The 115343-nt window shown below is 29.0% G+C and carries 104 protein-coding genes, 1 rRNA gene, 1 other RNA gene and 1 riboswitch (2 of these 107 running past the window's edge); of the genes, 58 read left to right on the top strand and 48 right to left on the bottom strand.

Features of this window, described 5'->3' with window-relative positions; all coding sequences use genetic code 11:
- A protein-coding gene (gene ruvX, locus AB0T67_RS02945; protein ID WP_369220485.1) for a Holliday junction resolvase RuvX crosses the window boundary here: on the bottom strand, positions 1–264 show its 5' portion. The gene continues 147 nt to the left of window position 1, outside the view; 264 of the gene's 411 nt are visible here — the first part of the coding sequence; it begins with the start codon at positions 262–264; its stop codon lies off the left edge, out of view.
- Positions 265–589: 325 nt separating this feature from the next.
- Between ruvX and AB0T67_RS02940 the strand changes: the two genes are divergently transcribed.
- Positions 590–1405 (top strand): 2,3,4,5-tetrahydropyridine-2,6-dicarboxylate N-succinyltransferase, encoded by an 816-nt coding sequence (locus AB0T67_RS02940; protein WP_369219078.1) that lies wholly within the window; start codon positions 590–592, stop codon positions 1403–1405.
- A gap of 60 nt (positions 1406–1465) precedes the next feature.
- On the opposite strand, the gene AB0T67_RS02935 is transcribed toward AB0T67_RS02940, so the two are convergent.
- Positions 1466–2218 (bottom strand): glycosyltransferase family 2 protein, encoded by a 753-nt coding sequence (locus AB0T67_RS02935; protein ID WP_369219077.1) that lies wholly within the window; start codon positions 2216–2218, stop codon positions 1466–1468.
- Between the two features lie 47 nt (positions 2219–2265).
- On the opposite strand from AB0T67_RS02935, the gene AB0T67_RS02930 reads away from it, so the two are divergent.
- The 10 genes from AB0T67_RS02930 (at position 2266) to AB0T67_RS02885 (ending at position 12209) form a co-directional block, all read left to right on the top strand.
- A complete protein-coding gene (locus AB0T67_RS02930) occupies positions 2266–3024 on the top strand; it encodes a glycosyltransferase family 32 protein (protein ID WP_369219076.1) in 759 nt (252 codons plus the stop codon).
- A gap of 82 nt (positions 3025–3106) precedes the next feature.
- Positions 3107–3928, top strand: a complete 822-nt coding sequence (locus tag AB0T67_RS02925; RefSeq protein ID WP_369219075.1) for a glycosyltransferase — start codon at positions 3107–3109, stop codon at positions 3926–3928.
- A 203-nt stretch (positions 3929–4131) separates the two neighbouring features.
- On the top strand, positions 4132–4923 hold the full coding sequence (locus tag AB0T67_RS02920; protein WP_369219074.1) for a glycosyltransferase family 2 protein: 792 nt from the start codon (positions 4132–4134) through the stop codon (positions 4921–4923).
- Positions 4916–5899 (top strand): glycosyltransferase family 2 protein, encoded by a 984-nt coding sequence (locus tag AB0T67_RS02915; RefSeq protein ID WP_369219073.1) that lies wholly within the window; start codon positions 4916–4918, stop codon positions 5897–5899. The genes AB0T67_RS02920 and AB0T67_RS02915 overlap by 8 nt, the downstream gene beginning before the upstream one ends.
- A gap of 6 nt (positions 5900–5905) precedes the next feature.
- Complete coding sequence (locus tag AB0T67_RS02910; protein WP_369219072.1) at positions 5906–7093, top strand: glycosyltransferase family 4 protein; 1188 nt, start codon at positions 5906–5908, stop codon at positions 7091–7093.
- Positions 7094–7096: 3 nt separating this feature from the next.
- Positions 7097–8302: a glycosyltransferase family 4 protein gene (locus AB0T67_RS02905; RefSeq protein WP_369219071.1), complete on the top strand. Its 1206-nt coding sequence runs from the start codon at positions 7097–7099 to the stop codon at positions 8300–8302.
- 11 nt (positions 8303–8313) lie between these two features.
- On the top strand, positions 8314–9156 hold the full coding sequence (locus AB0T67_RS02900) for a glycosyltransferase (protein WP_369219070.1): 843 nt from the start codon (positions 8314–8316) through the stop codon (positions 9154–9156).
- 43 nt (positions 9157–9199) lie between these two features.
- Positions 9200–10228 (top strand): hypothetical protein, encoded by a 1029-nt coding sequence (locus AB0T67_RS02895; RefSeq protein WP_369219069.1) that lies wholly within the window; start codon positions 9200–9202, stop codon positions 10226–10228.
- A gap of 7 nt (positions 10229–10235) precedes the next feature.
- Complete coding sequence (locus tag AB0T67_RS02890) at positions 10236–10784, top strand: L-threonylcarbamoyladenylate synthase (protein WP_369219068.1); 549 nt, start codon at positions 10236–10238, stop codon at positions 10782–10784.
- 3 nt (positions 10785–10787) lie between these two features.
- Positions 10788–12209: a CCA tRNA nucleotidyltransferase gene (locus AB0T67_RS02885; protein WP_369219067.1), complete on the top strand. Its 1422-nt coding sequence runs from the start codon at positions 10788–10790 to the stop codon at positions 12207–12209.
- A gap of 74 nt (positions 12210–12283) precedes the next feature.
- Here the strand turns inward: AB0T67_RS02885 and AB0T67_RS02880 are convergent, their stop codons facing one another.
- From AB0T67_RS02880 to AB0T67_RS02865, 4 genes are all read right to left on the bottom strand, one after another.
- The gene (locus AB0T67_RS02880; RefSeq protein ID WP_369219066.1) at positions 12284–14116 is read right to left on the bottom strand and encodes an ABC transporter ATP-binding protein; all 1833 of its coding nucleotides are present in this window, start codon (positions 14114–14116) and stop codon (positions 12284–12286) included.
- On the bottom strand, positions 14117–15826 hold the full coding sequence (locus AB0T67_RS02875) for a phospho-sugar mutase (RefSeq protein ID WP_369219065.1): 1710 nt from the start codon (positions 15824–15826) through the stop codon (positions 14117–14119).
- 38 nt (positions 15827–15864) lie between these two features.
- Entirely contained in the window at positions 15865–16821 is a 957-nt protein-coding gene (locus AB0T67_RS02870) for a glycosyltransferase family 2 protein (protein WP_369219064.1), read from the bottom strand.
- Positions 16822–16900: 79 nt separating this feature from the next.
- Entirely contained in the window at positions 16901–17422 is a 522-nt protein-coding gene (locus AB0T67_RS02865; RefSeq protein ID WP_369219063.1) for a DUF4199 domain-containing protein, read from the bottom strand.
- Positions 17423–17587: 165 nt separating this feature from the next.
- Between AB0T67_RS02865 and ffs the strand changes: the two genes are divergently transcribed.
- An RNA gene (gene ffs, locus AB0T67_RS02860) (signal recognition particle sRNA small type) lies at positions 17588–17686 on the top strand.
- A 200-nt stretch (positions 17687–17886) separates the two neighbouring features.
- Here the strand turns inward: ffs and AB0T67_RS02855 are convergent.
- On the bottom strand, positions 17887–18804 hold the full coding sequence (locus AB0T67_RS02855) for a tyrosine recombinase (RefSeq protein WP_369219062.1): 918 nt from the start codon (positions 18802–18804) through the stop codon (positions 17887–17889).
- 136 nt (positions 18805–18940) lie between these two features.
- On the opposite strand from AB0T67_RS02855, the gene AB0T67_RS02850 reads away from it, so the two are divergent.
- The 3 genes from AB0T67_RS02850 to aroQ all read left to right on the top strand — a co-directional run bounded on the left by AB0T67_RS02850 (position 18941) and on the right by aroQ (position 20808).
- Positions 18941–19531, top strand: coding sequence for an outer membrane beta-barrel protein (locus tag AB0T67_RS02850; RefSeq protein ID WP_369219061.1), 591 nt, complete (start codon positions 18941–18943; stop codon positions 19529–19531).
- Between the two features lie 109 nt (positions 19532–19640).
- Entirely contained in the window at positions 19641–20294 is a 654-nt protein-coding gene (locus AB0T67_RS02845; RefSeq protein ID WP_369219060.1) for a porin family protein, read from the top strand.
- A 97-nt stretch (positions 20295–20391) separates the two neighbouring features.
- The gene (gene aroQ, locus AB0T67_RS02840; protein WP_271231892.1) at positions 20392–20808 is read left to right on the top strand and encodes a type II 3-dehydroquinate dehydratase; all 417 of its coding nucleotides are present in this window, start codon (positions 20392–20394) and stop codon (positions 20806–20808) included.
- On the opposite strand, the gene AB0T67_RS02835 is transcribed toward aroQ, so the two are convergent.
- A complete protein-coding gene (locus tag AB0T67_RS02835; protein WP_369219059.1) occupies positions 20785–21969 on the bottom strand; it encodes a lipoprotein N-acyltransferase Lnb domain-containing protein in 1185 nt (394 codons plus the stop codon). The genes aroQ and AB0T67_RS02835 overlap by 24 nt on opposite strands.
- An 83-nt stretch (positions 21970–22052) precedes the next feature.
- A complete protein-coding gene (locus AB0T67_RS02830; RefSeq protein WP_369219058.1) occupies positions 22053–23036 on the bottom strand; it encodes a YheT family hydrolase in 984 nt (327 codons plus the stop codon).
- 110 nt (positions 23037–23146) lie between these two features.
- Here AB0T67_RS02830 and AB0T67_RS02825 point away from each other — a divergent pair, with 110 nt between their 5' ends.
- Positions 23147–23887, top strand: a complete 741-nt coding sequence (locus tag AB0T67_RS02825; RefSeq protein WP_369219057.1) for a CDP-alcohol phosphatidyltransferase family protein — start codon at positions 23147–23149, stop codon at positions 23885–23887.
- A gap of 72 nt (positions 23888–23959) precedes the next feature.
- Here the strand turns inward: AB0T67_RS02825 and lptB are convergent, their stop codons facing one another.
- The 4 genes from lptB to AB0T67_RS02805 all read right to left on the bottom strand — a co-directional run bounded on the left by lptB (position 23960) and on the right by AB0T67_RS02805 (position 26876).
- Positions 23960–24694: an LPS export ABC transporter ATP-binding protein gene (gene lptB / locus AB0T67_RS02820; RefSeq protein ID WP_271231896.1), complete on the bottom strand. Its 735-nt coding sequence runs from the start codon at positions 24692–24694 to the stop codon at positions 23960–23962.
- 65 nt (positions 24695–24759) lie between these two features.
- The gene (locus AB0T67_RS02815) at positions 24760–25107 is read right to left on the bottom strand and encodes a carboxymuconolactone decarboxylase family protein (RefSeq protein ID WP_271231897.1); all 348 of its coding nucleotides are present in this window, start codon (positions 25105–25107) and stop codon (positions 24760–24762) included.
- The gene (gene tatC / locus AB0T67_RS02810) at positions 25082–25903 is read right to left on the bottom strand and encodes a twin-arginine translocase subunit TatC (protein WP_369219056.1); all 822 of its coding nucleotides are present in this window, start codon (positions 25901–25903) and stop codon (positions 25082–25084) included. The genes AB0T67_RS02815 and tatC overlap by 26 nt, the downstream gene beginning before the upstream one ends.
- Before the next feature lies 1 nt (position 25904).
- Positions 25905–26876: a KpsF/GutQ family sugar-phosphate isomerase gene (locus AB0T67_RS02805; RefSeq protein WP_369219055.1), complete on the bottom strand. Its 972-nt coding sequence runs from the start codon at positions 26874–26876 to the stop codon at positions 25905–25907.
- Positions 26877–27020: 144 nt separating this feature from the next.
- On the opposite strand from AB0T67_RS02805, the gene AB0T67_RS02800 reads away from it, so the two are divergent.
- The gene (locus tag AB0T67_RS02800) at positions 27021–29219 is read left to right on the top strand and encodes an ATP-dependent DNA helicase RecQ (RefSeq protein WP_271231900.1); all 2199 of its coding nucleotides are present in this window, start codon (positions 27021–27023) and stop codon (positions 29217–29219) included.
- A gap of 12 nt (positions 29220–29231) precedes the next feature.
- A complete protein-coding gene (locus tag AB0T67_RS02795; protein WP_369219054.1) occupies positions 29232–29642 on the top strand; it encodes a VOC family protein in 411 nt (136 codons plus the stop codon).
- Between the two features lie 85 nt (positions 29643–29727).
- Here AB0T67_RS02795 and AB0T67_RS02790 read toward each other — a convergent pair whose 3' ends face one another.
- The 4 genes from AB0T67_RS02790 to porX all read right to left on the bottom strand — a co-directional run bounded on the left by AB0T67_RS02790 (position 29728) and on the right by porX (position 33509).
- Positions 29728–30099, bottom strand: a complete 372-nt coding sequence (locus tag AB0T67_RS02790) for a DUF4258 domain-containing protein (protein ID WP_369219053.1) — start codon at positions 30097–30099, stop codon at positions 29728–29730.
- 38 nt (positions 30100–30137) lie between these two features.
- Positions 30138–31334 carry an alanine dehydrogenase gene (locus tag AB0T67_RS02785; RefSeq protein ID WP_369219052.1) on the bottom strand — a complete coding sequence of 399 codons (1197 nt, stop codon included), beginning with the start codon at positions 31332–31334 and terminating at the stop codon, positions 30138–30140.
- Complete coding sequence (tsaE, locus tag AB0T67_RS02780) at positions 31334–31753, bottom strand: tRNA (adenosine(37)-N6)-threonylcarbamoyltransferase complex ATPase subunit type 1 TsaE (RefSeq protein WP_369219051.1); 420 nt, start codon at positions 31751–31753, stop codon at positions 31334–31336. Before tsaE ends, AB0T67_RS02785 begins: the two co-directional genes overlap by 1 nt.
- Positions 31754–31961: 208 nt before the next feature.
- A complete protein-coding gene (gene porX / locus AB0T67_RS02775) occupies positions 31962–33509 on the bottom strand; it encodes a T9SS response regulator signal transducer PorX (protein ID WP_369219050.1) in 1548 nt (515 codons plus the stop codon).
- 148 nt (positions 33510–33657) lie between these two features.
- On the opposite strand from porX, the gene AB0T67_RS02770 reads away from it, so the two are divergent.
- The 7 genes from AB0T67_RS02770 to sucD all read left to right on the top strand — a co-directional run bounded on the left by AB0T67_RS02770 (position 33658) and on the right by sucD (position 40709).
- Entirely contained in the window at positions 33658–34896 is a 1239-nt protein-coding gene (locus AB0T67_RS02770) for an HD domain-containing protein (RefSeq protein WP_369219049.1), read from the top strand.
- 56 nt (positions 34897–34952) lie between these two features.
- Complete coding sequence (lpxD, locus tag AB0T67_RS02765) at positions 34953–35993, top strand: UDP-3-O-(3-hydroxymyristoyl)glucosamine N-acyltransferase (protein WP_271231906.1); 1041 nt, start codon at positions 34953–34955, stop codon at positions 35991–35993.
- On the top strand, positions 35986–37377 hold the full coding sequence (locus AB0T67_RS02760; protein WP_369219048.1) for a bifunctional UDP-3-O-[3-hydroxymyristoyl] N-acetylglucosamine deacetylase/3-hydroxyacyl-ACP dehydratase: 1392 nt from the start codon (positions 35986–35988) through the stop codon (positions 37375–37377). The genes lpxD (AB0T67_RS02765) and AB0T67_RS02760 overlap by 8 nt, the downstream gene beginning before the upstream one ends.
- A 3-nt stretch (positions 37378–37380) precedes the next feature.
- Positions 37381–38166 (top strand): acyl-ACP--UDP-N-acetylglucosamine O-acyltransferase, encoded by a 786-nt coding sequence (lpxA, locus tag AB0T67_RS02755; RefSeq protein WP_271231907.1) that lies wholly within the window; start codon positions 37381–37383, stop codon positions 38164–38166.
- A 64-nt stretch (positions 38167–38230) separates the two neighbouring features.
- On the top strand, positions 38231–38797 hold the full coding sequence (gene efp / locus AB0T67_RS02750; protein WP_369219047.1) for an elongation factor P: 567 nt from the start codon (positions 38231–38233) through the stop codon (positions 38795–38797).
- A gap of 35 nt (positions 38798–38832) precedes the next feature.
- On the top strand, positions 38833–39759 hold the full coding sequence (lpxD, locus tag AB0T67_RS02745; protein WP_369219046.1) for a UDP-3-O-(3-hydroxymyristoyl)glucosamine N-acyltransferase: 927 nt from the start codon (positions 38833–38835) through the stop codon (positions 39757–39759).
- Between the two features lie 62 nt (positions 39760–39821).
- Positions 39822–40709, top strand: coding sequence for a succinate--CoA ligase subunit alpha (sucD, locus tag AB0T67_RS02740; RefSeq protein WP_271231910.1), 888 nt, complete (start codon positions 39822–39824; stop codon positions 40707–40709).
- A 202-nt stretch (positions 40710–40911) separates the two neighbouring features.
- Here sucD and cobN read toward each other — a convergent pair whose 3' ends face one another.
- The 22 genes from cobN to AB0T67_RS02630 all read right to left on the bottom strand — a co-directional run bounded on the left by cobN (position 40912) and on the right by AB0T67_RS02630 (position 67912).
- On the bottom strand, positions 40912–44658 hold the full coding sequence (gene cobN / locus AB0T67_RS02735; protein ID WP_369219045.1) for a cobaltochelatase subunit CobN: 3747 nt from the start codon (positions 44656–44658) through the stop codon (positions 40912–40914).
- A 28-nt stretch (positions 44659–44686) separates the two neighbouring features.
- Entirely contained in the window at positions 44687–45196 is a 510-nt protein-coding gene (locus AB0T67_RS02730) for a DUF6933 domain-containing protein (protein ID WP_101907207.1), read from the bottom strand.
- Between the two features lie 3 nt (positions 45197–45199).
- Positions 45200–46264 (bottom strand): cobalamin biosynthesis protein CobW, encoded by a 1065-nt coding sequence (cobW, locus tag AB0T67_RS02725; RefSeq protein WP_369219044.1) that lies wholly within the window; start codon positions 46262–46264, stop codon positions 45200–45202.
- 35 nt (positions 46265–46299) lie between these two features.
- Positions 46300–46890, bottom strand: a complete 591-nt coding sequence (locus AB0T67_RS02720; RefSeq protein WP_369219043.1) for a cob(I)yrinic acid a,c-diamide adenosyltransferase — start codon at positions 46888–46890, stop codon at positions 46300–46302.
- Entirely contained in the window at positions 46887–48203 is a 1317-nt protein-coding gene (locus AB0T67_RS02715; protein WP_369219042.1) for a cobyrinate a,c-diamide synthase, read from the bottom strand. Before AB0T67_RS02715 ends, AB0T67_RS02720 begins: the two co-directional genes overlap by 4 nt.
- 11 nt (positions 48204–48214) lie before the next feature.
- The gene (locus AB0T67_RS02710) at positions 48215–49870 is read right to left on the bottom strand and encodes an AAA family ATPase (RefSeq protein WP_369219041.1); all 1656 of its coding nucleotides are present in this window, start codon (positions 49868–49870) and stop codon (positions 48215–48217) included.
- Complete coding sequence (locus tag AB0T67_RS02705; protein ID WP_369219040.1) at positions 49870–50586, bottom strand: hypothetical protein; 717 nt, start codon at positions 50584–50586, stop codon at positions 49870–49872. The genes AB0T67_RS02710 and AB0T67_RS02705 overlap by 1 nt, the downstream gene beginning before the upstream one ends.
- Positions 50583–51668 carry a cobalt-precorrin-5B (C(1))-methyltransferase CbiD gene (gene cbiD / locus AB0T67_RS02700; RefSeq protein ID WP_369219039.1) on the bottom strand — a complete coding sequence of 362 codons (1086 nt, stop codon included), beginning with the start codon at positions 51666–51668 and terminating at the stop codon, positions 50583–50585. The genes AB0T67_RS02705 and cbiD overlap by 4 nt, the downstream gene beginning before the upstream one ends.
- A complete protein-coding gene (locus AB0T67_RS02695; protein ID WP_369219038.1) occupies positions 51665–52426 on the bottom strand; it encodes a precorrin-6A/cobalt-precorrin-6A reductase in 762 nt (253 codons plus the stop codon). Before AB0T67_RS02695 ends, cbiD begins: the two co-directional genes overlap by 4 nt.
- A 142-nt stretch (positions 52427–52568) precedes the next feature.
- Entirely contained in the window at positions 52569–54410 is a 1842-nt protein-coding gene (cobM, locus tag AB0T67_RS02690; protein WP_369219037.1) for a precorrin-4 C(11)-methyltransferase, read from the bottom strand.
- Complete coding sequence (cbiE, locus tag AB0T67_RS02685) at positions 54411–55610, bottom strand: precorrin-6y C5,15-methyltransferase (decarboxylating) subunit CbiE (RefSeq protein ID WP_369219036.1); 1200 nt, start codon at positions 55608–55610, stop codon at positions 54411–54413.
- Complete coding sequence (gene bluB / locus AB0T67_RS02680) at positions 55611–56252, bottom strand: 5,6-dimethylbenzimidazole synthase (RefSeq protein WP_369219035.1); 642 nt, start codon at positions 56250–56252, stop codon at positions 55611–55613.
- A 3-nt stretch (positions 56253–56255) separates the two neighbouring features.
- A complete protein-coding gene (gene cobJ / locus AB0T67_RS02675; RefSeq protein WP_369219034.1) occupies positions 56256–57632 on the bottom strand; it encodes a precorrin-3B C(17)-methyltransferase in 1377 nt (458 codons plus the stop codon).
- Positions 57629–58339 carry a precorrin-2 C(20)-methyltransferase gene (gene cobI / locus AB0T67_RS02670; protein ID WP_369219033.1) on the bottom strand — a complete coding sequence of 237 codons (711 nt, stop codon included), beginning with the start codon at positions 58337–58339 and terminating at the stop codon, positions 57629–57631. Before cobI ends, cobJ begins: the two co-directional genes overlap by 4 nt.
- On the bottom strand, positions 58336–59268 hold the full coding sequence (locus tag AB0T67_RS02665; protein WP_101907196.1) for a sirohydrochlorin chelatase: 933 nt from the start codon (positions 59266–59268) through the stop codon (positions 58336–58338). Before AB0T67_RS02665 ends, cobI begins: the two co-directional genes overlap by 4 nt.
- Before the next feature lie 4 nt (positions 59269–59272).
- Positions 59273–60826 carry a uroporphyrinogen-III C-methyltransferase gene (cobA, locus tag AB0T67_RS02660; RefSeq protein ID WP_369219032.1) on the bottom strand — a complete coding sequence of 518 codons (1554 nt, stop codon included), beginning with the start codon at positions 60824–60826 and terminating at the stop codon, positions 59273–59275.
- Positions 60827–60828: 2 nt separating this feature from the next.
- The gene (locus AB0T67_RS02655; RefSeq protein WP_369219031.1) at positions 60829–61629 is read right to left on the bottom strand and encodes a (2Fe-2S) ferredoxin domain-containing protein; all 801 of its coding nucleotides are present in this window, start codon (positions 61627–61629) and stop codon (positions 60829–60831) included.
- A gap of 3 nt (positions 61630–61632) precedes the next feature.
- Entirely contained in the window at positions 61633–63675 is a 2043-nt protein-coding gene (locus AB0T67_RS02650) for a TonB-dependent receptor (protein ID WP_369219030.1), read from the bottom strand.
- A gap of 81 nt (positions 63676–63756) precedes the next feature.
- Positions 63757–63949: riboswitch (cobalamin riboswitch) on the bottom strand.
- 35 nt (positions 63950–63984) lie between these two features.
- Entirely contained in the window at positions 63985–64527 is a 543-nt protein-coding gene (locus tag AB0T67_RS02645) for an AAA family ATPase (RefSeq protein ID WP_369219029.1), read from the bottom strand.
- On the bottom strand, positions 64528–65454 hold the full coding sequence (cbiB, locus tag AB0T67_RS02640; protein ID WP_369219028.1) for an adenosylcobinamide-phosphate synthase CbiB: 927 nt from the start codon (positions 65452–65454) through the stop codon (positions 64528–64530). It lies immediately after the preceding gene.
- Complete coding sequence (locus AB0T67_RS02635) at positions 65442–66455, bottom strand: pyridoxal phosphate-dependent aminotransferase (protein WP_369219027.1); 1014 nt, start codon at positions 66453–66455, stop codon at positions 65442–65444. Before AB0T67_RS02635 ends, cbiB begins: the two co-directional genes overlap by 13 nt.
- Positions 66449–67912, bottom strand: a complete 1464-nt coding sequence (locus AB0T67_RS02630) for a cobyric acid synthase (protein WP_369219026.1) — start codon at positions 67910–67912, stop codon at positions 66449–66451. The genes AB0T67_RS02635 and AB0T67_RS02630 overlap by 7 nt, the downstream gene beginning before the upstream one ends.
- A gap of 229 nt (positions 67913–68141) precedes the next feature.
- Here AB0T67_RS02630 and AB0T67_RS02625 point away from each other — a divergent pair, with 229 nt between their 5' ends.
- Both AB0T67_RS02625 and AB0T67_RS02620 read left to right on the top strand, forming a co-directional pair.
- On the top strand, positions 68142–68666 hold the full coding sequence (locus AB0T67_RS02625; protein WP_369219025.1) for a hypothetical protein: 525 nt from the start codon (positions 68142–68144) through the stop codon (positions 68664–68666).
- A gap of 191 nt (positions 68667–68857) precedes the next feature.
- Positions 68858–69070: a transposase gene (locus AB0T67_RS02620; RefSeq protein WP_455432236.1), complete on the top strand. Its 213-nt coding sequence runs from the start codon at positions 68858–68860 to the stop codon at positions 69068–69070.
- Positions 69071–69143: 73 nt separating this feature from the next.
- Here AB0T67_RS02620 and aroB read toward each other — a convergent pair whose 3' ends face one another.
- Complete coding sequence (gene aroB / locus AB0T67_RS02615; protein WP_369219024.1) at positions 69144–70202, bottom strand: 3-dehydroquinate synthase; 1059 nt, start codon at positions 70200–70202, stop codon at positions 69144–69146.
- A gap of 103 nt (positions 70203–70305) precedes the next feature.
- Between aroB and AB0T67_RS02610 the strand changes: the two genes are divergently transcribed.
- Positions 70306–71469, top strand: coding sequence for a proline dehydrogenase family protein (locus AB0T67_RS02610; RefSeq protein WP_369219023.1), 1164 nt, complete (start codon positions 70306–70308; stop codon positions 71467–71469).
- 90 nt (positions 71470–71559) lie between these two features.
- On the top strand, positions 71560–73332 hold the full coding sequence (gene typA / locus AB0T67_RS02605) for a translational GTPase TypA (protein WP_271231932.1): 1773 nt from the start codon (positions 71560–71562) through the stop codon (positions 73330–73332).
- Positions 73333–73411: 79 nt separating this feature from the next.
- Here the strand turns inward: typA and AB0T67_RS02600 are convergent, their stop codons facing one another.
- Positions 73412–74617, bottom strand: coding sequence for an AbiH family protein (locus AB0T67_RS02600; RefSeq protein WP_369219022.1), 1206 nt, complete (start codon positions 74615–74617; stop codon positions 73412–73414).
- A gap of 282 nt (positions 74618–74899) precedes the next feature.
- Between AB0T67_RS02600 and hisG the strand changes: the two genes are divergently transcribed.
- The 16 genes from hisG to AB0T67_RS02520 all read left to right on the top strand — a co-directional run bounded on the left by hisG (position 74900) and on the right by AB0T67_RS02520 (position 92815).
- The gene (gene hisG, locus AB0T67_RS02595; protein WP_369219021.1) at positions 74900–75757 is read left to right on the top strand and encodes an ATP phosphoribosyltransferase; all 858 of its coding nucleotides are present in this window, start codon (positions 74900–74902) and stop codon (positions 75755–75757) included.
- 23 nt (positions 75758–75780) lie between these two features.
- Complete coding sequence (gene hisD, locus AB0T67_RS02590; protein ID WP_369219020.1) at positions 75781–77070, top strand: histidinol dehydrogenase; 1290 nt, start codon at positions 75781–75783, stop codon at positions 77068–77070.
- Positions 77063–78091: a histidinol-phosphate transaminase gene (hisC, locus tag AB0T67_RS02585; RefSeq protein ID WP_369219019.1), complete on the top strand. Its 1029-nt coding sequence runs from the start codon at positions 77063–77065 to the stop codon at positions 78089–78091. Before hisD ends, hisC begins: the two co-directional genes overlap by 8 nt.
- Before the next feature lie 36 nt (positions 78092–78127).
- On the top strand, positions 78128–79261 hold the full coding sequence (hisB, locus tag AB0T67_RS02580) for a bifunctional histidinol-phosphatase/imidazoleglycerol-phosphate dehydratase HisB (protein WP_369219018.1): 1134 nt from the start codon (positions 78128–78130) through the stop codon (positions 79259–79261).
- Positions 79262–79326: 65 nt separating this feature from the next.
- Complete coding sequence (gene hisH / locus AB0T67_RS02575; protein WP_369219017.1) at positions 79327–79908, top strand: imidazole glycerol phosphate synthase subunit HisH; 582 nt, start codon at positions 79327–79329, stop codon at positions 79906–79908.
- Positions 79909–79932: 24 nt separating this feature from the next.
- Positions 79933–80646, top strand: coding sequence for a 1-(5-phosphoribosyl)-5-[(5-phosphoribosylamino)methylideneamino]imidazole-4-carboxamide isomerase (gene hisA, locus AB0T67_RS02570; RefSeq protein ID WP_369219016.1), 714 nt, complete (start codon positions 79933–79935; stop codon positions 80644–80646).
- Positions 80640–81392, top strand: coding sequence for an imidazole glycerol phosphate synthase subunit HisF (gene hisF, locus AB0T67_RS02565; protein WP_369219015.1), 753 nt, complete (start codon positions 80640–80642; stop codon positions 81390–81392). Before hisA ends, hisF begins: the two co-directional genes overlap by 7 nt.
- The gene (gene hisIE / locus AB0T67_RS02560) at positions 81389–81973 is read left to right on the top strand and encodes a bifunctional phosphoribosyl-AMP cyclohydrolase/phosphoribosyl-ATP diphosphatase HisIE (protein WP_369219014.1); all 585 of its coding nucleotides are present in this window, start codon (positions 81389–81391) and stop codon (positions 81971–81973) included. The genes hisF and hisIE overlap by 4 nt, the downstream gene beginning before the upstream one ends.
- A 181-nt stretch (positions 81974–82154) precedes the next feature.
- Complete coding sequence (locus AB0T67_RS02555; protein ID WP_369219013.1) at positions 82155–83306, top strand: class I SAM-dependent methyltransferase; 1152 nt, start codon at positions 82155–82157, stop codon at positions 83304–83306.
- A gap of 262 nt (positions 83307–83568) precedes the next feature.
- A complete protein-coding gene (locus AB0T67_RS02550) occupies positions 83569–84135 on the top strand; it encodes an RNA polymerase sigma factor (RefSeq protein ID WP_271231939.1) in 567 nt (188 codons plus the stop codon).
- 76 nt (positions 84136–84211) lie between these two features.
- Positions 84212–85204, top strand: a complete 993-nt coding sequence (locus AB0T67_RS02545) for a FecR family protein (protein ID WP_369219012.1) — start codon at positions 84212–84214, stop codon at positions 85202–85204.
- 83 nt (positions 85205–85287) lie between these two features.
- Positions 85288–88089 carry a TonB-dependent receptor plug domain-containing protein gene (locus AB0T67_RS02540; protein ID WP_369219011.1) on the top strand — a complete coding sequence of 934 codons (2802 nt, stop codon included), beginning with the start codon at positions 85288–85290 and terminating at the stop codon, positions 88087–88089.
- A 327-nt stretch (positions 88090–88416) separates the two neighbouring features.
- A complete protein-coding gene (gene ffh / locus AB0T67_RS02535) occupies positions 88417–89745 on the top strand; it encodes a signal recognition particle protein (protein WP_369219010.1) in 1329 nt (442 codons plus the stop codon).
- Positions 89746–89811: 66 nt separating this feature from the next.
- Entirely contained in the window at positions 89812–90690 is an 879-nt protein-coding gene (folD, locus tag AB0T67_RS02530; protein ID WP_369219009.1) for a bifunctional methylenetetrahydrofolate dehydrogenase/methenyltetrahydrofolate cyclohydrolase FolD, read from the top strand.
- 170 nt (positions 90691–90860) lie between these two features.
- Complete coding sequence (gene ychF / locus AB0T67_RS02525; RefSeq protein WP_271231943.1) at positions 90861–91952, top strand: redox-regulated ATPase YchF; 1092 nt, start codon at positions 90861–90863, stop codon at positions 91950–91952.
- Positions 91953–92140: 188 nt separating this feature from the next.
- Positions 92141–92815 (top strand): DUF2461 domain-containing protein, encoded by a 675-nt coding sequence (locus AB0T67_RS02520; RefSeq protein ID WP_369219008.1) that lies wholly within the window; start codon positions 92141–92143, stop codon positions 92813–92815.
- Here AB0T67_RS02520 and AB0T67_RS02515 read toward each other — a convergent pair.
- A complete protein-coding gene (locus AB0T67_RS02515) occupies positions 92807–94144 on the bottom strand; it encodes an MATE family efflux transporter (protein ID WP_369219007.1) in 1338 nt (445 codons plus the stop codon). The two genes, AB0T67_RS02520 and AB0T67_RS02515, sit on opposite strands and share 9 nt — an antisense overlap.
- Positions 94145–94245: 101 nt before the next feature.
- On the opposite strand from AB0T67_RS02515, the gene AB0T67_RS02510 reads away from it, so the two are divergent.
- From AB0T67_RS02510 to AB0T67_RS02495, 4 genes are read left to right on the top strand one after another with little or no spacing between them, the layout of a single operon-like run.
- Positions 94246–94638, top strand: a complete 393-nt coding sequence (locus tag AB0T67_RS02510; protein ID WP_271231946.1) for an acyl-CoA thioesterase — start codon at positions 94246–94248, stop codon at positions 94636–94638.
- Between the two features lie 31 nt (positions 94639–94669).
- Positions 94670–95788 (top strand): DEAD/DEAH box helicase, encoded by a 1119-nt coding sequence (locus AB0T67_RS02505; protein ID WP_369219006.1) that lies wholly within the window; start codon positions 94670–94672, stop codon positions 95786–95788.
- Positions 95789–96415: a trimeric intracellular cation channel family protein gene (locus tag AB0T67_RS02500; RefSeq protein WP_271231948.1), complete on the top strand. Its 627-nt coding sequence runs from the start codon at positions 95789–95791 to the stop codon at positions 96413–96415.
- 46 nt (positions 96416–96461) lie between these two features.
- A complete protein-coding gene (locus AB0T67_RS02495; protein WP_369219005.1) occupies positions 96462–97115 on the top strand; it encodes a LysM peptidoglycan-binding domain-containing protein in 654 nt (217 codons plus the stop codon).
- Positions 97116–97293: 178 nt separating this feature from the next.
- On the opposite strand, the gene AB0T67_RS02490 is transcribed toward AB0T67_RS02495, so the two are convergent.
- Positions 97294–98505: an RsmB/NOP family class I SAM-dependent RNA methyltransferase gene (locus AB0T67_RS02490; protein WP_369219004.1), complete on the bottom strand. Its 1212-nt coding sequence runs from the start codon at positions 98503–98505 to the stop codon at positions 97294–97296.
- Positions 98506–98566: 61 nt separating this feature from the next.
- On the opposite strand from AB0T67_RS02490, the gene AB0T67_RS02485 reads away from it, so the two are divergent.
- Both AB0T67_RS02485 and AB0T67_RS02480 read left to right on the top strand, forming a co-directional pair.
- A complete protein-coding gene (locus tag AB0T67_RS02485; protein ID WP_369219003.1) occupies positions 98567–101095 on the top strand; it encodes a DEAD/DEAH box helicase in 2529 nt (842 codons plus the stop codon).
- 489 nt (positions 101096–101584) lie between these two features.
- Positions 101585–102670: a PEGA domain-containing protein gene (locus tag AB0T67_RS02480; protein ID WP_369219002.1), complete on the top strand. Its 1086-nt coding sequence runs from the start codon at positions 101585–101587 to the stop codon at positions 102668–102670.
- A gap of 66 nt (positions 102671–102736) precedes the next feature.
- On the opposite strand, the gene AB0T67_RS02475 is transcribed toward AB0T67_RS02480, so the two are convergent.
- The 3 genes from AB0T67_RS02475 to AB0T67_RS02465 are packed head-to-tail and all read right to left on the bottom strand — an operon-like array spanning position 102737 to position 103702.
- Entirely contained in the window at positions 102737–103069 is a 333-nt protein-coding gene (locus AB0T67_RS02475) for a CCC motif membrane protein (protein ID WP_369219001.1), read from the bottom strand.
- Between the two features lie 13 nt (positions 103070–103082).
- The gene (locus AB0T67_RS02470) at positions 103083–103376 is read right to left on the bottom strand and encodes a DUF2752 domain-containing protein (protein ID WP_271231953.1); all 294 of its coding nucleotides are present in this window, start codon (positions 103374–103376) and stop codon (positions 103083–103085) included.
- Between the two features lie 2 nt (positions 103377–103378).
- Positions 103379–103702, bottom strand: coding sequence for a YbaB/EbfC family nucleoid-associated protein (locus AB0T67_RS02465; protein ID WP_369219000.1), 324 nt, complete (start codon positions 103700–103702; stop codon positions 103379–103381).
- Between the two features lie 149 nt (positions 103703–103851).
- On the opposite strand from AB0T67_RS02465, the gene AB0T67_RS02460 reads away from it, so the two are divergent.
- From AB0T67_RS02460 to AB0T67_RS02445, 4 genes are all read left to right on the top strand, one after another.
- On the top strand, positions 103852–105948 hold the full coding sequence (locus tag AB0T67_RS02460; RefSeq protein WP_369218999.1) for a S9 family peptidase: 2097 nt from the start codon (positions 103852–103854) through the stop codon (positions 105946–105948).
- A 109-nt stretch (positions 105949–106057) separates the two neighbouring features.
- Entirely contained in the window at positions 106058–107056 is a 999-nt protein-coding gene (locus AB0T67_RS02455) for a PLP-dependent cysteine synthase family protein (RefSeq protein ID WP_369218998.1), read from the top strand.
- A gap of 45 nt (positions 107057–107101) precedes the next feature.
- Positions 107102–107500, top strand: a complete 399-nt coding sequence (locus tag AB0T67_RS02450; protein WP_369218997.1) for a GlcG/HbpS family heme-binding protein — start codon at positions 107102–107104, stop codon at positions 107498–107500.
- Between the two features lie 269 nt (positions 107501–107769).
- A complete protein-coding gene (locus tag AB0T67_RS02445) occupies positions 107770–108201 on the top strand; it encodes a hypothetical protein (protein ID WP_369218996.1) in 432 nt (143 codons plus the stop codon).
- A gap of 204 nt (positions 108202–108405) precedes the next feature.
- On the opposite strand, the gene AB0T67_RS02440 is transcribed toward AB0T67_RS02445, so the two are convergent.
- Complete coding sequence (locus AB0T67_RS02440) at positions 108406–109188, bottom strand: alpha/beta fold hydrolase (protein WP_369218995.1); 783 nt, start codon at positions 109186–109188, stop codon at positions 108406–108408.
- Positions 109189–109389: 201 nt separating this feature from the next.
- Between AB0T67_RS02440 and AB0T67_RS02435 the strand changes: the two genes are divergently transcribed.
- A complete protein-coding gene (locus AB0T67_RS02435; RefSeq protein ID WP_369218994.1) occupies positions 109390–110703 on the top strand; it encodes a DEAD/DEAH box helicase in 1314 nt (437 codons plus the stop codon).
- A 90-nt stretch (positions 110704–110793) separates the two neighbouring features.
- Here the strand turns inward: AB0T67_RS02435 and AB0T67_RS02430 are convergent, their stop codons facing one another.
- Positions 110794–111747, bottom strand: coding sequence for a tRNA dihydrouridine synthase (locus AB0T67_RS02430; protein ID WP_369218993.1), 954 nt, complete (start codon positions 111745–111747; stop codon positions 110794–110796).
- A gap of 85 nt (positions 111748–111832) precedes the next feature.
- Between AB0T67_RS02430 and pbpC the strand changes: the two genes are divergently transcribed.
- On the top strand, positions 111833–114181 hold the full coding sequence (gene pbpC, locus AB0T67_RS02425) for a penicillin-binding protein 1C (protein ID WP_369218992.1): 2349 nt from the start codon (positions 111833–111835) through the stop codon (positions 114179–114181).
- A 666-nt stretch (positions 114182–114847) separates the two neighbouring features.
- Positions 114848–115343 (top strand): 16S ribosomal RNA (locus tag AB0T67_RS02420); it runs 1022 nt beyond the window's last position.

Here is a 115343-nt window from a genome sequence, read left to right as displayed (position 1 = left end):
TATTGGGATATTAGGTATCGAATTTTTTAATTTATTTAAAAAAGGAAGTATTAATGCTTCACTTTCGCTATCAGAATTATCCATTTGCTTTGGTTTTCCGATGATAAATAATTCAACATTTTCTTTTTTAATGTAGTCTTTTAAAAATGGAATTAATTCTTTAGTATTAATAGTTGTTAATCCTGATGCTATAATTTGTAATTCGTCAGTAACAGCAATACCTGTTCTTTTTTTTCCGAAATCTATGGCTAAAACTCTTCCCAAAATTATTTTATTTTTCACGAAAGTAAAGTTTTAAACCTTTATAAATTGTACTTTTTTTGATTTTTTAAATAATAAATAGTGTTAAAATTTTTAAATAGAGATTAAATGCCTAGCCCCGATTGAAGCATTTGTTTGAGCTCTTTTTTATTTTTTTCTTTTGAAAAATAAAAAAAGCGAGTGCGGAAAGCGGGAAATTGCTTCTAATAATCTTTATCCTTTTTTATTGAAATATGTATTTTTAAACAAGAAAAAAACATCTGTTTAAATTAACTCTTTTAGTGTGAAATAGTAACATAGATTTTATATTTGTAGAAAATTATATAAGATGACAGAATTACAATCTATTATAGAAAAAGCGTGGGATAATCGTGACTTATTAAAAGAAGAAAACACGATTAATACTATTAGAAAAGTTGTTGATTTATTAGATTCAGGTGACTTGCGTGTAGCAGAACCTACTGATAATGGTTGGCAAGTTAATGAGTGGGTAAAAAAAGCAGTTGTTTTATATTTCCCTATTCAGAAAATGGAAACTTTAGAAGCTGGTATTTTTGAATATCATGATAAAATTCCATTAAAGAAAAACTTTGCAGAAAAAGGAATTAGAGTAGTGCCAAATGCAGTTGCACGTCATGGAGCATATATTTCGGCAGGAACTATTTTAATGCCTAGTTATGTAAATATTGGTGCATATGTAGATGAAGGAACTATGGTCGATACTTGGGCTACAGTTGGTTCTTGTGCGCAGATTGGTAAAAATGTACACTTATCTGGTGGTGTAGGAATTGGTGGTGTTTTAGAGCCATTACAAGCAGCTCCGGTAATTATTGAAGACGGTGCTTTTATCGGTTCTCGTTGTATTGTTGTGGAAGGTGTTAGAGTAGAAAAAGAAGCGGTTTTAGGTGCTAATGTTGTATTAACAATGAGTACTAAAATTATTGATGTTACTGGTGATACACCTGTTGAAACGAAAGGAGTTGTTCCTGCTCGTTCAGTAGTTATTCCTGGTAGTTATACTAAGAAATTTGCTGCTGGTGAGTTTCAAGTTCCTTGTGCTTTAATTATTGGTAAACGTAAAGAAAGTACTAATAAGAAAACTTCATTAAACGATGCATTAAGAGAATATGATGTAGCAGTTTAATATTTTTTAAACTTATAAATTATAATAAAAAAGGAGCGATTTTAAATCGCTCCTTTTTTATTATAATTTACTTTCTTCATATAGTTTTCTAAGCTTTGCGTATTTTATGTAAGAAGAAAAAGCTTGTAGCATAGAAAATGTAATTCCGTCTAAACCATGTAAAATTCCTTTTTTAAGAATATAACAACGAATAAATGACCAAACTCCATGAGTAATAGGAGTGAAGAAGTTAACTTTTCTCCCTTGTTCAAAATATTCTTCAGCTTGCCAAGTTGTATATAAATTATACTTTCCTATAATTTGATGAAAATCTTTCCAACCATAATGTAATAGGTGTAAGTTTGTTTTTTTTAAATTTGTAGCCTGTATACTTTGGTGTACTTTAGTTGTAGCAGGTTTTGCTGTTTGTTTATTAAAAAAACGACAAGTATATGAAGGATACCATCCTGCAAAATTAATAGGCTGTTTTTTTAAGAAATTTTTTCGTCTAAAGTTATAAGCATCGTAAGGCTGTTTCAAATAAGTTTCACTTTTTATAAATTGATAACTGTCTTCATCTAAACGCTCATCAGCATCTAAATTTAAAATCCAATCATTTTTACAAAATTGTAATCCGTGTACTCTTTGTAATCCATCTCCTAAAAACTTTTGAGAATAGACTTTAGCGCCCATTTTTTCTGCTATTTCAATAGTTTTATCTGTACTAAAAGAATCAATAATAATTACTTCATTACACACTTTTTTTAAAGAAAGGATACAATCTTTAATATTCACCTCTTCATTAAAAGTAATTACTAAACCGCTTACACTCATTTTTAAATATTATTGTAGATTTGTAATGTCAAAAATACAATAATTAAATGATTCCAAAAATTATTCACTTCTGCTGGTACGGTAAAGGAGCGTACAATGAAACTATAAAAAAATGTATCGCATCATGGGATGAAAAATTACCAGATTACATTATTAAAAAATGGGATGAAACAAATACACCTTTTGATAAACTCCCGTTTTTAAAGTTACTTTATAAGCAGAAAAAATGGTCGTTTATAACAGATTATGTGCGGTTGTATGCATTGTATAAAGAAGGAGGAGTTTATATGGATACTGACATTGAAATTTTAAAACGTTTTGATGAATTACATAAAGAAGATTCTTTTACAGGTTTTCAAACAAATATGGAAGGCTCTCCATTTCCTGTTGCCGCTGGAATGATTGGTGCTAAAAAAGGAAATGTTTTTATATTAGATTGTATTAAAGAAACTGAAAGAAAACAACGTTTAAAGTTTAACGGAATGGGAGGTCCGCCTATTTTAACAAAAGTGTTGTTAAATTATGGCTTGAAGGAATATAAAACTCAAACTATAAAAAAAGTATTAGTATTAGATAAAAAATATTTTTATCCATTTTATATAAATGAAACTTTTACAGACAATTGTATTAAAGAAGAAACTATTTGTATTCATTGGTGGGAAGATTCTTGGGGGAATAAACAAAAAGGTTTTTCGTATATTTTAGATAGTTTAAATAGGAAATTACAAAAACTACCATTAATTGCCTTAAATAAAATTAAATATACTTTTTTTGAGAAAAATTTTTATATTATAGACCGTTTATAATATAAAACTTGAAAAATAGATATAAAAAATATCTATCTGATTAAAATTAAGACTTTTAAATCACTTTGTTTAAGAATAATATATGTTTTTATCTATTATAATACCAGTTTATAATACACCAATAAAATTTTTAAAAGAATGCTTAGATAGTTTAAAGCTAATTCCATCTTCAATAACAAGTGAAATAATAATTGTAAATGATGGGTCAAAAAGTGAGGGAACATTAAGTTATTTATCCAGTTTAGATGATAATGATTATTGTTTAATACATAAAAAAAATGGGGGGCCTGGTTCTGCTAGAAATTTAGGAATTAAAAAAGCTAAAGGAGAATATATTTTTCCTTTAGACGCAGATGATATACTGAATGATGATTTTAGTTTATTTGTAAGTTATCTTAAAGAAAATAAGAGTACAGATGTTTTGTATGGAGATTTATTATATTTTGGAGATATTGATAAAATAGAAAAAAACCACCAATTTAATAAAATAGCGTTATGGTTTGAAAACAATATAGTTCCTGTATGTTCTTTTGTTAGAAGAAGTCTTTGGGTAAAAGTAGGAGGTTTTGATGAAAAATTAAAGACTTTTGAAGATTATGATTTTTGGATTCAGTGTGCGGTTAAAGGTGGAGAATTTAAATATTTACCTATGTTTACTTACAAATATCGTGTTATTGACAATGGAGCTTCACGGTATCAAAATACAAAGAGATTACATAAAAAATACTTTAAATTAATTAGAAGTAAAATACCTATTACTGAAATAAAGTTGTCAGATATATTTAAATATATTAAAATCAGTTACTCAAGAAAAAAATCACAAAATAAAAATATATTAATAGCAAGTGTAGGTACTTTTTTTAGGTTATTAAAAGTATTAAAAAAGATAATAATAAGTATTTAATAAAGTAATAAATAGTTTTATAACAGATAATTTATTTCATATTAAAAATATAGAGGTAATTGATAATATAATAAGAGATCTTAATTTATCTTTTTGTCTGTTATATATTCTTGTTGATTAAAAGTAATATACGAACTATTCTTATTTATTTTTTAAAAGTGTAGTTTTGCTATGAAATTAATTGAATTTAATAAAAAGTTTAAATGAAAGTTAGTTTAATAATATCAACATATAATTGGGTAGAAGCATTAAGATTATGTCTGCTAAGTGTTTTGGAGCAAAATGTTTTACCTGATCAAGTAATTATTGCAGATGATGGTTCTGATGATAAAACAAAACAGCTAATAGATCAAATTAACCAAGAATCAACAATTGACCTAAATCATGTATGGCATGAAGATAAAGGGTTTCGTCTTTCTCAGATTAGAAATAAAGCAATTTTAGAAGTAGAAAATGAATATATAATTCAGATAGATGGAGATGTTATTTTACACCCTTATTTTATAAAGGATCATATTAGATTATCAAAAAAAAATACATTTATAAAAGCGTATAGAAGTAATTTAACCGAAGAAAAAACACTAAACCTTTTTAATACTAAAAAATTAAATTTACATTGGTATTGTAAAGGTGTTAAAAATAAAGAAAATTCAATAAGATTTTTTACATACAATTTGTTATTCAATAAAACAAAACAAGATGTAGTTGGTATTATGGGGTCTAATATGGCGTATTGGAAAGAAGATGTTTTAGCTATAAATGGTTTTAATATAGACTTTGTTGGTTGGGGTGCAGAAGATAAAGAGTTTGCTCAAAGGTTAGTTAATTTAGGTTGTTTTAAAAGAAGGATTAAATTTTCGGCAATTCAATATCATTTATATCATAAAGAAGCTGATAAAAATAATCATGATAGACAAATGAAACTTTTAGAAAAAATAAAAGTAAGTAAAAGTATAAAGTGTAATAATGGTTTAAAAAAAATAGATTTTGATTAGTATTATTTTACCAGTATATAATGTTGAAAAATTTGTAGAAAGATCAATTAAATCAATATTAAATCAAGTTTTTAAAGAGTTTGAGTTAATTATAATTAATGATGGTTCTACAGATATTTCTTTGGAAATATGTCAGCAATTTTTGAAAGATGAACGTGTTAGAATTATTTCTCAAGAAAATGGTGGTTTATCAAAAGCAAGAAACGAAGGTTTAAAATTAGTCAAATATCCATATGTTACATTTATAGATTCTGATGATTGGGTGGAGCCTGAATTTTTAGAAACATTATATAATTGTATAATATCATCTGATGCAGAAATAGCTATTTGTGAATATCGAATAATTGATGAAACAAATAATGGTAAAAATAAAGTAATTAATAGGTGTAATAATAATGATATAAATGTATTTTCAAAAAATGAAGCATTGTCTTTGTTATTTATAGATAATTATATTAATAATTATGCTTGGTGTAAGTTATATAAAACATCACTTTTTAAAGAGGTAAAGTATCCGGAAGGAAAATATTATGAAGATATAGCAACTACTTTTAAAATATTTGATAAAGCGACTAAAATTGTAAAACAAGATAAAGTCTTACTTAACTATATCCAACATAATAATAATATTACATCAAAAGAAAACAGATCAGATAAAAAATATTTAGATGTTTATGATGCTTTTTTTCAGCAACTAAATTATGTAAATAAACATCATGATAAATTCAAAGATAATTTTGAAATTAAATCATTATTTATAAAAAATCTTTATAGATTAAAGAAACGTTTCATTTTAGGGTTTACAAATAAAACTAAAGAAGTTATAGAAAAGGAAAATAAGCTGGATAAAGAGTTAATAAGTTTGTTAAGAGCAATGCCAGTGCTTAAATTAAATAAGTTTTTTTATTTAAAGACATACTTAACTATAAAGTACCCTGTTTTTTTTAAAAAATACTTAACATTAACTAAAAGATAAAATAAATTGAAAATAGCTTTTTTAACAACAGAGTATGCACATGCTAAAACACCTGTTTATGGTGGAATTGGAACTTTTTTTAAAATATTAGCAGATGAACTAATTGCTAAAGGAAATACAGTGAGTATTTTTGTATATGGTGGTAAGTATAATTTTGATTTTGAAGATGGTGAAATAAAAATTAGAGTCAGAAAAGATTTTTTTAGAGATAATAAAATTCAAAATTTAGTACGTTCTTTATCTAGAAGGTCTCCTAAATTTTATAGTTTTTATTTGAAATGTTTTTTAAATGAGCGAAAATATGTAGCAAAGCATTTTAATAATTTTATTAAAGATAAAAATATAGATGTAATTGAAGTGCCAGATTATGGAGGGTATTTTTACGCTTTAGATAATAAAATACCAGTTAATGTAAGATGTCATGGTACAAATACAGTATTAACAAAAGAATTTAATTATTCGTTTAGAGAACCTAAAGACCGAGCTTTAAATGATTCAGAATTATTAAGTTTTAAAAATCTAAATTTAAATATAATTACAGTTTCTAAGTATGCAGGTTCACTTATCGAAAAGTATTTTAAAAGATCTGATTATAATGTAATTTATAACGGAGTAAATATTAATAAATTTACATCGACATCAAAAGATATTATAAAAGATTCAATTTTTTATTTTGGAACCTTATCCGAAGAAAAAGGTGTAGGAGTATTGTGTGAAAATTTTAATAAGGTTTGTGAAAATAACGGAACAGCAACTTTACATATAATTGGTAGAAGAGAAGAGTATTGGCAGTATTTAAAAGAAAATATATTAACTGAAAAAGCTTTAGAAAGAACTACTTATTATGGTATTGTAGATTATAATGATTTAGAAAAAGTATTATCAAAAGCAGATATGTTTGTTTTTCCAAGTCGTGGAGAAAACTTTCCTTTTGTTTTTCTAGAAGCAATGTCATTACAAAGACCTATTATTGTTAATAATATTAAACCATCTTATGAAATAATAGAGCATGGTATTAATGGTTTGATTACAAAATCGGATGAAGATTTTTATAATTTAATAATGTCCGTTTTAGAAAATAAGGTAGATGTTACTAAATTAGCAAATAATGCAAGAAATACAGTAAAAGAAAATTTCATATATAATAAAATGGTTGATGATACAATATCATTTTATAAAAAAACTATAATATAGAAAATGAATATTGTATTTTTAGTATACGAATATGCACATGAAAAAACGCCAAGTTATGGAGGTATGGGAACTTATTTTAAGACAATGGCATACGAGCTATCTAAAAGAGGGCATAACGTAGATGTTTTTTTATATAATCCATATGTAATTAATGAAATTGATGAGTTTTATGATGGAGATGTTAAAGTATTAAATTTATCGAGCTTTTTTAAAAATCATTTTTTTTGTCGTAAAATACTTCAATTATCAAAAAAAATAAAATCTTCTTTTTTACATAGAAATATGTTTATGCTAGAGCATAAATATATTGCTAGAAAATTTGAAGAGTATTTATTAAATAAAAAAGTTGATATAATTAAAACTCATGATACTCAAGGTTTTTTTAGTTATTTAAAAACAGATATTCCAAAAATTATTCATTGCTCAGGTTCTACAATGATGTTAGTACATGAATTTAATTATTCATTAGATACGCTAACTTATAATGCAATGAAGTATTTAGAACAAAAATCATTTGATAATGCTAATTATATAATGGCAGGCTCTAATTTTTCTGCTAAAGTTTCAAAAAAAACATTTAAAACAGCAGAAATAGATGTTATTTATAATGGTATCGATTTAAAACAATTTAATAACGACATAAAAGTTAAAGAGATTCCTTATTCTTTATTTTATTTTGGATCTGTTAGAGAAACGAAAGGCTTGCGTATTGTAGCTGAGGTTTTTAATGAAATAATTAAAAAAGAACCTAGAGCTACACTTCATGTAATAGGAAAAGGAGAAGAATATTGGAATTATTTATGTGAAGAAGTTTTAACAGAAAAAGCACAAGAAAGTAGTAAATATTACGGGCAAATAATAAGAGATAAAATTCAATATGAGTTAAAAAAAGGGAGTGTTTTCATTTTTCCAACCCATGGAGAGAATTTTGGTTTTACTTTTGTGGAAGCAATGGCTTTAGAAAAACCTATTGTAGTTAGTGATATTGAGGTTTCTAAAGAAATAATAGCACATAATAAAGATGGGTTTATAGCAAAGTCAGAAAAAGAATATGTTGATATAATACTTAGTTTATTTAACAATGATGAAAAAAGAAATATTATAAGTAAAAGAGCTAAAGAAAAAGTTTTCTCTAAGTTTTCATTAGATAAGATGGTTGATGAAACCATAGAATATTATACAGATATTATAGATAAAAATAATTTATAAAATATTTATTTATGTTTCTTTCAATTATTATACCAGTTTACAATACACCTATTGATTTTTTTAAGGAGTGTTTAGGTAGTTTAACAAATATACCATCATCATTATCTCATGAAGTAATAATAGTAAATGATGGTTCAACAGAAAAAGAGATATTAAGTTATTTATCTTTATTAAATAAAGATGATTATACAGTAATACATAAAAAAAATGAAGGGTTAGGTTCTGCTAGAAACACAGGAATAAATATTGCTGTTGGAAAGTATATTTATCCTTTAGATTCTGATGATGCACTACATGTTGATTTTAAAATTTTTATTGAATTTCTTAAAACCAATAATGAGATAGAAGTACTTTATGGAGATTTATTATGCTTTGGAGATGTAAACTCAATACAAAAATATCCAGATTTTGATAAATTGACATTGTATTTAGATAGAAATATCATTCCGGCATGTTCTTTTTTTAAAAAAAGGACTTGGGAAAAAGCTAAAGGATATGACGAAAGTTTAAAGACTGCTGAAGATTATGATTTCTGGATACAATGTGCTGTAAATAATGCTGTATTTCAATATATACCATATTCGCCATATAAATATAGAATAATAAATAATGGAGAGTCATTATTTCAAAAAACTAAAGATATTCGTGAACAAAATATTAATTTGATTAGAAATAAAATACCTACAAGTGAAATTAAAATGACAGATATAAATAATTTCATAAAAAATTATTTTATTGAAAATAAAAGAAGAAAGAAAAAATTATTAGGTTTGTTGATATTTACTTTTTCTCCTAAGCTTTATAAGCTAATGAATAAATTTAACATGTTTACTTTTAAAGAAAATTTTTTGTGATTTTTACTAAAATGATTGAAGAAGATAATAAATATAAAATAATATGAAACCTTTTTTTAAATGTGAATTAGAGTATTCGTATTTTCCTCATTTGAATCAAATATATGACGGATTTAATAAGCTTAGCGAAAAAGGAATAATTGACCTTTCAGTTAAACATAGTTCTTCTGCATCATCATCATCTTTAAAAGTGTTAGTTGATGGGAAATATACTGTTGTTTTTGATACAGCAGATGGTTTAAGTTGGATTCCTGCTTCTATAGAAGAAAATTTAAAATATTTTAAAAATAACATTAAAGCTGATTTTTATTTTAAAAGAAGTTTTAATCAGTTAATTATAGATAATGCACCAGATAATTGTAAAGTTTTTCCTTTAGGTTTAAATTATTTGATTACACCTCAAAAATATTTAGACACTAATTTAAAACGAAAACTAAAGTTTTTTGTTAAGAAAATATCAAAAAAAACTAAAAATAATTGTTTTTATAGTAACGATTTTGAATTTTATCCTGTTCGTCATAAAACAAATAAAATATTGTTTTTAACTAGGTTATGGGATCCGAATGAGGTTTTGTTAGAGCATTTAAAAAAAGAAAGAGAGTTAATTAATAAAAATAGAATAAATTTTATTAAGAGTTGTAAAGCAGAATTTGGAGACAATTTTATAGGAGGAATTCAATATGATAATTTTTCTAAAAAAAATGATAAAGATTTATTAATGCCTTCTTCAATGACTAATAAACGTAATTTTATGCAAACAGTAAAAGAAAGTAATATTTGTATTGCGACTAAGGGGTTACATGATTCTATAGGATGGAAATTTGCTGAGTATGTAGCTGCATCTAGAGCGATAATAACAGAATCTTTGTCTTATCAACTTCCAGGTGATTTTAATGAAAATAAAAATTATTCTACATTTAAATCTACAAATGATTTAATGACAAATATATCTGAATTATTAGATGATAGTAAAAAAATGGAAAATATGATGTATAATAATTATGAATATTATAATAACTATTTAAGGTCAGATAAATTAGTGTTAAATGCTCTTTTAAAAATATATGAATAAAATTTAAATGTTTGTAGAAATAAAAGAAAAATTAGAAAAAGGTAAAACAATTCTCTATCCAACAGATACTGTTTGGGGATTAGGTTGTGATGCGACTAATCAGAATGCTGTTAATAAAATTTATATTATAAAAAACAGAGCAGAATCTAAAAGTTTAATCATTTTAGTTGATTCTATTGAAATGTTAAAAGAATATGTTGACAGTATTTCAGATATCGTTTTAAATATTTTAAAAACAGTTGAAAAACCAACAACAATTATATATCCAAATCCTAAAAATTTAGCAAAAAATACCATAGCATCTGACAATACTATTGCTATTAGAATACCTAAAGATGATTTTTGTTTAGAACTGATAAAAGAGTTTGGAAAACCTATAGTATCTACATCAGCGAATATTAGTGGAGTACCTACGCCAAAAACATTTTCAGAAATAAGTAAAGCAATTTTACAAAGTGTAGATTATGTAGTAGCTTTGCATCAAGACAAGATAACGGAAAAATCATCTACAATTTTAAAGGTAAATGGTAATTCTGTTAATGTGATAAGAGAATAATTTATGCAAGATCAATACTATAAAAAGGCAATTTCTGCCGAAATATTTCAATATATAAGTAAAGCAGCTGAAGAATTAAAATTAGAAAGTTATGTGATTGGTGGCTTTGTTCGCGACTTTATTTTAGAACGAGGCACTGCTAAAGATATCGATATAGTTGCTGTTGGTAGTGGTATCGAATTAGCAAAAAAAGTAGCTTCTTTATTGCCAAATAAACCAAAGGTTCAAGTTTTTAAAACATATGGAACAGCAATGTTACGTTTTAATGATGTTGAAATAGAGTTTGTTGGAGCACGTAAAGAATCTTATTCCGAAGATAGCCGAAATCCAGAAGTAGAATCTGGTACTTTACAAGATGATCAGAAAAGACGTGATTTTACGATAAATGCATTAGCTTTAAGTTTAAATAAAAATACCTTTGGATTATTGTTAGATCCTTTTGATGGTGTTTCTGATTTAGAAGCTAAAATAATTAAAACTCCGTTAGATCCTGATATTACCTATTCTGATGACCCATTACGTATGATGCGTGCCATTCGTTTTGCATCTCAATTAAATTTTGTTATTGAGCAAGAGTCATTAAGTGCTATTGCTAAAAATGCAAAACGTATTGATATTATTACTAAAGAACGAATAATCGTTGAACTAAATAAAATTTTAGCTTCTGCTAAGCCTTCTGTTGGATTTTTATTGTTAGAAGAAACAGGTTTGTTAGAATATATTATTCCTGAATTAACAGCATTAAAAGGAGTCGAAGAGGTAGAAGGGCAAAAACATAAAGATAATTTTTATCATACATTAGAGGTTGTAGATAATATTTCTGAAAACACAGATAATGTTTGGTTACGTTGGGCAGCTTTATTGCATGATATAGGTAAAGCTCCAACAAAACGTTATCATAAAAAACAAGGTTGGACATTTCATGCACATGAATTTGTAGGGTCGAAAATGGTTTTTAAATTATTTAAACGATTAAAAATGCCGTTGAACAATAAAATGAAATTTGTTCAGAAAATGGTAATGTTAAGCTCTAGACCTATTGTGTTAGCTAGTGATGTAAATGATTCAGCTGTACGTAGATTAGTTTTTGATGCAGGAGATGATGTAGATTCATTAATGACATTATGTGAAGCTGATATAACAACTAAAAACCCTAAAAAATTTAGTAGATATCACCAGAATTTTAAATTGGTTCGTGAAAAAATTAAAGAAGTCGAAGAGCGAGATAAAGTTCGTAATTTTCAACCTCCAATTACAGGAGAAGAAATTATGAAAACTTTTAATTTAACACCTTGTAGAGAAATTGGGCAGATAAAAGAAGCTATAAAAGAAGCAATTTTAGAAGGTGAAATTCCTAATGAGCACGAAGCTTGTTTAAATTTTATGATACTAAAAGGAAAAGAATTAGGTTTAGAATTAGCATAATTAAAACATATAGAGAAAATAAAAGAGGTAAAGTTTTTAAAACTTTACCTCTTTTTGTAATATGATTATTTATTTTATGCCAATGATTGCATAGTAACCAATTTATAATATTCACCTTTTTTAGCGAGTAATTCATCATGTTTACCTTGCTCAACAATTTTTCCTTTTTTCATTACTACAATTTTATCTGCTTTTTGAATAGTAGATAATCGATGTGCAATAATTAATGAAGTTCTGTTTTGCATCATTTTTTCTAAAGCAATTTGTACTAATTGCTCTGATTCTGTATCTAAAGCAGAAGTTGCTTCATCTAAAACCATAACTGGTGGATTTTTTAAAACCGCTCTTGCAATGGCAATTCTTTGCTGTTGTCCACCAGATAATGAACTACCTCTATCACCAATTATAGTATTATATTTTTGAGGTAAATCATTTATAAATTCAGCTGCGTTTGCTATTAAAGCAGCTTCTTCAACTTCTTTATCGGTAGCAGAAGGTTTGCTTAATTTTATATTATTAGCAATGGTATCATTAAATAAAGTAGCATCTTGAGCCACAACACCTGTTAAACCTCTTAATGATTTTTTAGAAATATTTTTGATATTATTTCCATCGATAAGGATTTCACCTTCATTAATATCATAAAAACGAGTAATTAAGTTCGCTAAAGTAGATTTTCCACTTCCAGATTGCCCAACTAAGGCTACTGTTTTTCCTTTAGGAATTGTTAATGAAAAGTTTTCTAAAACATAAGAATCTATATATTTAAACGAAATGTTTTTAAATTCTATAGTACTATCAAAATTGGTTAATTCTTTAGCATTTTTAATTTCTATTACTTCATTTTCTACATCAATAACTTCAAATATTCTTTCAGCTGCAGCATTTCCTATTTTAATTTGATTACTCGCTTTTGCGATTGCTTTAGCAGGGGTAAGAATATTGTAAGCAGCCCCCATAAAACCGAGGAAAGTACCGCCTAACAATGTTTTATCGATTAAAACCATTTTACCACCATACCAAAGAAGCCCAGCAATCGTAACAATTCCTAGAAATTCACTCATAGGACTGGCTAAAGCTTCTTTCTTACTCATTTGGTTCGATAATTTTTTAAGATTTTCCGTTTGGCTATTAAATTTAGATGAAAATAATTGTTCAGCATTAAAAGCTTTGATGATTTTTAAACCAGAAATACTTTCTTCTAGAATACTTAAAAGCCCTCCGATTTTTTGAGAAATTTCACCAGATTGTTCTTTTATTTTTTTACTGATAAATGAAATTACTAAACCAGAAACAGGGATAAATGTAAAAATGAAAATAGATAATTCCCAACTGGTTTTAATCATAAAAAACAAGGTGAAAATAATATTTAAAGGCTCTCTTATAAAAGTAATAATTAAATTAAGATAAGAATCATTGATCGTATTAACATCATTGGTACTACGGGCTATGATATCTCCTTTGTTTTGTTTTGAAAAAAAAGATAAGGGTAATGTTATTATTTTTTGATAAATAATAGACCTAAGATCTTTTAATACATTGTTTTTTAAAAAAATCATGGTTAATTGCCCTAGATAACTAAATAAATTTTTAAATAAAAAAACAATAATAACAGCAGAGACTACATATAATAATGTTTTTTCCTGCCCATAAGTTTCATTGGTATAGGTAACATAATAATTTAATAAATTACTTAAATAGTCTTTATTTAAAGAGTTACTAAAACCTAAAAATGCTGGCTTTATATATGTTTTAGGGGTTTCACCAAATAATATATTTAAAGTAGGCATTAAAATTACGTACGATAATGTAGTAAATAATGCGTATAAAATATTAAGAATAATACTTAAAACCCCTAATGATTTATAGGGGCGTGCATAGTTGAAAAAGCGTTTAAAATAATTCATTTATAAATTTAATTCTTTAATAATTCTTTGAATTTTAGTGTCTAATTCTTTTTCAATAGTAATGGCATTTTCAACAGCATCTAATGCTGTTTTTACACTGAAATAAAATTTTATTTTTGGTTCTGTTCCACTTGGGCGGGCTGCCATTTTTGTTCCGTCGGTGGTTTGATAAATCAATACATTCGACTTCGGAATATCCATAATTACTTCTTCTCCCGTAATCAAATTCTTTTTAATCGATGATTGATAATCATATAAAAATTCCACCTTAGCATTGTCTATTTCTGTAAAAGGATTACTACGTAAATCAGCCATCATTTTTTTGATTTGCTGTGCGCCATCCATTCCTTTTTTAACGATAGAAATTAAGTGTTCTTTATAAAAATTATTTCGAGTATATAAATTTAATAATTCATAATAAAACGAACTATCATTTGCTTTTGCATCCGCAGCAATTTCACAAGCTAATAAAGCAGCCGTTACAGCATCTTTATCACGAACAAAATCACCAACCATATAACCAAAACTTTCTTCACCACCTCCAATAAAATCAAGCTCAGGGAAATCTTTAATCATTTTAGCAATCCATTTAAAACCAGTTAAACCAACTTTAGTTTCAACACCGTATGAACTTGCTATTTCGTTTACCAAATTAGTAGAAACAATAGTAGACCCTACAAATTGTTTTCCGTTTAATTTTCCGTTGTTTTTCCAATCATTAATTAAAAAATCGGTCATCATACTCATTGTCTGATTTCCGTTTAATAACTTCATGTTTCCTTTTAAATCACGAACAGCGATACCAATTCTATCAGAATCAGGATCTGTTCCTAAAACGATATCAGCACCTACTTTATTCGCTAAATCAACAGCCATTTGTAAGGCTTCAGGTTCTTCAGGGTTTGGAGATTTTACCGTTGGAAAACTTCCATCTGGTTCGGCTTGCTCATCAACAATATGAACTTGTGTATAACCAGCACGTTTTAAAACTTCAGGAATTAATTTAATAGAAGTTCCGTGTAAAGAAGTAAAAACGATTTTTAAATCTTTACGACCTTTTACATTAAAAGTTCCATTTTTAATAGATGCTTGCCAAAAAGCTTCATCAATTTCACTTCCGATGCTAGAAATTAATTCTTCATTGGCTTTAAAATTAACATCAGTAAAAGCTAAAGAATTTACTTCATTAATAATAGCAGTATCTTCAGGTGGCACAATTTGTCCTCCATCAGACCAATAAACTTTATAACCATTATATTCTGGAGGATTATGAGAAGCGGTTAAAACAATACCAACATCGCAACCTAAATGACTTACGGCAAACGAAAGTTCAGGAGTAGGACGTAGGTCTTCAAAAAGAAATACTTTGATGTTATTTGCAGAAAAAACATCAGCAACAACTTTAGATAACCACTTACTGTCGTGACGGCAATCGTAACCAATAGCAACTTTTAATTCTTTATTCGGATGTATTTGATGTAAATAATTACTTAAACCTTGTGTTGCTTTTCCTAAAGTATATTTGTTAATTCGGTTTGTTCCTGCGCCTACAATTCCACGCATTCCACCTGTTCCGAATTCTAAATTTTTATAAAAACGGTCGGCTAAATCGTCCGATTTTTCGCTTATTAATTGTTCAATTTCATTTCTAGTAGCTGAATCAAATGATTCAGAAAGCCATAATTTAGCTTTATTTAAAATCTCTTCCATAATTATAAGTTATATAAATATCGTACAAAGTACGTATTTTAAAAGTTCAATTTTTCTTTAATTGTGTAGTGTTTTTGTTGTGGATTACTTTTTATAATTAATTCGCCTAAAAAGCCAGCTAAAAATAAAAGTGTTCCTAAAATCATTGATGTTAAAGCGATATAAAACAACGGATTATTAGTAACTAAAATAGCTTTTACACCTGAAAATAAGTGATAAATTTTTAGTGAACCAATAATAAATGCTGATAAAAATCCGAATATAAACATTAAACTTCCCCAAAGCCCAAAAAAGTGCATTGGACGTTTTCCGAATTTCGATAAAAAAGAAATCGTAATTAAATCTAAAAAACCGTTTATAAAGCGGTCGATTCCAAATTTAGTAACGCCGTATTTACGTGCTTGATGCTGTACTACTTTTTCGCCAATATTATTAAAACCTTCGTTTTTCGCTAAAACAGGAATATAACGATGCATTTCGCCACTAACTTTTACGGTTTTAATTACTTCGTTTTTATAAGCTTTTAATCCGCAGTTGAAATCGTTTAATTTTAATCCAGAAGTTTTACGAGCCGCCCAATTAAATAATTTAGAAGGAATGTTTTTGGTAATTACATTATCGTAACGTTTCTTTTTCCATCCAGAAACTAAATCGAGGTTTTCAGTAATTATTAAATCATATAAACCAGGGATTTCATCAGGACTATCTTGTAAATCGGCATCCATTGTAATAACTACATTTCCTTTAGCTAAACCAAAACCAGCATCTAAAGCTTGCGATTTTCCGTAGTTTTTTTGAAAACGAATTCCTTTTACAGCGCTATTTTCTTCGGATAATTGCTCAATTACTTGCCAAGAAGTATCGGAGCTACCATCATCAATAAAAATAATTTCATATAAATAATTATTGGATTGCATAACCTTTGCAATCCAATTGTGTAATTCTAGTAAAGATTCTTCTTCATTAAGAAGAGGTATAACTACCGATATATTCATATATTTTATAAAAAATTAAAAAAGGTAAAGTTACAAAGTCTTTTGTAAACTTTATTACTTTACCTTTTTTAACTAAAGTTTAGTATTGATCTTCTTCTGTGTGTTTCATAATTGCACCTGCTATAGCCGAAAATATAAATCCGAAAAAAGCAGATATTACTATTGAAACAGGAATTGTAATTGCAGGGCTACTAAATTTATTAGCCATTGCTTCAGATTTTTCAATTTCATCATCACTTAAACCAGCATCAATCCATACTTGTTTTTGAAGTTCTATTGCTTGTTCCTGAAAACTAGGCTCAATAAAATTTGTAAATATTAATGTGTAAATAGCACTAACTAAAGCGCTAACTACAGCAATACCAACACCTACTTTTAAAGCTTCACCAAAACTTAAATAATTATTGTTTTGTGCTTTAAATTTTCTAATACCTAAAACAATAAAAGAAATCATAGCAGCAATACCTATAACACCAACGATAGAACTTTTTTCTAATAAACTACCTGTCGCATAAAATATTAAGTGAACAAATATTCCTACAAGACCTAAGTATAGTCCATAATTTAAAATAATACTTTTACTTTTTGCTTGATTTTCCATTGAATTAATTGAGTTAGTTGTACAAATATATTATAATGTTTTCGATTCTAAATTATTTAAAAAAAAGTTTATAAACAATATGTTAGTAATCAATGAGTTAAAAATGTTACGAAAAAAAAGTTATTTTTTTCATTGTTAGTCTAAAAAAAGAACGTAGATTTGCCACGGCAAGTCCTACACAACTAGCTCCCTTTGAATCCCCCAGGGCGGGAACGCAGCAAGGGTATTAGGTTGTAGCAGTGTGATGTAGGTAGCTTGCCATTTTTTGTTTCTTCTGTTTTCGTTTTACTTTCCTTTAAATTATCTTTATCCTTTTTTTATTTCATCTAATTTATTTATCTAAGAATTTATTTAATTTTTTTGTCAATTCGATTATTAACTTTTGTTTTTTCATTTATCCGTAAAAGTTCTCGATACAATTTTTTTAAAGGAAAAAAATCACTCGAACTGACAGTTTTAAAATTTTATTCATCATTTAAATTCAAATTACTTCTTGGGTGATGTAATTCAACAACTTCTTTTAAATAACTAGTATCTAAATGTACATAAATTTCGGTGGTTGTAATACTTTCATGTCCTAATAATTGCTGAATAACACGTAAATCTGCACCATTTTTTAATAAATAAGTAGCAAAAGAGTGGCGTAAGGTATGAGGTCCAATACTTTTTTTCAGATTTGTTTTAATCGCTAATTCTTTAAGTATAATAAATATCATTTGACGGCTCAGTCGTCTTCCTCGTCTGTTTAAAAAGATAATATCTTCTTCTTTTTCCTTTGGAGTTACTTCTGGGCGAATATCTTTTATGTAAAATTTTAAACGTTTGATTGTCGTTATATGTATAGGTACAAAACGATATTTATTTCCTTTACCTAATACACGAATATATCCGTCATCAAAAAATAAATCAGATAATTGTAAATTAATTAATTCACTAACACGTAAACCACAACTAAAAATGGTTTCTATAATGGTTTTATTGCGTTCGCCTTGCGGATGACTTAAATCGATTGCTGCAATTAAATCATCAATTTCTTCTTTTTCTAAGGTATCAGGTAATTTTCTGATAATATTAGGACTTTCAATTAAATCAGTAGGATTATCTTTTCTATAATCTTCAAAAATTAAATAATCAAAAAAACTTCGTAAGCCCGAAATTAAACGTGCTTTGCTTCTCGGATCTATTTCTTTACTGATTTCATATATAAATTGTTGAACGGTATCCGAAGTAATATTTATAGGAGTATCATTTTTTTTGAGTGTATCAATAAATAAAATTAGTTTTTTTATGTCTCTAGAATAACTATCAATAGAATTTTTAGCAAGTCCTCTTTCTATTTTTAAATAACTTATATAGTCTGATGTTGCTTGTTTCCAGTTCATTATAATGAAGATTTTACTTGTTTATGTATTTAGTAAAAATAGGGATAATAACTATTAAAAAATAGGTTGAAAAAAACTTGTGTAAAATAAAAATAAGCCTAATTTCGCACTCTCAAACTAATAAAAAATAAATATTATGAAAAAAGTATTATTAACAATTGCTATAATTGCTGCAGGTTTTACTGCAAACGCACAAGATAAAAACGAAGCTAAAGGAGGTTTTGCTCAAGAAGATATTTATGTTTCTGGTACAGTAAGTTTTGCAACTTATAAACAAGGTGATTCTGATTCAAATGGATATAATTTATCTCCATCTGTAGGGTATTTTATTGCTGAAAATATTGCATTAGAATTAGGTTTAGGTATTGGCGGATCTACTAATATTGATGATTCTAAAAGTAGTTCTTTTGGTGTTAATGTAGGGGCTAAGTACTTTTTTACACCTCAAAATGATTTTTCTTTCGTTGTTGGAGCAGGTTTAGATTACTCTATTCAAGGTAATGAAAATGCAGCAGGTGTTAAAGGAAATGATACAAATATTTTTTCTATTGCTGTAGCACCAGGAGTTAATTATTTTGTTTCTGAATCTGTAGCATTAAGAGCTTCTGTTGGAGCGTTATCTTATACTAGTTCAAAAGTAGATTTTGATGGAGCTGAAGCTAGAAATACATTTGGTTTAAACTTAAACTTATCTGCTATCCAATTCGGATTAACTTACAAGTTTTAATTATAAGAAAATTTTATAAAGAAAAAGGAAGCCAATTATGCTTCCTTTTTTTATGCTTAAAAAAATAAACATATATTTGCTTAAAATTTTTATAAAAAAAGTTAAAATTATGAAAAAAGTATTATTAATAATTGCTATTGTTGCAGCAGGTTTTACTGCTAATGCTCAAGAGGTTAGTTTTGGAGCAAAAGCAGGTTTAAATATTGCTAATTATTCTAAAAGTACTGATGATATTGATAGCGAAGCTAGAACTTCTTTTCACATTGGTGCAGTTGCGGAAATTAAAATTTCTGATAAATTCTCTTTTCAACCAGAATTAATATATTCTGAGCAAGGAGCAACGATTGACTATACTGAAACTACTACTGTTCTTACAGAGTTCACAAAAGTTAAATTAAAAGGAAATATAAAGTTAAACTACCTTAATATTCCTCTTATGGCGAAATATTATGTAATGGAAGGTTTAAGTTTAGAGGCAGGACCACAAGTTGGGTTTTTATTATCTAATAAATCGAAAATAAAAACAACAGTAGAAAGTTCTTTACTTGGAGAGTCAGGTACAGAGACATCAGATCTATACCTTAAAGATAATTTAAAGAGTGTAGATTTTGGTTTAAACTTTGGTGCTGGTTATAAATTAGACAATGGTTTAAATTTTAGTGCTCGTTATAATTTAGGTTTATCTAATATGAATGATTATGAAGATAATGGTAATAGCCGTAAAAATGGTGTATTTCAATTATCTGTAGGATATTTCTTCTAAATAGTACAAAATTTTATAAAGAAAAGGGAAGCAATCATGCTTTCCTTTTTTTATGCTTAAAAGTTAAAGTAGTATTTTTACGGTATAAATATACGAGATGAAAAAAGTTATAATAATAAACGGACCAAACTTAAATTTATTAGGAAAACGTGAGCCAGAAATTTACGGTTCAAATTCTTTTGAAGATTTTTTTAACGAATTAAAAGAAACCTATAAAACAATTGAATTAAGTTATTTTCAATCAAATATTGAAGGTGAAATAATTAATAAATTACACGAAATAGGTTTTGAATATGATGGTGTTGTGTTAAATGCTGCCGCTTACACACATACATCTGTTGCTATTGCCGATGCTGTAAAAGGAATAGAAACGCCTGTTGTTGAGGTTCATATTTCAAATGTACATGCTCGTGAAGCGTTTCGTCATAAAAGTTACCTTGCGGCCAATGCAAAAGGTGTAATTTCTGGTTTTGGTTTGAAAAGTTATAATTTAGCGATTCAAAGTTTTTTGTAAAAACCAATATCTTACTGCAAATAAAATCAACAAAGGAATTAACGTAATTGAAAGTAATTGCGTTTTTGTTATCCAAATAATAGATAATATCACTAAAAAGGCTAGTAAAAGTATCATATATTTTGAAACCCATTTTGGTGATTTTTTTTGTGTCAAAAAGAAAGAAACAATTAAATTAGGAGCAAATGCCCATAAAAAGTTAAAGTTATTTGGTGCTGTTGAATGATTTGTGAAAAACCATAAATAGACAATTAAAACGCCTGTTATTCCTGATGTAAAAAATAACACAAAGTCTAACCATTTGCTTCTTTTAGAGTTTTTGTAATCTTTATAAGTGATAAATAAACCAAATAAAGAAATTGTTAATATTACAGAAAAAGGGCTAATAGGATCTTTTTTCGACTCTTTTTCTTCAAAATCTAATAAAATGTTGGTTTTTGATATTAGATTATCTTCTTTTCCATCTTTAAAAATTTTAGAATAATTTAAAGCTTCAAAAATATAATCAGGTAAATATAAATATTCGCTTGCTGTTGCAATTTTATCTAATCGACTTCCTAAAGCGATATTAATTCCTAAACTTCCCCAAGTGTTTTGATGAATTTCTTTATTCATTAATTGACGTAAAGAGGTGTTTTTAGTTACAAAATCATCTTTAAAAATTAATTTTTCACCTAAAACTTTTTTGATAATATCACGAGGTTTGGTAGCACAATTATCAAAATATGGGTCGTATAAATAACTAGCATTTTCGGGTGCTGAGTTTATTTCTAAAATATTGAAAAAGGTGTTTTTTTGAGTTTCTGTTAGGTTTAAAATTTGTTCTTTTACCCAGCGTTCATCTTGCTGAGCACTTTTTAATGATAAATAAAATGGATATTTTGCTAATTTATATTTCATGTATCCTTTAGTGAAATCAGTATAAAAACTAGGTCCACTAAAATCGAAAATTCCGTAATTATAAATTAAATCTAATTGTAAAACAGGGTCTTTTATGCGAATTGCTGTATGTCCGAATTTTTCATATAAAGCCTCTCCAGGACCAGAAGTAATGATACTTATTTTAGAATAATCAGATAATTTTAATGTATTGTTTACTTGTGATAAAAGTGTATTTAAACAACATAAAAACAAGAAAATAGTAGTGATTTTTTTTATCATAATTGAATTCTGAAAAGTGTGATTTTACAATACAAATATCTTAATTAAGATTAAAATAAGTGTATTTTTTACAACGTATTATTTTAATGTTTAATAATTATTTTATCTTCAATAAAACTGATAATACTTTTTTCAAGCCATCTATTTTCAATAATATTGAATGATGTTATAAAGCCAACATGTCCGCCATATTTTGGCGTTAGTAAATAAAAGTTATTCATATTTTCGGCTTCTTCATAAGGAAAACATTCTTCGGATAAAAAAGAATCATCAAGTGAGTTTATAAGTAATGTAGGGGTTTTAATGTTTTTGATATAAGGTTTTGAACTTGCTTTTATCCAATAATCTTTAGGACTTTCAAAATTAAATATAGGAACTGTATATTGTGCTTCTAAATGCGGAAATTTAGTTGCTTTTAGTAATAATTCTTTATCTAATTTGAAATCAGGAAACTTAGCCGATTTTGCTAAAATTTTTATTTTTAGCGTTCGTAAAAAATCATTTAAATATACTTTGTTTTTTAATTTAGCTAATTCAGTTTGCGAACTGGTTAAATCAATAGGTACAGAAACAGCAATTGCGCCTTTTATTTTTGATGAAATATTTTCATATTCGCCCAAATATTTTAGCGTTAAATTTCCTCCTAAGCTAAAACCAACAATTATAATATTTTCATAATTATAGTTATCTGCAAGATGTTCGACTATAAAATGAACGTCATCTGTTTTTCCGCTATGATAGGTTTCTAAAAGTAAATTATCTTCACCGCTACAACTTCTTAAATTCATGCAAACCGTGTCATAATTCCCATTATTTAAGCTGTTTGCACTTGTAATCATATAATTAGATTGTGAACTTCCTTCTAAACCATGAATTAAAAGTACTAATGTTTTAGTGCTATTTTTTGTTTTTGAAAAATCTAAATCGATAAAATCAGCATCCCAAGTTGTAATTCTTTTACGTTCATATTTAATAGTATCTTTCATAAATAAAGGGCGATACATTGTATTAAAATGTGCACTTTTAAAAGGAAGTGTAGGATTGAAATCTGAAGTAAGAATCGGCATGTTTTGGGTTTATAGTAATAGTCGGCAAATATGATAAAAAACCAGTAAAATATAAGTAAAATGTTAAATTGATATAATGATTTATTATTTTCGCTACAAAAATATAGATAATGAATATAAAAAGACATATCCCAAATTTATTAACTTTAGGGAATTTATTATGTGGTACAATAGCGACCATTTTTGCAATTAAAGGTGATTTTGTTGGAGTAGCTGTTTTAGTTGTTTTAGGAATTATTTTTGATTTTTTTGATGGATTTGTAGCCAGAATGTTAGGTGTTCAAGGAGAATTAGGAAAACAATTAGATAGTTTGGCTGATATGGTAACTAGTGGAGTAGTGCCAGGTATGGTAATGTTACAACTTTTAGTAAATGCTTTAGATGTTGATGCTGCTGGTTATTTTGGTATTGATACTTACGGAGCAACAGGAAGTAGTTTTCCGTATATTGGTTTATTATTAACTTTAGGAGCTTGTTACAGGTTAGCTAATTTTAATATTGATACTCGACAATCCGATTCATTTATTGGGCTTCCAACACCTGCAATGGCTTTATTTGTGATTTCTTTGCCTTTAATCGCAGAGTTTGGAAAACAACAATTTTTTATTGACTTAATTATGAATCAATACTTTTTATTCGCTATTACTGCAGTTTTAACTTTTTTAATGAATGCAGAAATTCCGTTGTTTGCTTTAAAATTTAAAAGCTTCGGATTTAAAGAAAATGCTTTAAAATATATTTTCTTATTACTTTCTGTTTTGTTATTAATTGTATTAAAATTTGTAGCAATTCCTTTAATAATATTGATATATGTTGTTTTTTCAATAGTTAATAATTTGAAGAAAGCGTAAAATAATATTGTTTTAAAACAAGAAAAAGGAGCTTTTTAGCTCCTTTTTTGTGTTCTGATATTTAATTTTTTTTTAAAATTTCTTTTTTTGTAGTATAAAATCTTTTCCTAAATAAACTCTACGTACGGTTTCATCATCGGCTAATTCTTCAGGAGTTCCTTCTTTTAAAATCCCTCCGTTATACATTAGGTAAGTTCTATCAGTAATTGCAAGTGTTGCTTGAACATCATGATCGGTAATTAAAATACCAATATTTTTATCTTTTAGTTTAGCAACAATTCCTTGAATATCTTCTACGGCAATAGGGTCTACACCTGCAAAAGGTTCATCTAGTAAAATAAATTTAGGGTCAGAGGCAAGGCAACGCGCTATTTCTGTTCTTCGACGTTCACCTCCTGAAAGTAAATCACCACGATTTTTACGAACATGATCTAAACTAAATTCATCAATTAATTCTTCTAAACGTTTTTTTCTTTCAGATTTCGATCTGTTAGTAAATTCTAAAACTGACATAATATTATCTTCAACAGATAATTTTCTAAAAATAGAAGCTTCCTGTGCTAAATATCCAATTCCTTTTTGAGCACGTTTATACATGGCATCTTTGGTTATTTCTTCATCATCTAAAAAAATACTACCAAAATTTGGTTTTACCATACCAACAATCATATAAAAAGAGGTTGTTTTTCCTGCCCCGTTAGGTCCTAGTAATCCAATGATTTCTCCTTGTTCTACTTCTAACGAAATTCCTTTTACAACTTTCCTGCTACCGTAAAGTTTTTGTATATTATCTGCTCTTAATTTCATTGATACTTAGTTACTTCTTTTTAATATTATAGTCTATTAAAACTATGAATTTATAAGATTATCTATTAATTATTTTCTTCTAATTCATCCCAAAACTCAACAGCACGACGCAAATGTGGAATTAATATAGTCCCACCAACTAAAGTAGCGATACCCATTGTTTCCATCATTTCTTCTTTGGTTACGCCATTTTTATGCGCTGTTTCTAAATGATAAGCGATACAATCATCGCAACGTAAAACAGCAGAAGCTACTAAACCTAATAATTCTTTTGTTTTTTCAGGTAAATGACCTTCTTTAAAAGCGTTGGTATCTAAATTAAAAATTCGTTTTATTATTTTATTATCGCCCGCTAAAATTTTATCATTCATTTTAGCTCGGTAGTCGTTAAACTCTTGGACTTTTTGAGACATTCTTTTGTTGTTTTTTTAATATAAATTGCGATACATAGATACTTACTTCATAAAGCATCATAATCGGTACTGAAACTATTATTTGACTAGCAATGTCTGGAGGTGTTATAATTGCTGATAAAACCAAAACAACTACTAGTGCGTGTTTACGATATTTTCGTAAAAATTGAGGTGTAATTAATCCTATTTTGGTTAGGAAAAATATAATAATAGGTAATTCAAAAAGTAGCGCAACACCTAGTAATGTGTTTGTAATTAATCCGATATACGCCTCTAGTTTAAAATTATTTTGAATTGAGTCAGAAATTTCATAATTATAAAAGAAATAAACAGACATTGGTAAAATAACATAATAACTAAAAAGTATTCCTAAAAAGAATAATAAAGAAGCTATAAAAATAAATCCTCTTGATTTTTTTCTTTCAGAACTATGTAATCCAGGAGCTACAAAACGCCAAATTTCCCATAATATATAAGGAAAAGAAACTAGAAACCCCAAAATTAAAGAAGACCAAATACTCGTCATTAATTGTTGAGTAGGATCTAATGCTTGTAATGTTTGTTCTAGGGTAACATTACAAAAACTACTATCAATTCCTATTGAAGTAAATACTTTACAGAAAAATTGATAGGTTGCAAAATCAGGCTTTAAATGCGCTAATAAAATTTCATCAAATACAAAATTAACATTTGCAAAAATAATAATTCCAACAATAAAAATTGCTGAAAAACTTCGAACCAAATGCCATCTTAACTCTTCAAGATGGTCTAAAAAAGACATTTCTTTTACTTCCATCTTAAAATATACCTTCTTTAATTAAATCGTGTAAATGAACAACACCAACATAGTCGTTATTATCATCTGTTACTAAAATTTGTGTAATACTATTGTTTTCTAGAGCTTCTAAAGCTTCAACAGCCATAGCATTTACATTTATTGTTTTAGGGTTTTTACTCATAATATCGTTGGCTGTTAGTACATCAATTTTAGTTGTTTTACTAAGCATTCTACGGATATCACCATCAGTAATAATTCCTGATATTTTATTATCTTCTTCAATAACAGCTGTTACACCGAGTCTTTTTTCTGAAATTTCAACAATTACATTTGCTACTGTATCAGTGTTTGTTACTTTAGGTAACTGATTATTTTTTATTAAATCAGAAACACGTAAATATAAACGTTTTCCTAAAGCCCCACCTGGATGATATTTTGCAAAATCGCTACTTGTAAAACCACGTAATTTTAATAAACAAACAGCTAAGGCATCGCCTAAAACTAATTGAGCAGTGGTACTTGTTGTTGGTGCTAAATTATTAGGGCAGGCTTCTTTTTCAACATAAGAATTTAGTGAAAAATCAGCATTTGTTGCTAAAAAAGATTCAGGATTTCCTGTAATTGCAATAATTTTATTAGTTGCGTTTTTTATTAAAGGAACTAAAACTTTAATTTCAGGAGTATTTCCACTTTTTGATAAGCAGATAACAACATCATCTTTTTGTACACTACCTAAATCGCCATGAATTGCGTCAGCAGCATGCATAAAAGCAGCAGGAGTACCAGTAGAATTAAAGGTAGCAACCATTTTATTGGCAATGTTAGCACTTTTACCTATTCCGGTAACAATAACACGACCTTTTGAATTGAATATAAAATTTACGGCATCAACAAACGAACTATCTAATAATTTTGCTAAATTAGCAATAGCATTACTTTCTAAAAGTATGGTTTCTTTTGCTGTTGAGAGAATTGCATTTGCGTCTTTCAAGTTAAAAAAGTTTTAAGTAATTTTTAAAATGTAAAAATAGGGATATTTAAGAAGAAAACTTTTTAATAAAAATAAAATTTACAATAGTTTGTATAATTTTTTTTTGTAAATTGGTTTATGTTTTTAATTTTTTGATATTAGAAGATGAATATAGAGGAGACGGAGTTATACGGATCATTAAAGAAAATATTTGGTTTTAACCAATTTAAAGGTTTACAAGAGGTCGTTGTAAAAAGTATTTTAAACAACGAAAATACATTTGTAATAATGCCAACTGGTGGAGGTAAATCTCTTTGTTATCAGTTACCTGCATTAATGAAAGAAGGTACAGCTATTGTTGTATCGCCATTAATAGCTTTGATGAAAAATCAAGTAGATGCTATTAGAGGTATTTCTGAGCAACATGGTATTGCACATGTATTAAATTCTTCTTTAAATAAAGCTGAAATTGCTCAAGTAAAATCAGATATTGAAGCAGGAATTACTAAGTTATTATATGTAGCTCCTGAATCATTAGTAAAAGAAGAATATGCCGAGTTTTTAAGAGGACAAAATATTTCTTTTGTGGCTATTGATGAAGCGCATTGTATTTCTGAGTGGGGACATGATTTTAGACCTGAGTACAGAAATTTACGTAACATTATTAAACAAATTGATAATGTACCTATTATTGGTTTAACAGCAACAGCAACAGAAAAAGTACAGGAAGATATTCTGAAAACTTTAGGAATGAGTGATGCTAATGTTTTTAAAGCATCATTTAATAGACCTAACTTGTTTTATGAAGTATGCCCTAAAACAAAAGATATAGAAAAAGATATCATTCGTTTTATAAAACAACGAATGGGAAAAACAGGTATTATATACTGTTTGAGTCGCAAAAAAGTAGAAGAAATTGCTCAAGTTTTACAAGTAAATGGTATTAATGCACTTCCGTATCATGCAGGGTTAGATGCTAAAAAACGAGCAAAACATCAAGATATGTTTTTGATGGAAGATTGTGATGTTATTGTTGCAACAATTGCTTTTGGTATGGGAATCGATAAACCAGATGTTCGTTATGTAATTCATCATGATATTCCTAAAAGTTTAGAAAGTTATTATCAAGAAACTGGTAGAGCTGGTCGTGATGGAGGAGAAGGTTATTGTTTAACTTTTTACTCATATAAAGATATCGAAAAACTTGAAAAGTTCATGGCTAATAAACCTGTTGCAGAACAGGAAGTAGGACATGCACTTTTACAAGAAGTAGTAGGTTATGCAGAAACATCAATGAATAGACGTAAATATATTCTTCATTATTTTGGAGAAGAATTTGACGCTATAAATGGTGAAGGAGCTGAGTTGGATGACAACATGAAAAATCCTAAAAAGAAAAATGAAGCTCAAGAACAGGTGAAAATATTATTGTCGGTTATTAGAGATACCAACGAAATGTATAAGCCTAAAGAGATTGTTAATACTATTATTGGTGCAGAAAATGCATTATTAAAATCTCATAAAACAACAACACAACCTTTTTTCGGGATAGGAAAAGATAAAATAAATCATTATTGGATGGCGTTAATTCGTCAAATACTGGTTGTCGATCTTATCAAAAAAGAAATTGAACAATATGGTGTTTTAAAATTAACAGAAAAAGGAAAGCAGTTTCTAGAAAATCCGACATCATTTATGATGACAGAAAATCATGTATATGCAACAGATGATGCTGGAATAATAATTTCAACAACAAGTCCAGTAGCAGGTGCAGTAGATGTTAAATTGGTTAAAATGCTAAAAGATTTACGTAAAAGTGTAGGAAAGCGTTTAGGCGTACCTCCTTATGCAGTCTTTCAAGATCCTTCATTAGAAGATATGGCATTGAAATATCCAATGAATTTAGAAGAGTTATCTAAAGTTCATGGTGTAGGAGAAGGTAAATCTAGAAAATTTGGTAAAGATTTTGTTAAGATTATAACAAGCTATGTTGAAGAGAATAAAATTATGCGTCCTGACGATTTAATCGTTAAAAGTACTGGTGTAAATTCAGGATTAAAATTATTTATCATTCAAAATACTGATAGAAAATTACCTTTAGAAGATATTTCAAAATCGAAAGGTTTGGCAATGAACGAGCTGATTAAAGAAATGGAGGCGATTGTTTTTTCGGGGACAAAATTAAATATTGATTATGCTGTTGAAGATTTGTTAGATGAAGATCAACAAGAAGAAATACATGATTATTTTATGGAATCTGAATCAGATAAAATTCAAGAAGCTTTAGATGAATTTGATGGTGATTATGATGAAGATGAATTGCGATTAATGCGTATCAAATTTACGAGTGAAATAGCAAATTAAAAAAGAAATCATATGAAAACAAATAGTTACTTATATTTTAACGGAAATTGTAAAGAAGCAATGAGCTTTTATGCGGATATTTTAGGAGGAGATATTACAATGCTAATACAGTTTAATGAAGCTCCTGAGTCTAAAAATTTCCCTAAAGAAATATCAGATTTAACAATGCATTCTACTTTAGAAATTGGTGATATGGCAATTCAAGCATCTGATTTTTTTAGTACTACAGAAAGTTTTAATGCAGGTACTAATTTTGCAATTAGTTTAAATTTTGAAGATGAAGATGAGGTGGTAACTATTTTTAATGGATTATCTGAAGGTGGAGAGATAATAAAACCTTTAGAAGAATCTTTTTGGGGAGGTAAGTCAGGAGTACTACAAGATCAATTTAGTATTCGATGGATGTTATCTTTAGAAGAATAAAAATATTGATTTATTATTACAAATAAAAAGAACGCAAGATTTAAATCTTGCGTTCTTTTTATTTGTAAAATATCTTTATAAAAAACTAGTTTATTATAATTTTATCAATAGTAGTTGTAGATTTACATCTGGTAACATGTAAGTCAATATTCTTTAAACTGTCTTTACCGCTAATAAAATATTCAGGGCAAGGTTTTAAACGCGCTTTACTTTTTCCAAAATCAACATCGCCATTTTTTAAAATAGTCGCAATTGTAGCGCTGTCAATTTTAGTGTTTTCTAAAACTTGTTGTGCATTTTTTGAAAATAAGCGTTCTCTAACTCTAATTGTTTTTAAGGTACGAGCATCCATTCCATAATCAAAAGAAACATCTTTACCTTTCCAAATAAAAAATACGACTAAAGAACCGAAACCTAATCCTATTGCGTAATATCCAAAACGTTTTAATAATTGCATAGTAAATTTTTGTGATAGCAAAAGTACGTAAAATCAGCTTATAAAATTAATAAATTAATATCTCTATAAGGTATGTCAAACCAATCAGCTACCGTTCTGTTTGTTAAAATTCCATGATATAAATACATACCATTTCGTAAACTTTTATCAAAACGAGCAGCATTTTCAAATCCGCCTTCTTCAGCAATATTTAATAAATAAGGAGTAAAAATATTACTAATTGAAACTGAAGCAGTACGAGCATATCTTGATGGAATATTTGGTACACAGTAATGAATAACACCATGTTGTGTAAAAGTAGGTTTGCTGTGTGTTGTAATTTTTGAAGTTTCAAAACATCCACCACGGTCAATACTAACATCAACAATAACAGCACCATCTTTCATTTGCTCTATCATTTGTTCTGTAACTATTACAGGAGAACGATCTTTCCCTCTAAGTCCACTAATAACAACATCACATCTCATTAATGCTTTGAGTAATGTTTTGGGTTGAATAGTAGAGGTATAAATAGGTGATTGTACACTATGTTGTAGTTTTCTTAGCTTTGTAATTGAATTATCAAATACTTTAACACGGGCACCTAATCCGATTGCTGCTCTAGCAGCAAACTCTCCAACGCTACCTGCGCCTAAAATAACAACATCGGTAGGAGGCACGCCGCTAATATTACCAAATAAAAGTCCATTACCACCATTTGACGTAGTCATTAATTCAGAGGCAATATGTATTGAAGCAATTCCTGCAATTTCACTTAACGATTTTACAATAGGAAAAATACCGTGTTCATCTTCTATATAATCAAAAGCAACTGCGGTAATTCTTTTTTTAGCTAAGGCTTTAAAATATTTTTTATCGCGTGTTTTCAGTTGTAATGCTGATATTAAAATTGCTTGCTGATTTAACATGTTAATTTCATCTAAAGATGGCGGTGCTACTTTTAACACAATAGTACAAGCAAAAGCTTCTTTAATATTGTATGCTATTTTTGCACCTGCTTCAGAATATTCACTATCACTATAATTAGCACCTTCTCCTGCACCTGTTTCAACAACAACCCGATGACCATGAGCTACTAAAGCAGAAACAGCATCGGGAGATAAACTAATTCGTTTTTCTTCAAAATGAGTTTCTTTAGGTAAACCGATAAATAATTCCCCTTTTTGCCTTTTTATTTCAAGCATTTCAGGTTGTGGCATTAACTGTTCTTTGGTGAAGGGGGAGATATTACTCATTATAATTTATTAGTTTTTAATTGAATATTACGTTGACCATTTTCTAATAGAATGATGTTTATAGCAACAGCATCTAAAGGTAATAAATTTTTAACATTTTCTGACCATTCAATTAAGCACCAATTATTACTATAAAGATACTCTTCAATTCCCATATCGTATGCTTCTTCTTCATCTTCGATTCGGTAGAAATCAAAATGATACACAATATCATTGTTTTTTGTCTGATATTCGTTTACTAACGAAAAAGTAGGAGAGTGTGCAACGTCTTCAATACCTAATTTTTTACAGATTTCTTTTATTAAAGTAGTTTTACCAACGCCCATTTCACCATTAAAAAGTAACACTTTATGAGGTGCGTTTTTTATAATTTCTTCTGCTATTTGAGGCAATTCGTTTAAAGAATAATTTTTGTTCATTTTGCAAAAATAAAAAACTGTTAAATAGTATTGTTATTAAGTTTTAAAATTTGTAGAAAAATAATTTGAAGCAATTTCCCGCTTTCCGCACTCGCTTTTTTTGTTTGAAAAAAACAAAAAAGAGCTCAAACAATTGCTTCAATCGGGGCTAGGCATTTGTACTAAATTTCTGTAATTTTTTTATCAAAATAAAATCGATTTAAATAAATTATTTAGGACTGTAAATTGCACAGGGAATAATTACTTCTTCTAAAGATATTCCACCATGTTGATACGTATTTCTAAAATATTTAACAAAATGATTATAATTATTAGGATAAGCAAAAAATAAATCTTCTTTTGCAAAAATAAACGGGCTATTTATGGCTACACTAGGTAAGAAAATATCTTTAGGATTTTCAACTGCAAACACATCTTTTTTCTCGTAGCTTAAACTTTTACCTGTTTTATAGCGTAAGTTAGAACTAATGTTTTTATCACCAACAACTTTCGTAGGATTTTTAGAATTAATCGTTCCATGATCGGTGGTAATAATTAGTTTTTGTCCTAATTTTTGCGCTTTCTGAATAATTTCATATAAAGGAGAATTTTTAAACCAACTAACTGTTAACGATCTGTATGCTTTATCATCACCAGCAAGTTCTTTTATAACTTCCATTTCTGTTTTAGCATGCGATAACATATCTACAAAATTATAAACAACAACTGTTAAATCGTTTTCTTTTGTACCGTTATAATTATCTGCTAATTCTTTTCCGCTTTTAAGCGATATAATTTTATAATACTCGTGTTTAATATTTAAGTTTAATCTTTTTATTTGAGCATCTAAAAAATCAGGTTCGTATAAATTTTTACCACCTTCATCAGTATCATTTTTCCATAAGTTAGGATACTTTTTTTCCATTTCTAAGGGCATTAATCCTGAGAAAATGGCATTTCGTGCATATTGCGTAGCTGTAGGTAAAATACTATAATAAGAATGTTCTTCTTCTTTTTTATAATAATTATTAATAAAAGGTTCTAAAACTCGATACTGGTCATATCTAAGGTTATCTAAAACAACAAGTAATACGCCTTTATCTTTTGAAAGTTCAGGAACTACAAAATCTTTAAATAAAGTATGAGAAAAAGTAGGCTTATCATAAGAAGTAAGCCAATCCTGATATTTTTTTTTGATAAATTTAAAAAAATGCGAATTTGCTTCTGATTTTTGAGATTCTAATATTTCTAACATTCCTGTGTCATTAATATTTTCTAACTCTAATTCCCAATGAACTAATTTTTTATATAAATTAACCCATTCTTCATGCGAATTTACCATGGCTAAATCCATAGAAATTTTTCTAAATTCTTGTTGATAACTAGAGGTTGTTTTTTCTGAAATTAATCGAGAATGATCTAAGTTCTTCTTTAAACTTAACAATATTTGATTCGGATTTACAGGTTTTATTAAATAATCGGCAATTTTAGATCCAATTGCTTCTTCCATAATATATTCTTCTTCGCTTTTGGTAATCATAACCACAGGAAGATTTGCATCTTTTTGTTTGATTAAAGCTAAGGTTTCTAATCCTGTTATTCCAGGCATATTTTCATCTAAAAAAACAATATCAAAATTGTGTTCTTCTACTAAATCAATAGCATCTGCACCATTTGTCGACTTAGTTACCGAGTAATTTTTTTTTTCTAAAAATAAAATATGCGGTTTTAATAAATCGATTTCATCATCTACCCAAAGTATCTCTATGTTTTTCATATAATTTTATATTTTACTTTAAAAATAACGTTTAAAAACGCATTTGTTGTATTTATAATAGCTAAAAATAAGTTAATAAAGCCTTTGTTTATTTGGTTTTGTTGATAAATAATGATTATTTTGTTAGAAATTGAACTATTTATAGATTTTGAAAAATAGAAAAACAAATAAATTAAAGATTATAAACGATCCTATTTACGGATTTATAACCATTCCAAATTCTTTAATATTTGATATAATTGAGCATCCTTATTTTCAAAGATTACGACGAGTTACTCAAATGGGATTATCTAATATGGTATATCCTGGAGCAAATCATACTCGTTTTCATCATGCAATTGGCTGTATGCATTTAATGCAAAAAGCGGTACAAGTATTAAGAAATAAGGATATTGATATTTCAGATGAAGAAGCAAATGCCTTATATGTAGCTATTTTATTACATGATATTGGTCATGGTGCTTTTTCACATGCTTTAGAACATAGTATTGTAAGTGGTGTTTCTCATGAGGAAATTTCATTGAAATTTATGCATGCTTTAAATAAAGAGTTTAATGGTCAATTAAGTTTAGCTATTGAAATATTTGAAGGAAAATATCATCGAAAATTTTTATATCAATTAATATCAAGTCAATTAGATATTGATCGTTTAGATTACTTGAAAAGAGATAGTTTTTATACAGGAGTTACTGAAGGAAATATTTCTTCGGATCGTTTAATAGCGATGATGAATGTTGTTAAAGATCAATTAGTAATCGAAGAAAAAGGAATTTATTCTGTTGAACAATTTATTATTGCTCGTCGTTTAATGTATTGGCAAGTATATTTACATAAAACGGGTTTGGTTGCCGAAAATACTTTAGTAAATGTTTTAAAAAGAGCAAAAGAACTAGTAACAAAAGGTGTTGAATTGCCAGCAGGAAAAGCATTAAAATATTTTTTATATAATCCTATTTCTGAAGATAATTTTACAGATACGACTTTAAAAATATTTGCTGAATTAGATGATTATGATGTGATGTCGGCAATAAAAGAATGGGTACATCATGAAGATTTTGTGCTTTCATCTTTAGCAAAAATGATTATTCATCGAAATTTATTTAAAATTGAAATTCAGAACGAACCTTTTGAAGAAACTTATATTAATAAAATTTATAAAAAAGTTACAGAAAATAGCATCATAAAAACTGCTGATTTAAGTTATTTCGTTTTATCAAATAAAATTAAACATCAGGCATATAACACTAATGAACCGATTAAAATTTACACCAAAAAAGGAAAATTAAAAGACATCGCTAAGGCGTCAGATCAATTAAATTTAAGAGCTTTAACAAAGCCTGTCATTAAATATTACTTATGTTATCCTAAAAAAACACAATTAGTTTAATTGTTAAACAGGTCTGATAAGATGTAATTAAACAAAAATAATTACTTTTGCAAGCAATGAAATTTACAGCAAAACAAATAGCAGAAATTTTAGAAGGAGAAATTGTTGGTAATCCCGACGTTGAGGTTTCTAAATTATCTAAAATAGAAGAAGGAACAAAAGGGTCATTAACTTTTTTATCTAATCCGAAATATAATAATTATATATATTCAACAGCAGCTTCTGTAGCTATTGTGAATACTACTTTTCAATTAGAAAAAGAAACGGAAACAACTTTAATTAAAGTTGCAGATGCCTATGGTGCTTTTTCTAAATTATTAGAATTTTACAACGAAGTTAAAAATAATAAACAAGGACGTGAAAATCCACACTTTATTGCTGAATCTGCTTCTATAGGAGAAAAAGAGTATATTGGTGCTTTCGCGTATATTGGAGAGAATGTTGTGTTGGGTAAAAATGTGAAAATTTATCCAAACTCATACATAGGTGATAATACGAAAATAGGCGATAATACAACTATTTTTGCAGGTGTTAAAATTTATTCAGAAACTGAGATAGGAATGAATTGTAAAATTCATTCAGGTTGTGTTATTGGTTCAGATGGTTTTGGATTTGCACCAACAGAAGATGGGGATTACAAAACGATACCTCAAATTGGAAATGTTATTATAGAAGATAATGTAGATATCGGTGCTAATTCAACTATTGATAGAGCGACTTTAGGGGCAACAATTATTAGAAAAGGAGTAAAGTTAGATAACCAAATTCAAGTTGCTCATAATGTAGAAATCGGTGAAAATACCGTAATTGCTTCTCAAACAGGTATTGCAGGTTCTGCAAAAATCGGTAAAAACTGTATGATTGGTGGTCAGGTTGGTATTGTGGGACATATTACTATTGGTAATAATGTAAGAATACAAGCAAAATCTGGTATTGGTAAGAGTTTAAAAGATAAAGATATTGTACAAGGAGCGCCAGCTTTTGGATATTCTGATTATAGTAAATCGTACGTTTACTTTAAGAATTTACCAAAGTTAGCATCTAAAATAGATAAAATAGAAAAAGAGTTAAATGCTCAAAAAATAAAAAATGAGTAAGCAACAAAGAACAATACAGAATGAAATTACATTAACTGGTGTAGGATTACATACAGGTAATGACGTAACAATGGTATTTAAACCAGCTCCTGCAAATCATGGGTTTGCTTTTACAAGAGTTGACTTAGAAGGAGCGCCAACAATTCAGGCTAAAGCAGAATATGTAACTAATACGCAAAGAGGTACAAACTTTGAGCATAAAGGTGTACAAATTCAAACATCAGAGCACGTTTTAGCGGCAGCTGTTGGTCTAGATATTGATAATTTAATAATTGAAATAAATGCTTCTGAGCCTCCTATTATGGATGGTTCTTCAAAGTTTTTTATCAAAGCATTAGAAGAAGCTGGAATCGTAGAGCAAGACGCTGACATTGATGAGTATGTGGTAAAAGAAATTATATCATATAAAGATGAAGAGACAGGTAGTGAAATTATTTTAATGCCTTCTGATGAATATCAAATAACTACCATGGTAGATTTTGGTACTCAAGTTCTAGGTACTCAAAATGCTACTTTAAATACCATTTCTGATTTTAAAGAAGAAATTTCGGAAGCAAGAACTTTTAGTTTCTTACATGAAATTGAAATGTTATTAGATAACGATTTAATTAAAGGTGGAGATTTAAATAATGCTATTGTATATGTTGATAAAGAATTATCAGAAAGTACTACGGAAAAATTAAAGAAAGCTTTTAATAAAACTGATATAAAAATACAATCTAATGGGATTTTAGATAATCTAGAATTACATTGGGCTAATGAAGCTGCTCGTCATAAATTATTAGATGTAATTGGTGATTTAGCATTAGTTGGTACTCGTATAAGAGGTAAAATTATAGCTAATAAACCAGGGCATTCAATTAATACAGCTTTTGCTAAGAAATTAGCAAAAATGATAAAGTTAGAGAAGCGTAATTATGTTCCTCAGTATGACTTGAATAAGAAGCCATTAATGGATATTCATCAAATAATGGACATCTTACCTCATAGACCACCATTTTTATTGATAGATCGTATTTTAGAGCTATCGGATACGCATGTTGTAGGTATGAAAAATGTTACAATGAATGAACCTTTTTTTACAGGTCATTTTCCAGGAGCACCCGTAATGCCAGGAGTTTTACAAGTAGAAGCAATGGCACAATGTGGTGGTGTTTTAGTATTAAACACCGTACCAGATCCTGAAAATTATTTAACTTATTTCATGAAAATGGATAATGTTAAATTTAAACAAAAAGTGCTTCCAGGAGATACTTTAACTTTTAAATGTGAATTAATAACTCCTATCAGAAGAGGTATTTGTCATATGAAAGCTTTTGGATATGCAAATAACAAAGTGGTTGTAGAGGCCGAATTAATGGCTCAAATAGCCAAAAAACAGTAAAATATGAATCAACCACTAGCATACGTACATCCGCAAGCAAAAATTGCTAGAAATGTAGTAATAGAACCATTTACAACTATACATTCAAATGTAGAAATTGGTTCAGGAACTTGGATAGGTTCTAATGTTACTATTATGGAAGGTGCACGTATAGGTAAAAATTGTAGAATTTTTCCAGGTTCAGTAATTTCAGCAATTCCTCAAGATTTAAAATTTAACGATGAAGAAACAACTGTTGTTATTGGAGATAATGTTACCATAAGAGAATGTGTTACCATAAACAGAGGTACTTCTGATAGAATGAAAACTGTTATTGGAGACAATTGTTTAATAATGGCATACTGTCATGTTGCTCATGACTGTTTAGTTGGAAAAAACTGTATTTTTTCTAATAATACTACTTTAGCAGGGCATGTTACTGTGGGTGATAATGTTGTATTAGCAGGTATGGTTGCTGTACATCAATTTGTATCAGTAGGTAATCATGCATTTGTAACAGGTGGTTCTTTAGTTCGTAAAGATGTGCCTCCTTATGTAAAAGCAGCACGTGAACCTTTATCATATGTAGGTATAAACTCTGTAGGTTTACGAAGAAGAGGATATACTATTGATAAAATAAGAGAAATTCAAGATATATTTAGAATTTTATTCCAACAAAACTATAATAATACTCAAGCAATAGATATTATTGAAGCCGAAATGGAAGCAACATCAGAACGAGATGAAATTATTCAGTTCATAAAAAACTCTAATAGAGGAATTATGAAAGGATATTTTAAATCAAATTAATAAATAACTATTTTAAACTGTTTATATTAAGTTATAAAAAGTATTAAAAATTAAATTTAAATAAATGGCAACTACATCAGATATTAAAAATGGATTATGCATGAAATATAACAACGATATATATAAAGTTGTTGAATTTTTACATGTAAAACCAGGAAAAGGACCAGCATTTGTAAGAACAAAATTAAAAAGTGTAACTAATGGTAAAGTAGTTGATAATACTTTTCCTTCAGGAAGAAAAATTGACGATGTTAGAGTAGAAACTCATAAGTTTCAATACCTATATAAAGAAGGAGAAACTTTTCATTTTATGAATCAAGAAGATTATTCTCAAATTACTTTAGAAAAAAGTGCTTTAGATGCACCTGAATTAATGAAGGAAGGAGAGGTAGTTACAATCATTATCAATTCTGAAGATGATATGCCTTTATCTGTAGATATGCCAGCAAGTGTAATTTTAGAAGTTACACATACTGAACCAGGTATCAAAGGTAATACCGCTACAAATGCTACAAAACCAGCTACGGTTGAATCTGGAGCAATTGTAAATGTGCCATTATTTATCAACGAAGGTGATAAAATTAAGGTAGAAACAACTAAAGGAACATATCAAGAACGTGTTAAAGAATAAATATATTCCCGCTTCGGCGGGAATTTCTTTTTATAATGAAATTTAAAAATACACAAACCTTAGTACAAATAGCTACCTTATTAGAGGTAGAATTTGTTGGTGATGAAAATTTTCCTGTAAAAGGAATTAATGAAATTCATGTAGTCGAAGATGGAGATATTGTTTTTGTTGACCATCCTAAATATTATGATAAAGCATTAAATTCGAAGGCAACAACAGTTTTAATCAATAAAAAAGTTGATTGTCCTGAAGGAAAAACATTATTGATTTCTGATGATCCGTTTAGAGATTTTAATAAAATTACTAAACATTTTAATCCATTTATAGCATCTAAAGAAAGTATTTCTGAAAGTGCTATTATAGGAGAAGGAACTGTTATTCAACCAAATGTTTTTATTGGTGATGATGTTCTTATCGGTAAAAATTGCTTGATTCATCCTAATGTTACTATTTATAGTAATACTATAATTGGTAATAATGTTACAATTCATGCAAATACTGTTTTAGGAGCTGATGCTTTTTATTATAAAAATAGAGTTGAAGGCTTTGATAAGTTATTATCAGGAGGAAAAGTTGTTTTAGAAGATAATGTCGATTTAGGAGCTTCTTGTACCATAGACAAAGGTGTTACTGGAAATACGACTATTGGAGCAGGAACAAAAATAGACAATCAAGTACATGTTGGACATGATACCGTTATTGGTAAAAAATGTTTAATCGCATCTCAAACAGGTATTGCAGGTTGTGTTATTATTGAAGATGAGGTAACTATTTGGGGGCAAGTAGGTACAAACAGCGGAATTACAATAGGTAAAGGTGCTGTAATACTTGGTCAAACAGGTGTTACGAAATCAGTAGAAGGCGGTAAATCGTATTTTGGAACACCTGTTTCAGAATCGAGAAGTAAGCTAAAAGAATTAGCAGAAATAAAACGCTTTTTAAAAGAACAAAAAAAGAAATAAAAGTTTCACAAATCAATTACAAAAAACTATTTTTGTAAAGCTTAATAAATAAAAATATACCAATGAGTGTTTTAGTAAATAAAGATTCAAAAATTATAGTTCAAGGTTTTACAGGAAGTGAAGGTACTTTTCACGCTGGTCAAATGATCGATTACGGAACAAACGTCGTAGGAGGTGTAACACCAGGTAAAGGAGGACAAGAGCACATAGGTAAACCAGTTTTTAATACAGTTGACGAAGCTGTACAAAAAGTAGGAGCAGATACTTCTATTATTTTTGTACCACCAGCATTTGCTGCTGATGCTATTATGGAATCTGCTGAAGCAGGAATTAAAGTAATCATTTGTATTACTGAAGGAATTCCTACAGCTGATATGGTAAAAGTAAAGTCTTATATCGATCAATTAGAAGGATGTACTTTAGTAGGTCCTAACTGTCCAGGAGTAATTACTCCAGATGAGGCTAAAGTTGGTATTATGCCAGGTTTTATCTTCAAAAAAGGAAAAATTGGAATCGTTTCTAAGTCAGGTACTTTAACTTATGAAGCTGCTGATCAGGTTGTAAAACAAGGATATGGTATAACTACTGCAATCGGTATTGGTGGAGATCCAATTATTGGAACTACAACAAAAGAAGCTGTTGAGTTATTAATGAACGATGATGAAACAGAAGCAATCGTTATGATTGGTGAAATCGGTGGTAACTTAGAAGCTGAAGCTGCTCGTTGGATTAAAGCAGATGGTAACCGTAAACCAGTTATTGGTTTTATCGCAGGTCAAACTGCACCAGCTGGTAGAACAATGGGACATGCAGGTGCAATTGTTGGAGGTGATGATGATACAGCTCAAGCAAAAATGAAAATTTTAGCTGAAAATGGTGTACACGTTGTTGATTCTCCAGCTAAAATTGGAGAAATGGTAGCGAAAGTATTAAAAAACGTTTTAGCATAGTTTTTTAAACTAAGTATAACATTATTACATATAAAAAAACCGTTGAATTTTAAATTCAACGGTTTTTTTTGTTTACTACACTACCGTCATGCTGAATTTATTTCAGCATCGCATCAATAGGAGAACTGCGGCAAATCAGAATACGAACCTGAACTAAATTTAGGTTGACGGATTCTTGTTTTCTACTATTTTTAAAAATAATTTACTCCGTTATAGCATCTGATTTTTTATAAATATCTTTTAATTCTTCTATGGTTTCTTCGGATGGATTCTCCCATAAACCTCTTTGAATTGCCTCTAACATACGTTCTGACATATCTTTTAAAGCCCAAGGATTATGCTCTTCAATAAAAGCTTTATTATCATCATCAAATAAATATTTTTCTGTAATCTGCTGATACATAAAATCTTCAATTAAATTAGTTGTAGCATCATAAGCAAATAAATAATCCATGGTAGCAGCCATTTCAAAAGCACCTTTATAGCCATGTTCTTGCATACCTTGCATCCATTTTGGGTTGACAACTCGAGAGCGAAAAATTTTTAATAATTCTTCTTTTAAAGATTTTACCTTCGGATTATCAGGGCGAGAATGATCACCAAAATAAGTTTCAGGTTGTACTCCTTTTATGGTATTTACGGCAGCCGTCATTCCTCCTTGAAACTGATAATAATCATCAGAATCTAAAATATCATGTTCTCTATTATCTTGATTTTGCATGACAACTTCAATATTCGCTAATCGTTTTTTAAAGGTTTCATGTGCCGATTTTCCGCTGTTATTTTTCCCATGATATGCGTAACCACTCCAATTAATATAAGCATTTGCTAAATCATCCGAAGTAGTCCAGTTTTTTCCATCAATTAAACCTTGTAAACCTGCTCCATAAGCTCCTGGTTTCGAACCAAAAACTCGATATAAAGCTCTTTCATTGGCTTGTTTTTCATCTAAACCTTCTTGTTTCCATTGTTGTTTTTCTTGATCAAAACGTTTTTTTATAGGATTTTGTTCCGCAGTTTCATCCAAAGAAGCTACTTTTTCAATAGCCGAATTAAATAGCGAAATTAAATCAGGAAAAGCATCTCTGAAAAAACCAGAAATACGTAACATTACATCAACTCGAGGTCTTTTTAATTCTAAAGTAGAAAGTACTTTAAAATCTTTAACTCTTCGATTACTTCCTTGCCAAACGGGTTTTACGCCAATTAATGCCAAAGCTTGTGCAATATCATCGCCACTAGTTCGCATGGTAGAAGTTCCCCAAACCGATAAACCGATAGAAGTAGGATATTCTCCATTTTCTTGTAAATAGCGATCAATAATATTTTGCGCACTTTTTTGCCCTATTTGATACGCAGTTTCAGACGGAACAGTTCGCACATCAACAGAATAAAAATTTCTTCCCGTAGGTAAAATATCGATGCGTCCTCTTGTTGGCGCACCAGAACCTCCCGCAGGAATATATTGTCCGTTTAAGCCTTTTATTAAATGTGTAATTTCATTACTTGTTTTGTGTAAAACAGGTAATGTATGTTGTTTTATATAGGTTATTATTTGTTTTGTATAATCGCCAATATTTTCAATTTCTTTGTTGTTTAATAAATTATTGATGATATTTTTGGCTTTATTTTCTAATAATTCGACAGCTTGCCCGAAAGTTCGACAATGAATCCCGAAAATTTCTTTGTCAAAAATATCAGAATAAACAACATTTATAGGGTTAAAATTAAGTTGTAAATCTTCGGATAAACATTGTGTAATTCCTTTTAAATTTCCTTGTGGCAAGCGATGTAAGGCAACAATTAAATCAACTAATTTTTCTTGTCTTGGTAATTTTCCTAAAATATGTAAACCACCTCTAATTTGAGATTCTTTTAATTCACATAAATAACCGTCAATAACTTCTAATAAAGCATCAATATCTTTTCCATCTTGATTTAAATCTGATTTAAGATGCGTTTCATTTACTAAGTTTTCAATTTTAGTTTTAATCAGCGAAGCACGTTTTCTATCTACTAAAGCCGATTCATAAAATTCATCAATTAAAAGTTCTAGTTTTAGTAAATCGCCATAATTTTCAGCCCGTGTCATTGGCGGAATTAAATGGTCTAATATAATGGCTTGATTTCTTCTTTTGGCTTGAGTTCCTTCGCCAGGATCATTAATAATAAAAGGATAAAAATGAGGAATTGCTCCTAAAATTGCAGCAGGAAAACAAGTTTCTTTACTTAAAGCCACACTTTTACCAGGAAGCCATTCTAAATTTCCATGTTTACCAATATGCACTAAAGCATCAGCATTAAAGCTGTGTTGCAACCAAATATAATACGCCAAATAAGCAGGCGGTGGCGGTAAATCAGGAGAATGATAACTGGCTTGTAAATCTAAATTATAACCTCTACTTGGCTGAATACTAACAAATATATTATCAGAAATAAACCCAGGAATTAAAAAATAACCGTTTTGATAATTGGGCGATTTTTCAGGATTCCCCCATTGTTTTTCTACTTTTTCACGAAGTTCTACGGATAATTGATTATAGTATTTATAAAAAATAGTGGCATCTAATTTTATAGTTTTTCGTTCGTTTAGGCTGTTTATTGTTTCTAAATCGTTTGTTACAGCGTTTGTTAATTTGTCTATAAGTTCATTTGTTGTTGTAGGAAAATCATCTGATAAGCTGTAATTTTCTTCGGATAAATGAGCTAATATTTGCAAGGTACTTTGTGGAGTATCTAAACCAACACCATTTGCTAAACGACTATTTTTATTCGGATAATTAGGTAAAACTAAGGCAATTTTTTTATCTGAATTATTTTTATTTTGAAGATTTATCCATGCTTTTGACATTTTTGCAACAAATTCGCAACCTTCAATATTTGGAACATAAGAAACAACTTCAGAATCTGTTAAAACATCTTTTTCTATGGATTCTTTAAAGGAAATAACTTTTGATATAATTTTTCCATCCACCTCAGGTAGGGCTATATTCATGGCAATATCAGTAGGAGGTAAGCCAAAATCACCTTCTAACCAACTTTCTTTATTACAACTTCCCATGATTGCCTGAATAACAGGCACGTTAAAAACATCAAACAAACTTTGTGTGGTATCATGAAATCCTTGCACACTAAACCCTGTCGTATTGATAATAATCTGAGGTTTTTCTATGTGATGTAATTTTAATAAGTCAAAAATTTGTTGTTGAATATCTTGCTCACGATATCCCGCGGCCATTAAGGTTACAGCTGAAATACCTTCAGATTCTAAGGCATCAATAATACTATGAATAGGCGCTAAATTATTAGATAAATAATAACTTCTATAACCAAAAATGACGGCTTGCTTTTTTGATGTGTTAGGTAATTTCGTATTGTAAATTCCTTCTTTAGGATGATATAAAAATAAATCAGGAATCGTTTTAATAGCATTCGGAATTACTTTTGTATCGGTAATTCGATTGCTAATTAATTGCAATGCCGATTGACAATTTTCAATACCACCAGATTGAATATATTTCCAAATAATATCCACATCTTTTAACGGAATATTTGACGATTGCATCAACTCTAAATCGGGTTTGTTATCACCAGGTAAAAACAGTAACTGAATATTATTTTCTTCACAACATTCAGTTACAGCTTCACATAAATAATTGTAATATGCTTTTCCGCCTAAAAGTTTAAGTACCACAATTTTTGCAGTTGAAATTACTTCATCAACATAGGTGTCAATTGTTAATTCTTGCTTAAAATAACTAAGATTGGCAAACCTAAAAGAAGGTGTTTTTTCTACAGAATTATGTATTAATTTGTAGGCATTATTCATCATAAATAAATCGGAATCTGCGGAAGATAAAAAAATAATATCTCCTGGAGATTGATCGATGTAAAAGACTCCTTCATCATTAGGATTCCAGCCTCCTGGTATGGTAGAAATTAAATGCACAGTTTTAGTTTTTTTAGACAGATTACAATTAGATATTGTTATTTAATAAAGAAATCATTTCTTTAGATGGGTTTTTCCAACCTAATTGTTTAAAAGGGGTTTTGTTTAATTTATTTGTCATTTCTCTGATTACAGAAGAATTAAAAATAGAATATTCATATTTAAAATAATTTAGCTTATCAATATTATAATTAAGAATACCAATACTTTTTCTGTTATTATTTGTTGAATTAAATGCTATTTTACCAATTTTTGAAGAGATTACTTCATAATCAATCGCTATTTTTTCAAATAATAATTGCTGATGTAAATTGTCAATAAATAATGTATCAAGATTATTAATATCTTTCACAGAGAAACGAGGAATTATTACTGAAAAAAAAGTCTTAGAATTAACAAAAAGAATACACTTTTTTTTAGCAATATAAAAAACATTAGCATTCCAACTTCCAAGGTCATTTTCATAAATTAAAGCCTTGTCTTCAATTTTTTTATGGATTATTTTCTCTAGTTTTTTTGTTGTGAAAATATTTGTCATCTGTTAATGTGCGTGAGAATGTCCGTGACTATGAACATGAGTAATCACTTCGTTATTTTTAGTTAGTTCAATATTTTTACCAATAACAACTAAACTTGTTTTTCGTTTTTCATTATCACCCCAAAGTCTTTCAAAATAATAATCGAAACGAGAACCTACACCTTGTAAAACCATACGCATTGGCTTGTTCGGAATATTTACAAAACCTTTAATTCTATAAATTTCGTGTTGTTCTGTAAGTACTTTTAAATCTTTTACTAAAGCTTTAATGTCAGCAGTTTCAGAATATTCTAATAAAATTGTTTTAATATCATCGTTATGGTGATGATGATTTCCAGATTTATGATGCTCTTCATGAATAGAATGACGATTCTCTAAATCATCTTCGGCAGAAGCTCCGACACCTAATAATAAGGTATTATCTAATTCACCATTTATAACAGGAACAATTTTAGTATTTGGTCTTGCTTTATCTATAATTACTTTAGTAACTTCTTCAAATTTTTCATCATCAATTAAATCTCTTTTACTAACTAAAACTAAATCGGCACAAGCTAATTGATCTAAAAATAACTCTTCAATAGGTGTTTCATGATCTAAAGAATCATCTGCTAAACGTTGTTTTTGCACACGTTCTCTATCGCATATTTCGCCAGTTGCAATTCCTACAGCATCAACTACAGTAATAACTGCATCAATAGTAATATGAGGTTTTAAGTCTGGCCAGTTTACGGCTTTTACTAAAGGTTTAGGCATTGATAAACCTGATGTTTCAATAACAATATGGTCAATTTCATCTTTACGCTCTAGTAATTGTAACATCGATGGTAAAAATTCTTCTTGAACCGTACAACAGATACATCCGTTAGGTAATTGAATTAAGTTACAACCATCATCATCACATTCTGATGATGCAATTAATTGTCCATCTACATCAACTTCACCAAATTCATTGACTAAAACAGCGATGCGTTTTCCATTGGCATTTTTTAACATATTATGTACTAAGGTTGTTTTTCCTACGCCTAAAAATCCTGTAACTATGGTAATTGGTATTTTCTTATTCATTTTTTTTAATTTTGTTTGATGAGTTTTTTAATGTATTATTTAGTCGCTGCTTTCTTCTTTCTTTTGTATAAAAATAGATTCCATTTTTCTTCAGCAACACCGTGTTTATCCATTTCGGCTCTTGCCATGGTGAAAAATAAATCAGACATTCTGTTTACATAACTCATAATATAATCGTGTACACATTCAGGATCTTCTTGCATTAAGGTAACTAATTGTCGTTCACCTCTTCTCATTTGTGTTCTACAAACGTGGCAAAGTGCCGATATTTCATTTCCTCCAGGCAATAAAAAATAATCAGAAGGAGAACTGATATTTTCTTCCATTTCATCCATCCAAACTTCACAGAAATCAGCACCATCTTTAGGTTCAGGATTTGGATTTATTTTTTTAGAATCTGACGGACGTGCTAAATGCGACATCATATTCATCATATCTTTTTGAATACGGTGTAAATTTGGTTGCCATTCGTGGTCGTTTCCTAGTTTAGAACGCATCAATCCTATGGTAGAATTTACTTCGTCTAAAGTTCCGATACATTCAATTCTTACTGAGTTTTTAAACTCTCTTTTTCCTCCAAAAACGCCAGTTGTACCTTTGTCTCCTTTTCTTGTGTAAATTTTCATATAGTATTATTTATTTCGTTAATCAATTGTAAAAGTATTTCTGATGTACCAAAATAATGATGTACATAAGAAGCCATTACTTTATTTTTTTTATAAATTTTAGTAGTAGTATTCCCATCTCTAGCATTTGTAATTGTTGCGTTGATAGGTATTTCAGTATCGTTTATTAAGCTCGAATAATGAAATTCGTGTCCTTTAAAAATATGATTATTAAGTTTAGAAGTTCGATATCCTAAATGCAATTTTTTATCAGCAATTGTTGCATCAAAATCAAAAATTCCTACCATTTTAAAAGCGGTATTATTTTCTGATATAATCATTTTTCCTAAGTACATCATTCCGCCACATTCTGCATAAATTTGCCCGTTATTTTCTGCGAATTTTTTAATACTAGCAAGCATTTTTGTATTAGAAGATAATTCTTTTAAATACGATTCAGGATATCCTCCAGCAAAATATATAAAATCGCAATCAGGAATTTCAGCATCTTTTATAGGACTGAAAAATTCAACAGTTCCTAATGTTTTCATTGCCGAAATATTTTGAGGATACATAAAATTAAAAGCTTCATCTTTAGCTATTGCAAATTTTATTTTTTTAGGCTGAATTATTTTTTCTGATGAAACACTTACTTGTTTAATTTCTTTGGAAGCTTTTAAAATAGCTTTCCAATCGATTGTTTTTTCTAGTTCATCGGCAATTTGATTGATAACAGTATCAAATTTTTCAATTTCTTGAATATTCAAACCTAAATGTCTCGAAGGAATTTCGATGTTTTTTAAATTTGATAAATAACCAAAACAGTGTACGTTAATATCATCACAAGCTTCTTTTAACATCGTATAATGTCTTTCAGAACCAACACGATTAAAAACAACGCCCATTATTTGAACTTCTTTATCAAAATTAACAAAACCCTGAATTAGTGGTGCAACAGAATATGCAACCGCTTTGGCATCAATCACCATTAAAACGGGTGTTTTTAGCTTTTTAGCCATTTCGGCGGTACTTCCTTTGTCTTTTTTTGCGCCATCGAATAAGCCCATAACACCTTCAATACAGTTAATTTCTGCATCTTTTCCGTAAAAATGTAAGTTGTTATTTATGTCATTTTGAGGCATCATAAATAAATCTAAATTTACACCAACTTTGTTACAAGCCAATTGATGAAATTTTGGGTCGATATAATCAGGACCAACTTTAAAAGGTTGAACAACGTAATTTTTTCGTTTGAATAAACGTAATAATCCTAAGGTAAGTGTTGTTTTACCTGCATTACTACTCGGGGCTGATATGATGAGTTGTTTGGTCAAAAAAATAAAATTTATAGGTTTTCAGTAATTAAAATTTCATAATTAGCATTAATGCTGTTTGCAAGTTCTTTGGCTTCTCCAATTTTTACAATTCCTTTTTCGGCATCAATAATTTGTGTTTTATCAATTCCTTTGCAATAGGTTTGAAAAGATAATACGGTATCTTCTAAATTATTTTCTGCGTTTAATTTTCCATCAGTAATAATATGAAGATTATGATTAAAATCGATATTAGAACAATTTCTTTTTATCAATTTAAAACCTGCATTTAAATTTGTTTTTCCGCCTGTTTTAAGATTTTTTAACGCTATTTCAACATCAGCTAAAATTGGAGTTTGATTTAAAATTAATTCTGCATCTCCATCAAATAACGAAATAATAGAAAATTGTGTATTTTGATTTTTAGAATTTTCGGCTATTTTATGTACGCTTCCTTTTGCATACGCAATAATTTGATTTTTTAACATAGAACCGCTAGAATCTATTAAAAAAATATGATGCTGTTTTAAAAGTGTACTTTTTCGTTTGGTTTTTAAGTCGAATTTATCGGTGGCTAAATATTGTCCGACTGTTTTTTTTGTATCTGTTATTGTGATATTTCCTGTTGAATTTTTAACTGAATGAACACCATTTTCTTGAGTGTTTTTAGTACTTTTTTTTTGCTTATGAAATTTATTCTTCGGAATTAAAAGCGCTACTTTTTCTTCTTTTGATACGTTTGTTTCAGAAGGATTTTCAGGCGGTTGTTCGTCTTTGTTTTCAGGTGAATTATCAGGCGGATTTTGTTGATTAGGCGCATCATTATTTAAACTTCGATGATTTAACACGAAATCGGCAATAGTATCTACGTCTTTTTTTGTGATTTCTGAAGTATTTTGATAAGCCGTAAAAGCTCTAGCAGTTTTTACTAATAAAATATCGGCACGGAGTCCTTCTACTTGATGTAAAACTGCTAATTCACTACAATATTCTATAATTTCATCGGTTATTTTTATCGATAATAAAACCTCTTTTGCCTTGATTATTTGTTTAGCGATTGTAGCATCTTTACTTTTATAAGCATCGATAAAAGCGATAGGTGAATCATCAAACAAAAAACGTTGTTTAATTATTTTTTGACGAATTTTTACATCCGTAGGTGTTGTAATATGTACACTTAAACCAAAACGATCTTTTAGTTGTGGTCTTAAACTTCCTTCTTCAGGATTCATAGAACCGACTAAGCAAAATCTACTTTTAAAAGAACGAGAAATACCTTCTCTTTCTAAAAAATAACTTCCAGAAGCAGCGGCATCTAATAAAATATCAGTAAGATAATCTTGTAATAAATTAACTTCATCAACATACAAAATACCTTGATGTGCTTGTGCCATTAATCCCAGGTTAACAACTTCTTTTTTAGCATTTATCAATTGCTCTAAATCGATACTTCCAAGAAGTCTATCTTCAGAAACACCAATAGGTAAATTAACAAAAGGGTGTTTTTGTTGATTTTCCATTAGGCTAGTTAACGAACGTATTAAAGTGGTTTTTCCTGTTCCTTTATCGCCGATGGCTAATACGCCGCCAATAAGCGGATCGACCAAATTTAAAATTAAGGCTAATTTAAAATTATCTTGTCCAACGATTGCCGAAAAAGGGAAGTGGTGTTGTTTTTTATTTTCCATTATAAAGCCGAAATACTATTATACAACCATACAAGTCCGATAATTGCCGATGCAACTCCTGCAACACCGTTCATCCATTTAAAAATAGCTAAGTTTCGTTCTAAAAAACGACTCATTACATAAATTAAAACATAACTATAAACACCCATTGCTACAATAATTCCTAAAGATTCTACAGCAAGAATAAGAATTGCTTCACTTACGGTATCGCTACTTAAAACTAATGCGGAAGTTAGTGCGCCACCTGTACCTGCTAAACCGTGTAACATTCCAATCCAAAATGATTTATTCATCGGATTTACAGCAATTTCTTCGCCTTTAGTTCCGTGTAAATGTATCGGATTAGAAAGGTCGTGTTCGTGAGCTTCAATTTTTTTATGGTTTTTAACCATCTCATTAATTTGATGATTTCTTTTGATGGCTACAATTCCTAGCCAAATCATAATAGGACCAACGGCAAATTCTGCATAAAAAGAAATATCATGTATAAATAAAGTCGCCATACTTTTAAAAAGCAGTGCAAATCCTCCGAAAAGTAATAAAGTTACAGAGTGCCCAAATGCCCATTGTGATGCTTTAAAAACAGTTTTAAAGCTCACTTTTTGTTTATTGATAGCATTTTCAGTAGCTAAAACTGAAACTGCGGTTACATGGTCAGGCTCAAAAGAATGTAAAATTCCCGCCATTAAAGGTCTAACTAAAGATACTATTGTCATTTTTTAATATATTTAATAAGTGTTCCGTTTTTGTGAATTAGGTAAATATTTAAGTCTACATGTTTAATTTTTGTATGCGTATGTTGGTAACAATGCGCCAATAATAATTGAAAAAATGGCGAGTTTTGTTCAAACTCAAATAACTCAATTAACCGCCCAGCCATGTTTAATTCTTTAATTTTATCAGCATCGTAAAAACCAACTTCTTTCGCTAATTTTACTACAAAATCTTTATTCCAGCTAGACACACAACTATGTGTATCAGTAATTCCGCCAGCTAATTTTACTGCTTTTCCTAGCATAATTCCAATGCTAACTTTTTTTATAGCACATTGATTTACTTTCGTAAGTGTTTCACCAATCCAGTTTCCATAATGAATAAAAGCATATTCGGGTAAATGACTAAATTTATCAGATAAAAACTTTTCACTTCTTGCGCCTGAATTAATTACTAATTCGGAAATATTATTTGCAATAGCAACATCAATTCCTTGCTCAATACTTGCAATATATGATGATGATGAATATGGTTTTACAATTCCTGTTGTTCCTAAAATAGATAATCCATTCATAATTCCAACACGTTCATTAAGCGTACGCTTGGCTAATTTTTTTCCATCGACAACATAAACAGTAACCGAAACACCACATTCTAAATCGTAATCATGTAACAGTTTTTGAATTGCACTGCTTATCATTTTTCTAGGAACAGGATTAATTGCAGGTTCTCCAATTGCTAATTCTAAACCTTTAAGAGTAACTGTTCCAACGCCTTCTCCCGCAAAAAACTGAATACCTTTTTTTTGAGTTAATTTTAAAACACAACCTATTTCAGCACCATTTGTAACATCAGGATCATCTCCAGCATCTTTAATAACCGAACATTTAGCCGTGTTTTGGGTAAATTCACAATGATGAATAGGGATTTCTATTATTTTATCAATCGGCAAATGAACTTTTACGGTAGTATTTTTTTTCTGATGAATAATTGCCATCAATCCAGATTTTGCCGCAGCGGTTGCACAAGTTCCTGTTGTAAACCCATCTCGTAAAGGTCCTTTTGGAATTTCTCTTAAACTCATGTTTTTGAGTTTTTTAGAGTAGCTAATTCTTTAATTAGTTCAATTTCATTAAAAACTATTTTAAAATACTTCGGAATTTCGGGTTGTTTGATAATTATTATTTGTGTGTCAGTTTTTAATGCTGTTTCAATTTTAGTGTTTAAAAAACCGCTGCTTCCTGTTTCTTTAGTTAAAATAATATCAATTTTATTTTTTTTGATAATCGAAATTTCTTTTTCTAAATCAGAAGAAGGAAATTCTAAAATTAATTGATTTTTAGGGAAATTACTTTTAGTTGCAATTGCTAAAGATTCAGGTCTGTTTAAAATTCTAAAATAAGTGGTATTTTTTAGCCACCAAGGTTTCAGTTTTTTAATAGATTGAACACCTGTTAATGCCAATACTATTTTTTCTGAGGATAATAAATTCAAAGCATCATCATAATTATTTACGTAAAATATTGATGGATTTATGGTTTTTGAAAGTAATTTTCTTCCAAAACGCATTACAGGAATTTGCAAACTTTCGGCAACTTTTGCAATAGTTTTGTGTAAAATTTCAGCAAAAGGGTGCGAGGCATTTATAATAGTCTGTATTTTATTTTTGATTAGATAATTTTCTAAATCTTTTTCCGTTAACGCACCATATCTGTAACTGGCAATTTGAGTTTCTTTAAAAGAGATACTTGTTTTTGTTGAATATACAAAAGGCATAGCTTCGCTTTGAAGCAAGGCTGCTACTTTTTTACCTTCTGTTGTTCCTCCAAATACAAGTATCATTTTTATCTTTTTTTATTTTACTTACTAAATTCCATATTAAAAATAGTATAGAATCCGTCAACCTGAATTTATTTCAGGTTCTCATTATGATTTGCCACAGTTATGCGATGCTGAAATAAATTCAGCATGACGGTAGTGTAACTTACTCAGTAACTACAAATTTCTTGTTAGTTCTAAAAATATGTTTCCATTCAGGATTGTATAATTGCGATCTGTTTTTACGAGCTCCAATAGCACTACCAACAACAATTAATACAGTTCTTGTTTTTTTACTCTTTTTTACAATTTCGGCAAGGTTTTCTAATTTCCCTTGATAAATTTCTTCATCTTTCCAAGTAATTCTGTACATCACAGCAACTGGAGTATCGGCATCAAAATGTTCTAATAATTGCGCTTGTACTTTTGATGCAATTCCTGCACTTAAAAAGATACACATTGTTGAATTAGTAGCAGCAAATGCAGAAATACTTTCTTTTGATGGCATTGGTGTTTTTCCTTCGCCACGAGTTAATACAATAGATTGTACAACTTCAGGAATGGTAAATTCTGATTTTAAAACCGCTGCGGCAGCACTAAATGAAGAAATTCCAGGAACAATAAAATACTCCATATTTAACTCGTCAAAAATGGTCATTTGTTCTTGAATTGCTCCGTATAAAGAAGGATCACCACATTGTAAACGCACAATTGAATTTCCTTTTTTATAATGTTCTTGCATTAATGAAACTTGTTCTTCCAAGGTCATCATTGCAGAATTTCGAACCACAGCAGAAGGTTTACACCAATTGGTCATTTCTTCAGGAATTAAACTTCCTGCATATAAAACACAATCAGCTGCTTCTAAATATTCCTTTCCTTTTACGGTAATTAATGATGAATCACCAGGACCTGCACCAATAATAGCAACAGCAGTTTTACGAACAACTTTCGCATCTAAAGAAACAGAAAATGTAAATTTCTCACTATTTTCAATATGAATTTTTTGCTTTTCAACAAGCAACTCATTATTTCCAGAAAGTAACATTGCACAAGATTCTGAAACTCCTGCGACACCAATTTTAGATTGTACCATTTCACTAGGATTTGGTATTGAAATCGTATTTATTTCATTCGAAGTAAACGTACTGAAAGGAATATTATTGACTTCACTAAAATCTAAATATGCTTGCTGATTTGCTTTAATATCAATAGAACCAAAATTTTTGATTGCTGAAAAATGCAATCCTTCGTTAGCTAATTTAGTTTTGAATGTTTTTTGAAAAATAGTAAAATTTAATTCTTTAGAACATCCCGAACCAACTGAAAGTACTTTTGGAATTAAAAATAAACTAGGAATTTTTGCTTTGTATATTTTGTAACTAACAGCAATAAATAATTCAAATTGCGTGTAATCAATCTCTTTTTCATCATAAAAAACAGTTACAAAATTAGGTGCTGTTTTTTCTAAATGCTGTGTTCCTTTATCTTTAATATCTAAAAGTAAAGCGGTTGGTTTATTATTCACAAACAACGCCATTGTTTTAGTTATTGATAAAGAACTTTCTGTTTGCCAGTCAAATTGATTTCCAAGCGTATCTAAAGCCCAAATATTTTGAACATCGCTAGATGTAGATATAATTGGATTTGCACCTAAAACAGCCGAAACTTTTAAAGCGAAATCATTTGCTCCTCCTTTATGTCCGCTCAATACTGATTGTACATTTAAACCTAAATCATCTACAGAAATAACTGCAGGGTCGGTATTTTTATCTTGAATATATGGTGCAATTAATCGCACACAAATACCTAATGCGGTTACAAAACAAATACCATCTAACTTTGAAAAATTATCGGTTAAATAGTCTGAAATAGATGCAATAGTCGAAACATTCCCATTACTAGATTGTAAGGTTGTTATGACCAATGATTTTGGAAATTCTTTCTGAATGATAAGGGCTTTTTCTAATCCTTTTTCAGTAACTGCTATAATGGCTATTTTTTTCATTTATATTTTTTCTGCTGAATGAATGCTAATTTTGTTATGTTCGTTTACTTGAATCACACTTGTATTTATAGTATAATTTAATGTAGTAAGCTCTTTTATAAATATATTGGTGCTATTTTGTTTTACAGCATTAGTTACTAGTCTAGTTTTCGGATTTAATTGATGAATTAGATAAATCAATTCTTTTAATCTCCCTCCGTGACCGCCAATAAATACAACATCAGGAACAGGAAATTCTTTAAGATTTAGGTTGAAAAAATCATCAATAATAATAGTAATCCCAGGGGTAGAGAAGCGTTCTGTATTTTGCTGAATTATATTTTCGCATACAGTTCGTTTTTCAAAAGCGACTATTTTTAAATGTGGGAAATGTTGTTTTACTTCAATAGCGACCGAACCTGTACAAGCTCCAATATCCCAAAAAACAGTTTTATTTTGCAATTGTAAAGCGTTTATTGTACTCAATCGGATAGGCATTTTAGTAATCATATTTGCCCGATTCGGTAAAGGAATAAAAGCATCATCAGCAATTCCAAAAGGCTTATTTTTTGGCGTAATTTGCTTTAATAAAACACAATTTAAATTGTTATGTAATTTTTTAGTACAAGTTGCTAAATCAAGCGTTTGAATATGTTCTTCATTTCCATCTAAAGCTTCGCCAACGGTGATTGAATAATTATCAAAACCATATTTTAACAAACGTTTTGCAATTTCGCAAGGTGTTTTTTTAGCATCTGTTAATACGCCAATTAATTCATTTTGATTAATTAAAGCTTCATCTAAAGCTGACCAATCTCTACCGTGAACAGATACCGATTTTAAAGCATTATAATTTGTTTGTGTTTTATGACATAACAACTGAATACTGTTAAAATAAGGCGTTGCTTTTAATTGTGTGTTTGGTAATAAACGTTGTAACGTATTTCCGAATCCATAGAAAAAAGGATCTCCAGAGGCGAAAACTACAATAGTCGTATCAATTTTTTTATATTGATTGATAAGAAAATCCATTTTTCCTGAAATTTCAATCCAAGTATGGTTTTTTGGTAAGTATGATTTTACCAATTCATAATGACGTTTTCCGCCAGAAAAAACAGTCGATTCTTGAATTAATCCCAAGACATCATCATTGAATTTTGGCGTTGGATGATTGCTGATTCCAATTAAATGAAAGTCGATATGTTTTTGAATTTTATTCATTTATTGATAAGATTCTTTAATAACAACATCATTTATGTTTTTACGCTTTTCCCATTTTAAACGTTCTAATTCTGGGTTCTCATAAAATTTATCGACATGACCTAAACACAAATAACCTATTAATTGTCTGTCTTTAGGAGCGTTTAATATGGTTTTAACTTTGTTCGCATTTAAAATACTAACCCAACCTAAACCCACATTTAACGCCCTTGCCATTAACCACATATTTTGAATAGCACAAACCACCGAATAAACACCTGCTTCTTTCATAGAAGTTTGCCCTAAAACAGGATGTTCACTTGGTTTGTAAAAAACAGCGATATTTAATGCAGATTCTACAATACCTTCTAATTTTAATTGAGTGTATGCGTCTGCTTTTTTTCCTTCGAAAAGAATTTTAGCTTTTTCATTTTCTTCAAAAAAACTATCTTTAATTTTATTTCTGATTTCTAAATCTTTGATAACAACAAATTCCCATGGTTGAGAAAATCCAACAGAAGGCGCATTTACTCCAGCAAATAGAATTTTATCTAAATGTTCTTTAGATATAGGCGTATTTATAAACCGATTTCCTCTAACATCTCTACGTGCAAGTATTATTTGCTCGAGGGTTTCAATGTTTTTTGGAGTAAATTTGTTCATCATTTAAGAATTAAAATAAATTGAAGATTCTGGTAACGTAAATGCAGCATTAACAATAGCTGCGGCAACATTACTTCCGCCTCTGTTACCTTCTATAACCACCCAATTTGTTTTTTTTGTTTGCGATAACTGCTCTTTTGCTTCCAAAACATTGACAAAACCAACAGGTACGCCAACAACTCCAGCAGGTTTAAAAGTGTCGTTATCTCTTATTTGCTCTACAATTTCGAACAAAGCAGTCGGAGCATTTCCAACAACATATAAAGCATTTGGATATTTTTCAATAGCTTTTCTAATTCCTGCTTGAGAACGTGTAATATTTTCTGAAGTTGCTAATAATTGTGAATCTTCATCATTTAATAAACAATGTATTTGATTGCCGTATTCTTTTGTAAAAGCCTTTGTAATTCCAGCTTTTACCATGGTAACATCGGTTACAATTTCGCCACCATTTTTAAGATGTTCATACCAGTTTTCAATTGCATTTGGCGTTGCCGAATAATGGTTGAAATCCTCTAAAATTCCTGTGGTATGAATAACTCTTGTTATTGCCCATTTATCAGCAATCGCAAAAGATAAATCTTTAATATGTTCGGTAACAATTCTAAAACTTTCTTGTTGAATTTCTTTTCCTGTATGTGGTTTTCGATTTAAATAACCTCTTGGAGTTACTAAATAATCTTTAAAACGATATGTTTGCGAATTTCCAATCATCACCAAACAAAACATGTCTACATCTTCAGGATTAAACTCTCCTAAAGTGGTAATTTTGCATTCTTCTTCTGGGCGAGTTACGTGTCTAATAATTGCAACAGGAGTAGAGGGAGAGCGTTTTTCTAAAAATATTTTTTGTAATCGACCTAATTGCCAATGTCTTTTTTTACTTTTCGGATTGTATAAACTAGTTACAAAATCGCCCATTGCGGCAGCCTTAATTCTTTGTTCTATTTTGTTCCAAGGAGTCATTAAATCTGACAATGAAATACAACAAAAATCGTGTCCTAACGGCGCACCTAATTTACTTCCCGCAGCTAAAAAAGCAGAAACACCAGGTAAGGTTTCTAACTCAATATCATCATGATTTCCTTTCGATACAACTTCGTAAACAATAGCAGCCATTGCATAAATACTGGCATCACCAGAACCAATAACGACTACATATTTATCTTCTTTCGCTTTTTCAACAGCCTTGTGAGCTCTTGCCTCTTCTTTTCCTAAAGGCATCGAAATTAATTCGGCATCTTCTTTAAATAACGATTTTCCAAATTGAAAATAATAGTCGTACCCAATAACAACATCAGCTTTTTGCAACGCATTTTTAACAACGGGTAACATATAATCTATATCTCCAGGACCTAATCCCGCAACGGTTATTTTCATTTTTTTATTTTTTTAATAATGATAAGAGAAAAATAAGGAGTTTCTCTTTTACTGGCTGTATCCCAGTTATTGGTTATAAATTGTTGGTCAGTTCCTAGGCGTTCGGCATAGGTGACGCTATGTTTTTGAGTGTCAATTACAGCGGTAATTATATCAACAACCGATATAATTTTCATTAAAACAACAGTATCAAAATTATCAATAGCTTCTTGTAATTCTTCTTTACTTTGGATGCGAGGAATAACGGTTACTTTTTCATTTTGCAAACACAAAGGAATTTGACTTTCTGATGATAAATGTAAGTAAGAAGTAATTCCAGGAATTAAATCGATTTTTAATTGCTGTTTTTTAATTTTTTCTAATAGATAAGAAAAAGAGCTGTACGTACTAATATCGCCTTCACTAACAATGGCTATTGATAAACCATTTTTATAATCGCTTAAAATTTGTTGAAAAGTAGTTTCGTAAACTTCTTTAGCTTGAACTCTTTCTAAATCCATCTTTAGATAAAAACCAACTAGTTTATTAGCATCTAAATTATAATTATTTAAAATAGTACGTGAATAACTTATTTTTCTACCATCTTTAAATAACGAACCTGGATAATATATTTTATCAGCTTGCTGTAAACTTTTTAATCCCTTTAAGGTAATTAAATCAGCATCACCAGTTCCTAACGAAACACCATATATTTTACCCGTTATCATATTCCTAAACCTTTTTTAATTTTAGTAAATACATTACTTTTCTCTCCAACTTTTTCATCCTCTTCAAATAAAACACCTTTTACACCTAAATGATGTCCAACTTGTTCTTTACCAACTTCATCTTCTAAACCAACAATTTGTTTTCTATATTTACATAATTGGCAATTCATATTTGCTGTACCGTTGATGGTTTCATCTAAACGTTCATCAAAAGCTTTTAAAATTAATTCATCGCTACCAAAAGCATCAGTATATATGTGTTCGAAAGGAGAGGTTTCATCAAAAGTGCGAATTTGATTATAAATACGTTCTAAAAGAATCCCTGTGAAAAAGAAAAACGGAATCGCAATAGTTCGTTTAAATTCCATTTTACTTGTTAGCTCTAAACTTTTAGTAACCGTCGGATATGCTGTTCCGCTATATGCAACTGTTGTAAAACCAAATCCCATTCCTTCGCCTAACATACACGCTAATTTGTGTACATCAGAATTGGCATCAGTATCTGTAGTTCCTCGTCCAACCACCATTAAACAAACATCTTTTCTATCAATAACAGGATGTTTGCTTTCTTCTTCTAAAATTCTTTTTTGAGCTAATTCTAATAAAAATGAATTCACACCAAGATGTTTTCCCATTTTTATGGTTAAATCGCTATAATAACTCTGTATGGTATTCATTTCATACGGAATATCATTTTTGGCGTGAGAACCTGCAAAAAGAATAATCGGCAAAGCATAAATTTCACGAATTCCTTTTTGATACATACGTTCAATAGAAGCTTCATACACAGGATGATTGAATTCTAAAAATCCATAATCCACTTCATAATCAGTATAACGAGCCTGTAAGGCTTCAACTAATTGTTTAAAAGCATCAGTTCCTGTTTTGGTTCTGCTACCATGTCCGCAAAGTAAAATTCCTTTTTTCATTGATTTAATTTATTGGTTTTACACCTATTAAAAATACTACAGGCATTTGTAGTGGTTGTTTTTTGATGTCGTTTTCTATTTCTTCTAATGTTGATGAAAGTAATATTTCATCTTCTCTTGATACATTAGAAACAGCATTGATAGGAATTGTAGAATCTCCACAAATGCTTATCAATTTAGGAATTAATTTGTCTAAACTTTTTAAGCCCATATACAGCGCTAATGTATTTCCTGCTTTTAGCATTTCAGCAATTCCTTTCAATTGTGCGGTTGAATAATCGGCTGTATGTGCGGTACAAATTAAAACGGCGTTTGATTTTCTTCTTTCCGTAATAGGTATGTTAACTGCGCTAGCGGCTGCTAATGCAGCTGAAATTCCTGGTGCAACTGTAAAAGGAAGTTTATGTTTCTTTAAAAAACGAACCTCTTCGGCAGCTCTTCCGTAAATATATGGGTCGCCAGATTTTATGCGAACGACTTTATCACCTTGTTCACAATGTTTTTTCATCAATAAATTGATGTTATCTTGACGACTTTGTTGGTCTTCTTTATCGCCAAATTTTCTACCGACATAAATACGTTCCGCTTGTGTATTGATGTTTAATATTTCATCAGAAATTAAATTATCATGTAAAATAATTTCCGCAGTTTCAATCGCCTCAAAAGCTTTTAAAGTTAGTAGATTTTTATTTCCAGGACCTGCGCCAACAATCGAAATTTCAGGTAAATGTTCTCTTGTAAAAATCCATTCAGGATTAGCAAACTGATACGTGAAATTTAATAACGATTTTGATTTTGAATTATCAATTATTTTAAAACGTTCTTTTGATGCTGTTGTTGTTTCAAAAATAGGAGCAGGCATATTTAATTTGATGGCTGCATTTTCATAATATTCTTTTCTCTTCGGATGTATATCTGCACAACCATTAATAATTTCACCAAAACAATTTTGTTCTAAAATAGTATCGATTAAACTAATAACATCTTTCTGATGAATTAAATTTACAGGTACATTCGGGTTTTTTAATTGCTTTTTATTGGAAAGAAATCTTCCAGGATGACGTTTAGCACCGATTAAACCCGCTAAACGTAAAATAGTTAAATTATCACCAAAATGTTGTTGTAATAATTCTTCGGCTTTAATTAATGCGTGTCCAGATGCTTTTTCAGGAACACATTTTTCAGCTTCATTTATAAGATTATTATTGTTTTGATATACCGAAGTAGAACTCACAAAAATAACTTTTGTTGATTTAGGAGTTTGTTGTATAATTTGCGCTATTTGCTTCGGATGAATTGTTTCAATATTATCAATTCTTTTAGGCGGAAAATTAATAATAAGGATGTTTGTATCTGTAATAAAAGATTCCCAATCACCAATAATACTATCGGCTTCAAGCCTTATTCTACAAGTATGAAACGAATATTTAGCAAGTGTTTTTAGTTTTTCTACAGATGAGGTACTTCCATTAACAGTATATCCATTTTTTTGTAACTGCAAAGCAAGAGGTAAACCTAACCAGCCTAATCCTAATATTGAAACATGTTGTTTACTCATAATTATTTTAAATGTAAGTTGGTGTTTTGTAACTGAATTTTAGTGCAATATAACCAAGCTTTATTTTCTATGGAATCGAAAGTTATTTTTCCTAAAATTTCACCAAATTTATTTTTGAAACGAATACCTGTGAGTGCTGTTTCTTTTTGATGAAAATATTCTGTACTAGAAATTTTTGATTGTTGTAATTCCTTATTTTCTTTAGGAACTGCAGCGATTGTTAACTTTATGATTTCCGTTTTAGTTTTTAATTCAAGCGTATGTGTATCTGAATAATTTACTGTATTTATCTTATCAAAAGAAATAATATTTTTATCAGCCATAGCAAGTGTTACACCTTTTGGATTTTCTGATAAATATAAGAAAAGAGGATATAAATATTGATCTGAACTAAAACCTCTAGTAATATAGCAGTCTCCTAATTCTGCATCATTTTTTAACTCAAAAGGTTTTGGTTTTATAGGAGCTCTTTCGTTATTAGAAACTTGTTCATTCCATCCTTTTTTGTATAATAAATTATCTTCATTAAAAGGCTCATTATTAATGTGAGCCTTTATAATTGGAGTGATTTTTTCAGGTGTTAATTCTTTATACCAAAATTCATCAGGATAGACAATACAGGTAGGAGCATCTTCACATCTGCCGTTACATCTTGTTTTAATTGTATGGGTTTTATCCCAAAGATTATTGTTTCGTAAGTAAGCTCTGGCAGCTCTTGTTACTTGTTCGCTTCCTGCTTTTTGACAAGAACTTCCGTCACAAAAGAAAAAAGTATGTGTTGTATTGGCGATATTTTTCCCCATAATTTAAAAGAAATAAGTGAAACTTACTTTTGATAAAAAAGGAGTTCCTGGTGTAAAATGAATATCATCAACAGGTTGTAATTCTCCTTGTAATTGTGAAGAATCATAAAAAACAGCTTCTCTCCATGCTGTATTAAAAATATTTTCTACGGATAAACCTATTTGATATTTTGGTCTTGTGTAATTGATAACAAAATCTGCAATAAAATAACTGTCAGCAATTACAGATTCATCTTCAATTAAAGGACGTTCTCCTAAAAAACGATAACGTAACGATGTGTTAATTCCATTTTTTAAACGCAAAGTAGCGCCACCAGTTGAGGTAAAACGAGGCGCACTAGGAATTTTGTTTTCAGTTTTAGGGGCATCTAATAAAGTTCCAAAACTATAATTTAAATCGGTATCTAACCAAAAATAAGGCAACGGTTGATATCTAAAAGATGCTTCACTACCAATTCGTTTTGATCTTCCTTTATTTTCAAATTCAAATCCATCACTACCAAAAACAAATTCAGCATCACTTTGTAAATAAAAAGTAGCAATGTTACCAACAAAGTTTTTTCCAATTTTAAATTCTGTACCAATATCATAACCAACAGCTCTAGGCAGCGGATTAATTTCTTTATTTGTTATAGCTGCATTTGCGTAGTTTGAATGAAATCCTGAACTAGCTTTTGCATATAGCTGTAGGTTTTTAGTAGCATCATAAAACAAACTAAATTTCGGACTTATTCTAAGAGTATTCGTCTTTCCATGTTGAGGAACTGGTACTATTTCAGTTACGTTAAAATCGAAATAATCAGCTCTAATACCTGCTAAAGCCGTTAATTTAGGAGCTATTTGAATTCTTTCTTTTAAAAATAAAGCAACGTTTGTTTCTTTAATATCAAATTCATTTATAGGATTTGATAATGTACGTCCAATAGCGTTATTTAAACCAATATTGTTATTATTACGTTTAATTTCCCAACCAAAAGTAGTGGTGCTGTTTGGTATTTGAAATATATTTTTAGTTGAAATATTTCCTTTATAGGCGTACATTTTACGATTTTCTTGCTGATGAATCATATCACCATCAACAGGATTGTTTTGATAAAAAGAAAAGTTAGAAAATAAATTATACTTGTTGCCAACATAATATAACTGATTTGTAAGTTGTGTTTTTTCTGAAAGTTGAGAGTTTAATTGCATGTTAAAATGTATTCTTTCAGTATCGCCACCTTCTTTATCATCAATAGCTCCAAATCTATCTATTAATCCACTTTTAACAGCTCTTAAAGGTATTTGACCCGAAGCATTCCAATTACTATTAAATGTAGAAATTGATGTTCTTAATTTATGATTATCAGAAAATGCAACGGTATATTTTGTAAATGTATTTAATCTTTTAAGTCTTTGTTCACTTTCAAAAAAACTGTCATTATAAGTTCCTTCAATAGCAATGTAAGCACTTTCTTCATTCTTAGTTAAAAAATTGTTTTTATCAATAAGTGATACCATTGCCAAAGCTCTAGCAAAATCGTATTGACCATATTCTAACTTTACAAAATTACGATGTACTTTATCTTTTGATGAAAATTTAGCAGCTCCAGAAACGGCAAAATTTCCTAATGAAGTTTCATGAGGTCCTTTATAATAATCGGCAGCTTGAACAGTTTCAGGAATTAAAAAATGTAAATCTGCATAGCCTTGTCCGTGTGCGTGAGAACTTAAATTAACGCCAATATCATCAACTAAAACAGCAAAATCGGTTCCATGGTCGTTATCAAAACCTCTTAAAAATATTTGTTCGGCTTTTCCGCCACCAGCATGTTGCGCAATAAATAAACCTGGTACAGTTTTTAAAAAATCGTGGGCACTATTTATTGGTCTTAATTGTAATGAAATTTTAGAAACCTTATTAGTTCCTAATTTTTTTTCGTTTTTAGCATTGATAATTACTTCAGAAAGTTCTATTTCTGAGTTTTTTTTGTTGGTGTTTTTTTGTGAGAATATGGTATGTGTACAACACATAAACCATACACTGCATAAAATCAATTTTTTCATTTAAAAAAGAGTTTAAGCAGGCAAGGAAAGAAAATATGAAAAAACATAATTTTCTAACTCTTTACCCGAGAGTTATTAATATAAATTATTGTTTTAGTGGCAGGTCTCCTGACTTAACTCTATTTTATTTACCTTCCCATAGTTATAACTACAGTGGTTTTTGATAATAAAATATTGATATGAGTTTTACAGTTGCGGGAACAGTTTCGGATTTACACCAAATTCCCTTTTAATTTTTACAATAATGTAAAAAACCATTTAACAGCCGCGAAGATACTTCTTTTATTTAAACAAATATTATTTATTGTGCTACTTTGGTTTGTGTTGTTTTTTTATCAGTTTTTTTAAAAATTCCACTCTTTTGTTTACTGATTTCTTTGGTAAAATATAAATAGAAAAACCTAAGTTAGTATAAGTTTCTAAAAGTAACTCTTGTAATTTTTTAGCTTCTTCAAAAGATTGTAATCGTTGTGGATCTTCTTTATAAATAGCTTTCCAAAGTGGAAGTACAAAAACGGTTGTATGATATTTTTTTTTATAATCGAAATTAAAAAAATGTTTACTAATAGGTAGTTTATGTAATTTTAAATAAGCAATGTTATCTGCTAATCCACGATCAACAAAAGTAGTTTTATCACTTAAAATAGTTAAATCGGCAATAGTTTTTTGATAAACTAAATTGGTAAAACCAACTACATCTTGCCAAGGAGTTTTATTTCCGTTGTTTTTTTGTTCGTTAATTATAATTTTACGAGAAACCTCTTCTAAACAATAAAAATTATTGGTGCGTAAAGCATTAATTAAAGTAGTTTTTCCTGTTCCAGGTGCGCCCGTAATTATATATCGTTTCATTTAAAATAAAAAGTAGGTAATTAAACCAATTAAAAGTACAAAGGTAAGGGTAACAGTATGATTGATAAAAGCAACTTTTTTAAATTCGCTTTCTTTTATAATACGATTGTTATTTCCGATAAAAGGTTTATCGACTAACTTACCATGATAATAATTAGGGCCGCCAAATCTGCAATTTAAAATAGTTGCTAAAGCAGCTTCAGGATATCCTGCATTAGGGCTTGAATGGTTTTTTCCTTGTTGCCACACAAAAATAATTTTATCTAAAGAAAAAGTAACGAGTAGCATTAATATTGCCGTTAAACGTGAAGGAATGTAATTTAAAACATCATCTAGCTTAGCTGCAAATTTACCGAAGTTTATATAACGTTCGTTTTTATAGCCAATCATAGAATCTAGTGTATTTACCATTTTATAAAGCATTGCTCCAGGTACGCCTAAAATAGCAAAGTAAAAAAGTGGCGCAATAACTCCGTCGCTTAAATTTTCTGAAAGTGTTTCAAAAACCGCTTTTATAATTTCTTGCTTATTAAGCTTAGAAGTATCACGACCAACAATCCAAGCAACACGATTTCTTCCTTGAGTAATTCCTTTTTTTAGTTCGGTAAAAACAGCTTTTCCTTCTTCAATTAAACTTTTGTTAGCTAAAGCATAAAATAAGAAAATAACATCAAAAATTATTCTCGCAATATTATTGGTGATAAATTTTCTGGTGATAAAAAAAAACAAAAAAGTACCAATACTAAGTAATAATGTTAATAATGCGCCTTTTAAAAATCGATTTTTATTTTTGTTTAATTTTTTTTCGCCAAAAGAAATTAAATTTCCAAATAAACGTATTGGATGTGGTAACCATCTAGGATCACCTAAAATTAAATCTAAAATATAAGCCAAAAATAATGGTGCTATGTAAATTAAGAAATCCATTTTTTTAATGCTTGAATTAGAGTGTTATTTGCTGATTTACTTTGTGTAGCAAGTCGAATATATTCGCCGTTTAGTTTTTTGAAATTAGTTGCATCTCTAATTAAAATTTGATGATTTTCAATTAAATACGCTTTTAAATCTTTGGCTTTTTTATCATTTAATAATTCGACTAAAAAATAAGATGTATTGCTTTTACAAACTTTTATTCCTTTTAAGTTAGATAATTCTTTTTGAAATTGTATCGTTTCTGTAATTAATTCTGTAGCGTTAAATTGAATACTTTTATAATTATCAAAAATAAATTCACCTGCTTTTACGGCTAATAAATTAACGCTCCAAGGCATTTTTAATTTTAAGATTGATGCTGTTAATTTATCATTAGAAATAATATATCCTAAACGTAAACCAGGAATTGTAAATGTTTTAGTTAATGAACGAATGATTATTAAATTATCAAACTTTTTTATTAATGAAACAATAGATGTTCCGCTGTCGGTAAATTCAATATAAGCTTCATCAATAACAAAAAAAGTGTTTGGTTTTTGTTTAAAAAAGGTTGTTAATTCTTCGGATGAAAAAATAGCTCCCGTAGGATTATTAGGATTACATATAAAAATAAGGTCTGCATTTGTTTCGCTTATTTTATCTCTAAAAATTAATTGATAATCTAATTTGAAAATTTTACAAGAATCCTCATATTCCGAAAAAGTAGGCGCAACAATAGCCGTTTTTTTATCAGAAAATAATTGAGCAATCAAATAAAAAGCTTCAGTTGCACCATTGGTGAATAAAAAATTTTCGCTTTTTAAGTCGAATTTTTTAGCCGCCAAAACATTTAATTCGCTTGCAGTGGGCGAGGGGTAACTCTGAATTAAAGGAACACTTTTTGAAATATGTGAAAGTAAATTTTCTGGGCATCCTTTATAATATACGTTCGAGCTAAAATTGTGTTTAATTTCTCCTTTAATTAAATGAAGATCATCTCCATGTCCGTTTAACATTCTTTTGTACTGTTTTTTATGATGGCTTTCATGTCTAAATTTTCATCAATCCAATTGGCTAATTTATCAAATTGTTCAGCTTTAAAATTTTTATAATTTATAGCCTTAGCATCAGGGTATTTTATGCGTAATAATTCGGTAATTATTTCTTGATTATCAAAAATACCATGTAAATATGTACCCCAACTTTTATTTCCGTCAAAATAACCTTCTTCTTTTCCGTTGATGTAATTTAGGTGTTTGTTTTTCGGAACAATAGTTTCTCCCATGTGAATTTCGTAACCTTCACAAAGTTCTTTTTTGTTTTTAAATTGAAAACTACGTTGTATGGTTTGTTTGGTTTTAGAAAGTGTCGTTTCAATATCAAACAAACCTAAGCCTTCTTCTGATTTAATATTACTTTCCACAGAAAAAGGGTCGTTAATAGTTTTACCCAATATTTGATATCCACCACAAATTCCAAGAATAGGAATCTGTTTATATTGTTCTTTTATAACGGTATCTAAATTATCTTTTTTTAAAGCGATTAAATCTTCAATAGTGTTTTTTGTACCTGGAATAATAATTATATCTGCCTTTCTGAGTTCTTCGGAATCTCTTGTGAAATATAAATTGATAAGCGGTTCTTGTTCTAATGCCTGAAAATCGGTGTAATTAGACATGTAATGAAGTCTTACTACTGCAATATTTAATTTATTATCGATAGCCGTTGTTGCTCTTTTATTTAAAGCAACAGAATCTTCTTCTTCGATAATAATATCCGTAGCATACGGCAAAATTCCTAATATAGGAATATTTGTAAGTTCTTCTAATTTCTTTTTTCCTTCGATAAATAAATTAGGATCTCCTCTAAATTTATTAATTATAATACCTTTTATAAGTTTTCGTTCCCAAGGTTCAAGTAATTCAATAGTACCATAAACACTACCAAATACACCGCCTTTATCAATGTCAGCGATTAAATAAACACAAGCATTTGCAGCTGCTGCCATTGGCATATTTACAATATCTCGATGTTTTAAATTTAATTCACTGATACTTCCTGCACCTTCCATAACAACAGGATTGTGTTTTGAAGCTAATTTTTTAAACGATTTTTTAGCTTCTTCAAACAGCTGTTTTTTATTATCGCCTAAAAAATATTCTTTTGCAGTTTGATCACCAATTGGTTTTCCATGTAAAACAATTTGAGATTTATTTAAAGAAGATGGCTTTAATAAAATCGGATTCATTTCTACAGTTGGTGAAATACCACAGGCTTCAGCTTGTACAGCTTGCGCCCTTCCAATTTCAAGATTATCAGGAGTAGAAAAACTATTTAACGACATATTTTGCGCTTTAAATGGCGCAGGATTATATCCTTTTTGTTTTAGCCACCTACAAATCCCTGTAGTTATCCAGCTTTTACCAACATCAGAGCCTGTGCCGACTAACATTATAGGGTGTAGGTTTTTCATTTTGTTTTTTTGAAGCACAAAAATATTGAATAAAATACATACTTTGTTTAAACAATAGTAGTATTATTATAGTAATTTTAGGATATTTGATAGCACAAGCGTGACACTTGTGCTAGCGGGGGAAAAATAAAGGCAGGAGACGTTACTATTTTTGATCAAAGTTACGAATGGGAATTTATAGATAGAGTTGAATTATTCCCTTTATAAAATTAAAACACATAATAAATTAATGCCTGAGAATATTACATACCAAAATTTAGAAAGGAAACAAGTAACATTAATAGTACTTCTTTTTATAGGGTTTCTTCCTATGCTCTTATTTTTATATTGGGGAGGATATCCTTTAACTATTTATTTAAAAGCAAATGAATATAAAAAAGGTCTTTTTTATTTAGATGAATTAGATTGTGGAACAGGAAATGGTAGTGATGATTTTAATTGTTACGGCTATGGAACAATCAATAATAAAAAAGCAAGTGTTAATTTAGGTAAAACACCAGGTGTTAGAACAATATATAAGAACCCAAATTATGCAGATTTGTCATCAGATACTATTAAAGTTTTTTATCGTCCAAATTTAAAACAAACCATAGTGAGAAAAAAGAATGAAGAGAAATTAGATAAAAATAAATATTTAAGAAAAGGTTTAATAAACCTTATTTATCCTATACTTATTTATCCATTTATGTTTTTTTTATATAAAAGAATAACAAAAAAATTAAAACAATTAGAAAATGAACAAACTACATTATAAGCTTTGGCTTTTATTTTATAGTGTATTTACAATTTGTTATGCCCCCCCCGCTAGCGCGAGCATCCTGCTCGTGACGGTATGAGTAAGCGGTAATGATTATATATAAAAGGATTAGTAGTTGTGATAAAAGTATATAGAGAACGAACGAGACGCTCGCACTAGCAAAAAAGAAGTTAAATAAAAAGTGAGTAATGAGTAGAAAATATAAATTTCATAACGAATCAGGAGTATACTTTATAAGTTTTGCTATGGTATATTGGTTAGATATTTTTACAAGGCAGGTTTATTTTTCTGTGTTAGAAGAAAGTATAAATTATTACAGAAAAGAAAAAGGAATGGAAGTATTTGCGTATTGTTTTATGCCGAGTCATGTTCATTTAACAAAAGAGGCTCTAAGAATCTAAAAAAATATTTAGTTTAATTTAATGTTTTGTTAAAGCAGAAATTTCCATAGAAATTTCTGCTTTTTATTTTTTATTATGAATTGTAGTAAGCGATACTATCAATAATTAATTGACTATCAACTGTGCAATTAATTTTGAAATCACTGTAATCATTTAAAAGAACGAAATTTATTTCTCCACCGATATTTTTCTTATCGTGTTTCATTAATTCCATAATATGAGGAATATCATCATCTAAAATAGCGACTTTACCATAGATAGCAATAATAGCTTTTTTAGCTTCTTTAAGTTTATCCGAAGGGAAATTTAAAAGTTTAGAAGAAAGATAAGCTTCACAAATTATACCAATTGCAATCGCTTCTCCGTGTGTTAAATTTTCTTTATGTGCGCTTTCTAAAAAGTAAGATTCTATTCCGTGTCCAATAGTATGTCCCCAGTTTAACGCCTTACGAACGCCGTGTTCTTTCGGGTCTTCTAAAACAACTTCGTTTTTTATTTCGATAGAACGATGAATTAAATCAACAATATTTAATTTTGGATTGTCTTTAATTTCATTAAATAAATGAGTGTCATGTGTCATTCCGTATTTGATAATCTCAGCTGTACCCGATCTTATTTCTCTAGGCGATAGCGTTTGTAAATATTCAGGATCTAAAACAATCAATTCAGGATTCGCAAACAATCCAATTTGATTTTTTAAAACACCTAAATCAACGCCTGTTTTACCTCCAACAGAAGCATCTACCATACTTAATAATGTAGTAGGTATGTTTACAAAGTCAATTCCACGTTTAAATGTAGAGGCTACAAAACCACCTAAATCGGTAATAACACCACCACCTAAGGTTATTAATAAACTTTTTCTGTCTGCGCCTAACTCGGTCATTGCATTCCAAACACCTACGCAGGTTTCAATGTTTTTATGAACTTCACCTGCTTCAATTTGAATAACTTCAATTTTTTTATCTGTTTCTAATAATTCTATAAAACGAGGATAACAATCAGTTAATGTATTATCATCAACTAATATAAAAAGAGAAGAGTAGTTATTAGTACGAATTAAGTTCGCTAATTCTGTATAACCTTTCTCATTAAAATGAATAAGGTATGTTGCTGCTTGAATAGAGGTCATTTTAATATAAAATTTAAAGCAAAAATAAATAGAAAAAACTAAAATATATCATTGAGTACATTTATATTTGTGTTTGAAATAAAATATAACACGACTTCCATTAATGACAATTTTTAACAACACCGAAACTGCTTTTAAATTAAAGTCTGACTCAGAGTTAGAACGCGCATATTTTTTGTTTAAAATGATTCAAAATCAGCCAATGGTTCGTATTGGTACAGCAGTAACTAATTTTGCTTTAAAAGCACACTTACCTGTTGAAGGTTTAATTCGTTCAACTGTTTTTGACCACTTTTGTGGTGGAGTAACCGAAGATGATTGTTTGCCTAATATTGATAAAATGTACACTAAAGGTAATGTGTATAGTGTATTAGATTATTCTGTAGAAGGTAAAGAAGCTGAAGAAAGCTTTGATGATGCTCTTAATAAAATTGTAAGAATTATTCAGTTTTCAGATGAAAAAGAATCAATTCCGTATGCAGTTTTTAAACCAACAGGATTTGGACGTTTTGCTTTATATCAAAAATTAAGCGAAAAAAAGGAGTTATCTGATGATGAAAAATCAGAATGGGCTAGAGTTTTAAATCGTTTTCATACTGTTTGTAAATTAGCTGTAGAAAAAGATGTTCCTTTATTAATTGATGCAGAAGAAAGTTGGATGCAAGATGCAGCCGATGATTTAATTGAAGAATTAATGGAGTTATACAATAAAGACAAAGCAATTGTTTTTAATACATTACAAATGTATCGTCATGACCGTATGGAATATTTACGTGCTTTATACCAAAGAGCTCATCAAAAAGGATATCATATTGGTATGAAAGTAGTACGTGGTGCTTACATGGAAAAAGAACGTGAAAGAGCCGAAGAAAAAGGCTATGCATCTCCTATATGTAAAGATAAAGAAGCTACTGATGACAACTATAATGAGGCTGTTCGTTTTATGATGGAGCATAAAAATATGGCAATATTTGCTGGTACTCATAATGAAGAAAGTTCTTATTTATTAATGAACTTAGCTAAAGAGTATAGTATAAAACCAACTGATAAACGTATGTGGTTTGGTCAATTATATGGTATGAGTGATCATATAAGTTTTAATTTAGCCAAAGAAGGTTATAATGTAGCGAAGTACGTTCCTTTTGGTCCTGTACGTGATGTTATGCCTTATTTAATTCGTAGAGCTGAAGAAAATACCTCTGTAGCAGGGCAAACTTCAAGAGAACTTAATTTAATAAAAATAGAAAGAAAACGTAGAAAACTGTAATGAATACAGTAGGTAAAATAAATTATTTACCTAGTAGTGTTTTATTTATATATAAAACACTAGTTTTGCAACTTTAAAAAACGACCAAGAATGCAACCAATTAGAAATATTGCTATTATAGCCCACGTTGACCACGGTAAGACAACCTTAGTTGATAAAATTATAGATCAAGCAAAAATATTAGACGATCGTAAAGAACGTACTGATTTATTGTTAGATAATAATGATTTAGAGCGTGAAAGAGGAATTACAATTCTTTCTAAAAACGTATCAGTAAACTATAAGAACACAAAAATCAACGTAATAGATACACCTGGTCACGCCGATTTCGGAGGTGAAGTAGAGCGTGTATTAAAAATGGCTGATGGTGTTTTATTATTAGTTGATGCATTTGAAGGACCTATGCCACAAACTCGTTTTGTATTAGGTAAGGCCTTAGAATTAGGTTTAACTCCTATTGTTGTAGTTAACAAAGTAGATAAAGAAAACTGTACTCCTGACATCGTTCACGAAAAAGTTTTTGACTTAATGTTTGCTTTAGAAGCTACTGAAGAGCAGTTAGATTTTACTACTGTTTACGGTTCTGCTAAGAACAACTGGATGAGTACTGACTGGAAAAATGAAACTGATAATATCGTACCTTTATTAGATGCTGTATTAGAATCTATTCCTGCTACTAAGTATAACGAAGGAACTCCTCAAATGCAAATTACTTCTTTAGATTTTTCTTCTTTTACAGGAAGAATTGCTATTGGACGTATTTTCCGTGGAGATTTAGAAGCTGGTAAAGATTACATGTTATGTAAAGCTGACGGTACTAATAAAAAAGTAAGAATTAAAGAATTACACGTATTCGAAGGAATGGGTAAAGTTCAAGTTGATAAAGTTCCTTGTGGAGATATCTGTGCTATTACGGGTATTGAAGGATTCGAAATTGGTGATACTATAGCTGATTTAGAAAATCCAGAAGCATTACCTAGAACAGAAATTGACCAGCCTACTATGAGTATGTTGTTTACAATTAACAACTCTCCTTTCTTCGGAAAAGAAGGTAAATTTGTAACTTCTCGTCATATTCGTGACCGTCTGTTTAAAGAATTAGAAAAGAATTTAGCTTTAAAAGTTGAAACTACTGATTCTGAAGATAAATTTAACGTTTTTGGACGTGGAGTATTACATTTATCTGTATTGATTGAAACAATGCGTCGTGAAGGATATGAATTACAAGTGGGAAGACCACAAGTAATTATTAAAATGGTAGATGGTAAGAAACATGAGCCAATGGAAACATTGTCTATTGATGTACCAGAAGATGTTGCTTCTAAAGCGATTAACTTAGTATCTCTTAGAAAAGGAGATATGTTAGTTATGGAGCCTAAAGGAGATTTACAACATTTAGAATTTTCTATCCCTTCTCGTGGATTAATTGGTTTAAGAAACAAGATTTTAACAGCAACTGGAGGTGCAGCAATTATTAACCACAGATTTAGTGAATATGGTCCTTATAAAGGAGACTTTACTGAAGAAGTAAAAGGAGCTATCGTTTCTGCAGCAACTGGTAAAGCTACTGCTTATGCGTTAAACCGTTTACAAGATAGAGGTAAGTTTTTTATTGATGTAAATCAAGAAATTTATGTTGGACAGGTAATTGGTGAAAACAGTAAATCTGATGAGATGGCTGTAAACTTAATTAAAGGAAAGCAATTAACAAACATGCGTAAATCTGGAACAGATGATGCTATGAAAATTGCTCCGAAAATTGATTTTTCTTTAGAGGAAAACATGGAATACATTAAAGCTGATGAGTACTTAGAAGTTACTCCATTAAGTTTACGTATGCGTAAAATTAACTTTAAAGCATAATTTTAAGAAATTATATTTTAAAATTTTTATATAAAAAAACCACCTATTTTTAGGTGGTTTTTTTTTAGATGATTTATTTTTAATAAACTCCAGGCTCAATTAATGTTGGTTTTTTTACAAATAACTCTTTTTCTCTTTCATAAATTGTTGTGTAGTCATCTGTCGTTATTGAAGGGAAATTAATAGACCATTCAAAAGGGATAACTTTTTCTCTTAAAGAAGCTTCTGAATCAAATATTCTAGCAAGATTTGAGTATAATTCAAATAAATTGTCTGCTTTTAGTTGTTCTTTTTCTAGTAAATTTAATTCTTTATATCTTTCATCTGTATCAAAATCAGAACGTTTTAATAATTCAATATTTTCACAAGAATTAGTATCTAAAATGGTTTTTAAAATTGTTTTATCTGTTCCTCCCAATGAATGACCGATTACTAAAACATCATATTTATCGAAAGTAGCTAATTGATTAAGTACTTTTCTGTAATTTTTGCTTTTTAAATAATCAAAAGTTTTAAAATATTTTAGAAAATCATTATTTTTACTAGCTTTCATTTGTTGATACATTTCGTCTGTATCATCTCCGTAACCAAAAACAATATCTTCGGATAAACTATTGTGAATGTGTATGTTGAAATTAATATTCGCCAAATCACGATAACAGTTTATAGTATTTGTATAATTAAAATTAATGAAAGAGATATTTTCTCTATCGATAAAATGACTTTCAAAAGAATTATTTACAGAACCACTCCATGTTGGTTTTATTTTATCGTTTAAATATTTTTTTAAGGCTTCTTTTATTTCTTGTAAATTATTATTAAGTATTTTTAATTTATGATTATGATTTACTTTTGGTAAATTATAAATATCTTTTAATTCTTCATAATATGCTTGTTCTATGTCGAACCAGTTTTCAAAGGAATTGGAATATAATTTCCCAAGTAATTTATTAGATATTAAAAGTTTAACATATTCATTATTAGAATTTAAAAAAGGAGAAACTTTATCTGTTTTATTTTGTTGAATAAAGTATGAAACATCATTTAAAAATTTGTCGTCTGTTGATTCAGTTGATAAATCACTGAATGTCATTATATTTTGATTAAGGTAAATAAGAAGTTCTTTATTTAAAAACTGTTTGTTATTTTCGAAATAAAATATTTTGGTCAATATAATCTCATTTAAATAATAATTTGCAAAATCATTATAACTTGTTTTTAATCCGTGGGCTAAATCAAAGCCATTACCGATAATTACAATTAAATTTTTACTTTTTTCTTTCATAAGTTTTTAAGTAAATATAATTAACTTTTTAAATTAATTTGTTTAATTTTAATTTTTCCTTGTGAGGTATCAAAAAAAAACAAATATTTGCAGTAAGAATAAAGAACATGAATTTTAATCAAGTACATCATCATCATTATCATATTTGCACTCAGGCGAACTAAAGATGTATTGACTAAAAATAAAATATATTTTAAACCCGTTTGAGCAAATCAAGCGGGTATTTTTTTTCTAAAAAGAAATAAACTACACGTTAATTTGCTCAGATTAAATAATAAAAAAATGAGCAAATTAAGAATTGCAATTCAGAAATCAGGAAGATTAAACGAAGATTCATTAAGTCTTTTAAAAAGTTGTGGTATTTCTATCGATAATGGAAAAGACCAATTAAAAGCTTCTGCAAGTAATTTTCCTTTAGAGGTTTTTTATCTAAGAAATGGAGATATTCCTCAATATTTAAAAGATGGAGTTATAGATATCGCTATTATTGGTGAAAATTTATTAATTGAAAAAGGAGGAGATATTGAGTTTATCGAAAAATTAGGTTTCTCTAAATGTAAAGTATCTTTAGCAATTCCAAAAGCTGATGAATATACTGGATTAACTTATTTTCAAGATAAAAGAATTGCAACATCATACCCGAATACAGTTCAAAATTTCTTGAAATCAAAAAATATTACTTCTCAATTACACATTATTAATGGTTCTGTAGAAATTGCTCCAAATATTGGTTTGGCAGAGGGTATTTGTGATATCGTATCAAGTGGATCTACATTATTTAAAAATAATTTAAAAGAAGTAGAAGTTATTTTAAGATCGGAAGCTGTTTTAGCTGTTTCTCCAAAATTAGAAGCACCTCAAAAAGAAATTTTAGATAAATTACAGTTCAGAATTCAATCGGTTTTAAAAGGAAGACGTTCTAAATATATTTTATTAAACGCTCCTAATGATAAATTAGAAAAAATTATCAGCATTTTACCAGGAATGAGAAGTCCTACTGTTTTACCATTATCAGAAAAAGGATGGAGTTCTGTACACTCTGTTTTAGATAAAAATGAAGTTTGGGGAATTATAGACGAGCTTAAAGAGAATGGAGCAGAAGGTATTTTAGTATGTCCTATTGAAAAAATGGTTGTTTAATCAGTGTTTTAAGAAGAAATAACATGAAAATTATAAAATATCCAGCAGTAAAAGATTGGACATCGCTGTGTAAAAGAGCTACTTTAAATCAAAATAATTTACAAGAAACGGTTCAAAATGTTTTAAATGATGTCAAAATCAATAAAAATAAAGCATTAACAAAATATGCTGAATTGTTTGATAAAGTTTCTTTAACTTCTTTTGAAGTAACTAATACAGAAATTGAAGAAGCTGAAAAATTAGTTAGTTCGGAGTTAAAAGAAGCAATTCAATTAGCAAAAAGTAACATTGAAGTTTTTCATAATTCTCAAAAAGAGGAAGAGAAAAAAGTAGTTACTACTGCGGGTGTTACTTGTTGGCGTAAAAGTGTTGCTATTGAAAAAGTTGGTTTGTATATTCCTGGAGGATCTGCACCTTTATTTTCAACAATATTAATGTTGGCAACTCCTGCAAAAATAGCAGGTTGTAAAGAAATTGTTTTATGTACACCTCCTAATAAAGAAGGAAAAGTTCACCCTGCAATTTTATATACAGCAGCATTAGTTGGTGTTACTAAAATTTTTAAAGTTGGTGGAGCTCAGGCAATCGCAGCAATGGCGTATGGTACAGAAACTATTCCTAGTGTATATAAAATATTAGGTCCAGGAAATCAGTATGTAACAAAAGCAAAAGAGTTGGTTCAGCAAGAAGGGCTTTCTATTGATATGCCAGCAGGACCAAGTGAAGTTTTGGTTATTGCTGATGAAACATCAAACGCTGCATTTGTAGCTGCCGATTTATTATCGCAAGCCGAACACGGAGCAGATAGCCAAGCAGTTTTAGTAACAACTTCATTAGAGGTTTCAGAAAATGTACTTGCCGAAGTAGCGAAGCAAGTGAAAGAATTACCTAGAAGAGAAACCGCCGAAAAAGCATTAGAAAACAGTTTTGTAGTTGTTTTAAATTCTTCGGATGAAATGATTGATTTTAGTAATGTATATGCACCAGAACATTTAATTATTGCGTCTGAAAATACATCAATATATATTGATAAAGTAATCAATGCAGGTTCGGTGTTTTTAGGAAATTATAGTTGTGAAAGTGCAGGTGATTACGCAAGTGGAACAAATCACACGTTACCAACAAACGGATATGCTAAAAATTATAGTGGTGTTTCTTTAGATAGTTTTATCAAAAAAATTACTTTTCAGGAAGTAACAAAACAAGGAATAGCAACTATTGGAAAAGCAATAGAATTAATGGCAGAAGCCGAAGGTTTACAAGCTCACAAAAACGCTGTTACCTTAAGATTAAAAGATATTGAAAATGTTTAATTTAGATAAAATAGTTCGCCCAAATATTCAAAAATTAAAGGCATATTCATCAGCAAGAGATGAATTTAAAGGAACTGCAGAAGTATATTTAGATGCTAATGAAAATCCTTTTGGAGTTTTAAATAGATATCCTGATCCGAAGCAAACAAAAATCAAAGAACGATTATCAGTAATTAAAAAAGTTGCTGAAAATCAAATTTTTGTCGGAAATGGAAGTGACGAAGTAATTGATTTAGCATTCAGAATTTTCTGTGAACCAGGAAAAGATAAAGCGTTAACTTTTTCGCCTACTTACGGAATGTACGATGTTTCGGCAAGTATCAACGATATTGAATTAATTAAGCAACCTTTGGTAAATGATTTTCAAATAAGTTTAAATCAGTTACAACCATATTTAGATATGGAGGATGTAAAAATTATATTTATTTGTTCGCCAAACAATCCTACAGGAAATTGTTTCGAAGACGAAACTATTGAATATATATTGGAGAATTTTAACGGAGTAGTAATTATTGATGAAGCTTATATTGATTTTAGTTCAAGAGCTTCTTATAGTACTCAATTAGAAAAATATCCAAATTTAATTGTAAGTCAAACCTTTAGTAAAGCTTGGGGATTGGCAGCAGTAAGAGTAGGTGTAGCATACGCAAATTCTGAGGTTATCGACTTATATAATAAGGTAAAACCTCCTTACAATGTAAGTACTTTAAATCAAGAAGCAGTAATAGCTTCTTTAGATAATTTAGCTCAATTTGAGGAGAATAAAAACATCATTATCAATGAAAAAGAAAAATTGATTAATGGTTTTAAAAACCTTTCTTTAGTAAAAAAAATATATCCAACTGAAGCTAATTTTATTTTAATAGAGGTAGCAGATGCAAATGCTGTATATACTAAATTAGTAGATCTGAAAATAATTACAAGAAATAGAAATACATTAGTAAATAATTGCCTACGAATTACAGTAGGAAGCACAGACGAAAATAAAAGATTAATTACAGCATTAAAATCACTAACATAAAAAATAACTTATAGTTATTGATTTAAAAATAATAAGATGAAAAAAGTATTATTTATAGATAGAGATGGAACTTTAATTAAAGAACCAGCAGACGAACAAACAGATTCATTCGAAAAATTAGAGTTTTATCCGAAGGTATTTCAAGGATTAAGTAAAATAGCTAAAGAATTAGATTTCGAATTAGTTTTAGTTACAAATCAAGATGGATTAGGAACAGAAGTGTATCCTGAAAATACATTCTGGCCTGTACATAAATTTGTTATGAGAACATTAGCTGAAGAAGGAATTGTTTTTTCTGAAGAAATTATTGATATCACTTTTGCTAAAGATAATCAGCCAACAAGAAAACCAAATACAGGTTTGTTAACAAAGTTTTTTTCTGAAGAATATGACTTAGCAAATTCATTTGTTATTGGTGATCGTTTAACAGATGTTGAATTAGCTAAAAACTTAGGAGCAAAAGGGATTTATATAAATGATGAAACTTTTTTAGGTACTGATGAAATTACAGTTAAAAGAAGTGAATTAGATGATTTTATCGCCTTAGAAAGTAGCGATTGGAATGCTATTTATGAGTTTTTAAAGTTAGAAGAAAGAACGGCTGAAATTGTTAGAAATACCAATGAAACGAAAATTGACATCAAATTAAACCTTGATGGAACTGGTAAAAGTAACATTAGTACAGGAATTGATTTTTTCGATCATATGTTAGATCAAATTGCACGTCATGGGCAAATGGATTTAGATATTCAAGTAAAAGGAGATTTAGAAGTTGATGAACATCACACAATTGAAGATACGGCAATTGCGTTAGGTGAAGTTTTTAATACTGCTTTAGGTAACAAATTAGGAATAGAACGTTACGGATTTTGTTTACCAATGGATGATTGTTTAGCACAAGTAGCTATCGATTTTGGAGGTAGAAATTGGTTAGTTTGGGAAGCAGATTTTAAAAGAGAAATGATTGGTAAAATGCCAACAGAAATGTTTTTTCACTTTTTTAAATCGTTTACTGACGGTGCAAAATGTAATTTAAATATAAAAGCTGAAGGTGATAATGAACATCATAAAATAGAAGCTATTTTTAAAACATTTGCAAAAGCTATAAAAGTTGCTGTAAAAAGAGATAGTAGCAAAATGATTTTACCATCAACAAAAGGAATGCTATAAATAAATATGAATTTTCAATTACAGATAATATTTGTAATTGAAAATTCATAATTGAAAAATACAATATGATTGCAATTATAAAATATAATGCGGGTAATATACGATCGGTTCAAAATGCGATTACGCGTTTAGGATATGAAAGTATTATAACTGATAATCCTGATGAAATACGCCAAGCAGAAAAAGTAATTTTTCCTGGTGTTGGTGAAGCAAGTTCAGCAATGGCGTATTTAAAAGAACGTAAATTAGACGAGCTTTTAGTATCGTTAACTCAACCAGTATTGGGTATTTGTTTAGGTTTACAATTAATGGGAATGTCTTCAGAAGAAGGAAACACAACTTGTTTAGGTATTTTTGATACGGTTACAAAAAAGTTTCCGCCTTTAGAAAAAGTTCCGCACATGGGATGGAATAGTTTTGCTGAAATTAAACCATCAAAAATTGTCGAAAATTTAAATAGTAATGATGATGTGTATTATGTACACGGTTTTTATGCTGAGGTTTGTGAAAATACCATAGCAACCTGTAATTATATCCAACCATTTAGTTCAATTATGCAAAAGGATAATTTTTATGCGATGCAATTTCACCCTGAAAAATCAGCAAGTATTGGTGAAAATTTATTGAAAAACTTTTTAGAATTATAAGGCTTCAAAAATAAAAATAAAAAAATGAGAATTATACCTGCCATAGATATTATCGAAGGAAAATGCGTTCGCTTAACAAAAGGAGATTACGCAACTAAAAAAATATATAACGAAAATCCTGTTGAAGTAGCCAAAGAATTTGAAGACAACGGAATTGAGTATTTACATTTAGTAGATTTAGATGGTGCTAAATCGCAACATATTGTAAATTATAAAATATTAGAACAAATTTCAGCTAAAACCAATTTGAAAATTGATTTTGGAGGTGGATTAAAATCTGATGAAGATTTACGTATTGCTTTTGAAAACGGAGCTAGTCAAATAACTGGAGGTAGTATTGCAGTTAAAAATCCTGACGTTTTTACAGGATGGTTAACTAAATATGGTAGCGATAAAATTATTTTAGGTGCCGATTGTATCAACAGAAAAATAGCAACTCATGGATGGTTAGAAACATCAGAAGTAGATGTTGTTGATTTTATCAAACAATACGAAAAAATAGGTGTGAAAAATACTATTTGTACAGATGTTGCTAAAGATGGAATGTTACAAGGAGCATCAGTTGATTTGTATAAAGAAATTTTAAGTAAAAGTGGCGTAAACTTAACCGCAAGCGGAGGAGTTTCAAGCATGGCAGATTTGATTGAATTAAAAGAAATTGGTTGTGAAGCTGCTATTTTAGGAAAAGCTATTTACGAAGGTTATATCAGCTTAAAAGAATTACAAAAGCTATGTTAAAAAAAAGAATAATACCTTGTTTAGATATTAAAAACGGAAGAACTGTAAAAGGTGTTAATTTTGTTGATATTAAAGACGCTGGTGATCCGATAGAATTAGCAAAACAATATGTAAAAGATGGTGCTGATGAATTAGTTTTTTTAGATATCACTGCTACTTTAGAAAACAGAAAAACATTAGTTGATTTAGTTGAGCAAATAGCACAAGAAATAAACATACCATTTACAGTTGGAGGTGGAATTAGTACTGTTGAAGATGCATCAAAGTTAATTCAAGCAGGAGCAGATAAGGTAAGTATCAATTCATCTGCAGTAAAAAATCCGCAGTTAATTACTGATTTAAAAAATAGGTTTGGAAGTCAGTTTGTAGTAGTTGCTATTGATACTAAACATGTGAATGATACATGGAAAGTATTTACAAAAGGAGGTACTCACGAAACTGAATTAGAAACAGTTGCTTGGGCTAAAGAAGCAGAAAAATTAGGAGCTGGTGAAATTTTACTAACTTCTATGAATAGTGATGGAACTAAGGCTGGTTTTTCAATTGATATAACGAACTCAGTGAGTAGCGCAATTAATATTCCAGTTATAGCATCAGGAGGTGCGGGTAAAGAAGTACATTTTAAAGATGTATTTACAAAAACTCAAGCTAGTGCAGGTTTAGCAGCAAGTATTTTTCATTTTGCTGAAATACCAGTACCACAACTTAAACAATATTTAAAAGAACAAAATATACCAGTACGATGAATATAGATTTTACAAAAGGAGATGGGTTAGTTCCTGTAATAATTCAGAATGATACCACATTACAAGTGTTAATGTTAGGGTATATGAACGAAGAAGCGTTCTTAAAAACAAAAGATACAAATAAAGTTACTTTTTTTAGTAGAAGTAAAAGTAGGTTGTGGACAAAAGGAGAGGAGTCTGGTAACTTTTTAGCTGTAAAAGATATTCAAATAGATTGCGATAACGATACCATTTTAATAAAAGCAATTCCTGCAGGACCAACTTGTCATAAAGGAACGACTTCTTGTTTTGCAGATGAAACTCCAAAAGGGTTTTTATATGAATTAGAGCGTATTGTTTCTGATAGAATTGATAGCGATCATCCAACATCATATACAAACAAATTGTATAAAAGAGGAATTAATAAAGTTGCTCAAAAAGTTGGAGAAGAAGCTGTAGAGCTTGTTATTGAAGCAAAAGATAATGATGCTGATTTATTTAAAAATGAAGCTGCCGATTTATTTTATCATATTGTGATTCTTTTAAAAGCAAAAGGTTTTACGTTAAGTGAAATAGAAGCAGTTTTAAAAGAAAGAAATTAATAGTAATTATTATAATAAATAAGAAAAAGATAGCAAGTTTAAATTTGCTATCTTTTTTGATTAAAAAAACTTTATTTATTACTGAAAATGAAATCATTCAAAATTATTTTTGATTAATTAGTTCAGTTAAATTTTATTACTTATTACTAATAAACCAAAGCATATTAACTATTTTTGCAAAATGAATGAATTCCAACAATTAAAAGACACCTTAAACGAAAGCGTTTTAGATAATAATTTTGTAAAACTAACATTAAGTAAACCTATCAAGAAAAGTGATGGATTACCAAATGTATATGTTCGTTTGGTAAAGATAAAAGGAACAGAAATGTTTCAATTTACGTATCATTATAATACAAATGATAAGGTTAAGAATTATACAATTTCTGAAGCTATTACAGAATTAGAAATTTTATTGATGGACAACTTTAGAGCAGCAACGTTGTTTACGTTATCTAAAGATTTATTGATATTTATTTCTAAAAGAAAGCTAGTTTCTTATCGAGTAAATGCCGCTAGTTTTAAGCATAAATTACCTGAAACACACGACAAACCAAAAGAGCGTTTAGCCGAAGCAGGGAGTTATTTACATCATTTAGGAATTACCGATAAAGAAGGAAAGGTTATTCATAAAATGGCAGATAAATATCGTCAAATCAATAAATATTTAGAAATTATTGAAGGCTTATTAAAATCTACACGCTTACCAAAACATATTAATATTGTTGATATGGGATCGGGTAAAGGGTATTTAACATTTGCTTTGTATGATTATCTAGTAAATCAAAAAAAATACAGCGCAACGGTTACAGGGATCGAATTACGTAAAGAATTGGTAGATTATTGTAATGACGTTGCTGAAAAATCGGCATTTAATAAATTATCATTCGTAGCTCAACCAATTCAAGAATATGATAATAATAAAATTGATATTTTAATCGCATTACACGCCTGTGATACGGCAACAGATGATGCGATTTATAAAGGATTATCTGCAAAAGCAGAATTAATTATTTGTGCACCTTGTTGTCATAAACAAATTCGTCAGCAAGTAAAAGGAAAAGAGCAAGAAAGTCCGTTATTAAAATACGGTATTTTTAAAGAGCGTCATTTTGAAATGGTTACAGATACTATTCGTGCGTTAATCTTAGAAAAAAGTAATTATAACACCAAAGTTTTTGAATTTATAAGTAACGAACATACACGTAAAAATGTAATGTTAGTGGCAAGTAAGTCTATTAAAAAGAACGATATTTCTAAAATTGATGGAAAAATAAGTACTTTGAAAGATGCTTATTTAATTGAAAGTCATTATTTAGAAACACTTGTGTAAAATAATAATTTTAATGTTTTTTATAAAAAACCACTACTTTAGTGGTTTTTTTATTTTTTATAAAGTGTTACAATATATTGATTTTCTGTTAGTTTTATTAAACGAATTGTCTTTGTTTTACATTGTTTAAAATGTATTTTTTATTTCTTTTTTTTAATATATGTTTAAGGGGTTTTACCTTTTTTTGAGGTTAATTGTTAATTTTTTGAAATATTTTTCACTATATTTAAAAAAAAATTAACTAAAATCCCCCGCTTTCTTTATGAAAAAATTGTCTGATGAAATTTTATGGAAATCATTAAAAGAAGGAAATCTAACTGCTTTTGAAGCACTTTTTAAAAATTATTATACTAGTTTATTTAATTATGGTTTAAAAATTTCAGGAAATAAAACAATAACAGAAGATTCGCTTCAAGATTTTTTTATGTATGTATATGAACATCGAGAAAATTTAAGTGATTTAAATAGTATTGCGCCTTATTTATTCACTTCTTATAGGCGATTTTTAATTAAAATACTTCAGAAAAATCAAAAAAACAAGTTTATCAGAAATATTAATGAAAACATTGTTGATATTCATTTTACACCTGAAGAGTTACTAACAAGTCAAGAATCTACTTCTTTTAGAAATAAAAATCTTAGTGTATCGTTAAATAAACTTCCTAAAAAACAACGAGAAGTATTATACTTGAAATACAATTGTGAGCTTAAAACTCAAGAAATAGCTGATGTTATGGGGATTAACTACCAAAGTGTTGTTAATTATATTCATAAAGCTATAAAACGATTAAGAGAGGATATTCAGATTTTACAATTATTTAATTCTTAAATTCGCACTCTCAAAAAGAGTATATATTATAATTTAATTACTTATTGTAATATAAGCATGTATTTTCTATATTTAAATGATAAATAAACTATACAATAATATTGATGATTTCTTAAAAGATACCTCTTTTAAAAACTGGGCTTTAAACTCTAAATTAAGTGATGTTTCTTTTTGGCAGTATTGGTTAATTAATAATCCTGATAAAAAAGAAATTGCAGAAGAAGCTAAAGCAATTATTATAGGAATTCAATTTAAAGAAAACCTTATATCTAAAGAAAAAGTTAATTTTGCTTGGAATGATTTTGAAGCAAAAATTTTAGAAAGAGAGCAAAAAATTAAAAAGAATACTTTTAATAAAAATAGGTGGTTAGCTATTGCTGTAAGTGTTATCCTATTTATTTCAATAGGTATTTATACATTTGTACAAAATAATATTACAAGTTATACTAGTGGATTTGGAGAAATTCTACATATAAAGCTTCAAGATGGTAGCTTGGTTACATTAAATTCTAATTCTACTATTTCTTATTCAAAAGAAACTCCCAGAGAAGTTACATTAAATGGAGAGGCTTATTTTGAAGTAGCTAAAAAGGAAACAACAAATGCGAAATTTTGGGTGTTTACTAATGATTTAAAAGTTGAAGTATATGGTACTAAGTTTAATGTGAAATCTAATACTGATAAAACGCAAGTTTTTTTAGAAGAAGGTAACATTTGGTTAGCTTTAAAAAATGGTACTGCTAAAAAAATGATTCCAGGTGATTTAGTTTCTTTTTCTGCAAATCAAGATAAAATTTTAGAAAATCGCTCAAAAGTATTAGCGACTGAAAATACTTCATGGAAAACAGGTATACTAACTTTTAATAATGCAATTCTATCTAAAGTATTTAAAAAAGTTTCTGAAGCCTATGGTTATGAAGTTGTTTTTAAGAATACTGATCTTAAAAATATATTAATCTCAGGGGCAATACCAACAAGTAATTTAGAAATTTGTTTAAAAGCGATAGAAAAATCGGTAAATGTTATAATTACAAAAGAAAACACTAAATTAGTTGTTTCAAAAAAGTAATTTTATATTCTATCAAACAATTAAGTTATTTTAAAAATCGTTTATTAGTAAACATAATCCTTTTTGGGTTTTTATGTTTTTCCTTGACACTCTTAAGTCAAAATAAAAAAAATACCCAAAAAAATAATATTTCGTTATCTTACCTATTAGCAGACTTAAGTGAAAAATATGCGCTACATTTTACATATAATCCAACAATTATAAAGGGTATTACTATTGATAAATCAAAATTAAAAAACCTTTCTTTAAAAAAAACCTTTCGTCTTTTAAAAAAAATAACATATTTAAATATTGATGCACTAGGTAATAACTATTACGTTATTTACAGTAATACATCCAGAAAAACACCTAAAAAAAAACCTGATTTAATATCAACAAAAAAGAAAATAGAACATACATTTATTAGTGGAGTTGTCTTCAATGAACATTACAGTCCTTTAAAAGGTGCTAGTATTATAGAAAGTCAAACAAATAACGGTACAAGTTCTTCTTCTAATGGTTCTTTTAAATTAAGATTGAAAAAGAATCAACCTATAATAATAGCTCATATTGGCTATAAACCACAAACGGTTATACCTTCAGATAAAAAAACAATTATCATATTAGAATGTTTACATCTTGATGAGGTTTTGATAATTGGTTCTCGTAATAATTTAAGAGCAAAAAAAGATGCTGTAACTGCAATTGATATTATCCATTTAAATAAAATAGCATTAAAGAGTAGTTTGTTAGAGGTTAATCAATTTTTACAATATAACATGCCATCTTTTAATGCGACTAAACAATCTGGAGCTGATGGTGCTGATCATATTGTTCCTGTAACTTATAGAGGTTTAGGTCCTGATCAAACATTGGTGTTAGTCAATGGAAAAAGAAGACATCAGGCTTCGCTTGTTAATTTACAAGGAACAAGAGGTAGAGGAAATTCAGGTACAGATTTGAATACGATACCAATATCAGCCATTAAAAGAATTGAAATTTTAAAAGATGGAGCTTCGGCTCAATATGGTTCTGATGCTATTGCAGGTGTTATAAATATAATTTTAAAAAATAATAAAAATTCATTAAAAGTAAATACAACACTTGGTTTTAATAATGCTACGATTAATACAAGTTCTAAAAATAATAGTGTTGATGGCTTTACTTATAAAGTAGATGTTAATTATGGTACTAAAATATTTAAAAAAGGATTTTTAAATATTTCAACAGATTTTTTATCTAAAGATCATACTTGTAGATTAGGTACTGATGTTAGAGAGCAGTATGGAGATGTAAAAACAAAAAATATAAGTACTTTTTTTAATTCAGAAATTCCTATTTCTAAAAAAACAACATTATATGCTAATGGTGGATATAATTTTAAAGACACACAAGCTTATGCGTTTTCAAGAAAAAAAAATAGCGAAAGAAATGTAATAGCGATTTATCCTGAGGGATTTAATCCTATAATAACTTCTCATATTTTTGATGTATCTTTTTCAGCAGGATTAAAATCAACCTATAAAAAATGGGATATCGATTTTAATAATACCTTTGGAATTAATAATTTTCATTATTTTATTAAAAATAGCTTAAACGCTACGTTGTTAGAAAAATCTCCAACAACGTTTGATGCAGGTGGGCATTTATTAAGTCAGAATACTACTAGTATTGATTTTTCTAAAAATTTTACCGATTTTTTTAAAGGAGTAAATATTGCTTTAGGAGCAGAATATAGATTAGAAAATTACGAAATATTCTCAGGCGAAGAAGCCTCTTATGCATCATATAATATAAAAGGTGATGTTGTAAATAATTTTACACGAGCTAATTTAGTAACTTTAGATGGTAAAATAAGGCCTGGAGCTTCACAAGGTTTTCCAGGATATTCTCCCAAAAATGAACTTAAAAAAAAACGTACTAATTTAAGCTTTTATATAGATACCGAATTTGATTTTACAAAAAAATGGATGCTTGCTACAGCTTTAAGGTATGAAAATTATAGTGATTTTGGGTGTAGAATAAACTATAAACTAGCAACAAGATTAAAATTACTTCCTATACTTAATTTAAGAACTTCTTTTAGTACAGGTTTTAGGGCTCCTTCGTTAGCTCAGGCTTATTATAATTTTAGTTTTACAAATTATGTTGGAAATCAATTGGTTGAATCTTTGCTTATTGCAAATAACAATCCTATTACAGGTAAATTTGGTATTGGTAAATTAAAAGAAGAAATTACTAAAAATACTAGTATAGGAATTACTTATAACCCTAAACATAACTTTGCAATTAATCTTGATACTTACTTTATTTCAATAAAAGATAGAATTATATTGAGCGGTAATTTTAATACTGATGATTTAAATTTACATGCCGAAAATGTACAATTCTTTGCTAATGGAGTAAATACTACTACATGTGGTTTGGATATTAAAGTAAAATGGTTTAAGAAATTTAATAAGTCTAAGTTTTCAATAGATTTATTTGGAAATGTAAATTCGATGAAAATAGATGAAATAAAACATAAAAATCTTGATGAAGAAACTTTTTTTGGTATTCGAGAGCGTCATTTTTTATTAGCATCTGCGCCTAAGAATAAATTTAGTTTGAATTTTAATTATCAAAAAGAAAAATTTAATGCAAATGTAAATGTTACTCGATTTAGTGGTGTTAAATTAATTGATTGGCAAATGAATGAAGATATCTATCTTCCAAAATATACGGTTGACTTGCAGTTGGGATATCATATTTTCAAAAATATAATTTTTCAAACAGGTGCTACAAATATTTTTAACACTTATCCAACTATGCAAGATAAATATACTGATAGTGGAGGTGTTTGGGATTCAACACAAATGGGAACTAATGGTGCTTTTTATTATTCGAAACTTCAATTCTCTTTTTAAAAAAGAAGTGATTTTATTTAAAATTATAAAAAGAATTAGAAGCAATTTCCCGCTTTCCGCACTCGCTTTTTTTGTTTTTGAAAAGAAAAACAAAAAAGAGCTCAAACAATTGCTTCAATCGGGGCTAGGCATTCTTACTTTTTTTTAAAAAACAGCTATATAGTTTTTTATTTTTATCTTCTAAAGAAACAAGAAGAAGCTTTAAAAAACAGCTTAATTTTAAATAAAATATATCAAAATTAAAATTTATCGAACAAACGCTTCTAAAAAATCATAGTCCTAACAACTAAATTATTATATTTGTAGCTCTAAAAATGAAGCCGATACATGTTTAATAATTTAAGTGAAAAGTTAGATAAAGCGTTACATACGCTTAAAGGACACGGGAAAATTACAGAAGTTAATGTTGCTGAAACACTAAAAGAAGTTCGTAGAGCTTTATTAGATGCCGATGTTAACTTTAAAATTGCGAAAGACTTTACTAAAAGAGTACAACAAAAAGCCATAGGACAAGACGTATTAACAACGTTAAACCCAGGGCAATTAATGGTTAAATTAGTTAAAGATGAATTGACTGATTTAATGGGTGGTGACACTGTTGGCATTAATTTAGGTGGTTCAATGAGTGTTATCTTAATGTCTGGTTTACAGGGTTCTGGTAAAACTACTTTTTCAGGAAAATTAGCAAACTTCTTAAAAACTAAAAAATCGAAAGAAGTATTATTAGTTGGTTGTGATGTTTATCGTCCAGCGGCTATTAATCAGTTACAAGTTGTTGGAGAACAAATTGGTGTTGAAGTGTATGCAGAAGTAGACAATAAAAACCCTATTGAAATTTCTGAAAATGCTATTAAGCATGCAAAAGCAACGGGTAAAAATGTAGTGATTATTGATACTGCTGGTCGTTTAGCTGTTGATCAGGAAATGATGGATGAAATTTCAAACATTCATAAAGCTATAAATCCTCAAGAAACATTATTTGTTGTAGATTCTATGACGGGTCAAGATGCCGTAAATACGGCAAAGGCTTTTAATGATATTTTAAATTTTGACGGTGTTGTACTTACCAAATTAGATGGTGATACACGTGGTGGAGCTGCATTATCTATTAAATCAGTTGTAAATAAACCTATTAAGTTTATTGGTACTGGTGAAAAGATGGATGCAATTGATATTTTTCACCCAGATCGTATGGCAGATCGTATTTTAGGAATGGGAGATGTTATCTCATTAGTAGAACGTGCCCAAGAACAATATGATGAAGATGAAGCTAGGAAACTTCAGAAAAAAATTGCAAAAGATCAATTTGGTTTTGATGACTTTTTAAGTCAAATTCAACAAATCAAAAAGATGGGTAGCATGAAAGATTTAGTAGGAATGATTCCTGGTGCTGGTAAAGCCTTAAAAGATGTTGAAATTGATGAAGGCGCTTTTACAGGTATTGAAGCTATTATACAATCGATGACTCCGTTTGAAAGAAGTAATCCTGCTTCTATTGATGCAAATCGTAAAAAACGAATTGCAAAAGGTTCTGGTACATCAATACAAGAAATTAATCAGTTGATGAAGCAATTCAATCAAATGAGTAAAATGATGAAGATGATGCAAGGCGGTGGCGGAAAAAAAATGATGCAAATGATGCAAAACATGAAATAGCAACAAAGAGAAGCTTTTGCTTCTCTTTTTCTTTACATATAATTATTAACAACAACACAGTACAAAATGATTTTACTAGACGGTAAAAAAACATCAGCAGATATTAAAGAAGAAATTGCTATTGATGTATTAGATTTAAAAAATCAGGATAAAAAAACACCTCATTTAGCAGCTGTTATAGTTGGTAATGATGGTGCAAGTTTAACCTACGTTAATGCAAAAGTAAAAGCTTGTGATAGAGTAGGTTTTGAATCATCTTTAATTAGATTGCCTGAAAGTACCACTGAAAAAGAATTATTAAATGAAATAGCTATATTAAACATTGATAATGATATTGATGGTTTTATAGTACAATTACCTTTACCTAGTCATATTAATGAACAAAAGGTTTTAATGGCAATAAACCCCGACAAAGATGTTGATGGTTTTCATCCAATGAATGTTGGTAAAATGGCATTAAATTTACCAACTTTTATTTCGGCAACACCTTATGGTATTTTAGAATTATTAGACCGTTATAAAGTAGAAACTTCTGGTAAACACGTAGTGGTTATTGGTCGTAGTCATATTGTTGGTAGCCCAATGAGTATTTTATTAGGGCAAAAAAGAAAAGTTGGAAATGCTACTGTAACTTTAACACATAGTAGAACAACAAACTTAAAAGAAATTACATTACAGGCTGATATTATTATCGCTGCAATAGGAATTCCTGAATTTTTAAAAGCAGATATGGTTAAAGAAGATGTAACTGTTATTGATGTAGGTATTACTCGTATTGCCGATTCATCTAAGAAAAATGGTTTCCGTTTAGTTGGTGATGTTGATTTTAATGAAGTTGCTCCAAAATCAGCTTTTATAACACCTGTTCCGGGAGGAGTTGGTCCAATGACAATAGCAATGTTATTAAAAAATACATTATTAGCTTCTAAAAGAAATAATCAATAATATTTTTTTAAAATATTACATATAGTAAAAATCACTTTACATTTTTTGTAAAGTGATTTTTTATAAATAAAATACTTTTTTTAATAAAATGTAAACAGTACAAAATAAACATTTAAAATTAAAAGCAAACAAGTATATTTGCAAACGCAAATTTTCAATAAATACATAGAATGAAAGCAGGAATTGTAGGGTTACCAAATGTAGGAAAATCAACATTATTTAATTGTTTATCAAATGCAAAAGCGCAAAGTGCAAACTTTCCGTTTTGTACTATTGAGCCAAATGTTGGTGTTGTAAATGTACCAGATAAAAGAATTCAGGTTCTAGAAGGTATGGTAAACCCTGAAAGAGTAATGCCTGCAACTGTTGAGATTGTTGATATTGCTGGTTTAGTAAAAGGAGCAAGTAAAGGAGAAGGTTTAGGTAATCAGTTTTTAGCAAATATTAGAGAAACAGACGCTATTATTCACGTATTACGTTGTTTTGACAATGATAATATTATTCATGTTGATGCTTCTGTAGATCCTATTAGAGATAAAGAAACTATCGATATTGAGTTACAATTAAAAGATTTAGAAACTGTTCAAAAACGTTTAGAGCGTGTAAAAAGAACGGCTAAAACTGGTAATAAAGAAGCTCAAATAGAATTAGAAATTTTATTAAAAGTTGAAGAAACTTTATTACAAGGTGTTTCAGTAAGAGCAATTGATTTTTCAGAAAAAGATCAAGAAATTGTTGATACATTACAATTTATTACATCAAAACCTGTATTATATGTTTGTAATGTTGACGAAGGTGCGGCTGTAAACGGTAACGATTATGTTACTAAAGTAAGAGAAGCGGTAAAAGATGAAAATGCAGAAGTAATTGTATTGGCGGTAGGTACTGAAGCTGATATTACTGAATTAGACGATTACGAAGAACGTGAAATGTTTTTAGCCGATATAGGTTTAACAGAAGCTGGTTCAGCTGTTTTAATTAGAGCTGCTTATAAATTATTAAACTTACAAACTTATTTTACCGTAGGTGTAAAAGAAGTAAGAGCTTGGACTATTAATATTGGAGATACTGCACCACAAGCTGCTGGGGTTATTCATACCGATTTTGAAAAAGGATTTATTCGTGCTGAGGTAACAAAGTATGAAGATTATACTACCTTAGGAGGTGAGCAAAAAGTAAAAGAAGCAGGTAAATTAGGCGTAGAAGGAAAAGAATATATCGTGCAAGACGGTGATATTATGAATTTCAGATTTAACGTTTAATATATTTATTAGGGCGTTCGGGCGGGCTTTCACTACTCGCTTTTTTTATTTTTTTAAGAAAAATAAAAAAGAGCTCAAACAAGCCGTTCAATCCCTAACGCAAAATAAAAAACAAAGCAAACGTTGTAGAATTTTCTACAGCGTTTTTTTGTACCTTTCAATTAAATTATCAAGAATAAAAAATACAGATGCAATTAGAAAAATCAACACTACAATTTTTAAAAGACTTAAAAGAGAATAATAATCGTGATTGGTTTGCCGAGCAAAAAACAACTTTTGCTGAGGTTCAAAATAAAGCCAAAGATTTTTATGGACATATAAGAGCCGACTTAGAATTAGCCGATAGTATTGATAAATTTAAGTTGTTTCGTATTTATAGAGATGTTCGTTTTTCAAAAGATAAAACGCCATATCAACCACATTTTGCGGGTTCATTTTCTCGAAAAGGAAATCATTTAAGAGGCGGTTATTATTTAAGAATTCGTCCAGGAGGCGAAAGTTTTTTAGCAGGTGGTTTTTGGGAACCTAATAAAGAAGATTTACTTCGTATTAGAAAAGAAATTGAAATGGATGCTTCTGAATTTAGAGCTATTTTAAATAATTCTGAGTTTGTTAAAAATTTCGGAAACAAATTTGAAGGTGCTGAATTAAAATCTGCACCAAGAGGATTTGATAAAAATCATCCTGATATCGATTTATTACGAAAAAAAGGATTTATAGCCGTTCGTAATTTTACGGATAAAGAAGTATTATCTAAAGATTTTTTATCAGAAATAAATACATCTTATAAAGCTCTACGACCTTTTTTTGATTTTATGAGTGAGATTTTAACCACCAATTTAAATGGCGAAAGTTTAATTTAAACTACGCTTAATTTCTCTGTTTAAGTATAAAAAAGTAACTAAGGTTGCTAAAAAATCGGCAATAGGAAAAGACATCCAAACACCATCTATTCCATAAAATTTAGGTAAAATATAAACTAACGGAATTAATAAAAAACCTTGTTTTAAAAGTGTTAGTAGTAATGCTGGCAATGCTTTTCCAGCAGCCTGAAAATAAGCAGAACCAATTAATTGTGTGGTAATTACAGGAGTTGCCAAAAATGCGATAATTAAAGCATCCGAAGTAAGATTTATAAGTTTTTTATCATCAGTAAAAAGACTTATTAACTCCGTAGGAAATACCATAATTACAATAAAAATAAATGTAGCGATTACTGTACCGAATAAAATGGCTGTTTTTATAGATTCTTTGACTCTTTTTGAATCATTTGCTCCGTAATTATAACCTGCAATGGGTAAAAATCCCTGAGTAACTCCGAGTACAGGAAATAAGGCAAATAACATTATTCTATTTATAATTCCGTAAACGGCAATAGATATTTCTCCACCATATTTAAACAATGTATAGTTTAATATGATAATTAAAATACTGATAGTTCCTTGTCTAATAATTGTAATTCCTCCGAGTGAAATAATTTCTTTTAAAATAGATAAATCAATCTGAAAATATTTCGGAATAATTTTTAAGTCGGTATTTTTTGATAAAAAGAACCATAAAATAAAAAGTCCACTTACTCCGTATGAAATAGAAGTTGCTAATCCTGCTCCAAACATTCCTAAATTTAGAAATTTTATAAAAATAACATCTAATAAAATATTAGCTATTGCAGGTAATATCATGGTAAACATTGCGTAATTTGGTTTTCCAACAGCTCTAATAACAGGGTTTCCCATCATGGCAAAAGCTAAGAAAGGAACTCCCCAGATAATAACTCGAAAATATTCTGTAGCAGGAATTACAATACTTCCTTTTGCACCAAATAATTGTAAAATAGAAAAACAAAAAAAAGTTCCCATCCCAACAAATAATACAGACAAACCAACTGTTAAAGTAATTTGATTTCCAAGAACTTTAAAAGCTTTTAAAGTATTACCTTTTCCTAAAGACCTAGAAATAATAGAGCTCCCTCCAATACCAATTCCCATTCCTATAGATGAAATTAAAAAAGCAATCGGTAAAACGACAGTAATAGCCGCAATAGCCATTACACTAATCCAACGACCAACAAAAATAGTATCAACAATCATATTTAATGACATCACCAAAATTCCTATAGAAGCTGGTATTGCTTGTTTTAATAATAGCTTACTTATTTTTTCGGTTCCAAAATTGCTTGTTGTTTTATTCATAGATTATTTTAAAGATCCGAATATCCGTAATATTATGTTATTGTAATAAAATCAGCGGTATATTTAAGTAATAATTAACATCATTCGTGTAATTTTGTGGTATGAATTTTTACGAAAAAAAATATATCGTTACACGTAGCGAAATTGATGAATACCAACATGTAAATAATGTGGTATATGTGCAATGGATGCAAGAAGTATCTACAGCACATTGGTTATTATTAATAAAAGATGTTCCTAAACCAGATTATGTTTGGTTTGTAATTCGACATGAAATAGATTATAAAAAACAAGGAGTTTTAGGTGATGAAATAACAGTGAAAACATGGGTTGGTGAAACAGAAGGAATACGCTCTATTCGTCATTTTGAAATGCATAAAGGTTCGGATTTATTAGTGAAATCACAAACATCTTTCTGCTTGTTAGATGCAGCGACACAAAAACCAAAAAGAATAACTAAAGAAGTAACAAACTTACTTTTAGGAAAAAAATAAGCAATATATTTGCACATTATATATAGAAATAATGACAACATTTACAGGGTTAGGAGTACAAAAAGAATATGTTCAAGGACTTAAGGAATTAGGAATTACAAAACCTACCGAAGTACAAGAAACAGCAATACCTTATTTATTGCAAAATAATGCTGATTTTATTGGATTAGCACAAACAGGTACTGGTAAAACTGCTGCATATGGATTGCCTGTTTTACATAAAATAGATGCATCAAAAGATACTGTTCAAGCATTAATTTTATCGCCAACAAGAGAATTGGTTCAGCAAATAAAAAAACAACTTTTTAAGTTTACAAAATATGTAGATGATAAAATTTTTATAGAAGCTGTTTACGGTGGAGAAAAAATTGATCGTCAAATAAATAATTTAAAAAGAACAACGCACGTAATTGTTGCTACTCCAGGTCGTTTAATCGATTTGATAGAAAGAGGTGAAGTAAATTTAAAAGATATTCAAACTTTAGTACTTGATGAAGCAGATGAAATGCTAAGTATGGGTTTCAAATTAGATTTAAATCGTATTTTAAAATATACTTCAGGAACTAGAAAAACTTGGTTGTTTTCTGCAACAATGCCAGAAGAGATAAGAAATATCATCAAAAAATACATGGATTCATCAGCAAAACAAGTTGAGGTGAATAAAAATACTTTGGTAAATGCAAATATTACACATCAGTTTATACAAACTACGATTCCTGAAAAAGTAGATGTAATTATAAAGTTTTTAGAAAAAAGAGATGCTGAAAGAGGAATTATTTTTGCAAGAACAAAAGCTGGAGCTCAAAAAATAACTAGAGAATTAAAAGAAGAAGGTTTTTCTGTAGAAGCTTTAGAAGGTGATATGCAACAAAGAGATCGTGAGAAAGTAATGCGTGCTTTTAAAAATGAAAGTCTTCAAATTTTAGTTTCTACCGATGTTGCAGCAAGAGGTATTGATGTAAAAGGTTTAGGATTTGTAGTACATCATCAATTACCAGAGCAATTAGAATATTACACACACAGAAGTGGAAGAACTGCAAGAGCAGGTAAAAAAGGCGTTTCATTAGTATTAATTTTAAATAACGAAAGAAATAATATTAAAGACGTTGAAAGAACATTACAAATAAAATTTTCAGAAATAAATATCTAAGTGAATATTATCTACGCCCTTGATATTGCAGGAACATTTGCATTTGCCATTAGTGGTGCATTAGTTGCAATTAAAAAAAAATTTGATGTATTTGGAGTTATTATTATTGCCTTTGTTACTGCCGTAGGTGGTGGTATGATACGAGATGTTTTAATTAATGCACACCCTATAAATTGGATTAGTGATCTTAATTATATTTGGACAATTTTAACTGCTGTTGGTTTTACTTTTTTGTTCAGAAGTAAAATAGCACCATTTCGTAAAACAATGTTTTTGTTTGATACAATTGGTATTAGTGTATTTACTTTGTTAGGCTTAGAAAAAGGCTTAGCTTATGATTTACATCCTTTTGTAGCGTTAATTATGGGAATGGTTTCGGCTGTTTTTGGTGGTGTACTTAGAGATGTACTCACTCGAAAAGTTCCTTTAATATTTAAAAAAGAAATTTATGCTTTGGCTTGTTTAGCAGGTGGAGTAGTGTATCTTATTTTAGCAGAATTTAATATAAATAAAGACCTTCAATTTGTAGTACCTACATTTGTTGTTTTTTTAATAAGGTCAATTGTTGTTAAATACAAGTTAGAATTACCAAAGATAAAAATTGATGCACTAGGTGAACGTAGTTAAATAAATATGAAAATAACGGAAATTGTAGCTTTAAAAAAATAAAAAAATGAAAAAGGAAATTACTGTAGCACTTTTATTATCAATAGGATTATATAGTTTTTCACAAGATAAAAAATTACCAGCTGGTTGGGATATTGTTTCTTTAGATGATAAACCAGCTTATATGAACTTAATTACAGGAACTATTTCTAGAACATACCCTAGAAAACCTGCTCTAATAAAGCCTCTAGAAAAACAAAAATTTGATTCAACAATTACTCACACAGTAAAAAAAGGAGAAACATTAAGTGTGATTTCAAGAAAGTATGATTTGAAATTATCAAGATTATATAGGTTAAATAGCATGACTAATTTTGATACATTAAAAATTGGTCAAGAAATTGTAATTGGATATGGGCAAAGTGAAGCAGAAAAAATTGCTTTTTTTAATAAGAAAACAAAAATTAATACTAAAAAACCTCAAACTCAAACCAAAGCTGTTTTAAATAAGCAATACGAAAAACGTTTTGCATTGATTATTGAAAAAGATACTGATATTAAAAGTGAAAATAAAGTAACTAATAAATATCATATTGTAACAGAGAGTGAAACTTTATATGGTATTTCTATACATTATAAATTATCTATAGATAAATTGAAAACACTAAATAAGTTAAAGGATAATACTATATTTTTAGGGCAAAAATTAATAGTTAAATAAGTGTCAAACAAAAAAAACATAAAAAAACGTTAAACTCATTTTATTTTGTAACGATTAATAGTCAAAACCGTCATATATTATAGAATCATAATGTTTAGTGATTTTTTAGTTTTTAATAGTTGATAAAAAAAGCTCGGAATTTTTAAATTCCGAGCTTTTTAATTTCATTTAATAGTTATTATTTTTTGACTAATTGAGCCATATAAAAACCATCGAACCCAAATTCATGAGCCAATACTTTATAATCTTTAACTAAGGTAAAATCTTTACCATCTTCAGATGCTAAAAATATTTCAACTTGTTCTTGATTTTCAGAAGGTAAAACAGAACATGTAGCGTATACTAATTTACCACCTGGTTTAACCATCCTTGAGTATCTTTGTAAAACATCTTGCTGAATTTCTTTAATATTATCGATGAATTCAGGCTGTAACTTCCATTTACTATCAGGATTTCTACGTAAAACACCTAAACCAGAACAAGGAGCATCAATTAAAACTCTATCAGCTTTACCGTATAATTTTTTAATTACTTTGGTAGAATCTATAACTTTTAAATCGATATTACTAATACCATTTCTACGTGCTCTAACTTTTAATTTACGTAATTTACTTTCGTAAATATCCATGGCTACAATTTGTCCTTTATTTTTCATTAAAGCAGCTAAATGCAATGTTTTACCACCTGCACCAGCACAAGTATCAATTACTTTCATACCAGGAGCAACATCTAAATAAGCTGCTACTAATTGAGAAGAAGCATCTTGTACTTCAAAAAATCCTTTATGAAATGCTTCTGTTTTAAAAACATTAGCACGTTCTACTAAACGTAGAGCATCGTCACAACCGTTTACAAATTCAGTTTCAATACCTTCTTGTTGTAAATCTTTTTGTAAATGTTCTTTTGTTACATTTAATGTATTTGTACGTAAAATAACATCAGCTCTTTTGTTTAAAGCTGCCATTTCTTTAGTCCAAACAGTTTCACCTAATTCTTTAACACCTAATTCATCAATCCAATCAGGAATAGATTCTCTGTATTTTCTAATTTGAGAAAGTTCATCAAATTTTCCTTTAATTCTTCTAGTTGGTGTTTCTTCAATCTGATTCCAATCAGGTAATTTAATTCCTTTTAACACACACCATACTACTAATAAACGCCATAAATCGGGTCTTGAATATGGAGTTTTTACATCCGCAATTTCAGCGTATAAACGTTTCCAGCGTACGATGTCATAGATAGTTTCAGCAACAAATTTTCTGTCACGTGCTCCCCATCTTTTATCTCTTTTTAAAGCTTTTTCAACAGCTTTATCTGCATATACGTCATCATTAAAAACGTCACGTAAACTATCAATAACTGCGTAAACTAAATTTCTATGTAATCTCATTTGGTGAATTTATGGGTACAAAGATAGTGGATTTTAATGTCTTTTTGTATTTTCGTATTTAATGAATTTAAATCATCCAATAACATATATAAAAGGCGTTAGTGTAGCTAGAGCAGAATTGTTGTTTACCGAGTTAGGGATTAAAAGCTGTAATGATATTCTACATCTTTTTCCGTTTCGTTATATTGATAAAACTCAGTTTTATACAATTAATGAATTAACTCAAAATACTGCTGAAGTTCAGGTGGTTGGTAAGATAACAGCAGTTAAAGAAATAACTCAACAAAGAGGAAGTAGGCTAGTAGCTACTTTTTCTGATGGAACAGGTTTTTTAGATTTAGTATGGTTTAAAGGTGCTAAATGGATAAAAAATAGTTTAAAAACAGATGTTCCGTATGTGATTTATGGAAAATTAAATTGGTATAATGGTGTTGCAAATATGCCACATCCAGAAATGGAAACTGTAAAAGAATATAAAAGCAAGCCTCAAACGGCAATGCAACCTGTATATCCAGCTACAGAAAAATTAGCTAATAAAGGAATTACGAATAAAATACTTCGAGGATTTATTCAGAATTTATTTGAACAATTTTTTGATATCATAGAAGAAACACTTCCTGATTATCTTTTAAAAGAACATCAATTATTAGATAAAAAAGAATCATTATTTAATATTCATTTTCCTAAAAGTCAAGAATTATTAGCAAAAGCACAATATCGATTAAAATTTGAAGAGTTATTTTTTATTCAAATTCAATTATTACAGAAAAAACTCATCAGAAAATCAAAAATAAAAGGCTATGTTTTTGAAAAAGTAGGCGAATATTTTACCGATTTTTATACGAATCATTTACCTTTCGAATTAACCAACACACAGAAAAGAGTTTTAAAAGAAATCAGAAAAGATATAGGCTCTACTGCGCATATGAACCGTTTATTACAAGGCGATGTAGGTTCGGGTAAAACAATTGTGGCATTATTAAGTATGTTAATTGCTATTGGTAATGGGTATCAGGCAACTATTATGGCACCAACCGAAATTTTAGCAATTCAGCATTATAACGGAATTGTTGAGTTATTAGAAGGAACAACTATCAAAGTTGAATTATTAACAGGTTCAACTCGAATTAAAAAAAGACGTGAAATTCATACAGGTTTAGAAGATGCATCGGTACATATTTTAGTAGGAACACATGCAGTTTTAGAAGATAAAGTCCGTTTTAGAAACTTAGGATTAGCTATTATTGATGAGCAACATCGTTTTGGAGTTGCACAACGTTCTAAATTATGGCAGAAAAATCAAGCGCCAGCACCTCTTGATAAAAAAGGAGTAATTCTTCTTGAAAAATATAAAACTGAACATCCGAAAGCATATAAATTACATAAAGAAATAGCTTTAAAACGTAAAAATAAAACATCTAAAGAAGAAAGAATTTTATGGGATGTTTTAAGTACGATATCAACTACATCTAAATTTATAAGATATTATATTATTGATGAGTTTCTGATTGATTTTATCTGTCTAGAAAAAAAACTGATTATAGAAGTTAATGGAAAATATCATACAACCGAAGCACAGCAAGAAGCAATTAATTTGCGTACTGAAGTTTTAACAGCATTTGGTTATAAAGTTGTTCGTTTAAATGAAAATCAAATAATAAATACATTAGAAAAAACAATTGCAAGAATTATTGCTACTTTAAAAATTCTTCCTACTATTATTGTTCAAAAGTCTGTTCCGCCACACGTTTTGGTAATGACTGCAACGCCAATTCCACGAACTTTAGCAATGTCGGTTTATGGTGATTTAGATATTTCTGTTATTGATGAATTACCTCCAGGACGTAAGGAAATTAAAACTGTACATCGTTATGATAGCAATCGTTTATCTGTTTTTAAGTTTTTAAAAGATGAAATAGATAAAGGTCGTCAGGCATATGTGGTGTATCCGTTAATTGAAGAATCTGAAGCGATGGATTATAAAGATTTAATGGATGGTTACGAGAGTATTTCGAGAGATTTTCCATCGCCAAAATATCAAATAAGTATTGTACATGGAAAAATGAAACCTGCGGATAAAGAATTTGAAATGAATCGTTTTATAAAAGGTGAAACTCAAATAATGGTAGCAACTACGGTAATTGAAGTTGGTGTAAATGTACCAAATGCATCAGTAATGGTTATTGAAAGTGCCGAGCGTTTTGGTTTGAGTCAATTACATCAATTACGAGGTAGAGTTGGACGTGGAGCATCACAAAGTTATTGTATTTTATTATCGAGCTTTAAATTGTCATCCGATAGTAAAACAAGATTACAAACCATGGTTGATACTACTGATGGTTTTAAAATAGCTGAGGTAGATTTAAAACTTCGTGGTCCTGGAAATATTATGGGAACGCAACAAAGTGGTGTACTAAATCTTAAAATTGCCGACGTAGTAAAAGATACTGCTATTTTACAAAAAGCCCGCCAAACGGCAATTAATGTGTTAGAAGAAGATGCTAGTTTTTCTAATCCTAAAAATGCTAGTCTATTAAAAGTGTATTCTCAAATACAAAAAACAAGCGGACTTTGGAGTAATATTAGTTAAAATTTGATAGCGTAATTTTAATTTATTGTCTGTTTTTTAATCATTTTGTAGTTTGATATAAATTAAATATAAGCAAGAAAAAAGGAACAACCCAAATACTAATTTTATCTTTTTCCTTAATGAAAAAAAACACTAAAAATAGTACTAACAAAACCATATTTGCTATTATAAAAAAGAATGTTTCTACAGATATCATAGTATGAGCGTGTGCAGGAGTATCAAAAATATAATATAAAATAAAACTTAATAATTGAATAATAGAAAAGGCTATTGGAATTTTGTTTTTATTTAAAATCATTAATTATATCTTGTAAAATAGTTATTTTACTTTTTTTGTTATAAATTATGTTCAATAGATAAAATTAATAGGTTTTTAATAAAGTAAACAATAATTTTACGATTATATATCAATAAAAGGTACACAATTTAAGTATAAATAATTACATAACTAGAAGTAAAAATAAAAGAACCCCCTTAATTTAAATGAAAATGAAATTAACAAAACTTAATTTAAAAATGTATACTTGCTTTTTTTTAATAGCAATGTTATTTAGTAATTGTAGCTCTAAAGATGATGAAACCCCAGATTTAGTTGACATACCAGGAGGGGAACCTCCTATAGTTTTAGTACCAATAGATGATATTCCTGGTACTGGTAATGTAGGTGTAACTTCTCTTGAGGATGGTGCAGCAATATATTTAGATGGTGTTTATACAGGTAAAAATACACCATCGAGAATAGAAGTTTCTGCTGGAGACCATTTAATTGGTGTTGGTTTAAATACTGCTATTAAATATTTAAGAACTCCGATTGTTGTAACTGAAGAAGAAGAAATGGTTGTTTCTCTTGATGAAACTCATCATAAAAAAGCAAAAAAATGGAAGGTTTTATTTTTAGGAATAAAGAAAGCTGTAATGCCAAATGGTTCTTGTTCATCAGAATATACAGAAGCAGAGCTTGATATGGGATTCGATTTTTTAAAATGGCAATTTCAAAACTTTGTAGAACCAGATTCTTATAATACTATTAGTTGGGATTTTGATAAAAGATATATATCTAATCTTACTTTGTCAGGAGGTAATTCTGGTCCTCTTGCAACTCCAGATGTAGTTAATCCACACATAACAGATATAAATCCTGGAGATTATGATTTAATCTTAAGTTTTTTTAATAGAAAAGATGCTGATTGTGATTTAGGTGATTATAAAGGAATAGGTTGGTATAACCCTCAGTTAGGAGATCTTAAAGTTTCTTATGTAACTATTAGATATAATGGAAATATAGAAGAAAGTATAAAAGATCAAAAAGATAATGATCCAGGGGTGTTTATACGCGAATGGTTACATACCATGATAGAACAAAGAAGTTATTTTACCGATTTAGGTACAAATGTACCTAGTGGTGGGGTACATTCTGCAGAAAATCATGAAGGTGATTATAGTTATCCTTGGATGAACTGGTATCAAAATATTTTAGCAGGTAAAGTTATAGAAGGAGATACTTATGTTGGTATCGGTCCTGATGCTTTTTTAGAATGTACTGTTAAAGATAAAGCACTTAATAACTGTTTGTAAAAACAAAACTTATTTAATATCTATTATAAAAAAAGCAATCAAAAAATTTGATTGCTTTTTTTACTTTTATCTATCTTGTAATTCATTTAATCTTTCCATCATTAATTCTTCATTACCTATAGCATCCCATCCAATTAATGAAAATACATATATGATACAAATCAAATATAAAATATTAAGTACAATACCAATAATACCTAGTATTTTAGCTGTATTTGCATTTTTAACACCTTCATACTCATCAGGGTTTTCATTATCTAGTTTTACTGCTTTATTTCCCAAAATATAGGCTGCAATACCTAGTGGTAATCCGATAACTCCGTAACAACAACAGGTTACAATCGAGCAAATTCCTAAAACTAATGATACTGTAGCATTTGGTAAATTTTGTTTTTCCATAGTTTTTATTTTTTTAGAATAGTTTATTCATTTTCATAACGTAACTTACTACAATAATAAGTACATTAATTACAGCTAAAATACGTATTGCTTTTCGAGCGTATTTAAGTTTAAAAAAGAAGTTTAAAATTACAATTATTGCTAATAATAACAATGTGTAAATAGCTGGATACATTTTAAAAGCACCTATAAAATTCCCTTGAAGTAATAAACTTAAAGCTCGCTGAATTCCGCAACCTAAACAATCAACTCCGAAGAATTTTTTATTTAGGCACGGTAACATATAATTATCTAGTTGTAAAAGCATTTTTATTTAAACATATCCATTCCAGGAATGTTTGGCATTCCGTCTTGAGCAGCAACGGCTAATTCGTGTTCGTTAATTGCACCTGCTTTTTTTAATGCTTTGTTTAAAGTTAAAATTAAATAATCTTCTAATTCTTCTTTATCTTCTAATAAAGATTCGTGAATTGAAATTGATTTAATTTCATTATTTGCAGTAAGTGTAATTTTTAAACTTCCATTTGCAGTTGCTTCATCAACTAAAACAGTATTTAATCTTTTTTTAGTTTCTTCTACTTTTTTTTGAGCATCTTTTATTTTACTCATCATTCCTGAAATATCTCCAAACATTTGTTTTTTATTTATGATTTATAATAAAGCAAAAATAGTATTTTCACAAGGAATTTAATCAAGTTTAATACATCTAAAAGAAAATGAAAAAAATTATGATCCCTGCTATAGCTTTTAGCCTTATTTTTGTTAGTTGCAAAACTAAAGAAATGAAGAAAGATATAAAAGCTCCAATTGCTGATAAGCAATCTAAAACATTAGAGAAACACGGAGATGTACGTACAGATGATTATTTTTGGATGCGTTTAACAGATGCTCAGAAAAATGCTGAGGTTAAAGATGAACAAACTCAAAAAGTTTATGATTATTTAACAGAGGAAAATTCTTATTACGAAGCACGTACTGAAAATACAAAAGAATTTCAGACACAGTTATTTGAAGAAATGAAAGGGCGTATTAAAGAAGATGATGAATCTGTGCCTTATAAAAGTAATGGTTATTTTTATATTACACGCTATGAAAAAGGACAGCAATATCCTATTCACAGTCGTAAAAAAGAAACTTTAGAGGCTAGTGAAGAGATTTTATTTAATGTCAATGATGAAGCTAAAGGACATGATTATTTTCAATTAGGTGGTTTAAGTATTTCTCCTGATAATAAATTAACCACTTTTGCGACGGATACCGTAAGTCGTCGTCAATATATTATCAGAATAAAAAATTTAGAAACAGGTGAAATTTATCCTGATAAAATAGAAAACACAACTGGTGGTACTGTTTGGGCAAATGATAATAAAATAATCTTTTATACTAAAAAAGATCCTGAAACATTACGTAGCTCACAGATTTACAAACATGTTTTAGGAACTGATGTTGCTTCTGATGTGTTAGTTTTTGAAGAAAAAGATGAAACTTTTGGTGCTTTTATAACCAAAACAAAATCTAAAAAATACTTAGTAATGGGGTCGTATAGTACGGTTTCTAACGAATATCAAATTTTAGAAGCTGATAATCCTAATGGTGATTTTAGAATGATTCAACCACGTGAGCGTGATTTAGAATACGATATCGCACATTACGAAGATCATTTTTATATCAAAACAAATAAAGACGGAGCAACCAACTTTAAGTTGATGAAAACTCCAGAAGATAAAACAACCAAAGAAAACTGGGTTGATGTAATTCCACATAGAGAAGATACTTTATTTGAAGATTTTTCTATTTTTAAAGATTATTTAGTTTTAGAAGAAAGAACTAACGGTTTAAATAAAATTAGAATTAAACGTTGGGATAATACAGAAGATTATTATTTGCCTTTTAATGAAGAAACTTATTCGGCAGGTGTACACGGAAATCCAGATTTTGATACCGATATAATTCGTTATTCATATAATTCAATGACAACGCCAAGTTCTGTTATTGATTTTAATATGAAAGATAAATCTAAAGAACTTAAAAAAGAACAAGAAGTTTTAGGAGGTAAGTTCGATAAAGATAATTATGTAAGTAAGCGTATTTGGGTAACGGCTCGTGATGGTAAAAAGGTTGCTTTATCGATTGTACATCATAAAGATACCAAATTAACAAAAGACACGCCTATTTTACAGTATGCTTATGGTTCTTACGGTTATACTATTTCTGATGGATTTTCAACAACTCGTTTAAGTTTACTAGATAGAGGTTTTGTATATGCTTTGGCGCATATTAGAGGAAGCGAGTATTTAGGTCGTGAGTGGTATGAAGATGGAAAAATGTTAAACAAGAAAAATACTTTTAATGATTTTGTAGATTGTTCTAAGTATTTAATCGATAATAATTATACTTCTTCAAAACATTTATATGCTATGGGAGGTTCTGCTGGAGGTTTATTAATGGGAGCAATTATTAATATGAATCCTGAATTATATAACGGAATTATAGCTGCTGTACCTTTTGTTGATGTAATTTCTACGATGTTAGATGATACAATTCCTTTAACTACTGGAGAATATGACGAATGGGGAAACCCAAATGATAAAGAATATTATGATTATATGAAATCATATTCTCCTTATGACCAAGTAGCTCCGAAGGCATATCCAAACATGTTAATTACTACAGGTTTACATGATAGTCAGGTACAATATTGGGAACCAGCAAAATGGATTGCCAAACTTAGAGATGTAAAAACAAATGACAACATGTTATTTTTACATACAAATATGGAAGCAGGACATGGAGGTGCTTCTGGTAGGTTTGACGCATTAAAAGAAACAGCAGAAGAATATAGCTTCTTTTTAATGTTAGAGGATAAGTTAGAAAAATAATTATACTTTTGCTCTTTATTGAATAAGCATCATTGTAAAAAGAATGAAGTAATCTTATCAAGATAAATTCGTGTTTTTTACAATGACGCTTTCTTATTTTAGAATAAAGATGAATAGACATAAAGGAATTACCAATTCAATTTTAGATTTAATAGGGCAAACCCCTATGATAAAGTTAAATAAAATAACAAAAGGTCTTTTAGGTACATATTACGCAAAAATAGAAGCTTTTAATCCTGGGCATTCAGCAAAAGATAGAATAGCTTTACACATTATTGAAAGTGCTGAGAAAAAAGGTATCTTAAAAAAAGGAGATCTTATTGTTGAAACAACTTCTGGAAATACAGGTTTTTCAATAGCAATGATTAGTGTTATTAAAGGATATAAATGTCTTTTGGCTGTTAGTGATAAATCATCACAAGATAAAATTGATATGTTAAAATCAATGGGAGCTGAGGTACATGTTTGCCCTGCGAATGTTCCTGCGGATGATCCTCGTTCGTATTATGAAGTAGCAAAAAGATTACATAAAGAAAATCCTGGTTCTATTTATATCAATCAATATTTTAATGAACTAAATATAGAAGCTCATTATAAAAGTACAGGTCCTGAAGTTTGGAAGCAAACAAAAGGTAAAGTAACACATGTTGTTATTGCTAGTGGGACAGGAGGAACAATTTCTGGTACAGGTAAATATTTAAAAGAGAAAAATCCGAAGATAAAAATTTTAGGAGTAGATGCGATAGGTTCTGTTTTGAAAAAATATCATGAAACAGGTGAGTTTGATGAAAAAGAAATATCGCCTTATAAAATTGAAGGTTTAGGAAAGAATTTAATTCCAACGGCAACCGATTTTGATGTTATTGATATTTATGAAAAAGTATCAGATAAAGCCGCAGCACTTAAGTCAAGAGAATTAGTAAAAGTAGAAGGTTTATTTTGTGGATATACTTCAGGAGCCGTTTTACAAGCGACTAAACAATATGCCGATAAAGGTTTTTTTGATAAAGATAGTGTTGTAGTTGTTATTTTGCCAGACCACGGATCTCGTTATATGAATAAAATTTATTCTGATACTTGGATGAAAGAACAAGGTTTTTTAGAATGAATTACTTAAAAAAATAAAATTATAAATCAATAAAAATAAAATATTATGAATATTACATTAGCGCAAGCAGAAAATATTATAGCAGCAGCAAAAGCAAAATCAATAGAAATTGATACAAAAATGAATATTGCAGTTGTTGATGCAGGTGCAAACTTAGTTGCTTTTGCTCGTATGGACGGTGCATGGTTAGGTTCTTTAGATATTTCAATTAAAAAAGCAAAAACTGCTCGTTTTTTTGATATGAATACAGGAATTATTGGTGAATTATCTCAACCAGGACAACCTTTATATAACATAGAACATTCTAATAACGGATTAATTACATTTCCTGGAGGTGTACCTGTAAAAGATGCAAACGGTACTGTTATAGGTGCAGTAGGTGTAAGTGGTAGTTCTGTAGAGAATGATCATACAGTAGCTGAAGCAGGAGCAAATGCTATTTAATACCAAAGAATAAAACAGTAAAATAAAAAGGATAACGAAAGTTATCCTTTTTATTTTAAAAAAGATTTGTAATTATAAAGTTATCAGAATATAAAATGTTGAGGTACTGTTGATTTAATAGAAATAATTTATCTTTATTATGGTCTTTGTTACGTATTATTATGGTTTTATAAAATATAAAAAGATAAGAATATAATTTTTTAATTAATAAAACGTTATTATTTAATTATAATAAAATATATTTAGCAAAATTTAAAACTTTAATATTTATGAAGAAATTATTTTTTTTGGCAACGTTATTTTTTTCTGTTGCATCGTATTCTCAAATTGAATTTGTTGAAAAAACAAAAATAGATGTTGTTGGACAAGTAGAGTTTGTTTACCTAGAAAAAGTAGGTAATGAATCTTATAATTTATTTTACAAGAATATTAATAACACTGTAAATGAATATATTTCTTTTTCATTTAAAAATGTAGATAATGATGCCGCTAAATTACATCAAATTATTGCCAGAGGTTTTGAAGAATCTACAGGTAGTAGATATCAGATTAAAGCAAATGGAGATGCAATTTATTTCAAGTATGTAAGAGTACAAGGAGAAGTTAAAATGAAAATTCAACAATACGTAAGTAGAGAACCAGATGTTTTAACAGAATCTAAATTATTAACATTAGATGAGGTTAATGAATTATTTAACTAATCTTTTTTGATTGAAATACATAATATTATAAGAAAACCTAAACAATATTAAATTGTCTAGGTTTTTTTATGAGTTAAAATTTCTAGCCCCGATTGAAGCATTTGTTTGAGCTCTTTTTTTGATTTTTCTTCAAAAAAAAGCGAGTGCGGAAAGCGGGAAATTGCTTCAAATTATTTTTATTAAAATTTTAATAAAATAACTTTTTTATGCGATAGAATTAATATACGTAATAGTTTTTGAGTTAAAAATAGTAGGGTTTTCAACATTTACAACGTGTCCACACTTTTCGATAACAATTAAAGACGCAGAAACATGCTTTGTTACGATGGTTTTTATAGAAGGTAAAAATAAATGATCTTCTTCGCCCATAATATATAAAGTAGGAATTTTAATGTCGTTCATTCTGAATAAACGTAGTAACGGATTTATTTCAGAAGTTAATTTAAACCAACGTAAAAACTCTTTTTGATATAGTTTTTTGGCTTCATTAACAAAAAGTGAGCGCGATTTTTTATGATTTTTTTTCGGCATAATTATAAAAGCAAAAAGCTTGTATAACAACATATAAGGAACAATGGATTTACATAAGTTTCCTGTGAAAATTAAAAAACGAGAACGTAAATTTAATTTGATAATAGCACCACCCATAATCATACTTTTTACTAAATCTGGTTTTTTTTCGGCAAGATTTCTAATTAAAATAGTTCCTAAAGAAATACCTACAAAATGCGATTCTTTAATTTGTAAATAATCGAGAACTTCTACAATATCTTCTGTAATAGCATCAAAAGTATATTTTTTATTAAACGGTGTTTTTATAATAGTTTTACTATCGCCATGACCACGTAAATCTAAAATTAAAACATTAAAGTGTTTTTTAAAATCTCGGAGTTGTTTGTGCCAAATAGAACTACTTCCGCCAGCACCATGGACAAATGTAACCCATTGTGTAGAATCAGTATGTTTGTAAGAATAGTAATTTAACAAATTAATAAAATTTAAAATTCAGGCTAAAATAATTTAATTTAATAACTTTACTAGCTAAAATTTTTATTGAATTTGTTTAAATAGATAAAAATAGTCATGTTTTTATATTATTAGTAACTAATAACGAGTGTTTTTAAGATAAATAAAGATACACTGCCTATCTTTGCATTTTATAAAAAACTTCATAGATATTCAAATATTATGGCAATGACAGTAAAAACACAGGAAGATATTTTAGCAAAATTAAATATCTATGAGTTAAACGAAATGCAGAAAAAATCTATTTCAGTAGTAGAAACAAATGCAAACACGGTTATATTATCACCAACAGGAACTGGTAAAACTTTAGGTTTTTTATTACCAGCTTTAAAATTAATAGACCCAGAAAATAAAGATATTCAAGTATTAATTTTAGTTCCATCAAGAGAATTAGCTATTCAAATAGAACAAGTTATTCGTGAAATGGGAACAGGATTTAAAGTAAATGCTGTTTACGGTGGGCGTGCAATGGCAAAAGATAAAATTGAATTAAAACATATACCAAGTATTTTAATTGGTACACCTGGTAGAATTTTAGATCACTTTGCAAACGAGCGTTTTTCTAAAGAGAGTATCAAAACTTTGATTTTAGATGAATTCGATAAATCATTAGAGGTTGGTTTTGAATACGAAATGAGAGGAATTATCAATCAATTACCAAATCTTAAAAAACGTATTTTAACTTCTGCAACACAAGAAACAGAAATTCCACAATTTGTAGGTTTAAATAAACCGACTGTATTAAATTACTTAACAGGAAAAAAATCAAGACAATTAACTTTAAAAACTGTTGTTTCTCCTATAAAAAATAAAAATCAAACGTTACTTGATTTGTTAAAACATGTAGGAAATGAACAAGGAATTATTTTTTGTAATTTAAAAGATAGTATTAATCACGTAAGTGAATTTTTAGATAAAAATAAAATTGCACACAGTTGTTTTTCTGGAGGAATGGAGCAAAGAGATCGTGAGCGTTCGTTAATAAAATTCAGAAATGGAACAAGTCAAGTATTAATTGCAACCGATTTGGCTGCAAGAGGTATTGATATTCCTGAAATGAAATATATTATTCATTACGAATTACCAGAAAGAATTGAAGAATTTACTCATAGAAATGGTAGAACTGCAAGAGTAAATGCAAAAGGAACAGCATATATTTTAAAATGGCAGAAAGAAAATTTACCAGATTTTCTTAAAAATATTCCTAATGAAGATATTTCTCATAAACAAAAAATAAAACCTCATTATTGGGAAACTTTATTTATTTCAGGAGGAAGAAAAGATAAAATATCAAAAGGAGATATTGCAGGATTATTCTTTAAAAAAGGAAACTTAACAAAAGAACAATTAGGGGTTATTGAATTAAAGCAAGATTGTGCTTTTATCGCAGTTCCTATAAGTGAAGCGAAAAAATTAATTGAAGAATTAAATAATACTCGTTTGAAAAATAAAAAAGTACGTATTACTTTGGCTTAATAATTAGTCAATTAATCAAAAATAATAAAAAAAGCTATTTCTTAAATTGAAGAAATAGCTTTTTTTTATAATGTAATTACAGAATAACTATTAAAGCTGTTTTTCTTTATTTAAAATTTCTTTTACAGCTATTTGATATTTTTTCTGATTTCCAGCTTTTTTAATCTGTTTGTAGGTTTTCTGCGGATTATCAAATGATTTTGAAAAATATTCCCAAAAACCTAACATTTTCATTTTTATAGGAGTTGGTCCTGATAAAGCTTCATCATATTGTTGATAAATTTCATTATGAAAAGCTTCAAAACGTTGCCATCTATCTTCAGGGTATTCGGTTGTATTGTCTTTAATCATTTGTGGTAAAAACGGATCAGCAATTAAACCACGCCCAATCATAAAATGACTAATACTAGGAAAACGCTCTTGGATTGCTTTAAAACCAGCAACACTAGTAATATCTCCGTTATAATATAATTGATGTTTTGCAACGTCAATACATTTTTGAAAAGCATCTAAATCAACACCGCCTTTGTATAATTGTTTTCCGATACGTGCATGAATGGCTACATTTTTTAAAGGATATTTATCTAAAATAGGGAAGGAGTTTAAAATTTCTTCACTATTTTCATAACCCATTCGCATTTTCATCGAAACTAAAATATCAGATTCGTTGTGCGCTTTGTGTAAAACTTCGTCAATTTTGGCAGGGTTACAAATTAATCCAGAACCCATTCCAGATTTTGTAACCATCGGATATGGGCAACCTAAATTCCAGTTTAATTCTTTATAGCCTAAGCTTTGTACATATTTTGCAACAAATAAAAATTCATCAGGATCGTTTGTTATTACCTGTGGAATTACGGTTAAAGTATCGTTGTTTTCGGGCAATAAATCACGCTTATAACTCGATTTTATAATCATTTTTCCATTCAATCTAATGTATGGCGCGTAATAAGTATCAATACCTCCGAAATATTTATGCTGTGCATTTCTAAATCTAAAATCGGTAAAGCCTTGTAATGGTGATGAAAGTAAAGTAAAACTCATAATTTTTAATAAGCTACAAATATAACTTACTTATCCTTGATATTTTAAAGTAAAACTTTATACTTTTGAAATAGATTCAACTTACATGAAAAGAGTTTTTAACTTCTTAAAACAGTATAAATTAAAAATAATAATTAGTGGTATATTAATCGTTATTTACTATTCATGTTTACCGAAACAATTATTTTTAACACCAACATCAACAGTCGTAACGGCAAAAAACAATGAATTATTAGGTGCTGTCATCGCAAAAGATGGACAATGGCGATTTCCTGAATTAGATTCTGTTCCTAAAAAATTTGAAATCTGTATTTTGCAGTTTGAAGATGCTCATTTTTATCAACATTTTGGTTTTAACCCGATATCAATAGGAAAAGCATTTGTTGAAAATATCAAAGCAAAACGAGTAATTAGGGGCGGAAGTACGCTTACACAACAAGTAATTCGATTATCAAGAAAAAATAAAAGTAGGTCTTATCTAGAGAAAATAAAAGAACTCGTTTTAGCAACTCGATTAGAATTTAGAGATTCAAAAGAAAATATAATAAAATTATATGCCTCTCACGCTCCTTTCGGTGGAAATGTAGTTGGCTTAGAAATGGCTTCTTGGCGATATTTCGGATTACAACCACATCAATTATCATGGGCAGAAACAGCTACTTTGGCAGTACTTCCAAATGCTCCTTCGTTAATTTATCCAGGGAAAAATCAACAGAAATTAAAAGAAAAAAGAAATAGATTACTTAAAAAATTATATCAGCAAAAAATTATCGATGCTATTACTTATGAATTAGCTTTAGAAGAAACTTTACCAGAAAAACCTTACAGATTACCAAGTTTAGCAAAGCACTTTGTACAAGAAGTTTCTAAAAATTATCAAGGAAAATATATACAAAGTTCTTTAGATATTCATTTACAAAAGCAAGTGAATACTTTAGTCAAACAACATTACGAGCATCAAAAACAAAATGAAGTATATAATATGTCTGTATTAGTTTTGGATGTTGCTACAAGAAAAGTATTAAGTTATGTAGGAAACTCGCCAACAGATAAAGCGCATCAAAAAGATGTAAACAATGTTATTTCGGCAAGAAGCACAGGAAGTACTTTAAAACCTTTTTTATACGCACAAATGTTGCAGTCGGGTGCTATATTACCAACGCAATTAATTGCAGATGTTCCTACGGAAATTGCAGGTTACACACCAAAAAATTACGATTTAACTTTTGACGGAGCAGTTCCTGCTAATGAAGCGTTAACACGTTCTTTAAATATTCCTGCGGTTCGCATGTTGCAAACGTACGGATTAGAAAAATTTAGAGCAGATTTAAAAACTTATAATATTAATGACATTGATAAATCGGCAGATTATTATGGATTATCATTAATTTTAGGAGGAGCGGAAGCTAGCCTATGGGATTTGTGTAAAACATTTGCAAGTTATGCGAATATTGTAAATCATTTTGAAATTACAAAACACAATTATTATTCAAATGAATTTATTGAGCCTAGTTATTTAAATTCTGATAAAGTTAGTTTCGGAAGTATTCAAGAAAATTACACACATATTGATGCAGGCGTTGCTTTTACAACTTTAAATACATTGACCGAAGTTAACCGACCTTTTACCGATCAGGCTTGGAAATATTTTGATTCTTCTCAAAAAATAGCTTGGAAAACAGGAACTAGTTTTGGAAACAAAGATGCGTGGGCAATTGGAGTTACTCCAAAATATGCAGTTGGTATTTGGGTTGGTAATTCTGACGGAGAAGGAAGACCTGATTTAACAGGTGTAGGAAGTGCAGGTTCATTATTATTTAATGTTTTTGATGTGTTACCAAAATCAGATTGGTTTTTAGAACCTTTTGAAGCATTAATTGAAGAAGATATTTGTGAAAAAAGCGGATATTTAGCCTTACCAATTTGTAAATCTGTTATAAAGCGAGTTCCTAAAAATGGCGTAAGAGCAAAGTCTTGCCCATATCACAAACAAATAACTGTTGATGTTTCTGAAAAATTCCAAGTAAATTCTAATTGCGAGTCAATCACAAACATAAAAACTAAAACATGGTTTATTTTGCCTCCGTTAATGGCGCATTATTATCAGCAAAAAAATGCGGAGTATAGCGTGTTACCTAATTACAGAAGCGATTGTAATAAATTAGAAAATAATACGATGGATTTTGTGTTTCCTACTAAATACCGTTCTAAGATATCATTAACAAAAGGAGTCAATAATAAAATAAATCCTTTAATATTAAAAGTAGCGCATACAAATGCAGATGCTATTTTATATTGGTATTTAAATGATGTTTTTATTGGAAATACAACTCAATATCACCAACAGGCAATTATTCCTAAAAAAGGAACTCATAAAATTACAGTGATAGATAATCTAGGAAACGAAGAGATACGATTTATAGAAATATTATAAAGTCATCAATTTCTGTTTTTTTTTGATATATAATATGATATTAAAAATAATTAGAAGCAATTTCCCGCTTTCCGCACTCGCTTTTTTTGTTTTTTCGAAAAGAAAAACAAAAAAGAGCTCAAACAATTGCTTCAATCGGGGCTAGGCATTTGTACAAAACTATTATAATTCTTTATTTTATTGATTATTTAGAGTTTTTTTAAAAAAGAGAAAATAAACAATCAATTGATAATCAGTTGTTATTTAACTTAATTGAAAAATAATGAATAAAAAAGCTTAAAAACACAGAAAAGAGTCTTATATTTGTAGTCCATACTAGATAGATTATTTAGTGTGATTAGTTCATTTAAATATCATTTTTGAAATTATTTAAAAATAAGTTAATTTTAACTTGTTTAAAACAAATAAAAGGATGTATATTTGCAACCGCTTTCAGAAAGCGCAACGATTAAAGAAATTTGGAAATGACAATAATATGTCAGTTAGTTCGATTCTAACGTTTCTACAAAAAAATGATAAGATTATTCTTGTCTCTGGTTTTTTTAAAGAGAACTAGGTTCATTGAAAATATTGAAATTGACAGCGTAAATAAGAGTAGAATAACCACGTTCTATTAAATTAGAACAAATTCTTTTGAAACTTATTCATTAATATTATTTAAAATACACAATGAAGAGTTTGATCCTGGCTCAGGATGAACGCTAGCGGCAGGCTTAACACATGCAAGTCGAGGGGTAACAGGTAGCTTGCTATGCTGACGACCGGCGAACGGGTGCGTAACGCGTATAGAATCTGCCTTGTACAGGAGGATAGCCTTTAGAAATGAAGATTAACACTCCATAATGTAGTGATTCGGCATCGAACCACTATTAAACATTTATGGGTACAAGATGACTATGCGTCCTATTAGCTAGATGGTAAGGTAATGGCTTACCATGGCGACGATAGGTAGGGGGTCTGAGAGGATTATCCCCCACACTGGTACTGAGACACGGACCAGACTCCTACGGGAGGCAGCAGTGAGGAATATTGGTCAATGGAGGCAACTCTGAACCAGCCATGCCGCGTGCAGGATGACTGCCCTATGGGTTGTAAACTGCTTTTATACAGGAAGAAACCGATGTACGTGTACATCCTTGACGGTACTGTAAGAATAAGGACC

It is taken from the genome of Tenacibaculum salmonis (assembly GCF_041053065.1).
GTDB lineage: Bacteria > Bacteroidota > Bacteroidia > Flavobacteriales > Flavobacteriaceae > Polaribacter > Polaribacter pacificus_A.
This window is presented reverse-complemented; position numbering and strand designations above follow the sequence as displayed.

What these genes read in the sequence shown, in the direction of transcription:
- AB0T67_RS02940 (WP_369219078.1), top strand. Translation starts at nt 590, where the DNA reads ATGACAGAATTACAATCTATTATAGAAAAAGCGTGGGATAATCGTGAC.
- AB0T67_RS02935 (WP_369219077.1), bottom strand. Translation starts at nt 2,218, where the DNA reads ATGAGTGTAAGCGGTTTAGTAATTACTTTTAATGAAGAGGTGAATATT.
- AB0T67_RS02930 (WP_369219076.1), top strand. Translation starts at nt 2,266, where the DNA reads ATGATTCCAAAAATTATTCACTTCTGCTGGTACGGTAAAGGAGCGTAC.
- AB0T67_RS02925 (WP_369219075.1), top strand. Translation starts at nt 3,107, where the DNA reads ATGTTTTTATCTATTATAATACCAGTTTATAATACACCAATAAAATTT.
- AB0T67_RS02920 (WP_369219074.1), top strand. Translation starts at nt 4,132, where the DNA reads ATGAAAGTTAGTTTAATAATATCAACATATAATTGGGTAGAAGCATTA.
- AB0T67_RS02905 (WP_369219071.1), top strand. Translation starts at nt 7,097, where the DNA reads ATGAATATTGTATTTTTAGTATACGAATATGCACATGAAAAAACGCCA.
- AB0T67_RS02900 (WP_369219070.1), top strand. Translation starts at nt 8,314, where the DNA reads ATGTTTCTTTCAATTATTATACCAGTTTACAATACACCTATTGATTTT.
- AB0T67_RS02895 (WP_369219069.1), top strand. Translation starts at nt 9,200, where the DNA reads ATGAAACCTTTTTTTAAATGTGAATTAGAGTATTCGTATTTTCCTCAT.
- AB0T67_RS02890 (WP_369219068.1), top strand. Translation starts at nt 10,236, where the DNA reads ATGTTTGTAGAAATAAAAGAAAAATTAGAAAAAGGTAAAACAATTCTC.
- AB0T67_RS02885 (WP_369219067.1), top strand. Translation starts at nt 10,788, where the DNA reads ATGCAAGATCAATACTATAAAAAGGCAATTTCTGCCGAAATATTTCAA.
- AB0T67_RS02880 (WP_369219066.1), bottom strand. Translation starts at nt 14,116, where the DNA reads ATGAATTATTTTAAACGCTTTTTCAACTATGCACGCCCCTATAAATCA.
- AB0T67_RS02875 (WP_369219065.1), bottom strand. Translation starts at nt 15,826, where the DNA reads ATGGAAGAGATTTTAAATAAAGCTAAATTATGGCTTTCTGAATCATTT.
- AB0T67_RS02870 (WP_369219064.1), bottom strand. Translation starts at nt 16,821, where the DNA reads ATGAATATATCGGTAGTTATACCTCTTCTTAATGAAGAAGAATCTTTA.
- AB0T67_RS02865 (WP_369219063.1), bottom strand. Translation starts at nt 17,422, where the DNA reads ATGGAAAATCAAGCAAAAAGTAAAAGTATTATTTTAAATTATGGACTA.
- AB0T67_RS02855 (WP_369219062.1), bottom strand. Translation starts at nt 18,804, where the DNA reads ATGAACTGGAAACAAGCAACATCAGACTATATAAGTTATTTAAAAATA.
- AB0T67_RS02850 (WP_369219061.1), top strand. Translation starts at nt 18,941, where the DNA reads ATGAAAAAAGTATTATTAACAATTGCTATAATTGCTGCAGGTTTTACT.
- AB0T67_RS02845 (WP_369219060.1), top strand. Translation starts at nt 19,641, where the DNA reads ATGAAAAAAGTATTATTAATAATTGCTATTGTTGCAGCAGGTTTTACT.
- aroQ (WP_271231892.1), top strand. Translation starts at nt 20,392, where the DNA reads ATGAAAAAAGTTATAATAATAAACGGACCAAACTTAAATTTATTAGGA.
- AB0T67_RS02835 (WP_369219059.1), bottom strand. Translation starts at nt 21,969, where the DNA reads ATGATAAAAAAAATCACTACTATTTTCTTGTTTTTATGTTGTTTAAAT.
- AB0T67_RS02830 (WP_369219058.1), bottom strand. Translation starts at nt 23,036, where the DNA reads ATGCCGATTCTTACTTCAGATTTCAATCCTACACTTCCTTTTAAAAGT.
- AB0T67_RS02825 (WP_369219057.1), top strand. Translation starts at nt 23,147, where the DNA reads ATGAATATAAAAAGACATATCCCAAATTTATTAACTTTAGGGAATTTA.
- lptB (WP_271231896.1), bottom strand. Translation starts at nt 24,694, where the DNA reads ATGAAATTAAGAGCAGATAATATACAAAAACTTTACGGTAGCAGGAAA.
- AB0T67_RS02815 (WP_271231897.1), bottom strand. Translation starts at nt 25,107, where the DNA reads ATGTCTCAAAAAGTCCAAGAGTTTAACGACTACCGAGCTAAAATGAAT.
- tatC (WP_369219056.1), bottom strand. Translation starts at nt 25,903, where the DNA reads ATGGAAGTAAAAGAAATGTCTTTTTTAGACCATCTTGAAGAGTTAAGA.
- AB0T67_RS02800 (WP_271231900.1), top strand. Translation starts at nt 27,021, where the DNA reads ATGAATATAGAGGAGACGGAGTTATACGGATCATTAAAGAAAATATTT.
- AB0T67_RS02795 (WP_369219054.1), top strand. Translation starts at nt 29,232, where the DNA reads ATGAAAACAAATAGTTACTTATATTTTAACGGAAATTGTAAAGAAGCA.
- AB0T67_RS02790 (WP_369219053.1), bottom strand. Translation starts at nt 30,099, where the DNA reads ATGCAATTATTAAAACGTTTTGGATATTACGCAATAGGATTAGGTTTC.
- AB0T67_RS02785 (WP_369219052.1), bottom strand. Translation starts at nt 31,334, where the DNA reads ATGAGTAATATCTCCCCCTTCACCAAAGAACAGTTAATGCCACAACCT.
- tsaE (WP_369219051.1), bottom strand. Translation starts at nt 31,753, where the DNA reads ATGAACAAAAATTATTCTTTAAACGAATTGCCTCAAATAGCAGAAGAA.
- porX (WP_369219050.1), bottom strand. Translation starts at nt 33,509, where the DNA reads ATGAAAAACATAGAGATACTTTGGGTAGATGATGAAATCGATTTATTA.
- lpxD (WP_271231906.1), top strand. Translation starts at nt 34,953, where the DNA reads ATGAAATTTACAGCAAAACAAATAGCAGAAATTTTAGAAGGAGAAATT.
- AB0T67_RS02760 (WP_369219048.1), top strand. Translation starts at nt 35,986, where the DNA reads ATGAGTAAGCAACAAAGAACAATACAGAATGAAATTACATTAACTGGT.
- lpxA (WP_271231907.1), top strand. Translation starts at nt 37,381, where the DNA reads ATGAATCAACCACTAGCATACGTACATCCGCAAGCAAAAATTGCTAGA.
- efp (WP_369219047.1), top strand. Translation starts at nt 38,231, where the DNA reads ATGGCAACTACATCAGATATTAAAAATGGATTATGCATGAAATATAAC.
- lpxD (WP_369219046.1), top strand. Translation starts at nt 38,833, where the DNA reads ATGAAATTTAAAAATACACAAACCTTAGTACAAATAGCTACCTTATTA.
- sucD (WP_271231910.1), top strand. Translation starts at nt 39,822, where the DNA reads ATGAGTGTTTTAGTAAATAAAGATTCAAAAATTATAGTTCAAGGTTTT.
- AB0T67_RS02730 (WP_101907207.1), bottom strand. Translation starts at nt 45,196, where the DNA reads ATGACAAATATTTTCACAACAAAAAAACTAGAGAAAATAATCCATAAA.
- cobW (WP_369219044.1), bottom strand. Translation starts at nt 46,264, where the DNA reads ATGAATAAGAAAATACCAATTACCATAGTTACAGGATTTTTAGGCGTA.
- AB0T67_RS02720 (WP_369219043.1), bottom strand. Translation starts at nt 46,890, where the DNA reads ATGAAAATTTACACAAGAAAAGGAGACAAAGGTACAACTGGCGTTTTT.
- AB0T67_RS02710 (WP_369219041.1), bottom strand. Translation starts at nt 49,870, where the DNA reads ATGGAAAATAAAAAACAACACCACTTCCCTTTTTCGGCAATCGTTGGA.
- AB0T67_RS02705 (WP_369219040.1), bottom strand. Translation starts at nt 50,586, where the DNA reads ATGACAATAGTATCTTTAGTTAGACCTTTAATGGCGGGAATTTTACAT.
- cbiD (WP_369219039.1), bottom strand. Translation starts at nt 51,668, where the DNA reads ATGAGTTTAAGAGAAATTCCAAAAGGACCTTTACGAGATGGGTTTACA.
- AB0T67_RS02695 (WP_369219038.1), bottom strand. Translation starts at nt 52,426, where the DNA reads ATGATACTTGTATTTGGAGGAACAACAGAAGGTAAAAAAGTAGCAGCC.
- cobM (WP_369219037.1), bottom strand. Translation starts at nt 54,410, where the DNA reads ATGAAAAAAATAGCCATTATAGCAGTTACTGAAAAAGGATTAGAAAAA.
- cbiE (WP_369219036.1), bottom strand. Translation starts at nt 55,610, where the DNA reads ATGAATAAAATTCAAAAACATATCGACTTTCATTTAATTGGAATCAGC.
- bluB (WP_369219035.1), bottom strand. Translation starts at nt 56,252, where the DNA reads ATGAACAAATTTACTCCAAAAAACATTGAAACCCTCGAGCAAATAATA.
- cobJ (WP_369219034.1), bottom strand. Translation starts at nt 57,632, where the DNA reads ATGAAAATAACCGTTGCGGGATTAGGTCCTGGAGATATAGATTATATG.
- cobI (WP_369219033.1), bottom strand. Translation starts at nt 58,339, where the DNA reads ATGATAACGGGTAAAATATATGGTGTTTCGTTAGGAACTGGTGATGCT.
- AB0T67_RS02665 (WP_101907196.1), bottom strand. Translation starts at nt 59,268, where the DNA reads ATGAAAAAAGGAATTTTACTTTGCGGACATGGTAGCAGAACCAAAACA.
- cobA (WP_369219032.1), bottom strand. Translation starts at nt 60,826, where the DNA reads ATGAGTAAACAACATGTTTCAATATTAGGATTAGGCTGGTTAGGTTTA.
- AB0T67_RS02655 (WP_369219031.1), bottom strand. Translation starts at nt 61,629, where the DNA reads ATGGGGAAAAATATCGCCAATACAACACATACTTTTTTCTTTTGTGAC.
- AB0T67_RS02650 (WP_369219030.1), bottom strand. Translation starts at nt 63,675, where the DNA reads ATGAAAAAATTGATTTTATGCAGTGTATGGTTTATGTGTTGTACACAT.
- AB0T67_RS02645 (WP_369219029.1), bottom strand. Translation starts at nt 64,527, where the DNA reads ATGAAACGATATATAATTACGGGCGCACCTGGAACAGGAAAAACTACT.
- cbiB (WP_369219028.1), bottom strand. Translation starts at nt 65,454, where the DNA reads ATGGATTTCTTAATTTACATAGCACCATTATTTTTGGCTTATATTTTA.
- AB0T67_RS02635 (WP_369219027.1), bottom strand. Translation starts at nt 66,455, where the DNA reads ATGTTAAACGGACATGGAGATGATCTTCATTTAATTAAAGGAGAAATT.
- AB0T67_RS02630 (WP_369219026.1), bottom strand. Translation starts at nt 67,912, where the DNA reads ATGAAAAACCTACACCCTATAATGTTAGTCGGCACAGGCTCTGATGTT.
- AB0T67_RS02625 (WP_369219025.1), top strand. Translation starts at nt 68,142, where the DNA reads ATGCCTGAGAATATTACATACCAAAATTTAGAAAGGAAACAAGTAACA.
- AB0T67_RS02620 (WP_455432236.1), top strand. Translation starts at nt 68,858, where the DNA reads ATGAGTAGAAAATATAAATTTCATAACGAATCAGGAGTATACTTTATA.
- aroB (WP_369219024.1), bottom strand. Translation starts at nt 70,202, where the DNA reads ATGACCTCTATTCAAGCAGCAACATACCTTATTCATTTTAATGAGAAA.
- AB0T67_RS02610 (WP_369219023.1), top strand. Translation starts at nt 70,306, where the DNA reads ATGACAATTTTTAACAACACCGAAACTGCTTTTAAATTAAAGTCTGAC.
- typA (WP_271231932.1), top strand. Translation starts at nt 71,560, where the DNA reads ATGCAACCAATTAGAAATATTGCTATTATAGCCCACGTTGACCACGGT.
- AB0T67_RS02600 (WP_369219022.1), bottom strand. Translation starts at nt 74,617, where the DNA reads ATGAAAGAAAAAAGTAAAAATTTAATTGTAATTATCGGTAATGGCTTT.
- hisG (WP_369219021.1), top strand. Translation starts at nt 74,900, where the DNA reads ATGAGCAAATTAAGAATTGCAATTCAGAAATCAGGAAGATTAAACGAA.
- hisD (WP_369219020.1), top strand. Translation starts at nt 75,781, where the DNA reads ATGAAAATTATAAAATATCCAGCAGTAAAAGATTGGACATCGCTGTGT.
- hisC (WP_369219019.1), top strand. Translation starts at nt 77,063, where the DNA reads ATGTTTAATTTAGATAAAATAGTTCGCCCAAATATTCAAAAATTAAAG.
- hisB (WP_369219018.1), top strand. Translation starts at nt 78,128, where the DNA reads ATGAAAAAAGTATTATTTATAGATAGAGATGGAACTTTAATTAAAGAA.
- hisH (WP_369219017.1), top strand. Translation starts at nt 79,327, where the DNA reads ATGATTGCAATTATAAAATATAATGCGGGTAATATACGATCGGTTCAA.
- hisA (WP_369219016.1), top strand. Translation starts at nt 79,933, where the DNA reads ATGAGAATTATACCTGCCATAGATATTATCGAAGGAAAATGCGTTCGC.
- hisF (WP_369219015.1), top strand. Translation starts at nt 80,640, where the DNA reads ATGTTAAAAAAAAGAATAATACCTTGTTTAGATATTAAAAACGGAAGA.
- hisIE (WP_369219014.1), top strand. Translation starts at nt 81,389, where the DNA reads ATGAATATAGATTTTACAAAAGGAGATGGGTTAGTTCCTGTAATAATT.
- AB0T67_RS02555 (WP_369219013.1), top strand. Translation starts at nt 82,155, where the DNA reads ATGAATGAATTCCAACAATTAAAAGACACCTTAAACGAAAGCGTTTTA.
- AB0T67_RS02550 (WP_271231939.1), top strand. Translation starts at nt 83,569, where the DNA reads ATGAAAAAATTGTCTGATGAAATTTTATGGAAATCATTAAAAGAAGGA.
- AB0T67_RS02545 (WP_369219012.1), top strand. Translation starts at nt 84,212, where the DNA reads ATGATAAATAAACTATACAATAATATTGATGATTTCTTAAAAGATACC.
- ffh (WP_369219010.1), top strand. Translation starts at nt 88,417, where the DNA reads ATGTTTAATAATTTAAGTGAAAAGTTAGATAAAGCGTTACATACGCTT.
- folD (WP_369219009.1), top strand. Translation starts at nt 89,812, where the DNA reads ATGATTTTACTAGACGGTAAAAAAACATCAGCAGATATTAAAGAAGAA.
- ychF (WP_271231943.1), top strand. Translation starts at nt 90,861, where the DNA reads ATGAAAGCAGGAATTGTAGGGTTACCAAATGTAGGAAAATCAACATTA.
- AB0T67_RS02520 (WP_369219008.1), top strand. Translation starts at nt 92,141, where the DNA reads ATGCAATTAGAAAAATCAACACTACAATTTTTAAAAGACTTAAAAGAG.
- AB0T67_RS02515 (WP_369219007.1), bottom strand. Translation starts at nt 94,144, where the DNA reads ATGAATAAAACAACAAGCAATTTTGGAACCGAAAAAATAAGTAAGCTA.
- AB0T67_RS02510 (WP_271231946.1), top strand. Translation starts at nt 94,246, where the DNA reads ATGAATTTTTACGAAAAAAAATATATCGTTACACGTAGCGAAATTGAT.
- AB0T67_RS02505 (WP_369219006.1), top strand. Translation starts at nt 94,670, where the DNA reads ATGACAACATTTACAGGGTTAGGAGTACAAAAAGAATATGTTCAAGGA.
- AB0T67_RS02495 (WP_369219005.1), top strand. Translation starts at nt 96,462, where the DNA reads ATGAAAAAGGAAATTACTGTAGCACTTTTATTATCAATAGGATTATAT.
- AB0T67_RS02490 (WP_369219004.1), bottom strand. Translation starts at nt 98,505, where the DNA reads ATGAGATTACATAGAAATTTAGTTTACGCAGTTATTGATAGTTTACGT.
- AB0T67_RS02485 (WP_369219003.1), top strand. Translation starts at nt 98,567, where the DNA reads ATGAATTTAAATCATCCAATAACATATATAAAAGGCGTTAGTGTAGCT.
- AB0T67_RS02480 (WP_369219002.1), top strand. Translation starts at nt 101,585, where the DNA reads ATGAAATTAACAAAACTTAATTTAAAAATGTATACTTGCTTTTTTTTA.
- AB0T67_RS02475 (WP_369219001.1), bottom strand. Translation starts at nt 103,069, where the DNA reads ATGGAAAAACAAAATTTACCAAATGCTACAGTATCATTAGTTTTAGGA.
- AB0T67_RS02470 (WP_271231953.1), bottom strand. Translation starts at nt 103,376, where the DNA reads ATGCTTTTACAACTAGATAATTATATGTTACCGTGCCTAAATAAAAAA.
- AB0T67_RS02465 (WP_369219000.1), bottom strand. Translation starts at nt 103,702, where the DNA reads ATGTTTGGAGATATTTCAGGAATGATGAGTAAAATAAAAGATGCTCAA.
- AB0T67_RS02460 (WP_369218999.1), top strand. Translation starts at nt 103,852, where the DNA reads ATGAAGAAAGATATAAAAGCTCCAATTGCTGATAAGCAATCTAAAACA.
- AB0T67_RS02455 (WP_369218998.1), top strand. Translation starts at nt 106,058, where the DNA reads ATGAATAGACATAAAGGAATTACCAATTCAATTTTAGATTTAATAGGG.
- AB0T67_RS02450 (WP_369218997.1), top strand. Translation starts at nt 107,102, where the DNA reads ATGAATATTACATTAGCGCAAGCAGAAAATATTATAGCAGCAGCAAAA.
- AB0T67_RS02445 (WP_369218996.1), top strand. Translation starts at nt 107,770, where the DNA reads ATGAAGAAATTATTTTTTTTGGCAACGTTATTTTTTTCTGTTGCATCG.
- AB0T67_RS02435 (WP_369218994.1), top strand. Translation starts at nt 109,390, where the DNA reads ATGGCAATGACAGTAAAAACACAGGAAGATATTTTAGCAAAATTAAAT.
- AB0T67_RS02430 (WP_369218993.1), bottom strand. Translation starts at nt 111,747, where the DNA reads ATGAGTTTTACTTTACTTTCATCACCATTACAAGGCTTTACCGATTTT.
- pbpC (WP_369218992.1), top strand. Translation starts at nt 111,833, where the DNA reads ATGAAAAGAGTTTTTAACTTCTTAAAACAGTATAAATTAAAAATAATA.